The 111,658-nt window shown below is 69.5% G+C and carries 109 protein-coding genes, 3 tRNA genes and 1 other RNA gene (2 of these 113 only partly in view); 64 read left to right on the forward strand and 49 right to left on the reverse strand.

The window, feature by feature from the left end; genetic code table 11:
• Positions 1–961: the 5' portion of an aromatic ring-hydroxylating oxygenase subunit alpha gene (locus ACWEPG_RS19715; RefSeq protein WP_450115771.1), read on the reverse strand. It extends 212 nt beyond the left edge of the window; 961 of the gene's 1,173 nt are visible here — the first part of the coding sequence; its start codon is at positions 959–961; the stop codon falls past the left edge of the window.
• Between the two features lie 171 nt (positions 962–1,132).
• On the opposite strand from ACWEPG_RS19715, the gene ACWEPG_RS19720 reads away from it, so the two are divergent.
• Positions 1,133–1,750 (forward strand): TetR/AcrR family transcriptional regulator, encoded by a 618-nt coding sequence (locus ACWEPG_RS19720; protein ID WP_450115770.1) that lies wholly within the window; start codon positions 1,133–1,135, stop codon positions 1,748–1,750.
• Between the two features lie 14 nt (positions 1,751–1,764).
• Here ACWEPG_RS19720 and ACWEPG_RS19725 read toward each other — a convergent pair whose 3' ends face one another.
• From ACWEPG_RS19725 to ACWEPG_RS19735, 3 genes are all read right to left on the reverse strand, one after another.
• Positions 1,765–3,105 carry an ABC1 kinase family protein gene (locus ACWEPG_RS19725; RefSeq protein ID WP_450115769.1) on the reverse strand — a complete coding sequence of 447 codons (1,341 nt, stop codon included), beginning with the start codon at positions 3,103–3,105 and terminating at the stop codon, positions 1,765–1,767.
• Between the two features lie 22 nt (positions 3,106–3,127).
• Positions 3,128–3,985, reverse strand: coding sequence for a hypothetical protein (locus ACWEPG_RS19730; protein ID WP_450115768.1), 858 nt, complete (start codon positions 3,983–3,985; stop codon positions 3,128–3,130).
• 98 nt (positions 3,986–4,083) lie between these two features.
• A complete protein-coding gene (locus tag ACWEPG_RS19735) occupies positions 4,084–5,496 on the reverse strand; it encodes a zinc-dependent metalloprotease (RefSeq protein WP_452595075.1) in 1,413 nt (470 codons plus the stop codon).
• A 146-nt stretch (positions 5,497–5,642) separates the two neighbouring features.
• Between ACWEPG_RS19735 and ACWEPG_RS19740 the strand changes: the two genes are divergently transcribed.
• Entirely contained in the window at positions 5,643–6,665 is a 1,023-nt protein-coding gene (locus ACWEPG_RS19740; protein ID WP_450134848.1) for a YlbL family protein, read from the forward strand.
• A gap of 139 nt (positions 6,666–6,804) precedes the next feature.
• Here the strand turns inward: ACWEPG_RS19740 and ACWEPG_RS19745 are convergent, their stop codons facing one another.
• Positions 6,805–7,425, reverse strand: a complete 621-nt coding sequence (locus ACWEPG_RS19745) for a PPA1309 family protein (RefSeq protein WP_450115765.1) — start codon at positions 7,423–7,425, stop codon at positions 6,805–6,807.
• A gap of 158 nt (positions 7,426–7,583) precedes the next feature.
• On the opposite strand from ACWEPG_RS19745, the gene ACWEPG_RS19750 reads away from it, so the two are divergent.
• The gene (locus tag ACWEPG_RS19750) at positions 7,584–10,562 is read left to right on the forward strand and encodes a UPF0182 family protein (protein ID WP_452595076.1); all 2,979 of its coding nucleotides are present in this window, start codon (positions 7,584–7,586) and stop codon (positions 10,560–10,562) included.
• Positions 10,563–10,638: 76 nt separating this feature from the next.
• Here ACWEPG_RS19750 and ACWEPG_RS19755 read toward each other — a convergent pair whose 3' ends face one another.
• A complete protein-coding gene (locus ACWEPG_RS19755; protein WP_452595077.1) occupies positions 10,639–11,211 on the reverse strand; it encodes a transglycosylase family protein in 573 nt (190 codons plus the stop codon).
• 502 nt (positions 11,212–11,713) lie between these two features.
• Here ACWEPG_RS19755 and ACWEPG_RS19760 point away from each other — a divergent pair.
• From ACWEPG_RS19760 to ACWEPG_RS19770, 3 genes are all read left to right on the forward strand, one after another.
• A tRNA-Met gene (locus tag ACWEPG_RS19760) sits at positions 11,714–11,790 on the forward strand.
• Positions 11,791–12,078: 288 nt separating this feature from the next.
• Positions 12,079–12,152 (forward strand) — tRNA-Met (locus ACWEPG_RS19765).
• A 201-nt stretch (positions 12,153–12,353) separates the two neighbouring features.
• Positions 12,354–13,310 carry an NAD(P)/FAD-dependent oxidoreductase gene (locus tag ACWEPG_RS19770; protein WP_452595078.1) on the forward strand — a complete coding sequence of 319 codons (957 nt, stop codon included), beginning with the start codon at positions 12,354–12,356 and terminating at the stop codon, positions 13,308–13,310.
• Here the strand turns inward: ACWEPG_RS19770 and ACWEPG_RS19775 are convergent.
• Complete coding sequence (locus ACWEPG_RS19775) at positions 13,296–14,921, reverse strand: acyl-CoA synthetase (protein ID WP_452595079.1); 1,626 nt, start codon at positions 14,919–14,921, stop codon at positions 13,296–13,298. The two genes, ACWEPG_RS19770 and ACWEPG_RS19775, sit on opposite strands and share 15 nt — an antisense overlap.
• A 210-nt stretch (positions 14,922–15,131) precedes the next feature.
• Between ACWEPG_RS19775 and ACWEPG_RS19780 the strand changes: the two genes are divergently transcribed.
• Positions 15,132–15,983: an alpha/beta fold hydrolase gene (locus ACWEPG_RS19780; protein WP_452595080.1), complete on the forward strand. Its 852-nt coding sequence runs from the start codon at positions 15,132–15,134 to the stop codon at positions 15,981–15,983.
• A gap of 116 nt (positions 15,984–16,099) precedes the next feature.
• On the opposite strand, the gene ACWEPG_RS19785 is transcribed toward ACWEPG_RS19780, so the two are convergent.
• Together ACWEPG_RS19785 and ACWEPG_RS19790 are read right to left on the reverse strand one after the other, a co-directional pair.
• On the reverse strand, positions 16,100–17,305 hold the full coding sequence (locus ACWEPG_RS19785; RefSeq protein ID WP_450116703.1) for an acyl-CoA dehydrogenase family protein: 1,206 nt from the start codon (positions 17,303–17,305) through the stop codon (positions 16,100–16,102).
• Positions 17,306–17,326: 21 nt separating this feature from the next.
• On the reverse strand, positions 17,327–18,763 hold the full coding sequence (locus ACWEPG_RS19790) for an acyl-CoA dehydrogenase family protein (protein ID WP_452595081.1): 1,437 nt from the start codon (positions 18,761–18,763) through the stop codon (positions 17,327–17,329).
• A gap of 184 nt (positions 18,764–18,947) precedes the next feature.
• Here ACWEPG_RS19790 and ACWEPG_RS19795 point away from each other — a divergent pair, with 184 nt between their 5' ends.
• The 4 genes from ACWEPG_RS19795 (at position 18,948) to ACWEPG_RS19810 (ending at position 23,107) form a co-directional block, all read left to right on the forward strand.
• The gene (locus tag ACWEPG_RS19795; RefSeq protein WP_450116705.1) at positions 18,948–19,628 is read left to right on the forward strand and encodes a response regulator transcription factor; all 681 of its coding nucleotides are present in this window, start codon (positions 18,948–18,950) and stop codon (positions 19,626–19,628) included.
• Positions 19,625–20,608, forward strand: coding sequence for a HAMP domain-containing sensor histidine kinase (locus ACWEPG_RS19800; RefSeq protein WP_452595082.1), 984 nt, complete (start codon positions 19,625–19,627; stop codon positions 20,606–20,608). The genes ACWEPG_RS19795 and ACWEPG_RS19800 overlap by 4 nt, the downstream gene beginning before the upstream one ends.
• 99 nt (positions 20,609–20,707) lie before the next feature.
• On the forward strand, positions 20,708–22,201 hold the full coding sequence (locus tag ACWEPG_RS19805) for a DUF4153 domain-containing protein (protein ID WP_452595083.1): 1,494 nt from the start codon (positions 20,708–20,710) through the stop codon (positions 22,199–22,201).
• A gap of 69 nt (positions 22,202–22,270) precedes the next feature.
• A complete protein-coding gene (locus tag ACWEPG_RS19810; protein ID WP_452595084.1) occupies positions 22,271–23,107 on the forward strand; it encodes a MerR family transcriptional regulator in 837 nt (278 codons plus the stop codon).
• A 47-nt stretch (positions 23,108–23,154) separates the two neighbouring features.
• Here the strand turns inward: ACWEPG_RS19810 and hisN are convergent, their stop codons facing one another.
• Positions 23,155–23,937 carry a histidinol-phosphatase gene (gene hisN, locus ACWEPG_RS19815; RefSeq protein ID WP_452595085.1) on the reverse strand — a complete coding sequence of 261 codons (783 nt, stop codon included), beginning with the start codon at positions 23,935–23,937 and terminating at the stop codon, positions 23,155–23,157.
• 30 nt (positions 23,938–23,967) lie between these two features.
• Positions 23,968–24,465, reverse strand: a complete 498-nt coding sequence (locus ACWEPG_RS19820; protein ID WP_450134860.1) for a beta-class carbonic anhydrase — start codon at positions 24,463–24,465, stop codon at positions 23,968–23,970.
• A gap of 144 nt (positions 24,466–24,609) precedes the next feature.
• Here ACWEPG_RS19820 and prfB point away from each other — a divergent pair, with 144 nt between their 5' ends.
• From prfB to ACWEPG_RS19855, 7 genes are all read left to right on the forward strand, one after another.
• The gene (prfB, locus tag ACWEPG_RS19825; protein ID WP_450116711.1) at positions 24,610–25,713 is read left to right on the forward strand and encodes a peptide chain release factor 2; all 1,104 of its coding nucleotides are present in this window, start codon (positions 24,610–24,612) and stop codon (positions 25,711–25,713) included.
• Positions 25,714–26,607, forward strand: coding sequence for a mechanosensitive ion channel family protein (locus ACWEPG_RS19830; protein ID WP_450116712.1), 894 nt, complete (start codon positions 25,714–25,716; stop codon positions 26,605–26,607).
• On the forward strand, positions 26,604–27,062 hold the full coding sequence (locus ACWEPG_RS19835; RefSeq protein ID WP_452595086.1) for a hypothetical protein: 459 nt from the start codon (positions 26,604–26,606) through the stop codon (positions 27,060–27,062). Before ACWEPG_RS19830 ends, ACWEPG_RS19835 begins: the two co-directional genes overlap by 4 nt.
• Before the next feature lie 76 nt (positions 27,063–27,138).
• Positions 27,139–27,828: a cell division ATP-binding protein FtsE gene (ftsE, locus tag ACWEPG_RS19840; RefSeq protein WP_450116714.1), complete on the forward strand. Its 690-nt coding sequence runs from the start codon at positions 27,139–27,141 to the stop codon at positions 27,826–27,828.
• A gap of 51 nt (positions 27,829–27,879) precedes the next feature.
• A complete protein-coding gene (ftsX, locus tag ACWEPG_RS19845; RefSeq protein WP_450116715.1) occupies positions 27,880–28,785 on the forward strand; it encodes a permease-like cell division protein FtsX in 906 nt (301 codons plus the stop codon).
• A gap of 90 nt (positions 28,786–28,875) precedes the next feature.
• Entirely contained in the window at positions 28,876–29,352 is a 477-nt protein-coding gene (gene smpB / locus ACWEPG_RS19850) for an SsrA-binding protein SmpB (protein ID WP_450134861.1), read from the forward strand.
• Positions 29,353–29,374: 22 nt separating this feature from the next.
• On the forward strand, positions 29,375–30,235 hold the full coding sequence (locus tag ACWEPG_RS19855; protein WP_452595087.1) for an EamA family transporter: 861 nt from the start codon (positions 29,375–29,377) through the stop codon (positions 30,233–30,235).
• 9 nt (positions 30,236–30,244) lie between these two features.
• On the opposite strand, the gene ACWEPG_RS19860 is transcribed toward ACWEPG_RS19855, so the two are convergent.
• On the reverse strand, positions 30,245–32,299 hold the full coding sequence (locus tag ACWEPG_RS19860; protein ID WP_452595088.1) for an elongation factor G: 2,055 nt from the start codon (positions 32,297–32,299) through the stop codon (positions 30,245–30,247).
• A 91-nt stretch (positions 32,300–32,390) separates the two neighbouring features.
• Positions 32,391–34,490, reverse strand: coding sequence for a membrane dipeptidase (locus ACWEPG_RS19865; RefSeq protein ID WP_452595089.1), 2,100 nt, complete (start codon positions 34,488–34,490; stop codon positions 32,391–32,393).
• A gap of 188 nt (positions 34,491–34,678) precedes the next feature.
• Between ACWEPG_RS19865 and ssrA the strand changes: the two genes are divergently transcribed.
• Positions 34,679–35,049: a transfer-messenger RNA gene (gene ssrA / locus ACWEPG_RS19870) on the forward strand.
• Between the two features lie 102 nt (positions 35,050–35,151).
• Positions 35,152–35,484 (forward strand): hypothetical protein, encoded by a 333-nt coding sequence (locus tag ACWEPG_RS19875; RefSeq protein WP_450116720.1) that lies wholly within the window; start codon positions 35,152–35,154, stop codon positions 35,482–35,484.
• 24 nt (positions 35,485–35,508) lie between these two features.
• On the opposite strand, the gene ACWEPG_RS19880 is transcribed toward ACWEPG_RS19875, so the two are convergent.
• Positions 35,509–36,696 carry a lipase family protein gene (locus ACWEPG_RS19880; protein ID WP_450116721.1) on the reverse strand — a complete coding sequence of 396 codons (1,188 nt, stop codon included), beginning with the start codon at positions 36,694–36,696 and terminating at the stop codon, positions 35,509–35,511.
• A 194-nt stretch (positions 36,697–36,890) separates the two neighbouring features.
• A complete protein-coding gene (locus ACWEPG_RS19885; RefSeq protein ID WP_452595090.1) occupies positions 36,891–40,160 on the reverse strand; it encodes an arabinosyltransferase domain-containing protein in 3,270 nt (1,089 codons plus the stop codon).
• Between the two features lie 72 nt (positions 40,161–40,232).
• Between ACWEPG_RS19885 and ACWEPG_RS19890 the strand changes: the two genes are divergently transcribed.
• The 7 genes from ACWEPG_RS19890 to ACWEPG_RS19920 all read left to right on the forward strand — a co-directional run bounded on the left by ACWEPG_RS19890 (position 40,233) and on the right by ACWEPG_RS19920 (position 45,635).
• The gene (locus ACWEPG_RS19890) at positions 40,233–40,931 is read left to right on the forward strand and encodes an LON peptidase substrate-binding domain-containing protein (protein WP_450116723.1); all 699 of its coding nucleotides are present in this window, start codon (positions 40,233–40,235) and stop codon (positions 40,929–40,931) included.
• Entirely contained in the window at positions 40,931–41,341 is a 411-nt protein-coding gene (crcB, locus tag ACWEPG_RS19895; RefSeq protein ID WP_450116724.1) for a fluoride efflux transporter CrcB, read from the forward strand. Before ACWEPG_RS19890 ends, crcB (ACWEPG_RS19895) begins: the two co-directional genes overlap by 1 nt.
• Position 41,342: 1 nt before the next feature.
• The gene (locus tag ACWEPG_RS19900) at positions 41,343–41,720 is read left to right on the forward strand and encodes a DUF190 domain-containing protein (protein WP_450116725.1); all 378 of its coding nucleotides are present in this window, start codon (positions 41,343–41,345) and stop codon (positions 41,718–41,720) included.
• A complete protein-coding gene (gene crcB / locus ACWEPG_RS19905; protein ID WP_450116726.1) occupies positions 41,717–42,085 on the forward strand; it encodes a fluoride efflux transporter CrcB in 369 nt (122 codons plus the stop codon). The genes ACWEPG_RS19900 and crcB (ACWEPG_RS19905) overlap by 4 nt, the downstream gene beginning before the upstream one ends.
• Before the next feature lie 88 nt (positions 42,086–42,173).
• Complete coding sequence (locus ACWEPG_RS19910) at positions 42,174–42,620, forward strand: hypothetical protein (RefSeq protein ID WP_450116727.1); 447 nt, start codon at positions 42,174–42,176, stop codon at positions 42,618–42,620.
• 52 nt (positions 42,621–42,672) lie between these two features.
• On the forward strand, positions 42,673–44,316 hold the full coding sequence (gene pgm, locus ACWEPG_RS19915; protein ID WP_452595091.1) for a phosphoglucomutase (alpha-D-glucose-1,6-bisphosphate-dependent): 1,644 nt from the start codon (positions 42,673–42,675) through the stop codon (positions 44,314–44,316).
• A gap of 20 nt (positions 44,317–44,336) precedes the next feature.
• Positions 44,337–45,635: an MFS transporter gene (locus tag ACWEPG_RS19920; RefSeq protein WP_452595092.1), complete on the forward strand. Its 1,299-nt coding sequence runs from the start codon at positions 44,337–44,339 to the stop codon at positions 45,633–45,635.
• Here the strand turns inward: ACWEPG_RS19920 and ACWEPG_RS19925 are convergent.
• Positions 45,552–46,307 carry a VIT1/CCC1 transporter family protein gene (locus ACWEPG_RS19925; RefSeq protein WP_450116730.1) on the reverse strand — a complete coding sequence of 252 codons (756 nt, stop codon included), beginning with the start codon at positions 46,305–46,307 and terminating at the stop codon, positions 45,552–45,554. The two genes, ACWEPG_RS19920 and ACWEPG_RS19925, sit on opposite strands and share 84 nt — an antisense overlap.
• An 82-nt stretch (positions 46,308–46,389) precedes the next feature.
• Between ACWEPG_RS19925 and ACWEPG_RS19930 the strand changes: the two genes are divergently transcribed.
• The 3 genes from ACWEPG_RS19930 to ACWEPG_RS19940 all read left to right on the forward strand — a co-directional run bounded on the left by ACWEPG_RS19930 (position 46,390) and on the right by ACWEPG_RS19940 (position 47,951).
• The gene (locus ACWEPG_RS19930) at positions 46,390–46,878 is read left to right on the forward strand and encodes a MauE/DoxX family redox-associated membrane protein (protein ID WP_450116732.1); all 489 of its coding nucleotides are present in this window, start codon (positions 46,390–46,392) and stop codon (positions 46,876–46,878) included.
• Positions 46,879–46,926: 48 nt separating this feature from the next.
• Positions 46,927–47,673 carry a DsbA family protein gene (locus ACWEPG_RS19935; protein ID WP_450116731.1) on the forward strand — a complete coding sequence of 249 codons (747 nt, stop codon included), beginning with the start codon at positions 46,927–46,929 and terminating at the stop codon, positions 47,671–47,673.
• 205 nt (positions 47,674–47,878) lie between these two features.
• Positions 47,879–47,951, forward strand: a tRNA-Ala gene (locus tag ACWEPG_RS19940).
• Between the two features lie 107 nt (positions 47,952–48,058).
• Here the strand turns inward: ACWEPG_RS19940 and ACWEPG_RS19945 are convergent.
• Positions 48,059–48,463, reverse strand: coding sequence for a helix-turn-helix domain-containing protein (locus ACWEPG_RS19945; protein WP_450117220.1), 405 nt, complete (start codon positions 48,461–48,463; stop codon positions 48,059–48,061).
• 91 nt (positions 48,464–48,554) lie between these two features.
• Here ACWEPG_RS19945 and ACWEPG_RS19950 point away from each other — a divergent pair, with 91 nt between their 5' ends.
• Together ACWEPG_RS19950 and ACWEPG_RS19955 are read left to right on the forward strand one after the other, a co-directional pair.
• Positions 48,555–48,977, forward strand: a complete 423-nt coding sequence (locus tag ACWEPG_RS19950; RefSeq protein ID WP_450117221.1) for a MarR family winged helix-turn-helix transcriptional regulator — start codon at positions 48,555–48,557, stop codon at positions 48,975–48,977.
• Between the two features lie 172 nt (positions 48,978–49,149).
• Positions 49,150–50,055: an SDR family NAD(P)-dependent oxidoreductase gene (locus tag ACWEPG_RS19955; RefSeq protein WP_450117222.1), complete on the forward strand. Its 906-nt coding sequence runs from the start codon at positions 49,150–49,152 to the stop codon at positions 50,053–50,055.
• A gap of 152 nt (positions 50,056–50,207) precedes the next feature.
• Here ACWEPG_RS19955 and ACWEPG_RS19960 read toward each other — a convergent pair whose 3' ends face one another.
• The 3 genes from ACWEPG_RS19960 to ACWEPG_RS19970 are packed head-to-tail and all read right to left on the reverse strand — an operon-like array spanning position 50,208 to position 53,702.
• Entirely contained in the window at positions 50,208–51,797 is a 1,590-nt protein-coding gene (locus ACWEPG_RS19960; RefSeq protein ID WP_452595093.1) for a bifunctional 3-(3-hydroxy-phenyl)propionate/3-hydroxycinnamic acid hydroxylase, read from the reverse strand.
• Positions 51,698–52,372 carry a YceI family protein gene (locus ACWEPG_RS19965; protein WP_450117224.1) on the reverse strand — a complete coding sequence of 225 codons (675 nt, stop codon included), beginning with the start codon at positions 52,370–52,372 and terminating at the stop codon, positions 51,698–51,700. Before ACWEPG_RS19965 ends, ACWEPG_RS19960 begins: the two co-directional genes overlap by 100 nt.
• Positions 52,373–52,412: 40 nt before the next feature.
• On the reverse strand, positions 52,413–53,702 hold the full coding sequence (locus tag ACWEPG_RS19970; protein WP_452595094.1) for a glycosyltransferase: 1,290 nt from the start codon (positions 53,700–53,702) through the stop codon (positions 52,413–52,415).
• Positions 53,703–53,884: 182 nt separating this feature from the next.
• On the opposite strand from ACWEPG_RS19970, the gene ACWEPG_RS19975 reads away from it, so the two are divergent.
• Entirely contained in the window at positions 53,885–54,934 is a 1,050-nt protein-coding gene (locus ACWEPG_RS19975; RefSeq protein ID WP_450117226.1) for a type III polyketide synthase, read from the forward strand.
• A 223-nt stretch (positions 54,935–55,157) separates the two neighbouring features.
• Positions 55,158–56,372 (forward strand): N-acetylmuramoyl-L-alanine amidase, encoded by a 1,215-nt coding sequence (locus ACWEPG_RS19980; RefSeq protein WP_452595095.1) that lies wholly within the window; start codon positions 55,158–55,160, stop codon positions 56,370–56,372.
• A 100-nt stretch (positions 56,373–56,472) separates the two neighbouring features.
• Here the strand turns inward: ACWEPG_RS19980 and ACWEPG_RS19985 are convergent, their stop codons facing one another.
• The gene (locus ACWEPG_RS19985; RefSeq protein ID WP_452595096.1) at positions 56,473–57,153 is read right to left on the reverse strand and encodes a hypothetical protein; all 681 of its coding nucleotides are present in this window, start codon (positions 57,151–57,153) and stop codon (positions 56,473–56,475) included.
• Between the two features lie 228 nt (positions 57,154–57,381).
• Here ACWEPG_RS19985 and ACWEPG_RS19990 point away from each other — a divergent pair, with 228 nt between their 5' ends.
• The 3 genes from ACWEPG_RS19990 to ACWEPG_RS20000 all read left to right on the forward strand — a co-directional run bounded on the left by ACWEPG_RS19990 (position 57,382) and on the right by ACWEPG_RS20000 (position 61,500).
• Positions 57,382–58,404: a CobW family GTP-binding protein gene (locus tag ACWEPG_RS19990; RefSeq protein WP_452595185.1), complete on the forward strand. Its 1,023-nt coding sequence runs from the start codon at positions 57,382–57,384 to the stop codon at positions 58,402–58,404.
• 218 nt (positions 58,405–58,622) lie between these two features.
• Positions 58,623–58,832 (forward strand): hypothetical protein, encoded by a 210-nt coding sequence (locus ACWEPG_RS19995; RefSeq protein ID WP_450112656.1) that lies wholly within the window; start codon positions 58,623–58,625, stop codon positions 58,830–58,832.
• 25 nt (positions 58,833–58,857) lie between these two features.
• Positions 58,858–61,500 (forward strand): LuxR C-terminal-related transcriptional regulator, encoded by a 2,643-nt coding sequence (locus ACWEPG_RS20000; protein WP_452595097.1) that lies wholly within the window; start codon positions 58,858–58,860, stop codon positions 61,498–61,500.
• Positions 61,501–61,543: 43 nt separating this feature from the next.
• Here the strand turns inward: ACWEPG_RS20000 and ACWEPG_RS20005 are convergent, their stop codons facing one another.
• From ACWEPG_RS20005 to ACWEPG_RS20020, 4 genes are all read right to left on the reverse strand, one after another.
• The gene (locus ACWEPG_RS20005; protein ID WP_452595098.1) at positions 61,544–63,088 is read right to left on the reverse strand and encodes a DEAD/DEAH box helicase; all 1,545 of its coding nucleotides are present in this window, start codon (positions 63,086–63,088) and stop codon (positions 61,544–61,546) included.
• A 347-nt stretch (positions 63,089–63,435) separates the two neighbouring features.
• Positions 63,436–63,849 carry a molybdenum cofactor biosynthesis protein MoaE gene (locus ACWEPG_RS20010; RefSeq protein WP_450112852.1) on the reverse strand — a complete coding sequence of 138 codons (414 nt, stop codon included), beginning with the start codon at positions 63,847–63,849 and terminating at the stop codon, positions 63,436–63,438.
• Positions 63,842–64,786: a bifunctional molybdenum cofactor biosynthesis protein MoaC/MoaB gene (gene moaCB / locus ACWEPG_RS20015; protein WP_452595186.1), complete on the reverse strand. Its 945-nt coding sequence runs from the start codon at positions 64,784–64,786 to the stop codon at positions 63,842–63,844. Before moaCB ends, ACWEPG_RS20010 begins: the two co-directional genes overlap by 8 nt.
• Before the next feature lie 41 nt (positions 64,787–64,827).
• Positions 64,828–66,012 carry a molybdopterin molybdotransferase MoeA gene (locus tag ACWEPG_RS20020; RefSeq protein WP_452595099.1) on the reverse strand — a complete coding sequence of 395 codons (1,185 nt, stop codon included), beginning with the start codon at positions 66,010–66,012 and terminating at the stop codon, positions 64,828–64,830.
• A gap of 101 nt (positions 66,013–66,113) precedes the next feature.
• Here ACWEPG_RS20020 and moaA point away from each other — a divergent pair, with 101 nt between their 5' ends.
• Positions 66,114–67,181 carry a GTP 3',8-cyclase MoaA gene (gene moaA, locus ACWEPG_RS20025; RefSeq protein WP_452595100.1) on the forward strand — a complete coding sequence of 356 codons (1,068 nt, stop codon included), beginning with the start codon at positions 66,114–66,116 and terminating at the stop codon, positions 67,179–67,181.
• Entirely contained in the window at positions 67,174–67,428 is a 255-nt protein-coding gene (locus tag ACWEPG_RS20030) for a MoaD/ThiS family protein (RefSeq protein WP_452595101.1), read from the forward strand. Before moaA ends, ACWEPG_RS20030 begins: the two co-directional genes overlap by 8 nt.
• A gap of 23 nt (positions 67,429–67,451) precedes the next feature.
• Here the strand turns inward: ACWEPG_RS20030 and ACWEPG_RS20035 are convergent, their stop codons facing one another.
• Together ACWEPG_RS20035 and nadE are read right to left on the reverse strand one after the other, a co-directional pair.
• Complete coding sequence (locus ACWEPG_RS20035) at positions 67,452–68,219, reverse strand: SDR family oxidoreductase (protein WP_452595102.1); 768 nt, start codon at positions 68,217–68,219, stop codon at positions 67,452–67,454.
• A gap of 4 nt (positions 68,220–68,223) precedes the next feature.
• The gene (nadE, locus tag ACWEPG_RS20040) at positions 68,224–69,063 is read right to left on the reverse strand and encodes an ammonia-dependent NAD(+) synthetase (RefSeq protein WP_452595103.1); all 840 of its coding nucleotides are present in this window, start codon (positions 69,061–69,063) and stop codon (positions 68,224–68,226) included.
• Between the two features lie 76 nt (positions 69,064–69,139).
• On the opposite strand from nadE, the gene ACWEPG_RS20045 reads away from it, so the two are divergent.
• A complete protein-coding gene (locus ACWEPG_RS20045; protein WP_450112664.1) occupies positions 69,140–69,694 on the forward strand; it encodes a nucleosidase in 555 nt (184 codons plus the stop codon).
• An 18-nt stretch (positions 69,695–69,712) separates the two neighbouring features.
• Here the strand turns inward: ACWEPG_RS20045 and ACWEPG_RS20050 are convergent, their stop codons facing one another.
• Together ACWEPG_RS20050 and ACWEPG_RS20055 are read right to left on the reverse strand one after the other, a co-directional pair.
• Positions 69,713–70,498, reverse strand: coding sequence for an META domain-containing protein (locus ACWEPG_RS20050; RefSeq protein ID WP_452595104.1), 786 nt, complete (start codon positions 70,496–70,498; stop codon positions 69,713–69,715).
• Between the two features lie 36 nt (positions 70,499–70,534).
• A complete protein-coding gene (locus ACWEPG_RS20055; protein ID WP_452595187.1) occupies positions 70,535–71,113 on the reverse strand; it encodes a TetR/AcrR family transcriptional regulator in 579 nt (192 codons plus the stop codon).
• A 138-nt stretch (positions 71,114–71,251) separates the two neighbouring features.
• Between ACWEPG_RS20055 and ACWEPG_RS20060 the strand changes: the two genes are divergently transcribed.
• Entirely contained in the window at positions 71,252–71,815 is a 564-nt protein-coding gene (locus ACWEPG_RS20060; RefSeq protein ID WP_450112666.1) for an NAD(P)H-dependent oxidoreductase, read from the forward strand.
• Positions 71,816–71,881: 66 nt separating this feature from the next.
• Here the strand turns inward: ACWEPG_RS20060 and ACWEPG_RS20065 are convergent, their stop codons facing one another.
• The gene (locus ACWEPG_RS20065; RefSeq protein ID WP_450112667.1) at positions 71,882–72,370 is read right to left on the reverse strand and encodes an FBP domain-containing protein; all 489 of its coding nucleotides are present in this window, start codon (positions 72,368–72,370) and stop codon (positions 71,882–71,884) included.
• A gap of 435 nt (positions 72,371–72,805) precedes the next feature.
• Here ACWEPG_RS20065 and ACWEPG_RS20070 point away from each other — a divergent pair, with 435 nt between their 5' ends.
• Both ACWEPG_RS20070 and ACWEPG_RS20075 read left to right on the forward strand, forming a co-directional pair.
• Positions 72,806–74,269: an APC family permease gene (locus ACWEPG_RS20070; protein WP_450112668.1), complete on the forward strand. Its 1,464-nt coding sequence runs from the start codon at positions 72,806–72,808 to the stop codon at positions 74,267–74,269.
• Positions 74,266–74,712, forward strand: coding sequence for a hypothetical protein (locus tag ACWEPG_RS20075; RefSeq protein ID WP_450112669.1), 447 nt, complete (start codon positions 74,266–74,268; stop codon positions 74,710–74,712). Before ACWEPG_RS20070 ends, ACWEPG_RS20075 begins: the two co-directional genes overlap by 4 nt.
• A gap of 40 nt (positions 74,713–74,752) precedes the next feature.
• Here the strand turns inward: ACWEPG_RS20075 and ACWEPG_RS20080 are convergent, their stop codons facing one another.
• From ACWEPG_RS20080 to ACWEPG_RS20090, 3 genes are all read right to left on the reverse strand, one after another.
• Positions 74,753–76,099 carry an APC family permease gene (locus ACWEPG_RS20080; RefSeq protein ID WP_452595105.1) on the reverse strand — a complete coding sequence of 449 codons (1,347 nt, stop codon included), beginning with the start codon at positions 76,097–76,099 and terminating at the stop codon, positions 74,753–74,755.
• A gap of 153 nt (positions 76,100–76,252) precedes the next feature.
• Complete coding sequence (locus ACWEPG_RS20085; protein WP_452595106.1) at positions 76,253–76,561, reverse strand: three-helix bundle dimerization domain-containing protein; 309 nt, start codon at positions 76,559–76,561, stop codon at positions 76,253–76,255.
• A gap of 112 nt (positions 76,562–76,673) precedes the next feature.
• A complete protein-coding gene (locus tag ACWEPG_RS20090) occupies positions 76,674–76,961 on the reverse strand; it encodes a hypothetical protein (protein ID WP_452595107.1) in 288 nt (95 codons plus the stop codon).
• Positions 76,962–77,230: 269 nt separating this feature from the next.
• On the opposite strand from ACWEPG_RS20090, the gene ACWEPG_RS20095 reads away from it, so the two are divergent.
• Positions 77,231–78,226: a DUF389 domain-containing protein gene (locus ACWEPG_RS20095; protein WP_452595108.1), complete on the forward strand. Its 996-nt coding sequence runs from the start codon at positions 77,231–77,233 to the stop codon at positions 78,224–78,226.
• Between the two features lie 32 nt (positions 78,227–78,258).
• On the opposite strand, the gene ACWEPG_RS20100 is transcribed toward ACWEPG_RS20095, so the two are convergent.
• The gene (locus tag ACWEPG_RS20100; protein ID WP_452595109.1) at positions 78,259–78,864 is read right to left on the reverse strand and encodes a hypothetical protein; all 606 of its coding nucleotides are present in this window, start codon (positions 78,862–78,864) and stop codon (positions 78,259–78,261) included.
• 834 nt (positions 78,865–79,698) lie between these two features.
• Between ACWEPG_RS20100 and ACWEPG_RS20105 the strand changes: the two genes are divergently transcribed.
• Positions 79,699–80,949: an IS110 family transposase gene (locus tag ACWEPG_RS20105; protein WP_452595188.1), complete on the forward strand. Its 1,251-nt coding sequence runs from the start codon at positions 79,699–79,701 to the stop codon at positions 80,947–80,949.
• A gap of 81 nt (positions 80,950–81,030) precedes the next feature.
• Here the strand turns inward: ACWEPG_RS20105 and ACWEPG_RS20110 are convergent, their stop codons facing one another.
• The 3 genes from ACWEPG_RS20110 to ACWEPG_RS20120 all read right to left on the reverse strand — a co-directional run bounded on the left by ACWEPG_RS20110 (position 81,031) and on the right by ACWEPG_RS20120 (position 82,979).
• Positions 81,031–81,420, reverse strand: coding sequence for a VOC family protein (locus ACWEPG_RS20110; protein WP_452595110.1), 390 nt, complete (start codon positions 81,418–81,420; stop codon positions 81,031–81,033).
• 251 nt (positions 81,421–81,671) lie between these two features.
• The gene (locus ACWEPG_RS20115; RefSeq protein WP_450112676.1) at positions 81,672–82,136 is read right to left on the reverse strand and encodes a GNAT family N-acetyltransferase; all 465 of its coding nucleotides are present in this window, start codon (positions 82,134–82,136) and stop codon (positions 81,672–81,674) included.
• Positions 82,137–82,217: 81 nt separating this feature from the next.
• Positions 82,218–82,979, reverse strand: a complete 762-nt coding sequence (locus tag ACWEPG_RS20120) for a putative protein N(5)-glutamine methyltransferase (protein WP_452595189.1) — start codon at positions 82,977–82,979, stop codon at positions 82,218–82,220.
• Positions 82,980–83,272: 293 nt separating this feature from the next.
• Between ACWEPG_RS20120 and ACWEPG_RS20125 the strand changes: the two genes are divergently transcribed.
• Positions 83,273–83,974, forward strand: coding sequence for a TetR/AcrR family transcriptional regulator (locus tag ACWEPG_RS20125; RefSeq protein WP_452595111.1), 702 nt, complete (start codon positions 83,273–83,275; stop codon positions 83,972–83,974).
• A 124-nt stretch (positions 83,975–84,098) separates the two neighbouring features.
• Here the strand turns inward: ACWEPG_RS20125 and ACWEPG_RS20130 are convergent, their stop codons facing one another.
• Positions 84,099–84,383, reverse strand: a complete 285-nt coding sequence (locus tag ACWEPG_RS20130; protein ID WP_452595112.1) for a hypothetical protein — start codon at positions 84,381–84,383, stop codon at positions 84,099–84,101.
• A 322-nt stretch (positions 84,384–84,705) separates the two neighbouring features.
• Here ACWEPG_RS20130 and ACWEPG_RS20135 point away from each other — a divergent pair, with 322 nt between their 5' ends.
• Entirely contained in the window at positions 84,706–85,386 is a 681-nt protein-coding gene (locus ACWEPG_RS20135; RefSeq protein ID WP_452595113.1) for a TetR/AcrR family transcriptional regulator, read from the forward strand.
• A 33-nt stretch (positions 85,387–85,419) separates the two neighbouring features.
• On the opposite strand, the gene ACWEPG_RS20140 is transcribed toward ACWEPG_RS20135, so the two are convergent.
• On the reverse strand, positions 85,420–85,896 hold the full coding sequence (locus tag ACWEPG_RS20140; RefSeq protein ID WP_452595114.1) for a MaoC family dehydratase: 477 nt from the start codon (positions 85,894–85,896) through the stop codon (positions 85,420–85,422).
• Positions 85,897–86,068: 172 nt separating this feature from the next.
• Between ACWEPG_RS20140 and ACWEPG_RS20145 the strand changes: the two genes are divergently transcribed.
• From ACWEPG_RS20145 to ACWEPG_RS20175, 7 genes are all read left to right on the forward strand, one after another.
• Positions 86,069–86,887 (forward strand): SDR family oxidoreductase, encoded by an 819-nt coding sequence (locus tag ACWEPG_RS20145; RefSeq protein ID WP_452595115.1) that lies wholly within the window; start codon positions 86,069–86,071, stop codon positions 86,885–86,887.
• Between the two features lie 71 nt (positions 86,888–86,958).
• Positions 86,959–88,185: an acyl-CoA dehydrogenase family protein gene (locus ACWEPG_RS20150; protein ID WP_450112682.1), complete on the forward strand. Its 1,227-nt coding sequence runs from the start codon at positions 86,959–86,961 to the stop codon at positions 88,183–88,185.
• 3 nt (positions 88,186–88,188) lie between these two features.
• The gene (locus ACWEPG_RS20155) at positions 88,189–88,971 is read left to right on the forward strand and encodes an SDR family oxidoreductase (protein ID WP_452595116.1); all 783 of its coding nucleotides are present in this window, start codon (positions 88,189–88,191) and stop codon (positions 88,969–88,971) included.
• Positions 88,931–90,040 carry a phosphotransferase family protein gene (locus ACWEPG_RS20160; protein WP_452595190.1) on the forward strand — a complete coding sequence of 370 codons (1,110 nt, stop codon included), beginning with the start codon at positions 88,931–88,933 and terminating at the stop codon, positions 90,038–90,040. The genes ACWEPG_RS20155 and ACWEPG_RS20160 overlap by 41 nt, the downstream gene beginning before the upstream one ends.
• Positions 90,041–90,050: 10 nt before the next feature.
• Positions 90,051–90,806, forward strand: coding sequence for a 3-oxoacyl-ACP reductase FabG (gene fabG, locus ACWEPG_RS20165; protein ID WP_452595117.1), 756 nt, complete (start codon positions 90,051–90,053; stop codon positions 90,804–90,806).
• Positions 90,807–90,880: 74 nt separating this feature from the next.
• A complete protein-coding gene (locus tag ACWEPG_RS20170; RefSeq protein WP_452595118.1) occupies positions 90,881–91,864 on the forward strand; it encodes an NADPH:quinone oxidoreductase family protein in 984 nt (327 codons plus the stop codon).
• A 53-nt stretch (positions 91,865–91,917) separates the two neighbouring features.
• Positions 91,918–92,694 carry an SDR family oxidoreductase gene (locus ACWEPG_RS20175; RefSeq protein WP_450112687.1) on the forward strand — a complete coding sequence of 259 codons (777 nt, stop codon included), beginning with the start codon at positions 91,918–91,920 and terminating at the stop codon, positions 92,692–92,694.
• Positions 92,695–92,748: 54 nt separating this feature from the next.
• On the opposite strand, the gene ACWEPG_RS20180 is transcribed toward ACWEPG_RS20175, so the two are convergent.
• The 6 genes from ACWEPG_RS20180 to ACWEPG_RS20205 form a co-directional block, all read right to left on the reverse strand.
• Positions 92,749–93,384, reverse strand: a complete 636-nt coding sequence (locus tag ACWEPG_RS20180; RefSeq protein ID WP_452595119.1) for a TetR/AcrR family transcriptional regulator — start codon at positions 93,382–93,384, stop codon at positions 92,749–92,751.
• Between the two features lie 33 nt (positions 93,385–93,417).
• Positions 93,418–95,052, reverse strand: coding sequence for an FAD-dependent monooxygenase (locus ACWEPG_RS20185; protein WP_452595120.1), 1,635 nt, complete (start codon positions 95,050–95,052; stop codon positions 93,418–93,420).
• 50 nt (positions 95,053–95,102) lie between these two features.
• Positions 95,103–96,113, reverse strand: coding sequence for a VOC family protein (locus ACWEPG_RS20190; protein WP_452595121.1), 1,011 nt, complete (start codon positions 96,111–96,113; stop codon positions 95,103–95,105).
• Positions 96,110–96,976: an alpha/beta fold hydrolase gene (locus ACWEPG_RS20195; RefSeq protein WP_452595122.1), complete on the reverse strand. Its 867-nt coding sequence runs from the start codon at positions 96,974–96,976 to the stop codon at positions 96,110–96,112. The genes ACWEPG_RS20190 and ACWEPG_RS20195 overlap by 4 nt, the downstream gene beginning before the upstream one ends.
• Entirely contained in the window at positions 96,973–98,556 is a 1,584-nt protein-coding gene (locus tag ACWEPG_RS20200; protein WP_452595123.1) for a bifunctional 3-(3-hydroxy-phenyl)propionate/3-hydroxycinnamic acid hydroxylase, read from the reverse strand. Before ACWEPG_RS20200 ends, ACWEPG_RS20195 begins: the two co-directional genes overlap by 4 nt.
• 164 nt (positions 98,557–98,720) lie before the next feature.
• Positions 98,721–100,202 carry a carboxylesterase/lipase family protein gene (locus ACWEPG_RS20205; RefSeq protein ID WP_452595124.1) on the reverse strand — a complete coding sequence of 494 codons (1,482 nt, stop codon included), beginning with the start codon at positions 100,200–100,202 and terminating at the stop codon, positions 98,721–98,723.
• A gap of 163 nt (positions 100,203–100,365) precedes the next feature.
• Here ACWEPG_RS20205 and ACWEPG_RS20210 point away from each other — a divergent pair, with 163 nt between their 5' ends.
• The 5 genes from ACWEPG_RS20210 (at position 100,366) to ACWEPG_RS20230 (ending at position 104,725) form a co-directional block, all read left to right on the forward strand.
• Positions 100,366–100,800: a MarR family winged helix-turn-helix transcriptional regulator gene (locus tag ACWEPG_RS20210; protein ID WP_452595125.1), complete on the forward strand. Its 435-nt coding sequence runs from the start codon at positions 100,366–100,368 to the stop codon at positions 100,798–100,800.
• Positions 100,801–100,875: 75 nt separating this feature from the next.
• The gene (locus ACWEPG_RS20215; protein WP_452595126.1) at positions 100,876–101,334 is read left to right on the forward strand and encodes a MarR family winged helix-turn-helix transcriptional regulator; all 459 of its coding nucleotides are present in this window, start codon (positions 100,876–100,878) and stop codon (positions 101,332–101,334) included.
• A gap of 154 nt (positions 101,335–101,488) precedes the next feature.
• Positions 101,489–103,132, forward strand: coding sequence for a DHA2 family efflux MFS transporter permease subunit (locus ACWEPG_RS20220; RefSeq protein WP_452595191.1), 1,644 nt, complete (start codon positions 101,489–101,491; stop codon positions 103,130–103,132).
• An 85-nt stretch (positions 103,133–103,217) separates the two neighbouring features.
• Positions 103,218–103,814 carry a CHAP domain-containing protein gene (locus ACWEPG_RS20225; protein WP_452595127.1) on the forward strand — a complete coding sequence of 199 codons (597 nt, stop codon included), beginning with the start codon at positions 103,218–103,220 and terminating at the stop codon, positions 103,812–103,814.
• 98 nt (positions 103,815–103,912) lie between these two features.
• A complete protein-coding gene (locus tag ACWEPG_RS20230; RefSeq protein WP_452595128.1) occupies positions 103,913–104,725 on the forward strand; it encodes a DUF1206 domain-containing protein in 813 nt (270 codons plus the stop codon).
• A gap of 27 nt (positions 104,726–104,752) precedes the next feature.
• Here the strand turns inward: ACWEPG_RS20230 and ACWEPG_RS20235 are convergent, their stop codons facing one another.
• Positions 104,753–105,589: a siderophore-interacting protein gene (locus tag ACWEPG_RS20235; protein ID WP_452595129.1), complete on the reverse strand. Its 837-nt coding sequence runs from the start codon at positions 105,587–105,589 to the stop codon at positions 104,753–104,755.
• Between the two features lie 138 nt (positions 105,590–105,727).
• Entirely contained in the window at positions 105,728–105,928 is a 201-nt protein-coding gene (locus tag ACWEPG_RS20240; RefSeq protein ID WP_450112699.1) for a hypothetical protein, read from the reverse strand.
• A 33-nt stretch (positions 105,929–105,961) separates the two neighbouring features.
• On the opposite strand from ACWEPG_RS20240, the gene ACWEPG_RS20245 reads away from it, so the two are divergent.
• From ACWEPG_RS20245 to ACWEPG_RS20265, 5 genes are all read left to right on the forward strand, one after another.
• Positions 105,962–106,195 (forward strand): redoxin NrdH, encoded by a 234-nt coding sequence (locus ACWEPG_RS20245; RefSeq protein WP_450112700.1) that lies wholly within the window; start codon positions 105,962–105,964, stop codon positions 106,193–106,195.
• Between the two features lie 24 nt (positions 106,196–106,219).
• On the forward strand, positions 106,220–106,678 hold the full coding sequence (nrdI, locus tag ACWEPG_RS20250; protein ID WP_452595130.1) for a class Ib ribonucleoside-diphosphate reductase assembly flavoprotein NrdI: 459 nt from the start codon (positions 106,220–106,222) through the stop codon (positions 106,676–106,678).
• Positions 106,636–108,822 (forward strand): class 1b ribonucleoside-diphosphate reductase subunit alpha, encoded by a 2,187-nt coding sequence (nrdE, locus tag ACWEPG_RS20255; RefSeq protein WP_450134911.1) that lies wholly within the window; start codon positions 106,636–106,638, stop codon positions 108,820–108,822. The genes nrdI and nrdE overlap by 43 nt, the downstream gene beginning before the upstream one ends.
• Positions 108,823–108,871: 49 nt before the next feature.
• On the forward strand, positions 108,872–109,834 hold the full coding sequence (gene nrdF, locus ACWEPG_RS20260; RefSeq protein ID WP_450135199.1) for a class 1b ribonucleoside-diphosphate reductase subunit beta: 963 nt from the start codon (positions 108,872–108,874) through the stop codon (positions 109,832–109,834).
• A 171-nt stretch (positions 109,835–110,005) separates the two neighbouring features.
• Positions 110,006–110,392 carry a VOC family protein gene (locus tag ACWEPG_RS20265; RefSeq protein ID WP_450134912.1) on the forward strand — a complete coding sequence of 129 codons (387 nt, stop codon included), beginning with the start codon at positions 110,006–110,008 and terminating at the stop codon, positions 110,390–110,392.
• Between the two features lie 3 nt (positions 110,393–110,395).
• On the opposite strand, the gene ACWEPG_RS20270 is transcribed toward ACWEPG_RS20265, so the two are convergent.
• Positions 110,396–110,869, reverse strand: coding sequence for an NUDIX hydrolase (locus tag ACWEPG_RS20270; RefSeq protein ID WP_450134913.1), 474 nt, complete (start codon positions 110,867–110,869; stop codon positions 110,396–110,398).
• A 1-nt stretch (position 110,870) separates the two neighbouring features.
• Positions 110,871–111,658, reverse strand: the 3' portion of a protein-coding gene (locus ACWEPG_RS20275) for an HtaA domain-containing protein (protein ID WP_452595131.1). 304 nt of this gene lie beyond the right edge of the window; 788 of the gene's 1,092 nt are visible here — the last part of the coding sequence; the start codon falls outside the window, past its right edge; the stop codon is at positions 110,871–110,873.

Below are 111,658 nucleotides of genomic sequence, written 5' to 3' on the forward strand. Positions count from 1 at the left end.
GGATGCGGGCCATCCAGCTGTGGCGAAGGGTGCACCGCGTCGGGGATCCGGCGGGAAGCATGTCGAGGATCTCGACGCCGACCGGGCTGTTCGCGAGGATGAGATTGGGGTAGATCCAGTAGATCACCCCCATGTTCGCCAACGGGTCCCACGAACCCTCTGGATTGGTGTCCAGGTCGGCAATCCAGTTGAACGGGAAGCCCATTCGGTGGTGTCTGCCGAACGCGTCGTGAATCGAGGTGTTGGCGACGGTGTTCTGGCCGATCACGCTCTCGGAGTGGACGAACGGGAAGTGGTAGCTCTCGGCGAACGCCTCGAGCGCACCCTTCCAGCTGACGTCCGACTCGAACTCGCGCTCGTCGTGGTAACCGTAGGACCGGTAGTCGAACCGGGCCAGTTCCGGCCCGAGGGGGCCGAGATGTGCGTCCACGTCGATGGATTCGTCCGCGTTCAGGACCGCCCAGACGAATCCGTGCCTCTCCTGGCTCGGGAGTTCCACCAGTCCGTAGTCGGCGCGGTCCATGCCGGTGAAGCCCTCCTTGCCCGGTACGCCGATCAGGTTCCCGGTGTTCTTGTAGGTCCAGGCGTGGTACGGGCAGGTGAACCGGGTGGTGTTGCCGGACCCGCAGGCGGGCATCGCGCCGCGGTGCCGGCAGTAGTTGAGGAAGACGTGCGCTGTGCCTGCGCCGTCCCGGGTGACCAGCAGCGAGTCGCCGAGCACGCTGCGCACGACGTAGTCGTTCGGTTGCCCAACCTGCGCGCTGGGCACGATGGCCAGCGGGGTGCGACGCAGGATTTGCGCCTCCTCGACCTCGGTGATCTTCGGGTCCCGGTAGTAGTGCAGCGGCACGCGCAGCGGTGAGTCCGCCATGTCGGTCGTGCCGTCCAGCACATGCCGGAGCGCGCGCCGGGTGAGGTCGTCCACCGTGTCGGAGTGTCGGGTGTCGGGCTGTGTGGTCATCGTCTGTCCTTTCCCGCGCCGGTCGGCCGCAGTGTCGAGACCATACAACAGGGCATGTTTGTATGGCCTGGTTTCGGTGGATCCGCGCCGCCGCCCGAGGTCCACCCGGCGTGATCGCGCACGGGTAGGGTTCGACCGACAACTTCGCTGGACAGGAGGGATGACGGGCCGATGCGCACACACGGCTGGTCGGGCGCCACCCCCGCCGACGACGACGAGGCGATCGCCCGCATCCTCGCCGCGGCCCGCCGCGCCGTGGACCGCTCCGGCGGTGACATCAGCATCACGGAGGTGGCCCGGGACCTCGGTATCACCCGGCAGACCGTCTACCGGTACTTCCCGACCGCGGAGGCACTGCTCGGCGCCACCGCGATCGCCCAGGCCGGCCCGTTCCTCGACATTCTCGCCACGCATCTCGGTGGGATCCGCGACCCCGCGGAGGCCGTCGTGGAGGGCATCGCCTACACCCTCGAACAGATACCCGAGGAGAAGTACCTGAACATGGTGCTCGCGCCCGGACGGGCCAGTGCCTTCTCTGCGGGCGTCACCTCGGACACCGCGCTGGCGTTCGGCCGGTCGATCCTCGAACGGTTCGCCGTCGACTGGGCCGAGGCCGGTCTGGCCGGTGCGAACCTCGACGAACTGGTCGAGCACATGCTCCGCATCGTGCAGTCGTTCGTCATCGATCCCGGTCGTCCACCCCGCAGCGGCGACGAACTGCGGCTCTACCTGAGGAAGTGGGTCGCCCCTGCTGTGGACCGAATCCGGTCACAGGCCGGCGCGCACTGACCGGACCCCAGGTGTTACTCGGCTCGCCGTACGTCCTCGGTGAAGCCGGGCAGCCACCGCGTCAGGATCCCCATGTAAGGGGCCTCGGCGTCGAGCTGGGCGCAGATACCGACCGACCCCAACAGCACCCGGAAGATCATCACGTACTCGGGCGGCATGTTCAGCGCGCGGGCGGTCCGGAAGTGTTCCGACGAGAAGTCGGTCGCGGTGCCTGCCGCGCGCTGCAGCCACGACCGGGTGAAGTGGAACGACTCGGTGTGGATCGGGTCGGTGAAGGGGCGCAGGTAGTTCGCGATCTCGGCCTCGGTGACATTGCGCCCGGGAAGCACGAAACCGTTGCCGCGCAACAACTCCGTCAGCTCGTCGAACCGTTCCTCGAGGGCGAGCCGGACCATCCTGCCGAGGACGGGGGGAAGTCCGCCGGGCATCGGGGCACAGGCACCGAAGTCGAGGACGCCGAGGCGGCCGTCGTCGCACAGCATGAAGTTGCCCGGGTGAGGGTCGCCGTGCAGCAGCTCGACGCGGGCGGGGGAGGCGAAGTGGAACTCGGCCAGCCGCGCACCGGCGATGTTGCGCTGCTCGGCCGTGCCGCTGCTGATGACCGTCGACAGCGGGGTCGCGTCCATCCACTCGGTGATCACCACCTTCGGGGAGCTGGCCACCACCTTCGGGATCGCGAACTGCGGGTCGCCGGCGAACTCGGCGGCGAACGCGCGCTGATTGTTCGCCTCGATCCGGTAGTCCAGTTCGTCCTCGGTGCGAGCGCTGAGTTCGTCGAGCACCGGCTTGATGTCGGCGCCCGGCATCACCGCGGTGAACATGCCCGCCATCCGGGACAGCGTCTTCAGGTCGGCCCGCAGTGCCTCGTCGGCGCCGGGGTACTGGACCTTGACCGCCACGTCACGACCGTCCGACCACACCGCCCGGTGCACCTGCCCGATGCTCGCCGACGCGGTCGGGGCGTCGTCGAAACTGGCGAACCGTTCCCGCCACCGGGTGCCGAGCTGCGCGTCGAGGACGCGGTGCACCTTGCGGGCGGGCAGTGGCGGCGCCTCGGCCTGCAGCTTCGTCAGCGCGTCCCGGTACGGCTCGGCGAACTCCTCCGGGACCGCCGCCTCCATCACGCTCAGCGCCTGGCCGAGCTTCATCGCGCCGCCCTTGAGCTCGCCGAGCACCGTGAACAACTGTTCGGCCGCCTGCTGGGTCAGCTTCGCGTCGATCTCGTCCCGGTCGCCGCCGGCGAGCTTGCGACCGAAGCCGACGGCCGCACGCCCCGCGATCCCCAGCGGGATGCTCGCGAGTTTGGCGGTGCGGGCTGAGCTGCGGCGGGGAATGTCGGGCACGCCCTCAATCATGGCGGACGATCGCCGCCTTCGCCTACACCTCAGGTGAGCAGCCGCAGTCCGGGTGTGTCGGCCACGGTCGACGCACCAGCCGCGGCGACCGAAGGTCGAGTTCCAGGGTCGCGTCGAGGCTGGCGGGAGGGCGACTCGGGTCGCCGTCGATCAGCGCGGTGAGTTCGCTCACGGCCAGCGCGACGGTCGCGAGCACGGCGTCCGGGGTGGCGGTCCCGACCCGGCCGAGCAGCTGCGCCGCCAGGTGCGGCCACTCGGCGTCCAGGCCGGTGCGGATCAGGTCGGCGCAGCGCAGGCAGCTGGTGCGGCCCGGCACCACCAGCGGCCCGACGACCCCGCGTCCGTCCCGCAGCCGAACCGGAAGGTGCGCGGTGCCCGCCGCCATCAGGTCGGCGACGGTCTGCGGATCCGGAACGAGGTCGTCGGTGAGCACCACGCAGTCGATGCCGTCCGTCGGTGGGCCGACCCCGGCACGGTCCGGGACCGACCGTCCGATCCGGACGCGGCCGTCACCGAGCGCGGTCGTGAGACCGTCCGCGAGCGGGCCGCGGCCGTGCAGGTGCACGCTGCGCACCGTCGGCTTCCGGCGGAACGGCAGCAAGGCGCCCACCCGGGCGAGCTCGGACAGGATCTGCCCGATGTCGTCGCTGTCGACGCCCACACGGTTGGCCTGCCAGACGATCTCGGCGCGGCTGTGGTGCCCGTCGAGCAGTCGCAGCAGGTCGGCGAGCGCGGCGGCGGTGACGCCGGCGGGCGGCCGCAGCAGCAGCGCGGTCTCTGGGTTCCAGCCGAGTTGAAGGGTGCCGCTCGGCCGGGTCAGGACCGGGGTGCGGGGGTCCAGGCGCGGGCCGTCGAGCGGGGTGGTGGCGACGCGGGTCATGCGGGCAGCGTGCCAGCACACACCCGCCGCGGAGGTGCCCCGCGGCGGGTTGTCCACAGGGTGGCAACACCGTGGACCTGCGGTTTCGTCCCTATCCGCTAATTGCTCGGGGAGTCGGGTTCGCCGGTCTCGCCGCGCTCCTCGCGTTCGCGGGCCTGCAGCGCCTCGAGCTGGGCGATCGGATCGTCGAACGTGCTCGATCCACCGCCGACCACCCGGTCGACGAATCCGGCCGGGCTGTCCAGGTCGCTCGAGTCCGGAAGCAGGTCCGGGTGCGCCCAGACCCCGTCGCGGCCCTCGGCGCCGGAGGCGTCGGTGAGCTGTCGCCACAACTGCGCCGCCTCGCGGACCTTGCGGGGGCGGAGTTCGAGTCCGACCAGGGTGGCGAACGTCTGTTCCGCCGGGCCGCCCGTCGCGCGACGGCGGCGCAGGGTCTCGCTCAGCGCCGCCACCCCGGGCAGTCGCTCGCCGAGAGCCTGCGCGACCACGACCTCGACCCAGCCCTCGACCAGGGCGAGCAGCGTCTCCAGCCGCTCCAGCGCCTGCTTCTGCTCCGGCGTCGTCTGCGGCTCGAACGTGCCCTGCTGCAGCAACTCCTCGAGCTTCGACGGGTCGCTCAGCGCGCTCGGGTCGAGACCCTGTGCCGCCTCCTCGATCGCCGAGAAGTCCATCTTGATGCCGCGCGCGTACTCCTCGACGGTGGCGAGAAGGCGCTGCCGCAGCCACGGCACGTGCACGTACAGCCGCTGGTGCGCGGCCTCGCGGGCGGCCAGGAACACCAGGACCTCGCGGTCCGGTTGCTCGAGGCCCTCACTGAACTTCTCCACGGCCGCAGGCAGCAGCGCGGCCACCCCGTTCGGACCGAGGGGAAGCCCGATGTCGGTGGAGGTCAGCACCTCGGACGCGAGCTGCCCGAGGGCCTGCCCGAGCTGAGAGCCGAACGCGAGGCCACCCATCTGGCCGATCATGCCCAGCATCGGTCCGGCCATCTGCCGGGCCTCCTCCGGCAGTCCGGACACCCACATACCCGACACCTGCTCGGCGACCGGGTCACACAGCCGCTTCCAGGTGTCGATGGTGTTCTCCAGCCAGTCGACCGGCGTCCACGCGACGGTCCGGGTGGCGCCGGCGGGCAGCTGCGTCGCGCCGTCGAGCCACAGCTCGGCGAGGTGCGCGGCGTCGGCGATCGCGGACGCGGACCCGGACGACACCGGGGTGACGGAACCGATCTGCTGCAGCGCCAGCTTCTTCGCCACGTCGTAGTTCACCGGACCGGACTGGCCGCCGGTGCCCATCGCGCTGCCCATGCCGCTGAGCATCTGCCCGAACTGGGTCAGCATCTGACCGAGCGCGGCGGGGTCGAAGCCCTCGGCGTTGAAGCCGAACGGCATCCCGCCCGGCCCCGTCGGACCGCCGCCGGTGTTGTCCCCACCCGAACTGCCCCCGCCCGTGTTCTTGTCGCGGTCGGGGTCGTCGTCGGAGTTCGAGAAGCCAAACGGCGGATTGCTCATACGTCAACGGTACAAGGCCGTGCGGGCGTCGGTGGCAGCGGAAATCACGCCGAGCGCGAACACGCGGACCGAGAACACGGAGAAACCGGCCCGCGTGCGGCCGGTGCAACGGCGGCCGCCGACCGCCGCCCTCTACGCTGGGCCGAGTGAATCGACGGATGCTCACCCTGGTTGCTGCGCTGGTGCCGGTCGTGGCGTTGCTCGGGCTCGGGACGGTCGTGCAGGTGCCGTTCGTGGCGCTCGGACCCGGTCCGACCTTCAACACGCTCGGGGAGGTCGAGGGCAAGCAGGTCGTCGACATCGAGGGCACCGAACTGGATCCGACGACCGGGAACCTGAACATGACGACGGTGTCCGTGCGCGACGGGCTGACCGTGTTCGATGCTTTCGGGTTCTGGCTCAGCGGCCGCTACGGCCTCGTGCCCCGCGAGGAGGTGTACCCGGCCGACCGCAGCCGTGACCAGGTGCAGGAGGAGAACGCCGCCGACTTCGCCCAGTCCGAGGAATCCGCGGAACTGGCCGCACTGCACTTCCTGAACAAGCCGGTCGCGCTGGAGGTCACCGACGTCTCCGCCGACGGTCCGTCCCACGACCTGCTGCGCACAGGTGACCGCATCGTGAGCATCAACGGGACGCCGGTCCGGACCGTGGGTGAGGTGCAGCGCTCCGTGGCGGACCTCGCGCCGGGAACCGTCGCGACGATCGTCGTCGAACGCGACGGCGGTCAGGTGACGGTGCCGGTCACGCTCGGCGCCCGGCCCGGACACGACGACGTGGGCTATCTGGGGATCACCCCCACCGAGAAGCCCGACGTGCCGTTCACCGTCGACTTCAACCTCGCCGAGATCGGCGGCCCGTCGGCCGGGCTGATGTTCACGCTCGCCGTGATCGACAAGCTGTCGCCGGGCGAACTCAACGGCGGCGGGTTCGTCGCAGGCACCGGCACCATCGACTCGGACGGTGACGTCGGCCCGATCGGCGGCATTCCGTACAAGCTGATCGCGGCCCGGGAAGCCGGCGCGACCACGTTCCTGGTGCCGGCGAAGAACTGCGACGAGGCCAAGCAGCGGGTTCCGGACGGGCTGCGACTGGTGAAGGTCGACAACCTCACCGGCGCGGTCGACGCGCTCGAGTCGCTGAACTCCGGCGGCGACGCCCCGTCCTGCTGACCGGCCGCTCCCGCTGACCGACCGCTCCCGCTGACCGACCCGCTCCCGCTGACCGACCGAATGTGGGATTCGGTCAGTCAGACCGACCGAATCCCACATTCGGTCGGAAGGGTGGGGGTCGGGTGGCGGGGGACAGGGGTCACCAGTCGTCGTCGGTGGCCTCGAAGGTCGCGTGCAGTGCGTGGACCAGTCCGGGGGCCAGGTTGTCCCCGGTGCGCAGTTCCGGCTCGGCGAACGGGTCGTCGTCCTCGTCGGGCGCCAGCGCGATCGCGCACTCGGACCGGCCGTCCCGCAGGACCGCGGCGAACAGCCTCGCCGCACGGCGGTCGGGATGCGAGCCCGCTGCCGCGCGGATGACGTCGTCGGCGGCGTTGTCGCCGGACAGGGCGACCGAGACGGCGGAGTCCAGCTCCACCTCGGCGGTCGGGGGCAGCACCAGGATCTCCTGGACGAGCAGGCATCCGGCCACCCCGTGCGACCAGCTGGTGGTGCCGAGGTACTCCTCGAGCGCGGCGGCTCCGCCGTGCAGGTCGTCGGGAAGTGGATGCTGTTCGATGGGCGTCAGCTCGGACCCGGCTTCGAGCTGGTCGATCAGATGCGGTTCGGCCACGGCGATCGCCGCCGTCGGGACGAGTGCGAACATCCGCGGTGGCTGCCCCCAGCCGTCGGGCTCGACGTGGCCTGCGACCTCCTGAACGCACCGCGGCAGGGCGTCGTCGGAGATCGGGTCCGGGTGGGATGTGCCGTCGAAGTCGCTCACCTATTCATCCTCGCACCCGGACGACGCAGCCGGACAACCCGGACGACGCACCCGGACAACCCGGACGACGCCGGTGGTCACATCGGTAACCCACGTAGAGTGGGACAAAACACCCTGCGGCCCGCTCGTCGTGCCGCCCGACCACGGGAGCGTGACACGTGGGCATGCGGCCCCCCACCGGATTACCTTCGTTGTCCAGACGGAGCCGAGTGTTGTTGGTACTGGCGCTTGTTGTGGCCGTACTGCTGCTGATCGGGCCGAGGCTGATCGACACGTACGCGAGCTGGCTGTGGTTCGGCGAGGTCGGGTTCCGAGGCGTCTTCACGAAGGTCCTTGTCACCCGGATCCTGCTGTTCCTCGCCGTCGCCCTCCTCGTCGGCGGTGCCGTGTTCGGCGCGTTGCTGCTCGCGTACCGGTCCCGTCCGGTGTTCGTACCGGCCGCGGGGCCCAACGACCCGATCGCCCGGTACCGGACGACCGTGATGAGCAGGCTCAAGCTGTTCGGCGTGGTCGTGCCGGTCGTGATCGGCGTGCTGGCCGGGCTGGTCGCGCAGTCCAGTTGGGTTGCGGTGCAGATGTTCATGCACGGCGGCGACTTCGGGCAGCATGACCCGCAGTTCAACCTCGACGTCGGGTTCTACGCGTTCGATCTGCCGTTCTACAGGTTGGTCCTGAACTGGCTGTTCGTCGCGGTGCTGATCGCGTTCTTCGCGAACCTGGTGACGCACTACATCTTCGGTGGTCTGCGGCTGACCGGGCACGAGGGAGCCCTGACCAAGGCGGCGCGCATCCAGTTGGCGGTCCTTGCGGGCACCTTCGTCCTGCTCAAGGCCGTCGCGTACTGGCTCGACCGCTACTCGCTGCTGTCGAGCAGTCGGAAGGAACCGACGTTCACCGGCGCCGGTTACACCGACATCAACGCGGTGCTGCTCGCGAAGCTCATCCTGATGGCCATCGCCATCATCTGCGCTGTCACGTTCTTCGCGGCGATCTTCCTGCGGGACATGCGGATTCCGGCGCTCGCCACCGCGCTGCTCGTGCTCTCGTCGATCCTGGTCGGCGCGGTCTATCCGCTGCTGGTCGAGCAGTTCTCGGTCAAGCCGAACGCCGCGGTCAAGGAGCGCGAGTACATCGAGCGCAACATCGCGGCGACCCGGCAGGCGTACGGGATCTCCGACGACAAGGTGACGTATCAGCCGTACTCCGGTGACGGCACGAAGGCTCCGCAGGACGTGCCGGCCGACGTCACCACGATCGCGAACGCCCGACTGCTCGATCCCAACGTCCTCTCGCCGACGTTCACCCAGCAGCAGCAGCGGCAGAACTTCTACGGGTTCCCGCCCACTCTCGACATCGACCGCTACGACCTGGGCGGCGAGAAGCGGGACTACGTGGTCGCGGCGCGCGAGCTGTCGCCGAACAACCTGCAGGGCAACCAGACCGACTGGATCAACAAGCACACCGTGTACACCCACGGTGACGGTCTGGTCGCGGCGCCCGCCAACCGGGTCACCGCCCCGGTGCTCGACCCGACGCAGGACACGTCCAACAACGCGGGCTACCCGATCTACACCGTGAGCGACATCGCGTCCCAGCAGCAGGGGACGCAGGTCATCAAGGTCGATCAGCCGCGCGTCTACTTCGGTGAGGTGATCGCCCAGGGTGACGCCGACTACGCGATCGTCGGCAGCGGCGACGGCTCGGCTGCCCGTGAGTACGACACCGACACCTCGAAGTACACCTACACCGGGCAGGGCGGCGTCCCGATCGGGAACTGGTTCAACCGGTTGACGTTCGCGGCGAAGTACGCCGAGCGCAACATCCTGTTCTCCAGCGTGATCGGCTCCGACTCGAAGATCATCTACAACCGGGACCCGAAGACGCGCGTGGAGAACGTCGCGCCGTGGCTGACGACCGACGGTGATCCGTACCCGGCGGCGGTCGGCGGCCGGATCGTCTGGATCGTCGACGGGTACACCACCCTCGACAACTACCCGTACGCGCAGCGCAGCTCGCTGGAGGGGATGGTCGAGGACAGCATCGACCAGACGACCGGTCGGCCGTTGCCGCGCAAGGAGGTCTCCTACATTCGCAACTCGGTGAAGGCGACCGTCGACGCGTACGACGGCACGGTGACGCTGTACCAGGTCGACGACCAGGATCCGGTGCTCAAGGCGTGGATGGGTGTGTTCCCGGACACGGTCCAGCCGAAGAGTGCGATCAACGACGACCTGCGTTCGCACTTCCGCTACCCGGAGGACCTGTTCAAGGTGCAGCGGGAGATGCTCGCGAAGTACCACGTCGACGATCCGGGCGAGTTCTTCACCAACAACGCCTTCTGGTCGGTGCCGAACGAGCCGACGGTCGAGGGGTCGAAGCTCAACGAGCCCCCGTACTACGTGCTCGTCGGTCAGGAGGGAACCGGCAAGCCGGTGTTCCGGTTGACCAGCCCGATGGTCGGTTTCCGCCGCGACTTCCTGTCCGCGTACATCGCGGCGGACTCGGACCCGGAGAACTACGGCAAGATCACCGTGCTGCAGTTGCCGCGGGACAAGCAGACACAGGGTCCGGCGCAGGCGCAGAACTCGATGATCTCCGACGCCCGAGTCGGCTCGGAGAAGGCACTCCTCGAGCGCACCAACAAGATCCAGTTCGGCAACCAGCTGACGTTGCCGATCGCGGACGGCGGGATCCTGTACGTGGAGCCGATGTTCACCGAGCGCAGCGGCGCGAACAACGCGACGTTCCCGCAGCTGACCAGGGTTCTGGTCAGCTACCAGGAGCCCGGGCCGACGGGTCGAGTGCGGGTGGGGTACTCGGCCACGCTGGCCGATGCCCTGAACCAGGTGTTCGAGATCGGAACGGGCAGCGCCGCAACGGCTCCCGGCGGAACGGTCACCGAGCAGCAGTCGACCGGTAACACGCCCGCACCGGTGGTCCCGGCGCCGGAGCAGACGACCCAGCCGCCGGCGCCGCAGCCGGGTGGAACCATCAATCGGGATGCCGCGGTTGCCGAGCTCGACGCCGCGCTCGCCGCAGTGCGGTCGAGCCAGCAGAGTGGCGACTTCGGCGCCTACGGTGCGGCGCTCGACCGGCTGCAGAAGGCGGTGACCGACTACCAGAGCCTGCCGAAGTAGTCGGGCCGGAACCGGCGAAAAGGGCGCCCCGCCGATCGAATTCGATCGGCGGGGCGCCCTTTTTCGTGTGCTCGGCTCAGCGGGCGATGCCGGCCAGGTAGATGCTGTTGGCGGCGATCAGCTCACGCAGCTGGTCGCCGTATCCGTACTGGTCGGCGGTGGCGACAGCGGCGTCGGTGGCCTGCTGCACCTGGTCGGCGCTGGGGGCCGGGAAGTTCTCGGGCAGGGCCGGCACGGTCGCGACCGGCGGAACCGCGGCGGGCAGGTCGACGGCAGGCGCGGGGGCGGGCTCGGGAGCCGGCTCGGGCTCGGCGACCGTCAGGTACTGACCGCAGTGCGGCCACGCGCCGGCGCCCTGGGTCGCGAGGACGTTCTCCGCGACGCGGATCTGCTCGGCCTTGGAGGCGGTGTGCGGGGAGCCGCTGCCGCCGTTCGCGGCCCAGGTGCTCTGCGAGAACTGCAGGCCGCCGTAGTAGCCGTTGCCGGTGTTGATCGCCCAGTTGCCGCCGCTCTCGCACTGCGCCACGCCGTCCCAGTTGTAGGCGGCGGCGGAGGCGGTGGCGGTGCTCAGGGCCATCGGGACCGCGGCGAGGGCGGCGGTCGCGGCGACGGCGCCGATCGTGCGCGTGGTTGTCTTACGGATGGTCATGCGGGGTGAATCCTCTCCGCGCTTGCCGACGGGGCCGCGTGGTGCGATCGGTGCCGGTGTGGCCGTGGCGGACAGACTGCTGTTCGTCGCCCGGCGTCGTCACTGGCACGCCCGTCCCTGCCCCTCGAAGGTTTGGGGGTTCCGATCCCGCGGGGCAGGTCGAGCAGCGGCGGGTCGGCTGGGCCCGGTGGTTTCGGGCCGGGATCGACGCTAGCCAACAAATTGCTGTGGGTCATCTCCGTCGAACTTCGGCCTGCCGCAACGCAAGTCGCCGAGGTAACGCGGCTTTCGCCAGGTCATCCCGGCGCGTTGCGTCTCGCGGGCAGCTCCGTTATCCCGTCGTAATGTGGTGGGGATCACCGAATTTCGGTGAAGTGCGCCACAGGTTTCCGTGGCGCCGGGCGCGCGTCGGTGGCGCGGAGGCGCGATCGGCGGCCGGTTTCCCCGGTTGTGCAGGCGATTTGTGTTCGGTTCTTCCGTTCGTGTAACTTCGTTCATGCAGCGCGGGGTGGAGCAGCTCGGTAGCTCGCTGGGCTCATAACCCAGAGGTCGCAGGTTCAAATCCTGTCCCCGCTACCAAGAACGAAGGACCCGGTACCCAGGTACCGGGTCCTTCGTCGTTTCCGGCCACCGTCGTTTCCGGCCACCGTCGTTTCCGGCCACCGCCGTTTCCGGGCATTGTCGGCTTCGAGCGTTGGTCCGCTCCGGGGTCTGGCCCGCCCGCCGCGGGGCCCGCCGGCGGCGCACTCCTTCGCGACATCTCCGATGCCGCGTCGGGCTGTTTCGGGTGGCTCGATGTGACATCGGCAACCCTAGGGGAGGGGTGGTCAGAAGTGCTCCGGAAGTCGTGTACAGTGGTCAGTGCAGCGCGGGGTGGAGCAGCTCGGTAGCTCGCTGGGCTCATAACCCAGAGGTCGCAGGTTCAAATCCTGTCCCCGCTACGAAGACGAAGGCCCCGGTACTCAGGTACCGGGGCCTTCGTCGTATTCGCGTTTCCCTGGATCCTCGACGTCGGCGCGGCCGCATCGAGGATCCGGCGGTGCTCCAATGATCTTGCAGTTTCAGCAAATCTTCTTGTCGAAATCGCCCGATCTGGCGGACAGTGGATTCCGGACCGGAGCGATACAGGGAACGGAGACGCGATGAACGACAGATATGACGTGGTGATCGTCGGTGGCGGTGCAGCGGGACTCGGAGGGGCGCTCTCGCTGTCGCGGGCTCGCCGGTCGGTCCTGGTGGTCGACGCGGGCCGGCCGCGAAACGCGCCCGCCGAGCACATGCACAACTACCTCGGCCGTGAGGGCGCGAACCCGAGGGACCTGCTGCGGATCGGACGCGACGAAGTGGCCGGGTACGGAGCCGAGTTCGTCGACGGGGAAGTTGTCGATGCCGCGGCGACGGACGCCGGCTTCCGGATCCGGCTCGGTGACGGTCGGGAGGCCACGGCGAGGCAACTGCTGGTCACCACCGGACTCGTCGACGAACTCCCCGATGTGGCGGGATTGCGCGAACGCTGGGGGCGTGACGTGCTGCACTGCCCGTACTGCCACGGGTGGGAGGTCCGGGACGGCGCGATCGGCATTCTCGCGACGAGTTCGCTTGCGGCGCACCAGGCGTTGATGTGGCGACAGTGGAGCTCCGACGTGGTGGTGTTCGCCCACACCGCCCCGCCGTTCGGCGCCGCGGACCTCGAGAAGTTCGCCGCCCGCGGCATCGAGGTCGTCGAGGGCGCCGTCACCGGGCTCGAGGTCGACGGGGATCGGCTGACCGGGGTGCGGGTCGCCGGCCGCGGGGTGATCGCGCGCCAGGCGCTGGTGGCGCCGCCGCGGTTCGAGGTGCACACCGAGTTCCTGCGCGGTCTCGGGCTCGAACCCGTCGCACAGGAGATGGGTGGCGAGGTCATCGGCACCCACCTGCCTGCGGACCCGACAGGGGCGACGACCGTGCCCGGGGTGTGGGTCGCGGGGAACGTGACCGATCCACGCGCACAGGTTATTTCGGCTGCCGCCGGGGGAGTGCAGGCCGGCGCGATGATCAACGCCGCGCTGATCGAGCTGGACGTCGAGGCCGCGCTCACCGAGCGCTCACGCGTCGGGTAGGTCGATCTCGTGCAGCCCCTGCCGCAGCAGCTTGCCGGTCGCATTGCGGGGCAGCTCGTCCAGGAAGACCACCTCGCGCGGAACCTTGTACCGCGCGAGTTGTTCCTTGACGAACGACTTCAGCGCCTGGGCGTCGACCTCGGGAGATCCCGGCGCGGGCACCACGAACGCCCGCAGGCGGTGGCCGAATTCGAGGTCCTCGACACCGATCACCGCGGCCTCCGCGACATCCGGGTGGTCGGCGAGCAGGTTCTCCACCTCGAGCGGGTAGACGTTCTCGCCGCCGGAGACGATCATGTCGTCGTCCCGGCCGTCGACGAACAGCAGTCCGCGGTGGTCGAAGTGGCCGACGTCTCCGGTGGACAGCAGACCGTCGATCCGCTCCTTGTCACGGCCGTCCGTGTAGCCGTTGAAGCTCAGTCCGCTCGAGACGAAGATCCGGCCCACCACACCCGGTTCGTCGATCCGGCTGCCGGCGTCGTCGTACAGCCCGACGTGGCAGGTGACGGGTGGGCGTCCCGCGGTCCCTGGAACCAGGGCCAGGTCGGCGGGCGTGGCGACCGTCGCGACCGCGACCTCGGTGGAGCCGTACAGGTTGTGCAGCACCGGCCCGAACGCGTCGGTGGTGCGGCGGCACAGGTCGGGGGAGATGGACGAGCCGGCGGCGAAGACGATCGACAGGTTCGTGGTGTCGAACCGGGCGAGGACGTCCGGGCCGAGGTCGACGATCCGCTGCAGCATCGTCGGGACGACCACGAGGACGTCGGCGCGGTGGTCGGCGGTCAGCTGGACGGTCTGCAACGGGTCGAACCGACGTTGCAGCACCACCGTCTGGCCGAGGGTGAGCGCGAGCCCGAGTTGCGAGATCCCGGTGCCGTGGAACGCGGGCGCGGCCATCACCATCGTCTGGCCCCGGCGCAGCGGTACCCGGTCGAGGAACTGTGCCGACGCCAGCGGCGAGGTCCGCTCCCGCGGCGCCCCCTTCGGCGTGCCGGTGGTGCCACTGGTCAGCAGCACGAAGCTGCCGGGGACCGGCGGCGCGGCCATGGGAGCGCTGCTGTGTCCGGTGAGCTGGTCGTCGAGCCGGGTGGTGCCGTCGGCGGACTGCCCCCACGCCACGTACCGCCGCACGTCCGGCGGTAGGCCGGCTGCAACCGCCACGAACTCCTCGTCGTGGACGAACGCCCGAACCTGTTCGCGGGCAGCGATGTCCACCAACTGCGGGGTGGCGAACCCGGTGTTCATCAGGACCAGCTTGGTGCCCAGCTTCGCGGCGGCGAGCATCGTGAGCACGAGTCCGCGGTGATTGCGGCACATGACGCCGACCACGGACCCGGGGGTGACGCCGTCAGCGGCCCAGGCGCGCGCCAGCGCGTTCGACATGCCCTCGAGTTCTGCGTACGTGAGCTGGCCGCGTTCGTCGACGATCGCGACGACATCGAGACCGGCGGTGGCGTGGGCGTGCACCACTCCCGCGAACGGGCCGTAGCGCTCGGCCGCACGGATCGAGGCGAGCCCGCGATCGAGGCGGGGGAACGGCACCAGGCCCGATCGCACCATCACCCGGATCGCGCCCAGAGTGTCGGTGACCTTCGTCAGAGCGCCTGGCATCGCTTCCCCCTGCGGAGTGCTCCGGTGTGTGTTGGGTCACAGGGTAGACCGTGAGCCGGTCGCGGGCACGGGTAACGATCGGGTGCGTCGGCCTGCTGGTCTGCAGTCTCTTCGTACGGTCCTCGGCCGCCCCCGTTGCCTTGGTCATCGCGGTGGCCGGGGCGATGCCGATCCCACCTCCAGAATTGGAACGTGTTCTAGCCTTGCGGCATGGACGTGACCTACGAGGGGACCAAGAGGGAAGTCGCCACCGACAAAGGTGTGCTGCGCTATCACGAGGCGGGCGAGGGGCCCCCGCTTCTGCTGTTGCACGGCTCCGGGATCGGGGTCAGCGGGTGGCGCAACTACCGAGGCAACCTGGGTGTGTTCGCCGAGCACTTCCACTGCTACATCCTCGAGTTCCCCGGATTCGGCGTGAGCGACCCCGTCGGCGGGCACCCCGTGCTGACTGCGGGGTCGTCGGTGCTGCGCTTCATGGATGCGCTGGGCATCGAATCGGCCGCGATGATCGGCAATTCCATGGGCGGGGTCGTCGGCGTCAATGTGGCCGTGAAGCGTCCCGAGCGGGTGAACAAGCTCGTCACCATCGGTGGGGTGGGGCCGAACATCTTCAGTCAGAATCCGAGTGAGGGCACGCGCCTGCTGCAGGATTTCGCCGACGGTCCCAGTCGCGAGAAGCTGGTTCGGTGGCTCGAGTGCATGGTCTACGACCGTGCCGTGATCACCGAGGAGCGAATCGAGGAACGTTGGGAAACGTCCAACGATCCGGAATCACACAGGACGCTGGCCGCGATGTACGGCTCCGAGGCGTTCGAGGCGCAGCAGCAAGCGATGGCCAACTCGGACGCACCGCCGTACTGGTCGATGATGGGCAAGGTGCGGTGTCCGACCTTGCTGACCTGGGGTCGTGACGACCGACAGTGTCCGCCGGACATGCCGATGATCCCGATGCGACTCATTCCCGATGCGGAGTTGCACATCTTCCCGAAATGCGGGCACTGGGTGATGGTCGAAGCCAAGGAGGCATTCGAACGGATCACCCTCGAGTTCCTGCTCAGGTGACCTGGGTATCCGCTCGCGGACCCGGTGCGGGACCACGGTCGGTGTAGACGCATCCGTCCCCGTCGCGGTGATTGCGACGGGGACGGACGTCGTGATGGAACCGGTTGTCGTGCAGACTACTTGAGCTCGGACGACGACTTGCCGAGCAGGCGGCGGGCGATGATCAGCTGCTGGATCTGCTGCGTGCCCTCGAAGATGTCGAGGATCTTGCTGTCGCGGGCCCACTTCTCGAGCAGTGGCCGCTGCGAGTATCCCTGGGTGCCTGCCAGCTCGACGGCCTTGAGCGAGGCCGCCGTTCCGGTGCGGCCCGCCTTCGCCTTCGACATCGACGCCTCGAGCGAGTTGGGCTTCTTGTTGTCCGCCATCCAGGTGGCGCGCAGCGCCAGCAGGTATGCCGCCTCCCAGTCCGCCTCCAGGGCCAGGAACTCGGCGGCGGCGGCGTGCTGGTTGTTCGCCGGGGTGTCGTACGAGACCTCGACGCCGGCCTCGGCGAGAATCTCACGCAGCTCCTCGAGCACCGCGCGGCCGAGGCCGATGGCCATGCCGGCGACGATCGGTCGGGTGTTGTCGAAGGTCTGCATGACCCCGGCAAAGCCCTTCTCCACGTTGACCTCCGGGTCGCCGAGGATGTTGTCCTTCGGGATCCGGCAGTCCTGCAGCAGCAGCACCGCGGTGTCGGACGCCTTGATCCCGAGCTTGTGCTCGAGCCGCGCGACGGACAGGCCCGGGGCGTCCCGCGGCACGACGAACGACTTGATTGCGGCGCGGCCCTTGGTCTTGTCCACCGTCGCCCACACGACGATGTGGGTCGACCGCTCGCCGGCGGTGACGAAGATCTTCTCGCCGTTGAGCACCCACTCGTCGCCGTCGAGGACTGCGGTGGTGGTGACTGCGGCCGAGTCGGAACCGAAGCTCGGCTCGGTGATGGCCATCGAGGCCCACACCTTGCCGAACCGCTCGAGCTGCTCGTCGGTCGCGACGGCCGCGATGGCGGAGTTGCCGAGGCCCTGGTACGGGATGGACAGCGTCAGACCGACATCGCCCCAGCAGGTTTCGATGACGTTCATCAGCGACGCCATGTTGCCGCCGTTGGCGTTGCCGATCACGGACGGGGCGTCACCGCGGCCGAGCGCCGCACCCGAGGCTCCGGTGCCGGAGTCGTTGAGGCCCTCGACCATCGCGGCCATCGTGTCGAGCTCGACGGGGTACTCGTGCTCGGCGAGGTCGTACTTGCGTGAGACGGGGCGCAGGATCTGCGCCGCGACCTGGTGCGCCTGGTTGGCGGACGCCCTGAGCTTGCGGGGAAGTTCGAGATTGATCATTGTCTGTGGTCTCCTGTGGCGTCAGATGAGGACGATGCCCTCGGCAACGCCGATGGCGCGAAGGTCTCGGTACCAGCGCTCGACCGGGTGCTCCTTGGTGAAGCCGTGCCCGCCGAGCAGTTGTACGCCGTCGAGGCCGATCTGCATTCCCTTGTCGGTGGCCAGCTTCCGGGCGAGTGCGGCCTCGCGGGCGAAGGACCGCCCCTGTTCCGCGCGGGAGGCGCCGCGCAGCGTCACCAGCCGCAGGCCGTCGAGTTCGATCGCGATGTTCGCGACCATGAACGCCACCGCCTGGCGGTGGCTGATCGGTTCGCCGAATGCCTCCCGCTCGTTGACGTACGGGATCACGTAGTCGAGGACGGCCTGCCCGGTGCCGACCGCGAGTGACGCCCAGCCGAGCCGGGCCAGCCGGATCGCGTCGGCGTAGTCGGCCGCGCGCTGGTCGGCGTCGCCCTCGCCGAGGATGGCGGACTCGGGGACCGCGACATCGGTGAGGTTCAGCCGGCCCAGGCCCGCGGCACGCAGACCCATACTCGGGTCGGCCTCCACGACAAGGCCCTTCGCGTCGGACTCGACGATGAACAGGGCGGGACGGCCGTCCAGTTCGGCGGCGACGACGAACAGCTCCGCGTCCGCGGCGGCGGGCACCATCGACTTGACGCCGTTGAGCTTGTAGCCGCTGGGGGAGCGGACCGCCTTCGTCTGCAGCGCGAAGGGGTCGAACAGGGCACGCGGCTCGGTCACGACCAGCGCCGCGGCCGGCACGTTCTCGCCGGTGAACGACGGCAGGTATGTCTTCTGCTGCCCCTCGGAACCGAACTGGGTGAGCGCGACCGCGACGCCGCTCGGGGCGAGGATCGGCAGCGCCAGACCCATGTCGCCGTGCGCGAGCGCCTCGGCGACCAGCGAGTTGGTCACCGCTCCGCGCTCGGTGGCGACGCCCTCGAACTCCTCGGGAACGTTGATCAGGGTGATGCCGAGCTCGGCGGCGCGCTTGCCCAGATCGGCGGGCGAAGCGGCGGCCTCGTCGGCGTCGTGGGCGGCGGGGCGCAGGATCTCGGCCGCGAAGTCGCGGACGGTCGAGGTGATCATCTGCTGCTCGTCGGTGGGGGTCAGATCGAAGAAGTCGGCGTTCTTCGCCTCGCCCGCGGGCAGACGGGTCGGCTTGCTGCCTCCTGCCACCTTCGCGAACGTGCGGGTCGCGGCGCCGAGCGTCTTGAAGCCGGTCTTGGTGCCCTCGTATGTGACCCGGTTGATCGGCTCGCGGAGGTTGTATTTCTCGGCCAGGTCGGACCCGGTGATCTTGGTCAGCACGCGCATGGCGGCGCCCATCGCGTCCCGCTTGATCGGGTTGAGGCCGACCGCGGAGGTGTCGCGGGGGCGGCGAGCCGACGAATCGTCTGTGCGGCGAGCGGCACCGTTCGTTGTCACAACGCTGTCTTGCTTGCTCATGATCACCATTTCTCGGTGTTCGGTCTCGGACGGAAGTATCTTACTGCGGAGTAAGAAGTGAAGTCGAGAGTACACCGGAATTGCCGCTCGACAAGGTGTCCGTGGACCACTTCGGCCGCTCCGCCGATCCTCCACGGAACCTTCACAGGTCCCTCCCGGAATTCCCACATCCGGGCCATACAGTCGAGGCATGACCCAGCGCACCGTACTCGTGGTGGAGGACGACCGGACCATCGCCGACGCCATCGCCGCCCGGCTGCGGGCCGAGGGGTACGCGGTGCGGACCGCCTCCGACGGTCCCGCGGGCGTCCGCGAATGCGCCTCCTGCCTTCCCGATCTCGTCGTGCTGGACGTGATGCTCCCCGGATTCGACGGCCTCGAGGTGTGCCGCCGGATCCAGGCCGAGACCCCCGTTCCGGTCCTGATGCTCACCGCCAGGGCCGACGAGACCGACATGGTGATCGGGCTGGGTGTTGGCGCCGACGACTACCTGAGCAAGCCGTTCAGCATGCGGGTGCTGGTGGCCCGGGTGGCGGCTCTGTTGCGGCGGGTCGAGCGTGCGGGCGCAGGCCCGGACACCGAGGTGCTGACCCTCGGCGCCCTGGCGATCGACCTGACCGCCCGGCGGGTCCGGCGGGACGGCGCCGAGGTGCACCTCACCCGCACCGAGTTCGACCTGCTCGCCCACCTGGCGACGAGGCCCGGCGCCGCGATGGCGCGTGACGCCCTGCTCGAACACGTGTGGGGGTGGGGCGGCGGTGCGACCAGCCGGACCGTCGACAGTCACGTGAAGGCGCTGCGGCGCAAACTCGGCGGCGACCTGATCCGCACCGTGCACGGCGTCGGCTACGCGGTCGAGGTGCCGCGATGAGATGGCCCCGGCCCCTCGACCCGTTCCGCTCGTTCAAGGTCAAGACCGGCCTGCTGGTGGTGGTATCGGTGTTCGCGGCGTCGGTGACGTTCTGGTTCGCCTCGAACTGGCAGTTCCGCTTCGCGCTCGGCGTCGCGCTGCTGGTTTCGCTCGCGGTCACGCAGGTTCTCGCCCACGGGATGACGTCACCGCTGCGGGAGATGACGGCGGCCACGCGGGCGATGGCCACCGGCGACCTGTCCCGGCGAGTCCGTGCCACCTCGCGCGACGAGATCGGTGAACTGGCACGGGCATTCAACCAGATGGCCGAGGACCTAGAGGCCGACGACCGGTACCGGCGGGAGCTGATCGCGAACGTCTCGCACGAGTTGCGGACCCCGATCGCGGGCTTGCAGGGAGTGCTCGAGAACGTCGTCGACGGTGTCGTGGAACCGGACGCCGCGACGCTGCGTACCGCGCTCGACCAGACCGAACGGCTCGCGGACCTGGTGCGTGACCTGCTCGACCTGTCCCGGCTCGAGGCCGGGGTGGTTCCGGTGCGCCGGACGGAGTTCGAGGTCGTACCGTTCCTGCGGAAGGTGATCGACGAGCGTGCCGACCAGGCCGCCGCGGTCGACATCCGGCTCGACGTGCGCCCCGCGACGTTGCGCGCGAATGCCGACACCGCCCGGCTGCACCAGGTCGTCGCCAACCTGGTGGACAACGCTCTGCTGCACGGGGCGTCGACGCACGTGCTCTTGCGGGCCTCGTCGGACGCGGCCGGCGCGCTCGTGCTCGACGTGCACGACGACGGGCCGGGGATCGCCCCGCCGGATCGTGCCGGTGTGTTCGAACGGTTCACCCGGGGCGGCACCAGCGGCGGTGGCACCGGCCTCGGTCTCGCCATCGCACGGTGGGCGGTCGACCTGCACGGCGGCCGGATCGGGGTGCTCGACACCGAGTCGGGATGCTGCATCCGGGTGGAGCTTCCGCCCGCCTGAAACCACGAAAGCACTTCGGGACGTGGACCGTTCGGGTCCACGCGTCCCGCGATGGCGCCTGCCCGCATCGGTCCGGGCGGCGCACGGAAGGAGAAGCCCATGACCACCTCGACCGTAGGACCACCCGCGGTGACACCGGTCGCAGGCCCGGCCCGGGCGAGTGCATGGCGTCCCGACCGGACGTCGGTGGCGCCGCCCGCGGCGATGTCGGCGGCGCTGGGCGCGGGCGTGCTCGCCGCGGCGCTGCTGGGGGCCCCGAGCATCGCCTACCCACTCGTCGGCGCGGCTGTCGTTGCCGCTGCACTGACCAGCGTGCGCCCCCGGCCGACCCGCGGCCTGCTGCTCGGCTGCGCCGCCGCGGTGCTGCTGCTCGCGGTGGCGGCGGTGCGAGACGAGCCGGTGCTGGTGGCGCTGTCCGTCGCGGCAAGTTGGCTCGTCGCGTCGGTGGCGCTGCTCGGGGTCCGCACCTGGACGGGATTGCTGCTCGCCCCCGCGGCGCCCTTGTGCACACCGGTGCGGGTGACCGGTTGGGTGCACCGAGGGTGGGCGCGGGGCCGGGCCGGGGCCGGTGTTCGCGTGGGTCGCGTCCTTGTCGTTTCCGCGGTGAGCGTCGGCCTGGTCGCCGTGTTCGGATCGCTGTTCGCCGCAGCCGATCCGGAATTCGAGAGGCTCGTCGGCGGAGTGGTTCCGCGTGTGCACGTGGACGATCCGGTCGGGCGGATCCTGCTCGGGGCGTTCGTCGTCGCCGCCACGTTGTCCCTGACCTACCTGCGGCGGCAACAGCCCCGGATCGACACCCTCGCGCCGTCGCCGGGGCGGTCGATCGTCCGCTGGGAGTGGGCTGTTCCGCTGGCCGCCCTGGATCTGCTGTTCGCCGTGTTCGTCACCGTCCAGGCGAGAACGCTGTTCGGCGGTGACGGCCACGTCCTCGGCACCCGCGACCTCACCTATGCGGGATATGCGCGCCAAGGCTTCTGGCAACTGTGCGCGGTGACCGCGCTGACACTGGTCGTGATCGCCGTCGCGGTCCGCAAGGCCGACCTGACGGCGCCCCGCGGCCGGACGCTCGCGCGCATCCTGCTCGGTGCCCTGTGTCTGCTCTCGCTGGTCGTGGTGGCCTCCGCGCTGCATCGAATGTCGCTGTACCAGAGCGCCTTCGGGTACACCCGGCTGCGCCTGTGGGTGTCGGCGGCCGAGTTCTGGTTCGGTTCCGTGTTCGCGCTGCTACTGGTCGCCGGAATCCGCATGCGCGGACGTCTCCTGCCCCGGGCCGTGCTCGCGTCGGCCGTCGCCGCGCTGCTGGCCTTCGCGGCGCTCGGCCCCGACGGCCACGTCGCCGACCGCAACGTCGAACGTTACGAACGAACCGGCGACATCGACGTCGACTACCTGCGCACCCTGTCGGTCGACGCGGTGCCTGCGTTGGACCGACTTCCCGAACCGTTGCGATCGTGCGCGCTCGCCGGGACGGGCACGCCCACCGCCGCACCGTGGTACGAGTTCAACGCCGCACGCGCCCGTGCCCGCGACATCCTGCGCGAGCGACCCGTCGAGCCGGACGCGGTCTGCGGCGGCCCTGTCGTGGTCGGCTGAACCCGACGCCCGCGGGTCCGGGAACGGCCGCCTTGACCCTGACATCGTGTGAGGCCGCAGACTCGGGACATGACCGACACCACCGAGTTGATGTCCATCGGGGAGTTCTCGTCACTGACCCGGATCAGCGTGCGGATGCTGCGGCACTACGACGCTCACGGCGTGCTGATCCCGGCGGTGGTCGACGACGCCAGCGGCTACCGCAGGTATCACCCGGAGCAGACCGCCGATGCCGCGCGCATCCGGCGGCTGCGGGACGTCGGGTTCGGCGTGTCCGCCATCGGGGCGCTGCTCACGACGGCCGGGACTCCCGCCTACGTGCGTGCGCTGCGGATGCACCGCCGCACCCTGGCCGAGGAGGCCGAACTGGCCCGGACCCGACTGATCGCCCTGGACCGCATGCTCGACGAGACCATCGAGGAGAAGACCATGACCGGAGTCGAACTGACCGAGATGCCCGCCCACACCCTGGTGTGCCTGCGCGGCACCGTCGCGAACTACGCCGCCGAAGGTGAACTGTGGCAGCGTTTCCTACCCGACCTGCAACGCCAGGGCATCGCACCGACCGGCCCCGGCGGATGCATCGAACACGACGGCGAGTTCCGTGAGACGGACGTCGACGAATCGGTGTTCCTGCCGGTCGCGCCAGGGACGGTCGCCCGGGAACCGCTGACGACCGTCCCCGTCCCGGTCCGGCGCGTGGTGGTGGCCACCGTGACCGGGCCGTACGACCAGGCGATCCCGCGCGCCCACGAGGCGATCGCCGCGTACCTGGCCGAGCACGGACTGTCCGCGTCGCGGACCCCGGACGACGTGACCACGCACCACTTCAACGTCTACCGCAACGACCCGAGCAGCACGCCCGAGGCGGAACTGCAGACGGCGGTGTATCTGCCGGTCAAGTGACCACACCGGCGCCGCGCCCGGAACCCGGGCGCGGCGGCGGTCACCGGTCAGCGCAGTCGCCGCAGAACCTCTTCGTGCAGCGGACCGTTGGTGGCGACGGCGCTGCCGCCGTGCGGGCCGGGTGTGCCGTCGAGTGCGGTGAAGCGCCCGCCCGCCTCACGGACCAGCAGATCCAGCGGTGCCAGGTCCCACAGCGACACCTCGGGTTCGGCGGCGATCTCGAGGGTCCCCTCGGCGAGCAGGCAGTAGGACAGGAAGTCGCCGTAGCCGCGCACCCGCCACACCGCGTCGGTCAGGTCCAGGAACCGGTCGCGGATGCCGAGGTCGCGCCAGCCCGACAGGCTCGAGAAGCTCAGGCTCGCCGACTCGAGGCGGTCGACGGCGGACACCGTGATCCGCCGCGGCTCCGTGGCCTCGAAGGTCGTGAACGCGCCTGCGCCGGCGGACGCCCACCACCGCCGCGAGAGGGCGGGGGCGCTGACCACGCCGACCACCGGGACTCCGTCCTGCAGCAGGGCGATCAGCGTCGACCACACCGGCACGCCGCGGACGAAGTTCTTGGTGCCGTCGATCGGGTCGACCACCCACTGCCGGCCCGTGAAGTGGGCCTCGCCGCCGAACTCCTCACCGAGGACCGCGTCCTCCGGACGTTCCTTCGCGAGGATCGCCCGGACCTCCCGCTCCACCGCGAGATCCGCGTCGGACACCGGCGTCAGGTCCGGCTTGTCGTCCACCCGCAGGTCCAGGGCGCCGAATCGGTCCCGGGTGATGGCATCGGCGGCGTCGGCGATGCGGAGGGCGAGGTGCAGGTCGGCGGAGAGATCGGTCACGGATGCACAGGTTACCGCCGCCGCCTGTGGTCACGCCGCGGCGGCGACCTCACGCAGCAGTCCGGTCGTGACGTCGAAGACGAATCCGCGCAGCGACGTCGTCGCCGTCACGAACGGACTGGTCTCGATGCGCAGCAGCGACTGGCGCACATCCTCGTCGAGGTCGCCGAACGCCTCCGCCGACCACGCCGGCTCGATGCCGGTCTCGTCCTGGATGCTGCGCTTGAAGGCGTCATCGGTGAATGTCAGCATCCCGCAGTCGGTGTGGTGGATCAGGATTATCTCGGTGGTGCCGAGCAGGCGCTGGCTGATCGCGAGGGACCGGATCTCGTCGTCGGTGACGACGCCGCCCGCGTTACGGATCACGTGTGCCTCGCCGTCCTCCAGGCCGAGGATCCGGTACACGTCGAGCCGGGCGTCCATGCAGGCGAGCACTGCGACGTGCCTGCTGGGTGGGAGCGGCAACGGGCCGCTGAACGTGCGGGCGTAGTCGGCGTTGTTGCGCAGGTATTCGTCGGTCACGCTCATCGTTGCTCCGTTCGTCGGGCAGGGGAATGGTCCGTGCATCGAACGCCGCACTTCCCGATCGCACAAGGGTTCTGCGCACCTCGGCCGCGGGCGAGCGGCGGCGGACGGCATTGCAGTCCGCCGCACCCGGTAGCCTTGACTCTTGTGCATCCCGACGTTTCCTCAGACCTCGCCGAACTCGACACCACCCTGACCACCGTCGAGACGGTGCTCGACGTCGAGGAGTTGCGCCGGCGCATCGACGAACTCGAACACCAGGCCGCCGACCCCGACCTGTGGAACAACCAGGAACACGCGCAGCAGGTCACCAGCCAGCTCTCGCACGCCCAGGCCGAGCTGCGTCGCGTCGTCGACCTGCGGTCGCGGCTCGACGACATGTCGGTGCTCTACGAACTCGCCGAAGAAGAGGGCGCCGACGCGGTGGCCGACGCCGACGCGGAGCGGACGAGCCTGCGCGCCGACATCGAGGCTATGGAAGTCAAGACCATGCTGTCGGGGGAGTACGACCCCCGTGACGCGCTGGTCAACATCCGCTCGGGCGCCGGCGGCGTCGACGCTGCGGACTGGGCCGAGATGCTCATGCGCATGTACATCCGCTGGGCCGAGAAGCACGGCTACGGCGTCGAGGTCTACGACACCTCCTACGCCGAAGAGGCGGGCATCAAGTCCGCGACCTTCGCGGTGAAGGCGCCGTACGCGTACGGCACCCTGTCCATCGAGATGGGCACCCACCGGCTCGTCCGGATCAGCCCGTTCGACAACCAGGGCCGCAGGCAGACCTCCTTCGCCGAGGTCGAGGTGCTGCCCGTCGTCGAGACCACCGACCACATCGACATCGACGAGAACGACGTGCGCGTCGACGTCTACCGCTCGTCCGGCCCGGGTGGACAGTCCGTCAACACCACCGACTCCGCCGTGCGCCTGACGCACATCCCGACCGGCATCGTCGTCACCTGTCAGAACGAGAAGTCGCAGCTGCAGAACAAGGTGTCCGCGATGCGGGTCCTGCAGGCCAAACTCCTCGAGCGCAAGCGCCAGGAGGAGCGCGCCGAGATGGACGCGCTCAAGGGCGACGGCGGCAGCTCGTGGGGCAACCAGATGCGCTCCTACGTCCTGCACCCGTACCAGATGGTCAAGGACCTGCGCACCGAGTACGAGGTCAACAACCCGTCCGCGGTGCTGGACGGCGACATCGACGGGTTCATCGAATCCGGCATCCGCTGGCGGATGCGCGGAGAGCAGGACTAGTTGACCACCCTCGCGGTCGGCTGGGGCCCGGAGACGACCAACTTCGAGACCTGGCTGAAATCGAGCGGCCTCGAGATCGTCCTCTACGTTCTCGGGGGACTGCTCGTGGGCCGGTTCCTGTCCTGGGCGGGCAATCGCGTCACCGATCGCATCGACCTGAACTACAACCAGGGCGACGCCCTGGTGCGGTCCGAGGCGACCAAGCACCGGCACGCGCTCGCGCAGGTGATCACGTGGGTGGCCGTCACGATCGTGTACGCCCTCGTCGCGATCGAGGTACTGCAGCGGCTCGGTTTCTCCGTCAGCAGTCTCGTCGCACCGGCCACCGTGCTCGGTGCGGCCCTCGGTTTCGGCGCGCAGCGAGTGGTGCAGGACATCCTGGCCGGCTTCTTCATCATCGCCGAGAAGCAGTACGGCTTCGGTGACGTCGTGCGGATCGCGATCACCGGCTCCGGCGACGACGCCTACGGCACCGTCGAGGACGTGACGCTGCGAGTCACCCGCCTGCGGTCCTCCGACGGTGAGGTGATCACCGTCCCGAACGGGCAGATCGTCAAGGCGGTCAACCTGTCGAAGGACTGGGCCCGCGCCGTCGTCGACGTGCCGATCCCGGCGACCGCGGACCTCAACCACGTCAACGACGTGCTGCGCACGGTCTGCCGGGAGGCGTTCGCCGACCTCGACCTCGAACCGCTGCTGCTCGACGCCCCGACCGTGATGGGCATCGAGTCCATCGAACTCGAGACGGTCAACATCCGGGTCGTGGCCCGCACCCTGCCCGGCAAGCAGTTCGAGGTCGGGCGCGCGCTGCGGATTCGGGTCGCGGCCGCGTTGCGCCGCGAGGGCATCTTCCTCGGCCCCGACCTGACCACCGACCACGGAGACGCGACGTGACCCGACGCGACGGCACCGAGAGCGGCCTGATCTCGGACGAACCGATCAAGCCGGCGCGGAAATGGACGTGGCCGAAGCACCTCGGGCGGATGCGCACCTCGACGGTGCTGCTGATCGTCGGCTTCCTGGCCGCCGCCCTGCTCCGGGGCTACTTCATCCAGGGCGAGCCGCAGCCGAACCAGGAAACCGGGGTTCAAGCACCGGCCGCGGAGACCACCCCGCAGCCGGTGCCGCAGCGGAGCACGACGACCGTGCACGCGACGACACCCACGACCGTGACCACGACACCGTCGCCCAGCGCGTCGTCGCCGAGTCCGGCGGAGGCCGGGACGAGCGCGACCCCGACCACGTCGCCGCTGATCGTGCTGCCGCCCGGGCTGGTTCCGTCCGGTGTGGAGCTGCCTCCCGGAGTGGTGGTCGAGACCACCACCGAGCCTGCGCCGACGACACCCTGACCGCCGCCGCACCCACGACCTGCGCGCCCGTCGTCCGCCGGTGCGGCGCCGCCGGGCATGTCTAGACTGGCTCCTCGTGATCAGCGTGGAGAGTGTGTCCAAGTCCTACAAGGCGTCCTCGCGTCCCGCGCTGGACAAGGTGACCGTCTCGATCGACAAGGGCGAGTTCGTCTTCCTGATCGGCGCGTCAGGCTCCGGGAAGTCGACGTTCATGCGCCTGCTCCTCAAGGAGGAGACCCCGACGTCCGGGGACATCCACGTCGCCGACTTCCACGTCAACAAGCTCACGGCCCGGCGGGTGCCGAAGCTGCGGCAGTCGATGGGCTGTGTGTTCCAGGACTTCCGGCTGCTGCCGCGCAAGACGGTCTCGGAGAACGTGGCGTTCGCGCTCGAGGTCATCGGCAAGCCGCGGAACATGATCGAGCGGACCGTGCCCGAGGTGCTCGACCTGGTCGGCCTGTCCGGAAAGGCGGACCGCCTGCCGCACGAGCTGTCCGGCGGCGAGCAGCAGCGGGTCGCGATCGCGCGCGCGTTCGTGAACCGGCCACTGGTGCTCCTGGCCGACGAGCCGACCGGCAACCTCGACCCGGACACCAGCGGCGACATCATGCTGCTGCTCGAGCGGATCAACCGGACCGGCACCACAGTCCTGATGGCCACCCACGACAACCACATCGTCGACTCCATGCGCCGCCGAGTGGTCGAACTCGACCTCGGCCGCGTGGTGCGCGACGAGGCCCGGGGCGTGTACGGCGTGGGGCGTTAGCCCCGCACGCGTCCAAGATCCAGCCCCGACACACGAAGGACACCACTCCCGATGCGCGCCAGCTTCATCCTCGGCGAGGTCTTCACCGGACTGCGCCGCAACATCACAATGACGATCGCGATGATCCTCACCACCGCGATCTCCCTCGCCCTGTTCGGCGGCGGCCTGCTCGTCGTGCAGATGGCAGGCAAGACGCAGCAGATCTTCCTGGACCGCGTCGAGGTGCAGATCTTCCTCACCGACGACGTGTCCACCTCGGATCCGGGGTGCACCCAGGACATCTGCAAGGGGCTTCGCGAGGACCTGGAGAACACCGACTCGGTGGTGTCGGTGCAGTACCTCAACCGCGACGACGCGGTCGCCGACGCGAAGGAGCGGGTGTTCAAGGACCAGCCGGAACTGGCGTCGATGGTCAGCCCGGAAGCACTGCCCGCGTCGTTCAAGGTGCGGCTGTCGGACCCGGACAAGTTCGGCGTGGTCGAGGACGCGTTCATGCTCCGGCCCGGCGTCGACAGCGTTCTCAACCAGCGTGACCTCGTCGAGCGGCTGTTCAGCGTGCTCGGCGGCATCCGCAACGCCGCGTTCGCGATCGCGATCGTGCAGGCGATCGCATCGATCCTGCTGATCGCCAACATGGTGCAGATCGCGGCGTACACCCGCCGTACCGAGGTCGGGATCATGCGACTGGTCGGCGCCACCCGCTGGTACACGCAGTTGCCGTTCCTGCTGGAGGCGATCGTCGCCGCGCTGGTCGGCGCGGTGCTCGCGATCGCGGCGCTGTTCACGGCCAAGAGCCTGTTCATCGACGACGTGCTCACCGACGTGTACGACGCCAACATCGTGGCCCGGATCTCCAACAGCGACGTGCTGCTCGTCTCGCCGATCCTCGCCCTCGTCGGCGTCGGCATGGCCGCCGTCACCGCGTACGTGACGTTGCGCCTGTACGTGCGTGAATAACCGGTTGCCCGATCGAACTATCCTGGTCTGTGGTGAAACCGATTCACCGCTGATCGCTTGCTCACCGCAGTGGACCGAAGGGGCCCGAACGTGAAGGAAAAGGGCCGCAAGGTCATCGCCACCAACCGCAAGGCGCGGCACAACTACACCATCCTCGACACCTTCGAGGCCGGGATCGCGCTCGTCGGCACCGAGGTCAAGAGCCTGCGTGAGGGCAAGGCGTCGCTGGTGGACGCCTTCGCGACCGTCGACGACGGCGAGGTGTGGCTGCGCGGACTGCACATCCCCGAATACGGGCACGGCAGCTGGACCAACCACTCGCCGCGACGCACCCGGAAGCTGCTGCTGCACCGCCGTGAGATCGACAACCTGGTCGGCAAGTCCCGCGAGGGCAACCAGACGCTGGTGCCGCTGTCGATGTACTTCAGCGACGGCAAGGTGAAGGTCGAACTCGCCCTCGCCAAGGGCAAGCAGGACTACGACAAGCGGCAGGACATCGCCCGCCGCACCGCCGAACGTGAAGTCACCCGCGAGCTCGGACGTCGGGTGAAGGGCATGAGCCGCTGACTTCGCCGCGGCGGCGCGAGCCGTGACGGCTGTCCTGCTCGCCCTGCTCGCCGCCGTCGGATACGGGGTGAGCGACTTCGTCGGCGGGCTCGCCTCGCGGCGCGTCGCGGCGTTGCGGGTGGTCATCGTCTCGTACCCGGTCTCGCTGCTGATGGCCCTGGCCGTCGCCCCGCTCGCCGGTGGTTCGCTGACGTGGTCGACCGCGCTGTGGGGCGCCGCGTCCGGTGTCGCCTCCGGGATCGCGGTGTGGTGGTTCTACCTCGCGCTGGCGGACGGGCCGATGTCGGTGGTCTCCCCGCTCACGGCGATCCTCGTCGCCGGGATCCCCGTGCTCGTCGGGTTCGCGACCGGGGAGCGTCCGGGTGCCCTCGCCCTCACCGGTGTCGTCCTGGCGCTGGTCGCGGTGGTGCTCGTCAGCCGCGAGACCCCCGAAGCGGCGGGGGAGGCCGTCGACGGGCATCGGGCCCGGTTCACCCCGGCCGTCGCCTGGCTGACGGTCGGGTCCGGCGTGGCGTTCGCACTTTCGTTCGTGAGCCTGCACCGGATCGGGGACGGTGCCGGGCTGTGGCCGCTGGCGGTGTCGCGGGCCGCGGCGACCGCCGTCGTGTGGGTGGTCGCGCTCGGGGCGCGGCAGTTCGCAATGCCCCCGCGGCAGGTCGCGCGGCTCGCCGTCGGGATCGCGCTGCTCGACGTGGTCGCGAACGGTGCCATGCTCTACGCGTTCTCGGGCGGAATGCTCTCGCTCGTCGCGGTGATCGGATCCCTGTACCCGGCCGCGACCGTGCTGCTGGCGATGACGATGCTCGGCGAACGAGTCGGCCGGCGTCAGCAGGTGGGGATGGGCCTCGCGGTCGCCGCGGTCGCGCTGATCGCCCTCGCGTGAGCGAGTCCGTCAGCGCGCGGCCGCGCCGTTGCCGGTGTACTTCGCGGCGACCGAGGTCGGCATCACCTCGTAGCGCAGGTGCGCGCGGGCGAACTCGGCGGTGCCGTGGGTGAGTGAGCGCAGATCCACCGGGTACCGGGCCAGCTCGATCTCCGGGACCTCCGCTCGCAGCAGCGCGGTACCGGGTTCGGTGGTCTCGGTGCCGAGCACGTGCCCGCGCCGGGCCGACAGGTCGCCGAGCACCGCGCCCAGGTAGTCGTCGGGCAGGATCACCCGCACCGCGGCGACCGGTTCGAGCAGTCGGATCTCGGTCCGGCTCGCGGCGTCCTTGAGTGCCAGCGCTGCGGCCGTCTGGAACGCGGCATCCGACGAGTCCACCGAGTGCGCCTTCCCGTCGACGAGGGTGACCCGCACGTCGACGAGCGGATGCCCGGTCGCGACCCCGGACCGGAGCTGGGTCCGGACCCCCTTCTCCACCGACGGGATGAAGTTCTTCGGGACCGCGCCGCCGACCACCCGCACCGCGAACTCGAAGCCCTCCCCGGCGGGCAACGGTTCGACCTCGAGGTCGCAGATCGCGTACTGGCCGTGACCTCCGGACTGCTTGACCAGCCGACCGTGCCCGGCCGAGCTGGCGCCGAACGTCTCCCGCAACGCCACCTGGTACGGCACGGTGTCGACATTCACCCCGTGCCGGGTGCGCAGCCGGTCCAGGGTGACCTCGGCGTGCGCCTCGCCGGTGCACCACAGCACCAGCTGATGGGTCTGCGGATTCTGCTCGAGCCGCAGCGCGGGATCCTCGACGGTCAGCCGGGCCAGCGCCTGCGACAGCTTGTCCTCGTCGGCCTTGCTGTGCGCCTCCACCCCGATCGGCAGCAGCGCCGCCGGCAGCGGCCAGAGCGGCATCGGTGCGGTCGCGGGATCGTCGGCGAGGGTGTCACCGATGTGCGTGGACGCCACCTTCGGCACGCACACGATGTCGCCGGCGATCGCCTCGGGGACCGGATGGGTCGACTTCCCGAACGGTCCCGCAAGCGTCGTCACCCGGTCCTCCACGGCGCCCTCGGGTCCGAGCACCTGCACCCGCGTGTCGGGGCGCAGCGTGCCGCTGTACACGCGCACCAGATTGATGCGGCCCACGTAGGCGTCGCCGGTGATCCGCACGACCTGCGCGGTCAGCGGTGCGTCGGGGTCCGCGGCCGGGCCGGGGCCCGCCCGGTGCGTCGGATCCGGGAACGCCCCGGCGATCAGGTCGAGCAGTTCCGCCGCGCCGAAACCGGTTTCGGTGACCGCCAGCGCGGGATGGAGTGTGCAGTCGACGATCTCGTGCCGCAGCCCGGCGAACAGCGAGTCGGTGTCGAGTTCCTCGCCGGCCAGGTACCGCTCCATCAACGTGTCGTCGAGGCCGGAGATCGCCTCGACGAGACTTTCCCGGGCGGCGGCGGTGTCGGGTGCGGCGCCGACCTCCCCGTAGCCGCGGCCGGTCAGCAGGTCGACGGAGCCGCTCGGGGTGCCTCCGTCCAGCACCGGCACGAACACGGGTCGCAGGGTGTCCGGCCCGAGACCGAACGCGTCGTGGCAGGCGGTGAGGATGTCGTCGAAGCTCTCCCTGGCGAGGTCGAGTTTCGACACCGCGATCGCCCGCGGCACCCCGAACTCCGTCGCCTCCCGCCACAGTGCCCGGGTCGGTGCCGTGACCGGGTCGGTGGCCGAGACGACGAACACCGCGGCGTCCGCGGCCCGCAACCCGGCGCGCAGTTCCGCGTCGAAGTCGGGATGTCCGGGTGGGTCGAGCAGATTGATCCGCACACCGTTCCAGTCCAGCGGCAGCACCGTGAGTTGCACCGACCGCTGCTGCTGGTGCTCGATGTCCTCGTAGTCGGACACGGTCGTGCCGTCCACCACCCGACCGGCCTTGCCGATCGCGCCGGTGGTGAGGGCGAGCGATTCGGCGAGGGTGGTCTTGCCGACCCCGCTGCACCCGACGAGCACCACGTTGCGGATCTGTTCGGGACCGGTGACGGGCGCGGCCTGGCTTGCGCGGGACGAAGTTCGGTCGGCCACGTCGGCCTCCTCGCGGTAGCGGTGTCGGCTCGCAGTCGAGTCTAGGCCCGCAGCCCCACCGCAACCGGACGATTCGGCACCGCCGCCCCGACTACTCGGCGAGGCGCTCCCACATCTGGAGGTACGCCTCCGCGCCGCGGCTCATGTCCTCGATGATCCGATCGCCGTCGTCGCCGGCCACGTTCCGCATGTCCTCGATCCAGTCGGGTATCAGCCCGTACTGGGCGACGCCGTCGACGTTCAGGTCGAAGACGCGTTCGCCGGTCCGCTGCCGGTCCATCACCGTGCCGCCGTCGAAGGTCGTGTACGGGTAGTGCAACGGATCCGCCGCGGCGTTCGCACGCGGACGGGCCTGCGGACCGAACCCGTTGGTGTCCGCGCCGTATCCGAAGCCGAAGTAGTGGTCGTCGCTGCGCATCTCGCGGGCCTCACGCCACGCGGAGACGAAGTCCTCCTTCTTCGGATCGTCCTGCAGGCTCGACGCATACGCTGCGACGAACCCGCCGAGCGCGTAGATCCGCCGATAGTTGAGCGGATCGGTCCAGCTGTGACTCGACACCACACCCGAGTACTTCGCCTCCTCGAGGATGCGCAGGGTGTCCTCGGCGGTCTTCACGCTCATGTGGTCGACGTCGACGATCATGCCCCGGTCCATCATGCCGCGAACCATGTGCTCTCCGAGGTCGGTCAGACCGCGGGTGTTGCACAGCGGACCCGACGGGTACACCGGGGTGGTCACTCCCGGCGGCAGCGCGGCGAGCGCCTCGGCGGGACCGTCTCCCACGGACAGCAACTCGTTGTCGTGTTCGGGCGTCGTGCAGGGCTCCGCCTCCCAGAACCGGCCGGTCCCGAGGAGGTTGCCGACGTTCACGGCGACGCCCTGGATGCCGGGATCGAAGCGGACACCGCCGAACGCGTTGTCGAACTTGTGGGTGACGATCATCTGCCGGACGCCCATCGCGTACACCTCGTCGAGGCCGCGGTCGATGTCCGCCTCGGTGCACTGCGGTACGCCCTCGCGGATGCCACAGCCGAACGGCTCCGACGTCTCGATGCCGAGGGTCACGGCCAGCTTCCCCTCGCTCGCGACCTTGCGGACCTCGGCAGGGGAGCTGACGATCCGGAACCAGCCACGGCCCGGTCCGCCGTACTGGGCGTCGATGTAGTCCTGCATCTCGTGCACCTGCTTCGCCTGCGCACGGATGGTGTCCATGTCGTTGCACGAGCGGTTCTTCAGCGGGTACACGTCGCACAGCACCCGGTTGTTCACCAGCAGGTTGGTGAAGATCCGCAGGCCGCCGCGCCAGGCGCGTTCGACCCACCGGTAGTAGGTCTGCTCGTGGGTCAGCGAGTCGGCATTCGGCCAGTCCTCGAAGGTGGGCCACCCGACGGTGTCGTGCTCGGCGACCGGGGTGCCGTGCGAGAGGATGTTCTCCAGCAGGGCCGGGAATCCGTCGGTGCCGTGGTCGGCGCAGTCGCGCAGGGCGACGGTGATGCCCTGCGGGTCGAACGGGGTGCCGCAGTGCACCTGACCGCCGATGAACAGGTTGGCGTCGAGGTGCACGTGGGCGTCGATGAAGCCCCGCACCTCGCCGTTCGGTCCGGTCCCCGAAAGGGGGGTTCCGGTCGCGTTCACCTCGGAGTCGGGGAAGTCCGCGCAGCCCGATGTCGGGACGAGGGTGAACCGGCCGCCGTCGGGGTCGACACCCGGATCGGTGGAGAACAGTCGTCCCTGGTGGGCGGTGAGCTGGTCGCCGGTGTCGGTGGAGACGACGCTGTACACGCCGTCCGTGTGGGTGAGGGTCCAGTCCGTCGCGGGGGTCGCGTCACGGGTCGGCACGATGGCCGAGTCCGCGGCGGGATCGGGCAGGAGTCCGCCAGCGCTGCCGTGGGAGAGCATGTCGCCACCGCGCCCGTAGAACATGAACCGGCCGAGCTGGGCGGCGTGCAACCGGAAGGGCTCGCCGTCGCCGGCGGTCGCGGCGTCGACGCGGTAACCCTCCGGGGTGAGCCGGGTGAAGGCGCCCGAGCCCTCGGACCGCAGTGCATAGCAGCCGTTCGCGAGCCCGAACACGGGGTCGTCGCCTGGGCCTGTGCTGGGCGGCTCGGGTGCGGCCGCGGCGGTCGCGGCGCCGACAACGAGTGACAAGGCGACGGCGAACGCGGTCACGATGTGGGCTGCGGATTTCATCTGTGTCGGAAGTCTCCCCGTGGGACGGCTGTGGCGTGAATCATCCACCGAACTGGGTCCGCAGCGTAGGGGGATGCTGGACGAATGTCCAGGTTTGCGCTCGCCGACACGCCGGACTGGAAATCAGGATGATTTCTCGGCGCCGGGGCGTTACAGTGTGTGGTCCCAGCAAGTCGCTGGGTACGTACGGGGCTGAACGGTTTCGACTGCGTACGTTTAGTTTGGGGAAGCGTGTCGGTGCAGGCAAGAGACCACCGTAAGCGTCGATGCAACCAATTAAGCGCCGATTCCAATCAGCGCGACTACGCTCTCGCTGCCTAAGTAGCGAAGCGTGTCTGTCAGTCCGATCTCGCCCTCGGGTCGGGTACTGGCATCAGCTAGAGGGCTTCACCTACCGGCTCGGTCACGGAGTCGGATGGGACATCAAACAGTGACTGGGATCGTCATCACGGCTTGTTCGCGAGACCGGGAGATCCAAGTAGAGGCATAGCGAACTGCACACGGAGAAGCCCAGGCAAATTTGCGTAGGACCCGGGTTCAATTCCCGGCAGCTCCACAAGAAAGGCCCCCCACTCGTACAGATGCGAGTGGGGGGCTTTCCTGCTTGGTCGGGATGAGCGCGACGGACGGGCGCTGTCTCGTTCCGGCTAGTGTTGGCGCCGTGGACACCAGCGATGTCGACTTCGCGCACACCGATCAGGCGGACCGCAAGCGGCGGGAGAAGGCGCTCGGTCTGGCCCGATTCGTGTGGGACCGCGGCATCAGTGGCGCGGAGCTGCTCGCGATGCCCGACGACCGACTCCGCAAGCTGGCCCGCGCCGCCGGCGCCAACCCGCCGAGCACGAGGGAGACGTGGAGCGTCGTCGCCGAACTGCTCGACGAGAAGACCCGCTGGGCGGGTACGCATCCGGACGACCCGCGGGCGGTGCCCGCACACGCCGACGAGAAGATCACCTGGGTCAAACCGCCGCTACCGCCGTGGCCGACGCACTGACCCCTCCGCCGACCGGAGCACCGGTCAGCAGTTGCTCGGCGCAGGCACCCCGGCGAAGCGGTCGCCGAGATATCCGAACGCGCCGGGGATGCCCTCGATGGCAGCGGGACCGTGATCGCCGGGCAGCACGTTGAACAGCACCCGCGTGCCGGACGCGCACCAGCGGCTCATGGTCGCGGATGTCGAGTCGAGTGGGGCCAACTGGTCCCCGGTTCCGTGCCAGGCGAACACCGGCGCCGCGGGGGATCGGGGATACGTCAGGAGGCTGTTCTCGTCGAAGACGGTGCGCATCGGGGGTGCCAGCACCCGGCCCGGGTCCTGCGTCACCTCGACGGTGCTGTGACCGGCGCCGCCGTCGATGATCTGCTGCGAGCAGGCGTTGACCATCTGGTCGCGCAACGCCACCCCGGCGGGAGTGAGGAAGGGCGAGACCATGATCTGCGACGGATACTCCCGTTCGAGTCCGAGGGTTGCGGCAAAGGCCAACCCGAACAGCGGATGCGGTGCCGGGCCGAGGCCGGCGGCCATCTCGCTCAGGTTGGTGGGCACGCCGCCCTGCGCGACCCCGACGATCGGCAGGTCGGGGGCGTAGGTCGGGGCCAGGGTCGCGGCCCAGCCCGTGGCCATGCCGCCACCGGAGTAGCCGACGAGGCCGACCGGGCTGCGCACGAGGCGCATCTCGGGCACCTGCTTGGCGGCGCGGATCCCGTCGAGCACGATCTGCCCGCCCAGCCGGGCGGCGCCGTACGCACTGGTCGGGCCGAGGTGGTCGGGAAGTGCCACGGCCCAGCCGCGCAGCAGAAGGGGGCCGAGGGCGGGGGCCTCGGTGAACTGGCCGTTGAACAGGGTGTGCGAGGGCCCGCACTGGGTGCCGAGCGAATTGATGATCGCCTGATACGACACCAGAGGGCGGTCCACGCCGCCGCGCGGCACCATCACCGTGGTCGCCGCCGCGATCGGGGCACCGGACGAGTTCGTGGAGCGGAACAGAATCTGCCAGCCGTCGGCGTTGCCGTACCGGGAAACATCGACGGGTCGGGTGCGGAGCACGTCGCCGTTGGCGCGGGCCGCGAGGTCGGGCGGCGCCCAGTAGAACGGATCCGGATCGGCGACCGGTGTCGTCGGTTGGGCCTGGACTGTGGGGGTGGCGAAGAGGAGGCAGGCGAGCAATGCGAATGCGGCCGCTGCGGACCGCCCGAGCAAGGTGCGCATGGAAGTCCCTTTCCGCCCTACAGCGTAAACGGTTCGCGGCCCGTGCGTGACGTTCACCACTGTCTGGGTGAAGATCGCGCACGGGCGCGCAGCGCAGCGGAGCCGCTTTGCTGCACGGGCGCGCAGCGCAGCGGAGCCGCTTTGCTGCACGGGCGCGCAGCGCAGCGGAGTCGCCGCACTGCACGCCCGCACCGTCAGTAGGCGGTGTTGATCGGCCCCGTGGTCCATGTCCCGGATCGGGTCACCGTGCCGGTGTCGACGCGGGCCGGTCCGGCGGTCCTGTCGATCGGGTCGAACTGCTCGATCGAGCCCCAGTCCCGGTCCCAGTCGTGGGCGAGGTACGACGGGATGGTGCGGGCGCCGAGGAGCATGCCGGTCCAGCCGAGCGGTCCGCCGCCGGCGTGGTCCTGCCAGCGTCCGGTGGTGATGGCGCCGTTCCGGTCGGGCAGGATCCGGAAGCCGGGCACCTCCGCGACACCGTTGCTGTGCTGCATCTGGGCCTGGCAGGGGAAGTTCAGTCCGACCATCCAGTCCAGCAGAACCGGCGTCTGCGTGCCGACGACCTCCTGCAGCGTCTGCGTCCGCGGTACCCGCGGCGGGGTGAACGCGAGCCACTGGTCGCCGGCGATGTCGTTGTCGGCCGCGACGATCCGCACGACGTTCGCTTCGGCGGGGAGGCGGTCGAGCGGCACCCGCAGGTTCCGCCACGACGGGACGGGGCCGATGTCGATCGGGCCGGTCGCGCCGAGCGCGCGCACACCGCCGGCTTCGGTGACGCCGTACTCGACGTCGAGTCGCTGTCCGTAGGTGACGACGCCGTCCGCGTCGACGGAGTACACGCGCCCGGCGACGGCGATGGAGATCAGGTCGCCGCGCGAGCCGGACGCGTCCTGGTCCGGGAGCCGGTACCAGTCGGTCGTCACGGTCGCGGCGCCCGAGGCGCCGTAGCTGCCGAGGACCGGGGTGGTGTCCGGGTCCAGCCCAAACGGCAACGCCACGGTGGACCCGTTGACGCCTTCGCCGCCGAACCCGCCCGCGGTGCCCGCGCCGGCGGTGGATTCGGTGTCGTCGGTGCGGTCGATGGTGTTCGCGGTGCCCGCCGCCAGATCCTCCTCGTCGGGGGCGAGGTCGGCGGCGACGCCGTTCGGGGTGAACCCGTCCGCGCCGCCCGCGGCCAGTGCCCCCGCGATGTCGCCGGACAGCGGTCGGAGGGTCGAGACGTTCGGGTCGGTCTCCAGCAGAACGTCGTTCGCCAGACCGCAGCTGTTCCCGGTGAGGGCGTCGATGTTGGACCGCGCGATCGAGTACGCCGGGTACTGGGAGATCGCGCCCTTCGCAAGCGAGAGCACCTCGAACAGCACCATTGCGGCCGCGGCGACGGCCAGCGGCGAGATCGCCCACAGCCGACCGGGTTCGCGACGCCGGTCCGCGGTCGGGTGTACGTGGTACCAGGCCGCGACCGCGAGCAGGAGCATCGTGACACCGAGGAGCAGGGTCGCGAACCCGATGCCTGCGACGGACGGCGGCTTGTCCCACCACGGCACGCCGTAGCTCGACACGTACCACCAGCCGTTGATGCTGACGAACGACATGGTGACGGCGAACGCGACCGCCGCCGCGAACAGGGCGCGGTTGCGCCGCGACCGCAGCACGGCCGGTGTGACCGCGACCGCGGCGACCACCGCGACCGACGCGGCGAGGCCCGCGTAGATGCCGAAGTGGTGGGTCCACTTGGTCGGCGCGAACATCATCAGCACCATCGCGCCGAGGGTGATGCCGACGATGCGTCGGGTCGGCCCCTGGGCGGTGCCGGGGATCTGCCCGCCGCGGCGCAGCATCGCGATGATCACGGTGACCAGGGACAGGATCATCGCGAACACGGCGAACTTGCGCGACAGCGAACCGTCGACGCTGATCTGCAGCAGCCACTGGTAACGCAGGTACTCCATGAACCAGGGGTCGTCGGGGCCGATGGCGTGCACCTTCTGCATCTCGAGCACGGCAGCGAGGGTCTGGTCCGCGAAGATCAGGGCCAGCACCGACACCCCGGCCGCGATCAGCGGCAACAGCACGGCTGCGTAACCGGCCGCGACGCGGAGCGGAGCGGAGCCGGCGCCCGAGACACTGCGCGCGCGGTCGGCGATGATCCGGGCGATCGGTTTCGCCCCGGCGATCAGCGCGGCGAAACAGATGAGGCCGGACGGGCCCGCGGTGACGGAGATCGCGCCGATCAGGATGGCCGCGGCGGCCGGCAGCAGGCGGCGCGTCGCGACGGCTCGCTCGACGGAGCACCAGGTCGCGAGCACCCCGACCGCGACGATCGGCTCGGGCCGTAGGCCGTTGTTGAACGGCAGCCAGAACGCCAGGAACACCAGCGCTCCGGTCCACAGCGGGCCTCGGGACGCGCGGGCGGCGGCACCGAGGCGCGGCGCGACCTCCCGGCTGATCAGCCACCAGCCGACCAGGCCGGCGGCGAGCGCGGGCAGTCGCATCCAGATGCTCGCCGTGGAGACCTGCGTCATCCAGGCCAGGACGTCGTAGAACGGGGTACCGAACGGAGCCTCGGGCACGCCGAACCAGCGGAAGTAGTTCGCCATGTATCCGGCCTCGCCCGCGGCGCGGGCCATGCCGAGCTGGTAACCGTCGTCCGAGGTGTTCGCGCCGATCACGTGCCAGACGGCGAGGGTGCCGACGACCAGCGCGTCGATGCGGGTGAACGACCACCACCGGGCGGGCAGGATCCGTCGGGAGCGGCGGCCGTCGGCGGTGTCGATGCGGTGCAGCGCGACCAGCGACACCGCCGTCGCCAGCGCAGTCAGCACCATCGCGGCGAACTTGAGCGGCGTCGGGGAGGTGGTGAAGCGGGTGTCGAGCTGCGCGGTCACCGCCAACCCGTCCGGCGCGGGGCCGGCCAGTTGCGAGAAGACCCCGACCATCTGCGGCCGCAGGTCCTCGTCGAGGACGGTGGTGACGGAGTTCTGGCGGACCGTGGTGGTGGTGGCGTCGGCGTGCACGGCGATCGTGCAGTCGGGGCCGAGGGCGGCCACCGGCTTCGACAGCAGCACCCGATTGCGGACGATCACGTCCAGACGGTGTGGGTCGGAATCGGTGACGACCTTCGCGACCAGGCCGTACCGCTCGGCATCCGGGGCGCCGACCGGGGACGTCGACACCACGACACCGCCGGCGTCGGCGAGTTGCGACACGGCGGAGCAGGGGATCGTGACGTCCAGGTCGGTCGGCGCGTAGGACACCAGCGGCGCGGTGACACCGGTGGTCGCGCCGTCCTGCGGCCAGCTCACCGAGGCGACGGTCTGGCGGACGGGTAGGAACGGAATCGAGACGGCCAGCAGGATGCCGAGCAGTGCGCTGACCGCTGCGACCAGCCGCGGTCCGCGCAGTCCGGCGGGCGGTGCCGGAATTCTCGGTGGCGCGGGTTCGGCAGTCGTCTTCGTGTCCGTCACGTCTCGAAATGCTAACGACTCGTCCCGGCTTGCCTGCAGACCCGCAGGTCCCGGCCTTGTTAGCCTGACCGGATGTGGTGGGACGAAGGTGGGTACGGCAGCGCCGGCGCCTCGGGGGAGTTGCCGATGTTTCCGCTGGGCACGGTGCTGCTCCCGGGCGAGACGCTGCCGCTGCAGGTGTTCGAACCGCGGTACCTGTCGATGGTCGACCACTGCACCGCCTCGCCGGACCGGCTGCGGTTCGGGGTGGTGCTCATCGCCCGCGGCCACGAGGTCGGCGGCGGGGACGAACGTACCGGGGTGGGCACCGTCGCCCGGATCGTGCAGTGCAGGCCCGTGCCCGGCGCGCGACTGCTGCTCGGCTGCGTCGGGGAGCAGCGGATCCGAGTGGACGAGTGGCTGCCGGACGACCCGTACCCGCGGGCGCTCGTGCGGGTGTGGCCGGACGAGCCCTCGGTCCCGTCCGAGGCGCACGTCACGATCCTGACCGCTCGGATCGACGAGTTGACCGACGTGACCGCGGCCCTCGCCCGCGAACAGGGCGGGCAGGCTCCGCGTTACCCGGACTGGGACGGATTGCCCGCCGATCCGGGCGCCCGCGCTTTCGCGCTCGCGCGGACCCTGCCGCTGGGTCCGATCGATAAACTGCGAGTGCTGTCCGCGCCGGGGCCCGCCGAGCGGGTGATCGTGCTGGCGGATGCGCTCGCCGATGTCGTCGCCGCGCTGCGGTTCCGGCTCACTGGGCAGGGTGGTGCAGATCGGGAGGCGTGATGCGCGGTGACACGGCGGTGGTCGCGGCGGTCGCGGCCGGGGGCGCGGTCGGTGCCCTCGCGCGATACGGACTGACGCTGGCCATGCCGGTGCAGGGCGGGCAGCTGCCATGGGCGACGGCCACCGCGAACGTGACCGGGTGCTTCCTGATCGGGATCCTGATGGTGCTCGTCACCGAGGTGTGGAGCGCGCACCGGCTGCTGCGGCCGTTTCTCGGTGTGGGGGTGCTCGGCGGCTTCACCACCTTCTCCACCTACGCGGTCGAGGTCCGCGGCCTGTTCGCGGACGGGCACGTTCCGCTGGCGTTCTTCTACCTGGTGGGCTCGGTGGTCGCGGCACTGGCCGCGGTCCTGGCCGGACTGTGGATCACCCGGGTCGTCGCCGGCGACCGGGTCGGGAAAGGAACCTGACATGCGTGCCGACGAGCCCACTCCCACAGCGTCGCCCACCTACACGATCGAATCCCGGCCGGAATTGCGGTTGTCGATCATCCTCGGCCTCGACGACCTGTGGCATCACAAGCCCAAGTACCAGGAGATCGTGCGCAGGGCCCGGGATGCCGGCCTCGCCGGTGCCAGTGTCTGGCGGGGCATCGAGGGCTACGGCGCGTCCTCGCACATTCACACCACCCGACTGCTCGACCTCGCGGACGGGCTTCCGGTGCTGGTGGTGATCGTCGACGAGGAGTCGCGGATACGCGGGTTCCTGGAGGGCGTCGCCGAACTGCTGACCTCGGCGACCGTCACACTCGACCGGGTCGAGCGAGTACATGTGAGCGATCGGGCGTGACGGTTCTGCTGGTCCTGCTCGGCGGGGCGGTCGGGGCCCCCGCACGTTTTCTCCTCGACCGCGCGGTCCAGTCCCGTCACGACAGCGCGTTCCCGTGGGGGACGCTCAGTGTCAACGTGATCGGATCGCTGATCCTCGGCGGGCTCGCCGGCGCCGCGACCGCCCACGACAGCGCGCTGTGGACCCTGGTCGGCACCGGTTTCTGCGGCGCGCTGACCACGTTCAGCACCTTCGGCTACGAGACGGTGCGGCTGTTCGAGGATCGGGCACGGCTCTACGCCGTCGCGAATGTCGTGCTGAACGTGGTGGCCGGGATGGGCGCGGCCGTCCTCGGGTTCGCCGCGGCCGGCGCGATGGTCGGATGACCGGCACGCGCGACCCGGATGTGATGGAATCGCCCCCGGCGTCGCAGGGCGCGAATGGACCACGCCGCCAAGGCCGACCGGGAGTGAGATGACATCGACGAAGGTCCGTGCCGTTGGCGTGGGGGTGTCGGCGGCGGTGGTGGCGGGGCTTCTCGTCGGGGTCGTCTCGCGGGTGCTGATGCGGGTGACCACTCTCCTCGCCGGGGGTTCGCCGCACCTGTCATGGCGTGGGTCGGCCGCGATCGTGATGATCTACGCGGTCGTGATGCTCCCGGGTGCGATCGTGGCCGCGCTGACGACGCGGCGCGGATCCACCCTGCCGCTGGTTGCGGGTGCGGTCCTGCTCTTCGTCCCCGCGATCGGGGTCGCGACCGAGGAGATCGGACATCCGGCCGATGTCGGCGCGGTGCGACTGGCCGGTGCCGCGCTGTGCGCGGCGGCGGTGTTCGCCATGCTGGCGCTGTTGCCGGTGGTGACCCTGCGTCTGGTCCGGCGCTGGGTTAGGGTGCCCCGGGCGTCCTGGGCGGCCGTGTGATGCGCGGCCCGTCCGCACCGACGACAACCGAGCACCGTCCCCGAGGAGGACCATGGCGCACGAACGAGCCGGACAACCCGCGCAGCCCCGGGACCTCGAGGATCTTCCTGCGCTGGTGACGGCCTATTTCAGCCGCACCCCGGATCCCGAGAACCCCGACCAGCGGGTGGCGTTCGGCACGTCCGGGCACCGGGGATCGAGCCTCGACGGCGCGTTCAACGAGGCGCACATCCTGGCCACCACGCAGGCGATCGTCGAGTACCGGGCGAGTCAGGGCTATACCGGGCCGCTGTACCTGGGCCGCGACACCCACGCCCTGTCGGAGCCTGCGTGGACCAGCGCACTGGAGGTGCTCGGCGGCAACGGCGTCGACGTCCTGATCGACGCGGCCGGTCGCTACACCCCGACTCCCGCCGTGAGCCACGCGATCCTCCGGCACAACGCCCACCTGTCGTCCGCGCTCGCCGACGGCATCGTCGTCACCCCGTCGCACAATCCGCCGCGCGACGGCGGTTTCAAGTACAACCCGCCACACGGCGGCCCGGCCGGATCCGATGCGACGTCGGTGATCCAGGACCGGGCCAACGAGCTGCTGGCCGCCGGCCTCGCCGGGGTGCGGCGGGTGCCCCTCGCGACCGCGCTGGCGACGGTGGCGCGACCGTTCGACTATCTGGGCAGCTACGTCGACGACCTGCCGCACCTGGTCGACCTGGACGCGATCCGGGCGGCCGGGATCCGGATCGGTGCGGATCCGATGGGCGGCGCCGCGGTCGACTACTGGGGTGCGATCGCCGAGCGGCACCGCCTTGACCTGACCGTCGTCAATCCGCTGGTTGATGCGACGTGGCGGTTCATGACCCTCGACAGCGACGGCAAGATCCGGATGGACTGCTCGTCCCCGCACGCGATGGCGTCGCTGATCGGTGCCCGCGACCGGTACGACATCGCCACCGGCAACGACGCGGACTCGGACCGGCACGGCATCGTCACCCCCGACGCGGGTCTGATGAATCCGAACCACTACCTCGCGGTCGCGATCGAGTACCTGTACTCGCACCGTCCCGAGTGGGACGCGGGCGCGAAGGTCGGCAAGACCCTGGTCAGCTCCTCGATGATCGATCGGGTCGTCGCGGGCCTGGGACGTGAGCTGGTGGAGGTGCCGGTCGGGTTCAAGTGGTTCGTGCCCGGCCTGCTGTCGGGGGAGCTGGGCTTCGGCGGCGAGGAGAGCGCGGGGGCATCGTTCCTGCGCCGGGACGGCCGGGTGTGGACCACCGACAAGGACGGCATCGCGCTGGCCCTGCTCGCGTCCGAGGTGCTCGCCGTCACCGGTGCGTCCCCGTCGCAGCGCTACCGCGACCTCACCGACCGGTACGGCGATCCGGTGTACGCGCGGGTCGACGCCCCGGCCGACCGCGTGCAGAAGGCGGCGCTGGCCGCGCTGACACCCGACGCGGTCACCGCGACCGCCCTCGCAGGCGAGCCGATCATCGCGACCTTCACCGCCGCGCCCGGCAACGGCGCTCCGCTCGGCGGGTTGAAGGTGTGTACCGAGAACGCCTGGTTCGCGGCCCGGCCGTCGGGCACCGAGGACAAGTACAAGATCTACGCCGAATCGTTCCGCGGTGCGGACCATCTCGCGCAGGTGCAGGACGCGGCGCGGGAGCTGGTGTCCCGGGCGCTGGGGGTCACCGGCTGACGGACTAGCGTGGATCGGTCATGACTGCAGCCGAACCCGAACAGCAATCCCGGTCCACCCGGCTCCCGAGCGAGATCTGGGTGCTGGTCAGCGCCAGCTTCGTCATCGCCCTCGGTTTCGGCATCGTCGCGCCTGCGCTGCCGCAGTTCGCGGTCAGCTTCGGGGTCGGGGCGTTCGCCGCCACCGTGGTGATCTCGTCGTTCGCCTTCATGCGGCTGGTGTTCGCTCCGGTCAGCGGATCACTGGTGCAGCGGATGGGGGAGCGGCCCACCTACCTGACCGGTTTGCTGATCGTCGCCGCCTCGACCGCTGCGGTGGCCTTCGCGTCGAACTACTGGCAGCTGTTGGTCTTCCGTGGACTCGGCGGCATCGGCTCGACCATGTTCACCGTCTCCGCCTTCGGCCTGCTGATCCGGATCGCCCCGCCGCACATTCGCGGCCGCGTCTCCGGCCTGTACGCCACGTCGTTCCTGTTCGGCAGCATCGGCGGACCGCTCGTCGGCGCCGCCCTCGTCGGGTTCGGCCTGCGCGTGCCGTTCCTCATCTACGCGCTCGCCCTGCTGATCGCTGCGGCGGTCGTGTACTTCCGGCTCAAGGGTTCGGCGCTGGCAGCCCCCGAGAAGGCAACGGACGCGGTCACCATGTCCTTCCGGGAGGCCGTGCGCCAGCCGGTGTACCGGGCGGCGCTGCTGTCGAACTTCGCCAACGGCTGGGCCGTGTTCGGGGTGCGGGTCGCGCTGGTGCCGCTGTTCGTGGTGCAGGCACTGCACGCGAGCGACGGGTACGCCGGCATCGCGCTGACGGTGTTCGCGGTCGGCAACGCACTCGTCCAGATCCAGGCCGGCCGGCTCTCCGACCTCCACGGCAGGCGCCCGTTCGTGCTCGCCGGACTGGTCGTCAGCGGGCTGTGCACCGCCGGACTCGGATTCAGCCCGAACCTGTGGGTGCTGTTCGCGCTGTCCGCCATAGCCGGTGTCGGGTCGGGGCTGATGAATCCCGCGCAGCAGGCCGCGGTCGCCGACGTGGTCGGGTCCAAGGCCCGCGGCGGGCCCGTGCTCGCCGCCTTCCAGATGGCGTCCGACGTCGGGTCGGTCGTCGGGCCCCTCGTCGCCGGTGTCCTCGCGGAGCAGCTGTCCTACGGGACGGCGTTCGCGGTCACCGGGGCACTCACGCTGCCCGCGATCGCGGCGTGGCTGCTGGCGGCGCCGCGTTCAGCGGCGGCAGTACGGGCCGGGTCAGGCCGGAACGCCGACACCGACGAGCAGACCGACCAGGTACGTGGCACCGACCGCGATGAGACCGAACAGCAGTTGCCGTAGCGCGCCGCGCACCCTCGGCTGCGACGTCAGGTGCGACGTGGTCGCGCCGACCAGCAGCAGGCCCGCACAGCCGACCGTCAGGCCCGCCACCAGCGACTCGAACCCGAGCAGGTAGGGGATCAGCGGAATGATCGCGCCGATCGCGAACATCAGGAACGACGACGCCCCCGCGACCAGCGGGGACGGCTTCTCGGTCGGGTCGACGCCCAGTTCGTGGGTCAGGTGGATCGTCACCGCCTGCTCGGCGTCGCGGTGCACTTCCGCGGCCGCGACCCGCGCCGTCTCCTCGCTCATGCCCATGTCGACGAAGGTGCCCACCAGTTCGGTCTGCTCGGAGACCGGGTGCTTGCGCTGCGCCCGCGTCTCCACCTTCACCTCGGCGTCGATCTGCTGGTTCGCGGTGGACACGGACGCGTACTCACCGAGCGCCATCGAGAACGCGCCCGCGGCCAGTCCGGCGATGCCGCTCAGCACGATCTCGTGGGCACCGAGCCCGGCGCCGCCGACACCGGCGAGCAGTGAGGTGTTCGTCACCAGGCCGTCCATCGCGCCGAACGCCGCCGCGCGGAGCCAGCCGCCCGCGACGTTGGCGTGCTTGTGGTCGAATTCGTGCGGGAGCGCGCCGTGCGGAAGCCCCGGCTTCGCCGGACGCGGGACGGGCGCATCATCCATGGCCCGAATCTACGCGCGCAGCGAGCGCGGGTGAGAGACGCGCGCCGTCGGTACCGTGAGAGACGTGTGGAATCGCGCAGAGGTGTGGAGGCCCGTCGTCAGTCTGCTGGCCCGGCTGGGTCTGGCGGCGGTGTGGCTGATCTCCGGAGGCATCAAGCTCGCGGACCCGACCCAGACGGTCGTTGCGGTGCGCGCCTACCAGTTGCTGCCCGAGGATCTGGTCCGGCCCGTCGCGGCCGTGATGCCGATGTTCGAGATCGCGTTGGGCCTGCTGCTGCTGATCGGACTGGCCGTGCGGGGGACGGCGATCGCGTCCGCCGCGATGCTGGTGGTGCTGATCTCGGTGATCATCTCGGTGTGGGCGCGCGGACTGTCCATCGACTGCGGTTGCTTCGGTGGCGGCGGTGTGGCCGACGTCGACGGCTGGGACTATGCCCGGGAGATCGCCCGGGATGTCGGGTTCCTGGCGTTGTCGGTGTGGTTGATCGCGTTCCCACGAAGCCCGGTCGCGCTCGGGCCGGGGTCGAGTGCACGCCTCTCAGTGCGCGCTCAGACGGAGATGGCAGGGTAAGTTCCGAAAAATCTGAACTCGGACTATCCGGACCGGAGGACCGCACCTGTGAGCACGAAGAAGATCAAGCCCGTCAAGGCTGCCCCGCAGCCGACCTCGAGCCGATCGACGTACATCCTCGGGGGACTGGCGGTGCTGGTGATCGCCGTGGTCGTCATCGCCGGTGTGCTGTGGAGCGCCAACCGCAGCAAGCCCCGCAACGAAGGCTACGGCGGGGTGTCGAACTCGGCGGTGCAGGTGACCACCGACGCGGAGGGCGTGGTCCGGCTGGGCCTGCCCGACGCCCGGACGACGATCGACCTGTTCGAGGACCCGATGTGCCCGTACTGCGCGCAACTCGAGCACACCAACGGCCAGGAGATCGCGCAGAAGATCGACGAGGGTCAGCTGGCGGTGCGGTACCACACGCTGGACTTCCTGAACCGGCTCTCGGCGAGCGGTGACTACTCCTCCCGCGCGGCCGGCGCGTTGATGTGCGTCGCCGACAGCGGCAACGCGATCGCGTTCTCCGCGTTCCACGGCGCACTGTTCTCGCCGGACAACCAGCCCGCCGAGAACGGCAAGACCGACCACAGCAACGCCGATCTCGCGCAGATCGCGAAGGATTCGGGTGCGGACGACCAGTCGGTGACGTGCATCTCCGACGGCGCGAAGGTCGAGCAGGCGACCGCGGCCGCCCAGACCGGTCGGCAGGCCCTCGCCGCCACCGGTGCGGCGGGCACCCCGGCGGTCATCGTGGACGGCACCGCGATCGACGCGCTCGGCGACCCGAACTGGGTGGCGAAGCTGAACTGATCCGACGGGTCACGGACGCCGGGATCGCCTCACCCCTCGGGTGGCGGTCCCGGCGTCAGGCTTTTCGGCGGGAAACCGCGATTTACCAGCCGATTTGTTGCGCTGACCGATGGTGGTGTAACTTTTTCCAGGCGAGAGCGGAACGGCCCGAAACGGCCGAGACACTCCCGCCGAGGCCCGGGAGACCGGGTGAACAACAGAACACGGGGCTATGGCGCAGCTGGTAGCGCACCACACTGGCAGTGTGGGGGTCAGGGGTTCGAGTCCCCTTAGCTCCACAGAAAACGACGAGGGTCGACTTCCGAACGGAAGTCGACCCTCGTCGTTTCGTTTCCGCACCCGCGGTTGTCGTCCCGCTCGGATCTGTCGAGTGATGTCGGTCCGCTCAGGCCGTCGCCTTCGACAGCAGGGCGCGGGACCGGTGCAGGACCTCGTTGAGCACGCGCTCGGCGGCCGCGGTGTCGGCGGCGTCGAGCCCGGTCCAGATCGGCCGAGTGAGTTCGGTTGTTCGGGTGCCGATGTGGGTGACCAGTGTCCGCCCGTCGTCGGTGAGCCGGTCGTCGGCGATCAGCCCACGTTGGGTGAGTCCGGACAGCACCGCCTCGATGTGGGGCAGTGGCGCCGCGGCGCGGACGAACCCCACCAGATCGCCGTCGCCGTCGAACTGGGTCGTCAGTCGTAGCGCCACCCATTCGGGTTCGGACAGCTGGTGCTCCACGAGGATGCCGCGCAGCAGGGCGTTGAGGGTCTTCTCGGTCTGGCCGATCAACTGGGGGCCGAACGGAGTCATGGACTTCTCCCATCCTCGATGCAGATCATTTGTTGGTGTGGCCAACGATATAGATTGTTGGTCGGACCAACAAGTTGGCTAGGGTGTGGTCATGGTGCAACCTCTGGACAGGCGAGCGACGTGGCTGGTCGGCAGGGTCCAGCAGCGGGCCCACGGGCTCGTGCAGGAGGCTCTCGGCGCGGCCGGGTCGCGGCCGTACCACTACCGGATCCTCGCCGCCCTCGATGAGCTCGGCCCCGCCAGTCAGGCCGACGTCGGCCGGCTGACGGGGATCGACCGCAGCGACGTCACGGCGGGCCTGGACGTCCTCTGCACTGCCGGGTGTGCCACCCGCACGCCCGATCCTGCGGACGGGCGTCGCAAGATCGTCTCACTCACCGAGCGGGGCCGTGCGCAGCTGGAGAGACTGGACGTCGTGCTCGACGGCGTCCAGTCCGAGTTCCTGGCGCCGCTTGCACCCACGGAGCAGCGGGTCTTTCTGGAGCTGCTGGGGCGGATGGTGCCCGACCGGTGAAATGCCACCCCGAGGCATGTCCTTCGGGGTCTGTCACAGAACGTCGACGGTTCGGTGCACACCGTGCGCGAACTCTCCCGTTGGGCTGTGCCGGGATGTTTCACTTTCGGGACTTCTTCGGTACTGGTGAGTCCCGCGCGATCTGAGGGGTGCTGTGGCCTACACCGTCGTCATGACAGGAGCGACCCGAGGCATCGGCCGGGTCGCGGTGGAGCGGATCCTCGCCGGCGCGCCCGAGGCGGTTCTGGTGCTGCCGGCACGCGATCCCGGCGGAATCGAGGTCGCCACCCGGCTGAGCCGTGGCGGCAGGACGGTGGTGTCGATCCCGACGGATCTGACCTCGCTGCGTGGCGTCCGGATCGCGGCGGACGAGATCACGCGCAGGGTGGACGCCGGGGTGTTGCCGCCGCTGCGTCTCCTGGTCGCCAACGCCGGTCTGCAGCACACCGACGACACCACGGAGACCGCCGAGGGATTCGAGGCGACGTTCGCGGTCAACGTCCTCGCCAACCACGTCCTCGTCCGCCGTCTCCAGGACCGTCTCGCGGCGCCGTCACGGATCGTGGTCACCGTCAGTGACACGCACTTCGGCGACTTCCGGCACAACATGGGCATGGTTCCGGCCCCGATGTGGCGGGCGCCGGAGGAGTTGGCGCGGGTGCGGGCGTTCCCCGCCCCGGACTCGACGGCCGCGGGCCGGACCGCCTATTCGACCAGCAAGCTCGCGGCGATTCACCTCGTGCACGAGTACGCCCGACGGCTCCCGCGGGGCGTGGACGTCGTCGGCTTCAACCCCGGTTTCGTTCCCGGAACCGACCTCGCCCGCGACGCCGGACCCCTCGCCCGGTTCGCGGTGCGCCGCGTGATGCCGCTGCTGGCCTTCACCCCGATGGCCACCGGCCTCGAGGCTGCGGGCCGTCACCTCGCTGACGCCGCCCTCGGGAACACGCCCGCAACCACCGGCGGCTACGTCGACCGTGCAGCCGCGGCCAGGTCCTCCGACGAGTCCTACGACCCGGAGCGGGAACGGCAGCTGTGGGAGGCCGTCGAGCGCCTCACCGCCGACCACGTCCGCTGAGGCGGAGAACTCGGCCGGCTCTGCGATGGCGGGCAAGCGTCATCGACGGCGTCGAGGACCGCGACGACATCGAGATGATGGTCGCGTCCGGCGGCGTGACGCGCACGTGTTCGACTGCCGGCTTCGACGGAGCCGGGGGCAGGACCGCGCCGTCACAGTGGTCGGGTCCGTAGCGTGCGCGGGCCCCGGAACCGGCCGCGACGGTCCTCGGTGGCGAGGACGACCCGGTCCGGCCGGATCAGGGCGGCGCGCAGTCGATGCCGGCCCAGCCACGTCGCCGCGTCCGGGGCCGCGGCGACCGGCACCCGCCGTGCGTCGACCTCACGGGTGAGGGCCTCGAGCGGGCCGGCTTCGGCGGTCCCGACGAGCGCGAACCCGGGGCCCAGCAGTTCGTCCGAGCGGCGGCCGTCGGCAAGCACCCACTGTGGAACCGGCATGCCGATCGGGGAGCGCACGATCGTGCGGGCCCGCGGGGTCAACGCGCTGCCGCGGAGCCGCGGGGAGAGGAACCGCCGGGCGAGAGGATCCGGGTCCGGCAGCCGGGCGGCGCCGCGGAGCGAGGCGTGGCCGGCTCGCAGCGGCGGAGCCGACATCACCCGGCCGACGAGGACCGCGCCGCGGATCGCCCGTGTGACGTGTGCCCGGCGCTCCGGCTGGTAGGTGTCGAGCAGGCACTCGTCGGCGTCACCCGCGTGCACCAGGGCGATCTTCCACGCCAGATTCATCGCGTCGCGCTGCCCGGCGCCGAGTCCCTGCCCGATGAACGGGGGCGTCTGGTGCGCGGCATCGCCGAGCAGGAACACCGGCCCGCGGCGCCAGGTGTCGGCGACCGCGGCGCGGTGCGAGTACACGGTGCTGCGCAGCACCGTGTACTCGCCCGTCGGGAACCACGGGTCCAGACGACCGCGCACGGCGTCCTCGTCGACGGCTTCGGCGGTGGGCAGCCGGAACTCCCAGCGGTACCGGTCCTCGCCGATCTGCATGTACGTTCCGGACCGTTCGCCGCCGCAGATCTGGTGCACGCCCGGCCACAGCTCCACCGCGCGGTCGGCCCGGACGTCCACCACCAGCCAGTGCTGGTCGAATCCGAGATCGCGCATGCGCGAGCCGATCTGCCTGCGCAGTGGGCTGTTCGCGCCATCGCAGGCGAGGACGTGGCGTGCGCCGACGGTGCGGCTCCGACCGTCACCGAGGTCGCGGACGGTCACCTCGGCGCCGCCTGCCGGTCGAGCCAGCACCGACACGACCTCGTGGCCGGTGAGCAGCGTGGCCTGCGGGTGCCGGGTGAGGTGCGTCCGGAGGACCCGTTCGAGGTCGGGCTGGTCGAACATGTTGGTTTCCGGCCAGCCGTGCATGCCGACGTCCCGGTCACGCCGGATCTCGACGAGGGTGCGCAGGGCCGGATCGACCAGTCGCATGCCGAACGCGGGCCGGCACACGGCCGCGACGTCCTCGGCGGACCCGGCGGCCTGCGCGATCCGCAGCACCTCGTCGTCCAGGTGCACGGCCCTCGGCAGCGGATACGGCTCGCGATGCCGCTCGACGACGACACAGTCGACGCCGCGCCGGGCCAGCAGTGTCGCGGCGGTCAGCCCGGTGGGGCCGGCTCCGACGACGAGGACGCCGGTGGCGGACGCGGGAATCAGGACCGGCTCAGCACGATCGAGAACTGCACCTGGCCGGCGTCCTCGACCACGATGTTCGGGAAGGTTGTCGGCTTCTGAACCTGGTAGTCGGACCACGCGACGTCGAGGGCGCCCGCGGTCTCGAGCGTCTCGCCCGACCGCCGGATGTCGAAATCGGTTGTCACCTCTCGGCTCTGACCGCGCAGGGTCAGCTTCCCCGTCACCGGAACCGACACCGCCCGACCGTCCTCCGGCACGGCCGCGAGGTCCACCGGCTCGGTCACCTCGAAGGTGGCCTTCGGGAAGCTGCCGGTGTTCATGACGAACATGTCGAAGTACGAGTCGCGGCGGCCGTTGTCGGTGGCGATGCTGGCGACGTCGACCTCGACGGTTCCGGTGGTCAGCTTCGAATCCTGCACGGTCGCCGTGCCGTTCACGGTCGACGTCTGGCCGCGCACGAAGACCCGCTGTCCGTTGAGCGTCTCCCAGACCTCGTATCCGGCCGCCGAGGTCGGTTGCACGGTCCACTCGCCGTCGAGTGACCCGGACCCGCCCTCCGACGTGCCCGACAGTCCCAGTGCATCGGGCTGGTCGCCGTGCAGGAACTTCGCGTAGGCCCACGGCCCGACGCCGATGGCGAGCGCCGCCACCACGACCACCGAACCGAGGATCCACCACAGACGTTTGCGCATGAGCGAGAAACCTAGCGCATGGCGGGTGCCTCGTGGGGCGCTATGTTTCGTACCGAGCGGTCCGGCGGACCCGACGTGAGATCAGTTCGGCGGCATCGAGATTCGCCAATTCGTCGGCGAGTGTGCAAGCCCGGTTACGGTAACCGGGAGTACGCAGGACGGTGTCGACCGCACGCCGGATCGCGGCAGGCGAGGGGGAACCGGCGCGAATCCGGATACCGGCCCCGGATCGGGCGACGCGCGCCCCGATCTCGGCCTTGTCCTCGGTGCTGCCCGCGACGACGAGCGGGGTGCCGTGGGAGAGCGCGAAATGCACACCGCCCCAACCGCCGTTGGTCACCATCACGTCGACGTGGGGAAGCAGCAGGTCGAACGGCACGAACTCGGTGACGATCAGATTCGGGGACGTCCGGCGGACGGTCTCGACCGGGCGGCCGCCGGTGGTGACCACGAGCAGGGCATCGGTGCCGGCGAGTGCGTCGACGGCGGGGTCGATCAGTGTGCTCAGGTCGTGGTTGTCCAGGGTGCCCTGGGTGATCAACACGACCGGTCGGTCCGTGTCGAGCCGAGACCACCAGGGCGGTGTCGGACTGTCCTCGGGCGCGGCGGGAAGGATCGGTCCGACGAAGCTGAGCCGGCCGCCGATATCGGTTCGCGGATACTCGAATCCCGGTGTGGTCAGCACGAACACGTCGTCGGCGAGGAGAGGCCAGTCGAGCAGGAAGCACGCCGGATCCGCGCCGGTCGCCCGGCGGGTCTGTGCGGCCGCGATCCCCTGGGCGCGCCGCATCACGACACCGCGGGCGCCGGCGTTGAGTGCGCGATTGCGGAGCCGACCGAGCCGGCCGGTCGAGGGCGGCAGTCCCGGGCCGAACGGTGCGGTGTCGATGCTCGTGGCCATCAGGGGAGATGTGCAGACCGCGAACACATTTGGGCGACCGTCCGGTTTCGTTCCGACGAGGGGGAGGGCGCCCATGAAGAGATTCTCGGCGATCACGGTGTCGGCGCCCTCGCGTTCGACCGCGTCGACGACCGCGCGGTACTGGTCGGCGGCCAGCGCCGCGAACATTCGCTCGGCGTCGAAGAGGGAACGCAGGAACGCCGGCCGGCGCCGACGGCCGGGAAACCGCTCGTCGAGGGCGGATTCGTCGTAGTCGCAGGTCGGGGGCAGTGGAACGAACCGGATCCCGGCGCGTTCCGCCCGGTCCTCGAACCTGCGTCCGGTGAGGATCGCGACGTCGCAGCCGTCCCGCACGAGCCGCCTGCCGATCGCGAGCATCGGCTGGACGTGGCCGGTCAGGGGTGCGCTGCAGAGCAGAATCGAAGCCACACAGGTCCTTTCGGGGGCGGGTCACCAGGGGTGTCGAGAATGGTGTGGGGGACCGGCCGCCAAACGTACCCCTTGCGCCGGCGTTGAGGGTGGGCTAACTTTCGATCGTCAAGGGTTCAACGACCGCACCCTGGGCCTTCTCTCGATTCCTCCCACTCTCATCCCTCCCGGAGTGCCCCCTCATGACCACTGCGTTCATCAACCGGATCAGCACCGTCGTGCCCGAACACGATGTGCACCAGGCATTCGTCGACTTTGCCGACGGCACTTTCACGGAGCGGCGCAAGCAACTGCTGTTCCGGAGAATGGCGGAACGGTCCCAGATCTCGCACCGGTGGGCGGGCATCGGCTCGCCCGAGACCTTCTACGGGGACGACCCGAACTCGGTGGACACCGAGACCCGGATGATCGAATTCGAGAGGAGCGCACCGGGTCTGGCGGTCCGTGCGGTCGAGGGGCTGGAACTCGGTGATCGCGCGGCGGAGATCACGCACCTGATCGTGATCACCTGCACCGGCTTCTACTCGCCCGGAATCGACTTCGAGCTCATCAAGAGTTGTGGCATCAGCCCGTCGGTGGAGCGGACCCAGATCGGGTTCATGGGCTGCTTCGCGGGGATCAACGGCCTCAAGCTCGCCCACCACATCGTCCGGTCCGAGCCGAGCGCTCGCGTGCTGGTGGTCAGCCTGGAACTGTGTTCGCTGCACCTGCAGCGGTCGGAGTCGCTCGAGACCATGCTCTCGTTCCTCGTCTTCGGCGACGGCTGTGCCGCCGTGCTGGTCAGCGCGGACGAGGAGGGCATCGCAATGGATTCCTTCAAGGCCGTCATGGTGCCGGGCTCGCCCGAGCTGATCACCTGGCGGATCGGCGACATCGGGTTCGACATGGTGCTCTCCGGGAAGGTGCCCGGCACCCTTGCGCGCGCACTCGACGAACCCACCCTGAAGGAGATTCTGGCGGGGGCGGACCGAGAGTCGATCGACCTGTGGGCCGTGCATCCAGGTGGCCGATCGATCCTCGACGCGGTGGAGGACGCGATCGGGCTGGCGCCGGACGCGCTGTCCGCCTCCCGTCACGTGCTCGACAACTACGGCAACATGTCGTCGGCGACCGTACTGTTCGTGCTCGCCGAGATCATGAAGCGGGCCCGTGACGGCGGCCCGACCGGCACCGGCTGCGCGATGGCCTTCGGGCCGGGGCTGACGGCGGAGACGATGCTGTTCCACATCTGACGCCGCCACGCGGGCGGGGCCGGCTCGGCGCGTCAACGGGAGGTCACAGAACGTCAACGGTTCGCGCTGCGCGGGTGCCGAACCCTCCCGTCGGGGCGTGTCGGATGTTTCACTTGGTCCGCTTGTGACAAGAGGGACTGATGTGACAGTTCCGCCTGCCCCGCTGGAAGGAGAGCGGCGCCCCGGGATCCGCCCGGCCGTGCGTCCGTCGAAGCCTATGAAGATGACCACCTGGAAGTCCGGCGCCGCGATCTCCGCCGTTGCCCTGACCACCCTTCTGCTCCCGGTCACGGCACTCGCCGACCCGAGCGGGGACGCCGCGGCGGCGGAGGCGGTCGCGGAGACCGGTGCGTCACCGACCCCGCTCGTCGGCAAGAAGGTCTTCCTCGACCCGGGCCACCAGGGCACGAACCACAGCGAGAACCTCGCCCGGCAGGTAGACGACGGCCGCGGCGGCACCAAGGACTGCCAGACCACCGGCATGACGAGTCTCGGCGGAACCCCCGAGCACACCATCACCTGGGACGTCTCCCAACTCGTCAAGGCGGGACTCGAGAAGCTCGGCGCCACGGTCGAACTCAGCCGCCAGGACGACTCCGGCTGGGGAGGCTGCGTCGACGAGCGGGCCCGCGCCGCCAGTGCGTCCGGCGCCGATCTCGCGGTGAGCCTTCACGCCGACTCGACGGCCGCGGGGGAGGACGACACGAAGCACGGTTTCCATCTGATCGTGCCGACGCTGCCGATCCCCGACGAGAAGGTCGACGAGGTCCAGTCCGGCCCGGGCCTGGCGGCCTCGCACGCGATCCGGGACGCCTACGTCAAGGGCGGGTTCGCGCCGGCGAACTACGCCGGTGTCGTCGACGGGATCCAGAGCCGCAGCGACATCGCCGGACCCGCGCTGACCACCGTGCCGCTCGCGTTCGTGGAGATGGGCAACGGATCCAACCCGGACGACGCCGCGGTCCTGGACAGTCAGGACGGCCGGCTCAAGCACGCCGTCGCGATCATCGTCGGAGCGGTCGACTATCTGATGGGCGTGAGCGGGACCGCGACCCCGGCGGCGCAGGCAACCGTCACGACGCCGACGAGCGCGGCTCCCACGACAACCGCGGCACCCGCGGCAGCGGCAACCGCCGCGCCTGCGGCAGCGACGACCAGCGTTCCGGCGACGTCGACGCCGGCAACGTCGAGTCCGACCACCACCACCGCGACGCCGGCGACCACCACCGCGACGCCGGCGACCACCACCGCGACGTCGTCGACCACCAAGGCGCCGTCGGGCGAGTCGTCGCCGGCGACTGTCGTCACCCAGGGGCTGGCGGCGTTGCAGACGCTGCTGTCCACCTTCGGTCTCGACGGCCTGCAGAACCTCGCCGACACCGCGAACCTCGGGGTGTTCGCGGACCTGCTTGGAGTGTTGCTCAAGGTGCTCGGCTGAGCCGAGGTCGTCGCGAGCTCCGACGTCCACCCGTAACCACGACGAGGGCCGGACACCATTGCGGTGTCCGGCCCTCGTCGGTTACGGCGCGGCGCGTGGTTCAGGCTCCGGCGGCTCCGGCGAGGAGCGCGTCCGAGACCGGAGCGCTGGCCTCGAGTGAGCCCGAGTCGAGCAGTCCCGAAGCGGAGCCCGAGTCCGCGGACGCGGTGTCGGACGAGGCGGAGTCCGCCGACGCGGTGTCGGAGGAGCCGGCACCGAGCAGTTCGTCGAACCAGCCTTCGAGTCCGAGATCGGCGGAACCCGAATCGCTGGACGCGGCGGCGAGGGAGCCCGTGCCGAGGAGGCCGCCCAGTGCCAGTGACGCGACCGAACCGCCCATCTTGGCGGAGCCGGAGTTGACGTCGAAGGCGAGCAGCGAGCGCTCGACGCAGCCACCCGCGACGACGGAGATGACGGCGGCCGGGCCGTTGGTGATCGCGAGGATGCGCTTGCTCACGGCACTGACGAAGACGCCGACGTTCTTCACCGTCGCCTCGTCGGTGGCGGTGCCGATCAGCGCACCGAGCCCGCACTCGCGCAGGGCCTTGACCGTGATCTCGCCGGCGGCGGTCTGGATGGCGCCCGCGGCGTCCTCCGCGGTCGCGGCCCGCTCGATGGTGTCGATCACGGTGGACCCGGTGGAGACCTCGGCCGGTTCCGTGACCGGTTCCGCGCTGGCGAATCCGGCGCCGAGGCCGAGCGTCAGTCCGAGAGCACCGATCACGGTCGCAGTACGCTTCATTGTCATCTTTCCCGCCCTGTGAGCCCCGCTGTCGCGAGGGAGGTGAACTGCCGAGAGGCGCCGTTATTACATCGTGACCCGAGGGTGTCCGCAACGCTCAGACCTGCGGATGTGACCGGAACCACCGACCGGACGGTCTGCGAAACTCGATGTTTACGCGGCCTTAACGAGATTCACTAGCATGGCGCAGGAGTCGACGGCGGTGAACGCGAAGGGTGTGGGGTGACGGTGGTGCGGCGGCTGGTTCCGGTGGTGCTCGTCGCCGGGTTCCTCGGCTCCGGGAAGACGAGCCTGCTCAACAATCTGCTCCGGGGTGACCACGGGGTGCGGATCGGGGTGATCGTCAACGACTTCGGCTCCGTCAACATCGACGCGATGATGGTCGCCGGGCAGGTGGACTCGACGGTGTCCCTGAGCAACGGCTGCCTGTGCTGTGCGGTCGACGTCGGGGAGATGGACGCGATGCTCGATCGGCTCACCCGGGCGGACATCGACGTCATCGTCGTCGAGGCGAGTGGCCTCGCCGAGCCCCGCAACATGGTGCGGATGATCCTCGGCAGCGAGAACCCGCGCATCGGCTACGGGGGACTGGTCGTCGTGGTCGATGCCGCCGAGTTCGACGACACCCGGCGCCGGCACCCCGAACTGGACCTGCACGTGCGGATGGCGGATCTGCTGGTGGTGAACAAGACCGACCTGATCGACGACGTCGCGGCGGATGCCCTGCGAGGCGGAGTCGGCGCACTGAACGACCGCTCGCCGGTGCTGGAGACGACTCACGGCCGGGTGGACCCCCGGTTGCTGTTCGACGAGGTCGTGCGAGTCGACGAGGGACCGCGGCAGATGAGCCTCGACGAACTGCTGGTCGAGGACCAGTGCGGCGACGGGGACCACGAGCATCTGCACGACCAGTACCGCAGTGTCACCTTCACCAGCGCCGCGCCGATCGAGCCGCGGGCGCTGGTGCGGTTCCTCGAGGATCCGCCCGCCGGGCTGTACCGGGTGAAAGGCTTTGTCTACTTCGGGATTCCGGGACACACCCAGCGATACCTGCTGCAGACGGTGGGGCGCCACATCCGGTTCGACCGCGCGCCGTGGCGACGGGGACACGAACGCGGAACCGAGCTGGTGCTGATCGGGTCCGGAATCGACGAAGAGGCCGTGCAGCGCGGTCTCGCGGCCTGCGTGGCGTCGACGCCCGGCGCCGCCGACGCGATGACCGCGGTGCACCGGTACGTGATCGGCGGCTGATCCGGGCATCGGTCCGGTAACTCCGGTCGGGGCAGCGAGTGTGGCGAGGGCCGGGATGGGGTAGTCAACCACTCGCACTCGACGGCCGTCGCGGCCGGACGATGGCAACCGGAGTGGTCGCCGGCATGGGTGACCGCCGTGACGAAGGGGGAGAACGATGCGCACCCGCCTCCGGGCTCGTCCCGACCGCACGCTCGGCTGATCGGACGGCAGTTCCGATGGCCGTCGACCGCGCGCGGGCACTGGCGATGCTGCCGGAACCGTACGCGCTCGCGTTGCGGTTGTCGGACGCCGGTGTCGACGCCCCGGCGATCGCCCGTCGGGTGGGGGTCGACGCGTGGGCCTTCCCGACCTTCATGCGGCTCGCCAGAGCCAAGCTCGCCGCGCTGCTGACCAGTGAGAACGGCGAAGGATCGTGGAGTCGGTGACAGACTGGGCGGTATGATACCGGGCATGTTCAGCGCCTGGCCGCTGACCGGACGCACCGAGGAACTCGGGCTGATCAGCGACACGTTCCACGCTCCAGGTACCCGTGGTGTCGCGATCGCAGGCGCGGCGGGTGTCGGGAAGACCCGCCTGGCGACGGACGCGGCGGCAACGGTGCCCCGGGGGACCCGGGTTCGGTGGCTGCGGGCCACGGCGTCCGCGCGGACCTTGCCGCTCGGAGTGTTCACCGACATCGACATCGTGGGGGACACCCCGCAGGGGCGGATCCGTTCGGTCATCGACGCGATCGCCGGCGGGACCGACCGCTCGCCCCCGACGCTGCTGGTCGTCGACGACGCGCATCTGCTGGACGAGCTGTCGGCGCATGTCGTGCACCAGGTCGCGGTGCGGGGCCTGGCGACTGTGGTGCTCACGTTCCGCACCGGTGAGCGCTGTCCCGACGCGATCAGCGCACTGTGGCGGGGACCCCAGCTCGATCGCCTCGAACTGCAGCCACTGTCCGCGATCGAGACGAGGTCGCTGCTCGAGACGGTGCTCGGTGGTCACCTCGACGCCAGCAGCGGACAGGTGATGTGGGAGCTGACCAGAGGCAATCCGCTGTACCTGCGCCAACTCGTCGCCGACGAGTTGAGGACCGGCCGCCTGGCCGAGGTCGAAGGTGTGTGGATCTGGTCCGGTACCCCCGTGGCCACTGCGGGTCTGATCGATCTCATCGATGCTCGAATGGGTCAGCTCGCGCCGCCGGTGGGCACGGTGCTGGACTGCCTGGCCGTCGCCGAACCGCTCGGTGTCGCCGTCCTCAACCGGGTGTGCGGCGCCGAGGCGGTCTGTCGGGCGCAGACCTGCGAGCTGATCACCGTCACCGCCGACCGGAAGACCGCGCGCCTCGCCCATCCGCTGTTCGGTGACGTGCGCCGGGCGCGCGCCGGATCGCTGGCACTGGCGCGGCTGCGTGGACGGATCGCCGTCGTACTCGCGGACGAACCGGGCGGGCCTCGAAACCTGGTACGGCGGGCGACACTGCTCGTCGAGTCGGATCTCGAGCCCGACCGGGTCCTTCTCGAACAGGCCGCGGAGGCGGCGTTCGCGCTGACGGATCCGTTCCTGGCCGAGCGGCTCGTGCGCGCCGCGCTCGGCGGCGGGGCGGGCCGCAGCGCACGGCTCCTGCACTGTCTGGCGCTGGGGACCCTGGAGTACGGTCCTGCCGCGGAAACCGTTGCGGCGCTGCTCTTTCGTTCGGCAGCCGGTCCGGCGGAACGCTGGCAGATCACCGCGCTGAGGGTGGCCAACATGCTGTGGGTGCTCGGCCGCCCTGAGGAAGCCGCTCGTCTGCTGTCGGAGGCGGAATCCGATCTGCCCGACGACGACGCCCGCGTCGGTCACCTGGCGCTGATCGCATCGACGGCCGCGGGTCTCGGTCGCCCGCAGCTGGCGGAGCAGATCGCCCGCGGTGTGCTGAGCAGCCCGCCGCGGTCGGGGCTGTTGACGATGATGGCGGTGTGGGCGCGTGTCATCGCACTCACGGACCTGGGTCGGATCGCGGAGCTGGCGAACGTTGCTCGTGAGGGATACCTTCTCGCCGACCGGGCGTTCGATGCGTCGAACCTGCGGTTCGGACTCGGACTTCTCGAGTCGTTCGGGTTGTCGCTGTCCGGCAGGCACGCCGAGGCGTTCCGGGTCGCCGACGGGTTGCTCGACCACCTGCTCGACCATCCCGGGCACGCCACCGCGATCGTGTCCAGCGCACTCGGCATGGTCAGGCTTCACGCAGGCCGACTGAACGAGGCTGCCGGGCACTTCCGTGAGGCGGTGGCGCGCGCCGAATCGCAAACGGCACCGACCAGGATCGATGGTGCGCGGACCACCAGCGTCCAGGTGCACGGCTTCCTCGGTCTCGCGATGGTCGAGGGGATGCGCGGGCACGCCGCCGCCGCCGGCGACGCGTATCGAACGGTTCCCGGTTTCTGGGGAACCGATTTCGCCACCTGGCGGCCGATGATGGCGCTCGCGCGGGCATGGGTGGCGGCCGCGGGCGGTGAGGTCGGTGCGGCACGAACCATCGTTCGTGACGCCGCCGACGACGCGCGCCGGGCCGGCAGGGTGGCTCAGGAAGTGCTGCTGCTGCAGACCGCGACCCAGTTCGGGGACCCCGGTGGTGACTCGCGGCTGGCGGAACTCGAACGGATCGTGGAGGGGCCACGGGTGGCTCTCGCGGCCGGCTGGGCCGCCGCGTTCGCGCGGCACGATCCGGATGCGCTGACGGACGTGTCCGCGCGCTACGAGTCGGCCGGCGACCTGCTGGCCGCCGCCGACTCGTCCGCACAGGCAGCGGCGCTGTATGCCCGGCGGGGACGACGTGGCTCGGCCCTGACGGCGCTGGCCACCGCCCGCCGTCTCGCCGATGCCTGCGGACGGGCCGACACCCCGGCTCTGCGTGCCGCGGCGCAGCCGGTCCCGCTGACTTCGCGGCAGCGCGAGATCGTCACCCTGGTGGCGCGCGGCATGACGAATCGGGAGATCGCCGAGAAACTCACCCTGTCGGTCCGGACGATCGAGGGCCACCTGTACCGCGCGGCGCAGAAGGCCGGTGTCGCCACCCGCGGCGAGCTGGCGTCCGTCCTGCAGGGCACCGAGTCCTCGGCCGGGTGATCGGTCCGCCCCGACAGGGACGGACCGATCACCGGTCATCGTGTCAGGGCCGGGTGGCGCGCCGGCGACGCTGGTTGCTGCCGCCGCCCTGATCGGCGCCGCCGGAACGCGGCGTCTCGCTGCTGTAGACGGTGGTCGACCGCTGTCCGGCCGCCCCCTGGCCGCGGCCACCGCCGCCGCCGCGACGGCCGCGCGTGCCGGAAGTGTCCGAGCCGCCGCGGTTTCCGGCCGCTGCGCCCTGGCCGCCGCGTCCCCGGCCCTGCGCGCCTCCGCGGCCCTCACCCTGACCGCGACCGGAACCCCGGGTGCCGGCCTCGGTGGTGCCGCGCCGCTGTCCGCCGCCGCGCTGGCCTCCGCTGCGGCGACCGCCGCCCTGACCGGAAGGCTGCGTCGTCGGCTTCGGGGCCGGCACGACGTGCGGCGCGATCTCGCCGACGAGTTCGGTGACGGCGGGGGAGTTGGCGGTCACCTGCTGCGGCGTGACGGTGATCTTGGCCTTGCGCATCAACTGCACGAGATCCTTGCGCTGCTCGGGCAGTACGACGGTGACCACGTCGCCGGCGCTGCCGGCGCGGGCGGTGCGACCCGAACGGTGGAGGTACGCCTTGTGCTCGGCGGGCGGGTCGACGTGCACGACCAGCTCGACGTCATCGACGTGCACACCGCGCGCGGCGACGTCGGTGGCCACGAGCACCCGGGCCTCACCGGACGAGAATGCAGCCAGGTTCCGGTCGCGGGCGTTCTGGGACAGGTTGCCGTGCAGATCCACCGACGGGATACCGGCCTCGGTGAGCTGCTTGGCGAGCTTGCGGGCCTGATGCTTGGTGCGCATGAACAGGATTCGGCGACCGGTACCGGACGCGAGCTTGTGCACGAGATCCTTCTTGTCTGCGGCACCGGAGACGTCGAAGACGTGATGGGTCATCGCGGCGACGGGGGAGTTGGCCTCGTCGACGGAGTGCAGCACCTGGTTGTGCAGGAACTTCTTGACCAGGATGTCGACGCCGTTGTCGAGGGTGGCCGAGAACAGCAGGCGCTGACCGGAATCCGGCGTGGACTTGAGGATCCGGGTCACGCCCGGCAGGAAGCCGAGATCTGCCATGTGGTCGGCCTCGTCGAGCACGGTGATCGAGACGGTGTCGAGGAACACCAGTCGCTGCTTCATCAGGTCCTCGAGGCGTCCCGGGCAGGCGACGACGATGTCGACGCCGGACTCGAGCGCCTTGACCTGACGGTGCTGGGAGACGCCACCGAAGATCGTGGTGACCTTCAGGCCGGCGGCGTCGACGAGTGGCTGCAGGGTGGCGGTGATCTGCGTGGCCAGTTCGCGGGTCGGCGCGAGGATCAGCCCGCGCGGCTGGTTCGGGCGACGCCTGCCGGCGAGATCGCCGGACAGTCGCGCGACCATCGGGATCGAGAACGCGAGGGTCTTGCCGCTGCCGGTCTTGCCGCGGCCGAGCACGTCGCGGCCGGTGAGGGTGTCGGGGAGGGTGTCGACCTGGATGGGGAAGGGGGCGGTGATCCCGTTGGCGGCGAGCGCCGTCACGAGGGGAGCGGGCACGCCGAGTTCGGCGAAGGACGCGGTCATGGGTTGTCGAGTGCCTTTCGGGCATCGGGTTGCACCGCGCAGCACGAAAGAACCCGAAGATCCACGCGCAAGAGCAGCACAAGTGTGGCGAGATTGCCGGTGGGCAAAATCGATCGCCGTAAGAAGAGTTCGTGCTGGGCACGTGAAAACCGTTCCACGACGGCTGGCGCCGTGAAGCTCGCGCCGAGTGGGACCAGCATAGCCGACCGCCCAGGTACGCCGCCGTTGCCCGGGTCACACCGGGTGGGAGGCCGGCGCCCACCCCGGTGCCCGACGGTCACCGGGGTGGGCGCGACTGGTGCAGCCCGGCTTGCAGGCGTGGTCGGTGACGGTCGCCGACGAGCCGGTTACAGCCCCACCCACTCGGTGACGCCATCGGCGAAGTGCTGCCGCTTCCAGATCGGCACCTCGGACTTGATCCGCTCGACGAGCAGGGCGCAGGCGGCGAAGGCCTCGGCGCGGTGCGGGGCCGCCACGGCGGCGACCAGCGCGAGGTCCCCGACTGTCAGTGGTCCGACGCGGTGGACGGCGGCGACCGGAAGGCCGGACTCCGCGGACACCTGCTCGCAGCAGCGGCGCAGGAACTTCTCGGCGTCGGGGTGCGCCGAGTACTCGAGCGCGGAAACCGACTGCCCGCCATCGTGGTTGCGCACGACACCGGTGAACAGGACCACCGCGCCGTGTTCGGGCCCGGCGACCGCGGCGTCCACCGCGGCGGGGTCGATCGGTTCGGCCGAGACGGCCGCCAGCAGGTCACGCATCATGCATCCCTCCACCGGACACCTGCGCCAGCAGGTGATCGAGAATCGGCTCCAGCACGGCGATTCCGTCCCGCACCCCGCCCGGCGAACCGGGGAGGTTCACCACCACGGTCCGGCCGGACAGCCCGACCAGGCCACGGCTCAGCGAGGCGTGCACGGTCTTCTCGGTTCCCTTGCGGCGCATGGCCTCCGCAACCCCGGGCAGTTCGCGGTCGAGGACGGCAGCGGTCGCCTCCGGGGTGCGGTCGGTGGGGGAGGCACCGGTGCCGCCGGTGCTCACAACCAGGGCCGGGCCGCCGGTGAGGGCCTCGGCGAATCCCGCGGCGATGTCGGCGTCCGCGTACACCAGCGGTCCGCGAACCGAGAAGCCCAGACTGTCCAGCCAGGACACCAGCACCGGTCCGGTGGTGTCCTCCCGGGTGCCGGCGGCGCCGCCGGTGGACGCGACCAGGACAACCGCGGACCGCGCTCCGGGGGAGGCGGCCTCCGGTTCCGAGACCTCGGCAACCCGGTCGCGCACCCAGTTGCCGCGCTTGCCGCCGGACTTGGTCAGCAGCCGCACCCCGTTCAGCACCGCCGCGGGGTCGACGGCCTTGACCATGTCGTGCAGCGTCAACCCGGCCACCGCGACCGCGGTCAGCGCCTCCATCTCGACCCCGGTCTGCCCGGTGGTCTTGGCCCGCGCCTCGATGGTGATGGTGGTGTCGGTGAATCCGAACTCGACCTTCACCGACGACAGCGAGATCTGGTGGCAGAGGGGGATCAGTTCGGAGGTCCGCTTCGCCCCGGCGATCCCGGCGATGCGGGCAGTGGCCAGCACGTCGGCCTTGGGCATGTCGTCGGCCCGCACCAGCGCGATCACCTGGGCGGTGGTCTGCAATTCGCCCGCGGCGACCGCGATCCGGGTGGTCACCGCCTTTCCGCCGACGTCGACCATCCGGGCCCGGCCCTCACCGTCGAGGTGAGTGAGGTCTCCGCTCACAGCTCCCACACCCGCACGTCGTCTCCCGCCTGCATCGTCGTCACGTCCTCCGGAATGTCGAGAAGTACATCGGCCCTGGCCAGAGCCGCGACCAGGTGTGAGCCCGGCCCCGACTCCAGTGTCACGCCGTCGGGAACCCGGCGGCCGCGCAGGAACTGCCGTTTGCCCGGAGGCGATTTCACCGGGCCGGTGAGCTTGGCGTGGTCCGCGGGCAGAGGTGCGAGCCCGGCCGCACGGCGCAGTTCCGCCCGGGCGAACACCTCGAACGAGACCAGGGTGCTGACCGGGTTGCCGGGGAAGCTCAGCACCGGGACGCCGTCCACCTCGGTCAGCCCCTGCGGGCCGCCCGGCTGCATCGCCACGTGCCCGAACCAGCCGCCGAGCGGGGTGAGCACCTCGCGCACCACCTCGAAGTCGCCCATCGACACACCGCCCGACGTCAGCACGACGTCCGCGAGTTCGACTGCCCGGCCGAGGATCTCCCGGAACTGGTCCGGACTGTCGGTGCTGCGGTCCACGTACGTCGCGTCGCCGCCGTTCGCGACCACGCTCGCGGCCAGGGCGATCGAGTTCGAGTCGTGGATCTGACCCGCTCCCAGCGGGGTTCCCGCGGGCACAAGCTCGGCACCCGTCGCGATCACCGCGAACCGCGGACGCCTGCGCACCGGTACCTCCGCCAGGCCGACGGCGGCGAGCATGGCCAGGTGCCGGGCGGTCAGTTCCACACCGGCGGAGAGCAACAGGTCGCCGGTGCGGACGTCGCTGCCGCGGTCGCGGACGAACTCACCGGCACGCCGGGGCACCAGGATGCAGACCCGGTCGCCGTCGGCGTCGGTGTCCTCGACCGGGACCACGCAGTCGGCGCCGTCGGGGAGCGGGGCTCCGGTCATGATCTTCACCGCGGAACCGGGCGTGAGCCGGTCCACCCCCGGATCGCCGGCCGCGACCGTCGCCGCGATCGGCAGCGTGACGGGGGTCTCCCGGACCGACTGCGCGGCGACCGCGAAGCCGTCCATCTGCGAGTTCCGGAACAGTGGCAGGTCGATCGGCGCGTGGAGATCGGCGCCGAGCACCCGCCCGAGCGCGTCGCGCACCGGAACGTGTTCGGTGGCGGATGTCAGGGCGCGGTCGAGCAGCAGTCGCACCCGGTGTGCGTGCTCGTCCACGGATCTGCTGGTCATGGCCCTCCCTGCGGCTCGGCGACCAATCCTAAGCATGCCCGCACCGGGTGCATTGTGGCGACCAGTGGTCATACTGGTGACGTGACAGAGGTGACGACCCGATGACTGCGACCGCCAGGCCGGTTGAGATCGGGTTGCCGCGCGTGCGAACCGGGTCGGACAGCACGGACCGACCGGACATTCCGGAACTGGTGGACCGGTTCGGCCGCGTCGCCCGCGACCTGCGCGTGTCCATCACCGAGAAGTGCTCGTTGCGCTGCACGTACTGCATGCCTGCGGAGGGGCTGCCGGTGATCCCGCAGAGCCGGTTGCTCTCGGCCGACCAGATCGTGCGTCTCGTCCGGATCGCGGTCCGCGATCTGGGGGTGCGGGAGGTGCGGTTCACCGGCGGCGAGCCGCTGATGCGCCGCGACCTCGAGGACATCATCGGCGGCTGCGCCCGCGCCGTGCCGGGCACGCCGCTGTCGATGACCACCAACGGTGTCGGCCTGGAGCATCGGGCGGCGGCGCTCGCCGACGCCGGGCTGACCCGGGTCAACATCTCCCTCGACACCGTCGACCGTGCCCACTTCGCGGAACTGACCCGGCGTGACCGGTTGCCCTCGGTGCTGGCGGGGATCCGCGCCGCGGGCCGCGCCGGGCTGGCGCCGCTGAAGATCAACGCGGTGCTGATGCCCGAAACGCTCGGCGGTGCAGCAGATCTGCTGCAGTGGTGTCTGGACGAGGGTGCGCATCTGCGGTTCATCGAGGAGATGCCGCTCGATGCCGACCACGCGTGGGCGCGGTCGGCGATGGTGGATGCGCGGCACCTGCTGGACGTGCTCGGCGAGCGGTTCGACCTCACCGAGGCCGGGCGCGAGGACCCGTCCGCGCCGGCGGAGGAATGGCTCGTCGACGGCGGGCCCGCGACGGTCGGGATCATCGCCTCGGTCACCCGCAACTTCTGCGCCGACTGTGACCGCACCCGGCTCACCGCCGAGGGCACCGTGCGGTCGTGTCTGTTCAGCGACACCGAGATCGACCTGCGGGACGCCATGCGGTCCGGGGCGACCGACGAAGAGCTCGCCGGGTTGTGGCGCGGCGCGATGTGGAACAAATGGGCCGGGCACGGCATCAACGCGGCGGGCTTCGAGCCGCCGCAGCGGAGCATGGGGGCGATCGGTGGCTGAGATGACGGTGACGGTGCGGTACTTCGCGGCGGCAGCGGACGCCGCGGGATGTGCGCAGGAGGAGCTTCCGCTCGCCGCCGGCGCGACCCTCGGCCACCTGCGGGCCGCGCTCGTCGACCGGCACGGTGCGGCGATGGAGCGGGTGCTGGGTGTGGCGGCGTTCCTTCAGGGCGACGAGCTGACCCGCGACCTCGGCGCCGCGGCGGGCACCCAGGTGGACGTGCTGCCGCCGTTCGCGGGCGGATAGGGTGCGTCTCCCGCGGACCCGCCCTAATTCTCGGCCAGCCAGCGCTCGAAAGTGATCGTGCCGTAGCGGTTTTCCGGTGTCAGGTTGCGGCCCTCCCGGAGGAAGCGGCCGGGCGCGCCCGGGATCGGCAGCTGCAGTACCACCGCGCGTGAGCCGGTGACCCGCTTCCAGGTCCGCGCGAGCTCCCGCATCGACGCCACCTCGGGTCCGCCGGCCTCGACCCGGTCGGCGGGCGTCTCGGCGAGCGCGGCGTCGGCGAGCGCCCGCCCCACCTCGGCGGGTGCGATCGGCTGGAATCGTGCCCCACGCACCGCGGGCAGCACCCCGAACCGCGCGGTGGTCGCGAACACCGCGCGCAGCAGGGTGTGGAACTGGGTGCACCGCACGATCGTGGTGTCCAGCCCGGACGCCGCGTGGATTCGTTCCTGCTCCGCCAGCGCCTCGTAGTAGGAGAACGACAACCGGTCGACGCCGACGATGGACAGCAGCACCACCCGCCGCACCCCGGCGTCCCGGGCCGCGGCGATCAGCGTGCGGGCGCCGTCGGTGAACACCGGCCGGGTGGCCTTGGTGCGTCCGTCGACGGCGCTGACGAGCACGTCGACCCCGGTCAGCGCCTCGGCCAGGCCCGCACCGGTCATCAGGTCGCCGGGTGTGTGCCGCGCGCCGGCGGGCAGATCGGCAGGCGCGTGGCGGCTGAGCACCCGCACGGCGTGGCCACGGGCGGCGAGCTCCGCGACCGCCGCCGAACCCGCGGTCCCGGTGCCGCCCGCGACCAGCACGGTGCTCATTTCGTCACTTCCACCAGTCGTCGAGCGGGGAGACCGGCACGTTCCGCTTGTGCCGCGTGTTGAGGTACATCGTCTCGAGCTTCTCGGCCACCCGCGGGGTGACGGTGCGGCCCTCGAGGTAGTCGTCGATCTCGCTGTACCGCAGGCCCAGCGCCTCCTCGTCCGGCAGCGCAGGCCGGTCGTCCTCGAGATCGGCCGTGGGCACCTTCCGCCAACTGGTCTCCGGCGCGCCGAGGTGCTGCAGCAGCGCCGCACCCTGACGCTTCGACAGGCCGGTGAGCGGGGTGACGTCGACGCCGCCGTCGCCGTACTTGGTGAAGAAGCCGGTGATCGCCTCGGCGGCGTGGTCGGTGCCGACCACCAGGTGTCCGAGCTCGCCGGCGATCGCGTACTGGACGACCATCCGTTCGCGGGCCTTGACGTTGCCGCGCACGTAGTCCCGCAGTTCGCCGATGTGCCCGAGGACCTCGGCGAGGCCTGCGGCGCTCTCGGTGGCCGCTGCGTCGGCACCCGGCTTGATGTTCACGGTGATCGACCGGTCCGGCTGGATGAACTTCAGCGCGATCTGTGCGTCGTGCTCGTCGGCCTGTACCCCGTACGGCAGTCGGACGGCGACGAATTCGGCGTCGTGGCCTTCGGCGCGCAACTCCTCGGCGGCGAGCTGGCACAGCCGGCCGGCCAGGGTGCTGTCCTGGCCGCCGCTGATGCCGAGCACGAAGCCCTTCGCGGGCGTCGATCGCAGGTACGCCTTGAGGAAATCGAGCCGCTCCCGCACCTCGGCGGCGGGGTCGATCGTCGGCTTCGCGCCGAGCTCCTCCAGGATTCGAGCACGCAGTGTGGCCATGCGGTGACTCTAGTAAAGGGGCCGCCGCTGTGCGCAAGTAAGGGCCCGCCCTTGTGCGAAGGCTACTGTTCCCCGGGTGATCGATCTCCCAGTCCTCGTCGTCTCCGCCACCCTCGCCGAGGCCGCCCACGTCCCGTCCCGGTTCGAGGTGCTCGTCACCGGCATCGGGAAGGTGGACGCGGCGATCGCGGTCACCGAGGCGCTCGCTCTGCACTCGGCCGGCGCCCGGCCGACGGTCGTCAACATCGGCACCGCGGGCGCGCTGCACGGACACCACGCCGGACTCTACGTGCCATCCGAGGTCCTCAACCACGACCTCAGCGCCGAGGTGCTGCGGTCGCTGGGCTATCCGGCGCAGGAACGGATTTCGTTGGAGAACGGGGACGGGTCGGTGCTCGCAACCGGGGACGTGTTCGTGTCCGACCCGGTGCTGCGCGACGAGTTGTCGCAGCGCGCCGACCTGGTCGACATGGAGGGCTTCGCGGTCGCGGCCGCCTGCACCCGGATGGGCGCGCCGTGCCGGCTCGTCAAGCACGTCAGCGACCAGGCCGACGAGTCGGCGATGGACTGGCCGGCTCGGGTGGACGCCAGCGCCCGGATCCTCGGCGCCTGGCTCGCCGACCACTACTGAGTCGGCGAGCCGGCGCGGCTACCGGGCGTGCAGGCCGAGTCCGTGGCCGTTGGTGTTCATCAGACGCATCCGGTCCGAGTCGATCGTCACGGTGGTGGTGCCGTCGAGCGCGGTGAGGACGGCCTGCTCGACCTCCATGACCTCCGGGGGACACATCATGCGGGTGGTGCCCAGCGGACCGAACGTCACGGTGTCACCGGCGACCTGCGCGCTGCCCGTCATCGCGTTGCATCCGGTCGACCCGGTGACGGTGCCGTCCTCCGCGATCTGCAGTATCGGCGACGACTCCTCGATCGCCCGCGAGGACGTGATCGCCGTCGGGCTGATCGTCGAGTCGACGACCCACGTGGTGCCGGTCAGCGGCCGGTCCGGCTGCGCGACCTTCTTGTCGAGCAGGGTGACGGCCGACGCGTCGGTACGCAGGTGCAGGGTGTCGCCGTCGACGTCCCACTCCGGGCTCGCGGCGAAGAAGTCCGCCAGCCACGCGTCGGAGGCGCCGCGCTCGCCGACGCAGGCCATCATCGTGGTGGCCAGCGGGCCGGTGGTGATCCGGCCGCCCGAGAAGTCGGCGGTCCCGGTGGCGCGGTTGCAGCCTGCGGTCCCGGCCAGCCGGTCCGGTGCCGCGAACGACACGGTCAGTGGTCCGCCCCCGGGAATCTGGGTGCCCACGACCGTGGTCGAGACGAACGTGCGGCCGAGCAGGTCGGCCTGCGGCGACGCCGGGGACGCGGAACTGGAGTTCGAGCAGGCGGAGAGGGCGGCGGCGGCCAGCGCCACGAGGCCCACGATTCGAAGGGTGCGCATGGCCTGCAGGGTAGTGTCCGAATCCGCCGATTCGGCTCAGGTCGACGTAACCCGGCGCGCCAGGTCCTCCCAGGCGTCGGCGATGCGGTCGATCGACATGCCCAGGTCGCGGATCAGGTGCAGGACCAGCGAGGCTTCGAGCGGCGCGAGCAGGCTGTGCGCCAGCAGCGGCACGTCGCCTGTGGTTCCCGCCTGGCGGAGCAGGGTGGCCACATGCGTCAGGCTCACGTGCCGGGCCGGTCCCCCGAAGCGCAGTTCGGGGGAGGTCTCGACGGCGCGCAACACGTCGCCCTGGACCTCGACCATGGACAGACGGGCCCGGCCGAAGGCGATGAGCCGGTCGAGGGGTTCCGCGCCGGGGCCGAGCGGCGGGGGACCGAACATGAACGCCTGCTGGAGTTCGGTCTCGGTGTGGTCGAGCAGGGCGTGCATCAGCCCGGACCGGCTGCCGAACCGGCGGAACACTGTGCCCTTCCCCACACCGGCCCGGGCGGCGACGGCGTCCATGGTGACGGCGTCGGCACCGCGTTCGGCGACGAGCAATGCGGCCGCGTCCAGCAACAACACCCGGTTGCGGGCGGCGTCGCAGCGCTCGGCCTCGTGCGGCTGCGCCATCGGGACGGGAGTGGATTGCACGTCGCGATGCTACCCCGCCGGGAATACAACCGGACCGTGGTCCGGTTAAGGTTGGCGTACTGGATCGAACCAGCCCACGAACCCAGCCCGACGTATCCCTGTGAAGGATTTGCCCCCATGTCTCAGACCCGTGTTCTCGCCCTCGTCGGCAGCCTCCGCGCCGCGTCCGTCAACCGCCAGCTCGCCGAGACCGCCGTCAAGGGTGCCCCCGAGGGTGCCGAGGTGACGATCTACGAGGGCCTGGGCGACGTGCCGTTCTACAACGAGGACCTCGACGCCGCCGGCGCCCCCGCCGCCGTCGAGGCGCTGCGTGCTGCTGCCGGTGAGGCCGACGCCCTGCTGCTCGTCACCCCGGAGTACAACGGCACAATCCCGGCCGTGCTGAAGAACGCCATCGACTGGATCTCCCGCCCCTACGGCGCCGGTGCCGTCAAGGACAAGCCGGTCGCCGTCATCAGCGCCTCGCCGTCCGGCAACGCCGCGCAGTGGGCCCACGAGGACACCCGCAAGGCCGTCAAGATCGCCGGCGGCTCCGTCCTGGAGGACGCCTCCATCTCCATCGGCGGCACCATCGACAAGTTCGGTGACAAGCACCCCAGCGAGAACGCCGAGGTCGCCGGACAGGTCGCCGCCGTCGTCTCCGGCCTCGTCGCGGCCGCGGGCGAACTCGTCAACGCCTGACACCCGTCGGTCACCCGGGCCCGGGCGGTGCAACACGCACCGCCCGGGCCCGGGTGCATCCGGGGGTCAGTTCTGCAGGCCCGCGACGAACGAGGTGATGTTGTCGCGGACGCGCTGCACCTTCTCGTCGAGCGTCAGGGTCTCGCGGTACCGGTTGCCGGCCGATGGCCGCCGCTTGTTCCGCGCGTACAGCGAGCACGCGAGGTCGGTGCACATGTAGATGCCGATGGTGTTGCCCCGCCGGCCGGACTCGCCTGCCTTCTGCGCGGTCATCAGCGAGACGCCGCCACCGGTGTGCGTGGTCTTGCAGATCGCGCACATCTGGGCCTTGCCGGTTCCGCCGGTTTCGTAGCGGAACGCGACCCCGTCCAGCTCGTCGTCCCGGGGGACCACGATGTAACAGCGCCCCCGCAGGGTCGGGTCGCTCCAGCCGAGAAAATCCAGGTCCTCCCAGGGACGTCCGGCGAGATCCTTCGGAACGGACAGGCGCTTGGCGTCGCCCTTCGAGCAGTTGACGAACGACGCCCGGATGTCGGCCTCGGTGACGGGCAGCATGACGGAAAACGGTTCCTTCGATCGAACGGGTGCAGTCCCCACCGACGCTACGACTGCGGGCGGGGACGGGCAACGGGTTTTCGCGTCCGCGGCCGAGGGCGGACCGAGCGACCGGTGTCAGCGGCGCGTGCCAGTGGCCCACAGCTAGGACCGTCTCCTGATCGAAACCTGGTCGCGATTGGAAACACGCCGAGTTGGCAGATCTCGGGTGGGAAAATGGGAAGGCTGAACTGGGGTGTTTCGCCGCTCCGCGGGGTGGCGCAGCCCGTTTGACGTATGTCGCTGTTGTCGTCAGTGGAGAGGTCAAGACAGTGACCGGCACCGATTTCGACAATTCCCGCCCCAGCCGCCACCCGGAGTTTTCGGCAGGGATCGCTCGGCTCCCGTACTCCTGCCCCGAGGTCGGGAGCACGATCGTGAACCGGGGCGGTCGCGATGAGTGACACACGGGTTCCTTCGGACGTTCCTCCGGAGTCGGCCACCACCGGTGGCAGGCCGCCCGCCGCGGCGTGGATTTCCTGGATCGCCCTGGCCCTGATGACCACCAGCTCGGTTGCCAGCCTGCGGCCGTCGCCGACCATGGCGGTGTACGGGCTCGCCTGCGTGTTCCTGTACGTGATTCCCGCGATCGTCTTCCTGCTGCCGACGTCGCTGGTCTCGGCCGAACTGGCGTCGGGTTGGAGCGGCGGCGTCTACAACTGGGTCGCCCTCGGAATTTCCAAGCCCATGGGCTTTCTGGCGGTGTGGTGCCAGTTCGCGATGACCATCTTCTACTACCCGAGCCTGCTCGGATACGTCGCGAGCACCCTCGCCTATGTCATCAACCCGAGTCTGGCGAGCAACGGCGTGTGGACCGCGTTGGTCATCATGGTTGCCTACTGGGCGGGTGTGTTCATCTCTTCCCGCGGTACCCAGGGCGTCGCCGGGCTGGCCAGCGGTGGGCTGATCATCGGAACCCTCGTCCCCGGGGCCCTTCTGGTCGTCCTCGGCATCGTCTTCCTCGGACAGGGCAACCCGTCGGCGGCCCCGATGACCGCCGACAACCTCCTGCCCGCCTGGGCGGGAATCGCCAGCCTGGTCCTGATCGTGAACAATTTCCTGTCGTACTCCGGGATGGAGATGAACGCGGTGCACGTCTCGTCGCTGCGAAACCCGGCCAAACAGTTTCCCCGGGCGATGTTCTTCGCGATGGCGCTGGTGCTGCTGATATTCATCCTGCCCGCACTCGCCATCAGCTGGGTGGTCCCGGCCGAGCAGCTGTCCCTGACCGCCGGCGTGATGCAGGCGTTCGACGCGGTGTTCGCCCAATTCGGTTGGCAGTGGCTCACTCCGGTGATCGGGGTCATGCTGGTGACGGCCTCCCTCGGAGGCATGCTCACCTGGCTGGCCGGCCCGTCGAAGGGTCTGCTGCTCATCTCCAGGCAGGAGGGCTACCTTCCGCCGTTCCTCCAGCGAGTCAACAAGCGGGGGGTGCAACAGAACATCCTCGTCACGCAGGGACTTGTCACCACGGTGATCGCGCTGCTGTACGCGTTCATCCCCGACGTGTCGAGCGCGTACTGGATCTTCTCGGTGATCACCACCCAGGTGTACCTGATCATGTACCTGCTGATGTTCGTCGCCGCCGTCCGTCTGCGCCGCAAGTTCCCCGACCACCCGCGCGGGTACCGGGCGCCGATGCTCGTCGGGCTCTGCGGCGTCGGGTTCGCGGCATCGCTGGCCGCCCTGCTCATCGGATTCGTCCCACCCTCGCAGTTCGGTGGCGGCAACGCGGGGGTGTACTTCCTGATTGTCGCCGCAGGCGCCCTGGGTCTAGGCCTGCTGGTGCCGTTCCTGTTCTACCGCCTGCGCAAACCCTCCTGGAGGCAAGCCGAGTCGCCGGAAGGGAGCCCGTCATGACCACCGGCACCAACTCCTCGCCACCCCGAGAGCGAGTCGCGCTCTACATTTCGGTCGGCCTCATCTTCCTCGTGGGGCTCGTGGTCGCCCTGCTGGCGTACGGCGCCTCCGAGTCGTCACCGCAGGCGGAGGAGAAGGCCGACCAGCTCACCGCCGAACTGCAGGCGGCGGGCCTGACGGCACCTTCACACGAGCAGATTGTGCGGGTTCTCGGAGACGACGGTGGTGCGGTGTGTGACCACCCGAACGAATCGCTTTCTCGTGCCAACCTGGCGGCACAGCTCGCCAACGGTTCGGGCGGGCCGGGAACCCGGCCGATCATTGCCGACAGTCGGCTGCTGCAGGGGCAACTCCTGGTGATCAAAACCTATTGTCCGGACGAGCTCGCGGACTTCCAGCACTACGTCGACGATCTGAAGACCGCACGCGTGGCGGCGAAGTAGGACCCGCGTCGCGACGCCCGAGTCGACCCGTGTGGTGCGGTCATGCGCGGCGGGCGCGTACTCGGCTCCAGCTCAACTCGAGGACGACGGCCAATGCCAGGATGGCCAGCATCCCGGCGAACGTCCCCGGAGCGGTCCGCAGGGTTTGCACCGCGAACACGGCGAGCACGATGGCGGTCAACACGATGCCGGCGACGAGGACCGAGGTGCGGGCCCGGATCTCCTTCCTCAGCCGAAACGCGCCGATCGAGGTCACCAGGAAAATCGCCAAGGCGACAACGCTGCCGAGCGAGGCGATCGCGGTGAGGTCGACGAACAGGGCGAGGAGCAGGATCAGTGTGGCCGAGATGGTCAGCCCACCGGTGCCACCGATTCTGGCGCGCCTGCCGAACACCGGTGGGAACGAGCCGGATTCCGCCAGCTTCGCGGTCGAACCGACAGCCGCGTAGAGGTTCGCGTTCGCGGACGACGAGGTGGCCAGCAACGCCGCGAACGCCATGATCGCGAAGCCGGCGTCCCCGAGTGTCGGCTTGGCGGCAACGGCAAGGGCGGTGTCGCCGTTGGCGATCACCTCGTCCACCGTCAGCGTGCCGAAGACCCCGACCGAGATCAGGATGTAGAGGGCAATGGTGATGCCCAGCGCCAGGTACATCGCGCGCGGAAGGTTGCGGCTCGGATCCGGGAGGTCCCCGCCGGTGAAGCTGACCACGGTGAAGCCGAGATAGGCGAAGAACGTCAGCGCCACGCTCGAGATGATGTCGACCACCGGGGGATAGGTCGAGCGCGCGAGCAGATCGGGCTCGATCTGCGCCAGGGTGACGACGACGAAGACCGCGAACGCGGTCAGGAGTACCACCACGATCGCGGTCTGGACCCGATCGATCAGCGTCGTGCCGACGATGTTGACCGCCGCCACGGCCACAACCACGGCGCCGGTGAGAATCCTGCTCCACACCGGCGAGTCGTCGAAGAACAGCGCGGCACCGTAACTGCCGAACGACACGGCGACCATGGCGGTGACGATGACGGCCGCGAAGTAGAGCAACCACGACGCGATGGCGGTGGTGTGCCCGCGGCCGTATGCCTGGAGCAGGAACGTCACGATGCCACCGCGGGACGGATACCGCGAACCGAGCTTCGCCACCGCATAGCCCTGCAGTGTGGCCACGATCCCCGCGACGAGGAACGAGACCCACACCGCCGAACCGGCCACGGCGCCGGCCTCGCCGAGGAGCGCGAAGATGCCGGCCCCGACCATCGAACCGACGCCGAGGAACGCGGCGCCTCGCACCGTCATCGCCTTCGTCGATTCACCGCTCCCGTGGTCGGCGGCGCGATGGGCCCCGCCGTCACTTCCGCCGGGCGCGCCGGGGACCGTGCTGTCCATGTCTTTCATGGTCCTCGTTCTCGATCGTCGCGGGGCGGTTTCGGTGTCGAGATTCAGCGGTGTCGAGATTCAGCGGTGTCGAGATTCAGCAAGGACGAGCCGTATTCGGCGACGGAAGGATTGGTACCGAGGGTCCGCGGCAGGCCGGCGGGCTCAGACGGCCTGCGCCGTCGGTGGGAGTGACACCGTGCCGGTGACGGGCACGGCAGTCATCGGTCTGGGCGGCGGATCCGACGTCGGCGCCACCACAATCGATGCCATCACCACGGGCGGCCCGGTCTCGAACTCGCGGCGGGCCGCCTTCTCGACGAGGAGCGGAATGAAGTCACGAATCCTGCTGTCGGTGAATCGTGCGTGAATGCGGCGCACGACGGCCTCGACGTCCGCAGGACTGAAGGACGGGTGCCGGGTGATCAGGCGCTCGATGACGTGGTCGATCTGCTTTGCCTCGTCATCACCCATTGTCTGATGGTCGGCGCGTGGAGTGACCGGGTCAAGGCACGAGATGGCAACAGAGAAGTCACATCTGAGCGTTTCTCCAGGGCAGGTGTAGAAGCGGGGTCCGTGGCCGGCGTCAGGTGAGCGTGACCCGCATTATCTCTGTCCGCGCCACGACCCGGTCTCGTTCGCCGGCGAGCGCGAGCCTGCGTTCGTCGTTCATGTATCCGTTCAGCGCCGCCTGGGATGCAAACGTGAACAGCTGGATCTCGAGCGGTTGGTCGTCGGTGCCGTCGGTCCGGGCGCGCTGCAGCACCCGGCCGCCGTGCTCGGCGACGAGTTCGAGCACCCGATCCTCGTAGGCGACGAGCCCCTCCTCCTCGCCGGGACGGGCCCACAGCAGCACGCACAGTGAAATGGTCACCGCCGCAGCGTAACCCCCGCCGCGGTACGCGCGGCACACGCGCAGCAGCGCGAAGAGGGTTCCTGTGTCTGCTGCCAACCCAAAGAGCGTTCGAACACCGGCAGCGTGATCTCGGTGCGGGTCGACGAGGGAAGCGTCGACCCGCACCGGTTGTCCCTTCCCATGTGGCGCAGGTCGTGAAGTCGAGGTCGCCAGGTGGCCCCGCTACGATTGCTGGCGAGAACTGGCCGTCGCTCGGTCACACACCGTCGGCCAGGAAGGGCAATGCTGTGCTGCATCTGCGCGTCATTTCGCCGAGCGGCCGCTCGGCAGAAGTCCTGCGCACGCTGGCCGCCGAACCCGGCGTCACACATGTGACGCTCGCGCTCAGTGCCGCTATCGACCCGCCCGGCGATGTGATCGAGGCGGATGTGGCGCGTGCCTGCGCGAATGATGTAATTGCGGCGTTGGCCGCTGTGGATCTGGTACGGACGGGCGGTATCTCGTTGGAGCCGGCGGGGACCATGCTTTCCCGCGCCGGGGAGCGGGCGGAAGCTTCGGCTCCTATACGCCGCGACGAAGCCGTGGTGTGGGCCCAGTTGCTCGGTCAGGTGCGCGAGGGGGCCCGACTGACGCCCACATTCCTGGTCTTTCTATCGATCGCATTCCTGTTGTCGGCGGTAGGTGTGGCGACGGCCTCTCCGCTTACGCTGGTTGGCGCGATGGTGGTTGGGCCCGAGTTTCGACCGCTGGCGGCGCTTTCGGTTGGTCTGGTTCGCAGAGACATCGGGCTCATACGGAGTTCGGCACGCACCCTGGCCATTTCGTTTCCGGTCGCGATGGTGGTCACGGCGCTGGCCACACTGCTGTGGATTCGTCTCGGCTGGATCGGGACCGGTGATGTCGAGAACGCCCGCGTCTTCGACTTCATCTACGAGGTGGGGCCATTCTCACTAGTGGTGGCGCTGCTGGCGGGGGCGGCAGGCATGCTCGCATTGGTCACCTACGCCTCCAATGTTCTGGTGGGCGTGTTCATCTCGGTAACGACAGTGCCAGCTGCGGGATTGGCCGTCGTCGCGGTGTTCGCGGGGAAATGGAATGTCGTGCTGAGCTCGCTCGGGCAACTTGGTGTCAATCTGATCGGCATCGTGCTCGCTGGGGTGGCTGTGCTGCTGGTGTTGCAACGTGCCGGTCGCACAGGCGTGTCGGTCATATTCCGGAAGCGCCGTCCGCCCCATCCCCGGCGTGGACGAGCACAAGAGCCAGAACTAGGCGGATTGGGATAAGACTGTGGCTGGTCTGTCGCTCTGGTCGTCCCTCATGGTGCGCCATGTCGTTTGAGACATCGCATCGCCTCACGGGAGGTCTTGCCTTCGGCCATCTTCCGTTGGTGGTGGGCATATCCGTCGCTGCTCGGTGTCCTGGCCTGGGTGACGGCGACGATGTGAATCGCCGAGTTCAGTGTGCGGTCCCCGGACCTGGACAGTCGGTGGCGCTGCTTGTCGGTGAGCTTGGTGCCGCACGCGGCGAGTTCGGTCTTCATCCGGGCGGTGATGTCGTCGATCTGGAACCGGGCCCGGCGCAGGTCCCCGACGATGTCGAGGGCGACATTCTTGCGCATCGCATCCGCCGTGGTCTCGGGCAGGAACGCCCTGAGCCGAGCGGCGGCGTCCTCCGTGTCGAAGGCGCGGTCCATCCCGCCCGGGAACAGCTCACGCAGCAGGGCATGGAGCTGGTTGACGAGCCGGCCGTTCTGTCTGACCAGGTCGACCCGGCGTTCGTCGAGAATCCGCAGAACATCGGTGTGGCACTCCGGGGCGACCGGCCGGAAATCACCCTGACTGAACGCGACACACGCCGCCGCGGCGGCTGGGGGTACCTCCCACGAAGTGGGGGACGATGCGATCGTTCTTGCGCCGGCCACCACGCGAAAGCTCCCGGACCCGGGCGGTCGCGGTCGACGGGATGTCGACCACGGCCTCACCGCGGCTGATCAGCCACCGGGTGAGGTGACCGAGTCCGGATGCATACTCCACGGCCCAGATCCGGTCCGGCCAGGCCTTGGACCAGGTGATGATCTGGGCGTAGTCGTCGAAAGACGATCGAATCCGCACCGATCCGAACTCCTGGTTGGTGGCCGGGTCGACTGCTGTGGCGGTGTGGGTGGACTTTGTGCGGGTCGATACCGATCACGATCACCGTGGAGGGCGCCTTCCGTGCAGGTGGACGGGGTTATCGGTGTTCCGACTTCCGGCCGCCCGGGAAGGGTGGCGTTCCTGTGTTGAGCCAGGCAGCGAACGGAGACCGAGGGGAGGACGGAACCGTCTTGGAGCCAACCCTCCGGCCGGACGAGTGGCAGGAATCCACCGAGCCATCCCCACGGTCACCCATGGCACGCTACGACCCGTCGGTTCGGACACGACGCCGCTCCGACATACAAGCTGGCCAGGCGCTTCGCACCTCCGGGGGAACAGGGAAAATGCCCGCGGCGTCCGGTTCCGCGGTGCTCACCGCTTGGGCTGGAACCAGGATGCGAGGACACTCCGGTGGTGTGTGTTTCGTCTTGACCCCGACCGACTTTGGTGCCCGTGAGCCTGCATATAAGCATGGCGGCGGAGGGCCTGTTCCATCCCCACGGGAACCGTGGACTGTTGCCATCGAGCACGAGTGTCAGATTTCTGTATTCATCCCGCCCTCCGGCGGAACACACCCCAGTGTCAGGTCGATGCGGCAGGCCAATCCACGAGAGGCGAAGGCCATGGATGTGGTGTATCCGCGGTGCGCGGGAATCGACATCTCCAAACGGGACGCCAAGGTGTGCGTGCGACTCCACGTCGACGGGCGCAGACGGGCGACGTCGACGGTGACGACATGGGGCGCCACCACCGGCCAGGTCCTGGCCCTACGCGAGCACCTCGCAGACCAGCACGTCACCACCGTGGTGATGGAGGCGACCGGCGACTACTGGCGCCCGTTCTACTACCTGCTCGACGAATCCCTGGAGGTGCTGCTGGTCAATGCGCGGACCGTCAAGACGGTTCCCGGCCGCAAGACCGACGTCTGTGATGCCGCGTGGCTGGCCGATCTCGGCGCACACGGTCTGGTGCGCGGATCGTTCGTGCCGCCGCGACCGGTCCGCGCGTTGCGGGTGCTGACCCGCACCAGGACGATGGTCACCCGGGAGCGCAGCCGCGAGATCCTGCGCCTGGAGAAACTCCTCGAAGACGCCGGCATCAAGCTGTCGTCCGTCGCGACCAGTATCACCGGCGTATCGGGACGACTGATCCTCGAAGCACTGACGACCGGCGAAACCGATCCCGCCGTGCTGGCGGATCTGTCGAAAGCGCAGCTGCGCAAGAAGATACCGGCGTTGACCGAGGCCCTCACCGGGGAGTTCACCGATCATCACAAGTTCATGACCAGGCTGCTGCTCGACCGGATCGATGCCATCACCGGCGACATCGAACGCCTCGATGCACGGATCCGTCAGGCAATGGCACCCTTCCGAGGGATCCAGGAACTGCTGGTCAGCATTCCCGGTGTCAGCACCACGGTGGCCGAAGTGTTTGTCGCCGAGACCGGCGGCGACATGACGGTGTTCCCCTCCGCCGCGCACCTCGCATCGTGGGCCGGTGTCAGTCCGGGGATGCACGAATCCGCAGGGCGAGTCCGGTCGACGAAGACGAGGCCGGGCAACGCCTACCTCAAGGGCGCCCTGGGGATCGCGGCGATGTCCGCGACCCGATCGAAGGGCACCTACTTCTCCGCCAAGTACCGCCGCATCGCGGCTCGCCGGGGTCGATCCCGAGCCCTCGTCGCGATCGAGCACGCGATGCTGATCGCCGCCTGGAACATGCTCACCAACGGTGATCTCTACCGTGATCCCGGCGCGGACTACTTCACCGGACTGACTCCGGCCAGAACCAAGGCCCATGCCCTGCGCCAACTCGAGGCCCTCGGCTACGCCGTGACGTTGAAAGACGCGGAGCAGGTCAGTGACGCGCCGTGAGAGCGCCGGGTGAGAATAGCGCCTGCCCTGATCTCTGTCGGAAGCGTCGACCCCACCGTTCCTTCTGTGCTTCCGACGTGCCTATCTCGGATTGTCTGCTGCGAGCGGACCCCTTGGCAGGCAGACGCAGAAGGGGTGCCCTGCTGGGTCGACGAGCACGCGGCATCGTTCAGGTGCTGGCTGCAGAGCCGAGACCTTTGCTCCGAGGCTCACTGACTGGGCTTCCGCGATGTCCAAGTCGTTCACGACGAGGTCGAGGTGGATCTGTTTGGGTACAGCGTTGTCTGGCCAGGTTGGAGGTCGGTGGTCCGGCACGTGGATTGCAGTCAGCACTCCGCGCGGCGACTTCACGGTGACGAACTTCTGGCTGGAGACGGTGATGGTTCCGCCGAGCATGGCACTCCAGAACTCAGCGAGTTCCGACGGATCATCACAGTCCAGGGTTATCGATCCCAACTGGGCAACGGCCATTCCTGCACGCTACCCAGCAGGTTCGCGCGGTATCGCGCTTTTGAGCTCGGTTCCCCGGCCTCGGCCAGGGTTAGACGCTTGTCAACGCCGGGTGAGGATAGCGCCAGCCCTGATCTATAGCGCACGCTTGCAGGGTGTCACCAGCCGTGGTCACCTCATTTTCGTGTCAGTCGGAGGCCCTCCGTCCGGCATGGGCGTGGGGCGCCCGATCGGACCGGACCCGCGGACGGTCGCGTCCCGGTCTCGACGATTCATCGCAGGGGCAGGGTCATGAAGGTGCTGTTCGGGTCATCGGAATAGTCGCCGAACGGCGGGCACTCGACGAATCCGGCGGCGGCGTAGAGGCGGCGGGCGGGCTCGAAGAAGTCCATCGTTCCGGTCTCGAGCGAGATCCTGGCGACGCCTCGCTCCCTGGCGTCCGTGATCAGGTGTCCGAGGAGCAGGCGCGCGATTCCCCGGCCACGCAGTTCGGGTGCGGTCCGCATGCTCTTGAGCTCCTCGTGGCCCGCGCCGAGCCGGGCGAGAGCGCCGGTGGCGGCGACCCTGCCGCGGTGTCGGACGACCCAGAGCCGGATGGACGGATGCCTGAGTTCGGTCGGATCCAGTGCGTGTTGGCTCGACGCCGGTGCGGTGGGAGCGATGTCGTCCAGGTGAGCTTGCAGAAAGACCGCGAGGCTCTCGTCGTCGAAGTCTGCCCGTTCGATCAGGGGTTCCACCCGTGAATCATCTCGCGGCGCGCATCGCCGGTTCGACGCGGTGCCTGCGGCGGACGATCGGAACCCGGCGCGGCATCCGGGCTACGCGCGTTGTCGGGAGTTCTCGGCGGGCGCCTGCGCGATGACAACGGTTGCGCCCGAGTCGGCGCAGTGCGTCACCCGTGGGGCGAGACCGGCCTGTGCGCAGGCGGCGGCGGTCAGGTCGGCCTGATGCTCACTGGTCTCGATCAGGAGGTGCCCGCCCGGTGCCAGCCATTCCGGTGCGCCCGCGGCCACCCGTCGGTGGATCTCGACGCCGTCGACGCCGCCGTCGAGGGCGGTGTGCGGTTCGTGTAGCCGCGCCTCCGGGGGCATCGTCGCGATGGCGTCGGACGGCACATAGGGTGCGTTCACGGCCAGCAGGTCGACGCGCCCGCGCAGGCTCGTCGGCAGCGCCTCGTACAGGTCCCCGTGGTGCACCGCGGCGGGTGCGATGTTGCGCTGCGTGCACCGCACCGCGGCGGGATCGATGTCGCTGGCGTGCAGGATGATCGGCCTGGAGGTCGATGCGAGCGCCGCGGCCACCGCCCCCGACCCGCAGCACAGGTCCACCACCACTGAACCGTTGGGAGCCAGCAGGGGGGCGGCCTCGCGCACCAGGAACTCGGTGCGACGACGAGGTACGAAGACGCCCGGTTCGAGCACGATCCGCAGGCCGTAGAACTCGGCCCAGCCGAGGATCTGCTCGAGCGGCCGCCCCGACACACGGTCGTCGACCATCGCCGTCAGGTGCTCGCTGTCGCGCGCGGCGTCGAACAGCAGGCGTGCCTCGTCCTCGGCGAACACGCACCCCGCGGCGCGCAGGGTCGCGACGACATCGGCCGGGGTGGGGGACTGGGGTGTCGTGGGCGGGCCTCACTGTCACTCGACTGGGGACTCTCTTGCGGGCGCCCATCATCGTGGACCACGCGCGGGCGGTTCGCATCCGGATTTCCCTGTCGGTCGCCGGCGCCGGATCCATCGGTGACCTGAGCCTCCCCGGGGCGCGGACGCCGACGGTGATCGCCATGGCGCACGCTCGGGTGCCGGTCGGGCGGGTGGGCGCATCGACGGGTGGATGAAATGCCGCTGGTCGCGGCGTTGCTATAAAGGTGTCCATGTCACGACCCGCAGCAAAGGAAGCACACGAGGACGCGCCGCCGTCGATGGCGAACTCCGCGCTGCTCCGTGAACTCCCCGCCACCGAACGTGGTCTGCGCACCCGGTCGGCCCTGATCGCCGCCGCGCGCACCGTGTTCGAGCGGGCGGGCTACCTCGACACCCGGCTGATCGACATCACCAAGGAAGCGAAGTGCTCGGCCGGCTCCTTCTACACCTACTTCTCCAGCAAGGAGGAGATCTTCGCGGCGGTTCTGGAGCTGGCGCAAGAGGACATGATGCACCCCGGCATGCCGCACGTCGCTGCCGACGACGACCCGGCCGCGATCATCGAGGCGAGCAACCGCGCGTACTTCGAGGCGTACAAGCGCAACGCCAAGCTGATGGCCCTGCTCGAGCAGGTCGCCAGCATCGACCCGGAGTTCCGGAAGCTGCGGCAACGGCGAGCGGATGCCTTCGTGTTCCGCAACGCCCGCAGCATCGGGGCACTGCAGAAGCGAGGGATGGCGGACACGGAACTGGATCCGTTGCTCGCCTCGCGTGCGCTGTCCGGGATGATCAGCCGCCTCGCGTTCGGGTACTTCGTGACCGGCGATTCGATGAGCGAGGGCCGGAAGGTCGACCTCGGCGAGCTCACCGCCACCGCGACCCGGCTGTGGGTCAACGCCCTGCGCATCCCCACCGAGGACCGGGCCACGTAGCGAGAAAGCGGGTCGCGCAAGCGCTCTCGCCCGAGGATCTCACTCGGACACCGCCTCGAGTCCGCCGCGTGGGTTCCGGTCAATACGGCGACGGTCCTCGCCCACGCGGGCTCCGGGCCCCGGTCTACGAACTCGCTGCGTTGTGGAAGACCGCGGCGAGAAGGTCGATGTCGACGACGATGGTGCAGGCGCCGTTCGGTGGGTGAGTGACGGCGAACGTCGCGATTGTGTTCGCATCGAGTTCGAACGCGTCCAGGGCGCCATGGGTGCCGACAGCGACGACCAGCATCGTGTCCCACGCGGGGGACTCGGCCCATTCGGCGACCGTCAGGTACAGGGAGGTCGCGTCGGGTGCGATGCGCAGTGCCTCCGTTACGAGCGCGACCGTGGCGGCGTCGACCGTTGTCATCGTCAAGTCCGTTCGGGCGCAGGGACAATGGTGAGATCGATCAGTGCTGGGAACTTCGTGTCGCGACTGTCCGGAGAGCAAGGCTGGATCGTCTCTCGATCTTTGAGGGGAAGGCTACCCAGGGTCGGGCAGCTCAGCCGGTGAAACCAGAAAACAACCGGGCGCCCGGTATGGAAAAGAATTGGGCGGGCGGACATCCGGAACGGCTGAGGCCATCGGGGGTCTCGCGAGTGTCGTCCGGCCACACGTCCCTGCCGGTGGCAATGCAGGGTAGGCCGGGAACTCTGCCGAACTTGACGTCGGTTTCATGTATAACCAGGGGGTGGAGACGACTGCACCCGAAGGGGATCGCGGCGACCGTCCGGGGTCGGCGCCGCAGCTGCGGGAACCGCCGGCCACCCGGCGCGGTGCCCGGACGCGGGCCGCGCTCGTCGCCGCCGCACGAGTCGTGTTCGAGCGGGACGGCTACCTGGACGCCCGGTTGGCGGACATCACGAAGGAGGCGGGCTGCGCGACCGGCACCTTCTACACCTACTTCTCCGGCAAGGAGGAGATCTTCGCCGCAGTGCTCGACGAGGCGCGGCAGGACATGATGCACCCGGGTATGGGGCGGGTTCGTGACACCGACGATCCCTACGCGGTGCTCGAGGCGAGCAACCGGGCGTACCTCGCGGCATACCGGCGCAACGCCAGGCTGATGGGTCTGATGGAGCAGGTCGCACACATTGATCCCGGGTTCCGGCGATTCCGGACCGAGCGCGCCGAGGCGTTCATCGCCCGCAACGCGCGCGGCATCGCGGATCTGCAGCAGTGCTCGATCGCCGATCCCGGGATCGACCCGATGACGGCCTCCCGAGCGCTGTCAGGGATGGTGAGCCGGCTGGCGTACGAGGTGTTCGTGTCGGGGGAGGCCGCGGACGGTGGGGCGTACGACCTCGAGGCGTTGGTGTTCACCGTCACGAGACTGTGGGCGAACGCCCTGCGGTTCCCCGGGCGCGACTGAGCTCGAGGCGCGGCCGGGGAGGCCGTGTGTAGGTCAGGACGCGGCAGCAACGCGGGCGATGGACTCGGCGACCATCACCGGCTTGTCGGAGCCCTCGCGCTCGACCACCTGACTGGTGGTGACCTGGATTCCGCCGGGAACCTCGTCGGCGGACACGACGGTGACGCGCATGCGAATCCGTGAGCCGACCGGTACCGGGGCGGGGAAGCGAACCTTGTTGTAGCCGTAGTTCAGTCCGTGGGTGAATCCGTCGAACGCGAGCAACCGGCTCGACAGGTACGGGCCGAGGGAGAGGCTGAACAGGCCGTGCGCGATGGTGCCGCCGAGCGGGCTCGCCGCGGCCTTCTGCGGGTCGACGTGGATCCACTGATGGTCGCCGGTCGCGTCCGCGAACGCGTTGACGCGCTCCTGGGTGACCTCGTACCACTCGGTCGGGCCGAGTTCCTTGCCGACGAGTGCGGCCAGATCGGCGGGCGTGCTCGGGCGGACGGGAACGGTGGTGGTGTCCATGTTTCTCCCTGGAAGTCGCTTGTCTGCATTCGGGACGTCGTGTGTCCGCCGGGCTCGGGCCCCGGCTTGGGCTTGAACCTGACGCCGGATTCAATTATACAGAGAGGGAGACCTGGATCACGTCCATCGGTCGGTCGCGTCCTCATCAGCGAAACGAAAGCGGGGCACGTCAGTGAAGGTTGCAGGCAGGGTTGCCGTCGTCACCGGTGGCGGCGGCGGGATCGGCGGCGCGATCGCGCAGGCGCTCGCCGCATCGGGTGCGCGCGTCGTGGTTGCGGACCTCGACGGTGCCGCCGCGGATCGGGTCGCGGACGGGATCAACGCCCACCATCCGGGTGCCGCCGTCGCGGCGGGAGCCGATGTCACCGACGCCGAGGCGATCCGCGGACTGATCGCGTTGGCGGAGAAGGAGTTCGGTCCGGTCGACCTGTACTTCGCGAACGCGGGTATCACCGGCGCGCCCGGGCTCGACGCCGACGAGGCCGCCTGGGACCTGGCGCTCGACATCAACCTGCGTGCCCACATCCGTGCCGCCCAGCAGCTGGTGCCGGGCTGGGTCGAGCGCGGCGAGGGCTACTTCGTCAGTACCGCCTCCGCGGCGGGACTGCTGACCCAGATCGGTGCGGCCGCCTATGCCGTCACCAAGCATGCCGCCATCGGCTTCGCCGAATGGCTCAGCGTCACCTACGGAGACCAGGGTGTGAAGGTCAGCTGCCTGTGCCCGCAGGGCGTCAACACCAAGCTCCTGTTCCCCGACGAGGACGCCGCCGACGGCCTCGCCGCGACCGCCGCGAAGGCCGTCACCTCCGCGGGCGAGGTGCTCGAGCCCGCCCAGGTGGCCGCCGACACCCTCGCCGCCATCGACGAGGAGCGCTTCCTGATCCTGCCGCACCCGCAGGTGCTCGACATGTACCGGCACAAGGGCGCCGACTACGACCGCTGGCTGCGCGGCATGCGCCGCTACCAGGCCTCCCTCCAGAACCAGGGATGACCACATCGGGGTTCACGGAGGCCGCGAGCCCCGAACCCCGAATCCTCCCGCCTCACCCCTCAGGAGTTCTCATGTCCATGTTCGACATCTCGGAACGCGCCCAGCAGCTGCAGAAGGACCTGCTGGAATTCATGGAGACGCACGTCTACCCGGCCGAAGCCGTGTACGAGGAGCAGATGCGTGCCTCCGGCAACCCGCACTTCCAGCCGCCGATCCTGGAGGAACTCAAAGCAGAGGCGAAGCAGCGGGGACTGTGGAACCTCTTCCACCCGCACCCCGGCACCGGCGCCGGACTGACCAACCTCGAGTACGCGCCGCTTGCCGAGATCATGGGCCGCAGCCACCTCGCGTCCGAGGCCTGCAACTGCAACGCCCCCGACACCGGCAACATGGAGGTGCTCGAACTCTTCGGCACCGAGGAGCACAGGGAGAAGTACCTGAAGCCGCTCCTGGACGGCACCATGGCGTCCGCGTTCGCGATGACCGAGCCGGCCGTCGCCAGCTCCGACGCGACCAACGTCGAGCTGTCGATGGTCAAGGACGGCGAGGAGTACGTCCTCAACGGCCGGAAGTGGTTCGCGTCCAACGCCCTGCACCAGAACTGCAAGGTCATGATCGTGATGGGCAAGACCGATCCCGCCGCGGCGCCGCACCGGCAGCAGTCGATGATGGTCGTGCCGATCGACGCCCCCGGCGTCACCGTGATGCGTGGTCTGCCCGTCTTCGGCTACCAGGACCGCGAGGGCCACGCCGAGATCGACTTCACCGACGTCCGGGTACCGGCCAAGGACGTGCTCAAGGGCGAGGGTGAGGGCTTCGCGATCAGCCAGGCCCGCCTCGGCCCGGGCCGCATCCACCACTGCATGCGCGCCATCGGCATGGCCGAACGTGCGCTGGAACTGATGTGCAAGCGCGCGCAGTCCCGGGTCACCTTCGGGAAGCCGGTCGCCGACAACGCCAACATCCAGGACTGGATCGCCGAGGCGCGCATCGACATCGAGATGATCCGGCTGCTCACCCTCAAGGCCGCCCACCTGATGGACACCGTCGGCAACAAGGAGGCACAGACCGAGATCGCCGCGATCAAGGTGGCCGCCCCGAACATCGCGCTGAAGATCGTCGACCGCGCCATCCAGGTGCACGGCGGCGGCGGCGTCACCGACGACTTCCCGCTCGCCATGGCGTACGCGCACCTGCGCACCCTGCGCCTGGCGGACGGGCCGGACGAGGTGCACAAGCGCGCCATCGCCCGCCGCGAACTGCGTCGGTACCGCGACCTGCGCCCGGAAGGCTTCTGATCCATGACGAACCAGGACCTGAGCGGCAAGACGGCGATCGTCACCGGCGCCTCCCGCGGCATCGGCCTGGCGGCCGCGCAGGCCCTCGCCTCGGCCGGTGCCAACGTCGTACTGACCTCACGGAAGCAGGAGGCGGCCGACGAGGCCGCGGCCTCGATCGTCGGCAATGCGATCGGTGTCGGCGCGCACGCGGTGGAGGAGGACCAGGCGCGGCGCTGCATCGAGGTGACCCTCGAAAGATTCGGCAGCGTCGACATTCTCGTCAACAACGCGGGCACCAATCCGGCGTTCGGCCCGATGATCGCGCAGGACCACGGCCGGTTCGCGAAGACCATGGACGTGAACCTCTGGGCGCCGTTGCTGTGGACGGGGCTCGCCGTCGAGGCGTGGATGGGCGAGCACGGGGGATCGGTGATCAACACGGCATCGATAGGCGGGCTCGGACACGAGGCCGACATCGGCCTGTACAACGTGTCGAAGGCCGCGCTGATCTACCTGACCAAGCAGCTGGCGCTGGAGCTGTCCCCGAGGATTCGGGTCAACGCGGTCGCACCCGGGGTGGTGCGCACGAAGCTGGCCGAGGCGTTGTGGAATGAACACGAGGAGCTGGTCGCGGCGTCGACCGCGCTCGCCCGCATCGGTGAGCCGGACGACATCGCCTCGGCGATCGCGTTTCTCGCCTCCGACGCGGCGTCGTGGATCACGGGGGAGACCATGGTGATCGATGGCGGCCAGCGCCTCGGGAATGCCGCGATGTACCGGAGCGGAGCGTCGCACGGTGTCTGACCCTGTGCGGGACGTCGCCGGGGTCGACCCGGCGGCTGTGACCCGCTGGTTCGGTGACCTCGGGATCGATGCCACCGGCCGGCTCACCTTCGACCGGATCGGCCTGGGCCAGTCCAACCTCACCTACCTGGTGCGCGACGAGAACGGGCGGCGCTGGGTCCTGCGCCGACCACCGCTGGGTCACCTGCTGGCCTCCGCACACGACGTGGCCAGGGAAGCCCGGATCATGTCCGCGCTCGCCGACACCGACGTGCCCGCACCGCGGATCCACGGTGTCGCACAGGATCCGGCGATCTCCGACGTGCCGCTGGTGCTGATGGAGTTCATCGACGGGCAGGTCGTCGACACCATGGAGATCGCCGAGTCGCTGACGCCGCAGCGGCGGCGCGAGATCGCGGTGTCGCTGCCACGGACCCTCGCGAAAATCCACGCCGTGGACCTGGAGGAGGTGGGCCTGTCGGATCTGGCCGGCCACAAGCCGTATGCGGCGCGCCAGCTCAAACGGTGGGCCGGTCAGTGGGAGCAGTCGAAGACGCGGGAGCTGCCCGAGCTCGACGACCTGACCCGCCGCCTGGTGGCGTCGGTGCCGGAGCAGACGGAGCTCTCGCTGGTGCACGGCGACTTCCACCTGCGGAACGTGATCGTCTCCCGCGACAACGGCGAGGTCCTCGGTGCACTGGACTGGGAGCTTTCCACCCTCGGAGATCCGTTGGCGGACATGGGTTCCATGCTCGCCTACTGGCCCGAACCGGGCGAGGACACCGGGGGCGATTTCCCGGCGTCGACACTCGCGGGTTTCCCGGACCGGGCCGAGATCGCCCGGATCTACCTCGACGAGACCGGTCGGGATCCGCAGGCGCTCGGGTTCTGGCACACCCTCGGTCTGTGGAAGGTGGCGATCATCGCCGAAGGCGTCATGCGCCGGGCGATGGACACCCCCGCGAACAAGGCGGCCGCCGGCACACCGACGGCGGCGCGGATCGACGCGCTCGTGCACAAGGCCCGCGAGATCGCTGACGCGGCAGGTATCCAGAGCAGTTCGAGATCCACCCACGCAATCTTCACGTAGGAGACACGACATGACTGAACGTAGGACCGCGATCGTCACCGGCGGCGCGCGGGGCATCGGCGCCGCCGTCGCGAAGAAGCTGGCCGCGGACGGCTGTGCCGTCGCGGTGGTCGACCTCGACGAGTCGGCGTGCGTCGGCACCGTCGACGCCATCGAGGCGGCGGGCGGTGCGGCACTGGCCGTCGGCGCGAACGTGGCCGACGAGGCGTCGGTCGAGGCCGCCGTCGAGCGGGTCGCCTCCGAGCTCGGGGCGCCGACCGTGCTGGTCAACAACGCCGGCATCACGCGGGACAACATGCTGTTCAAGATGACGGTCGAGGACTGGGACTCGGTGATGAACGTGCACCTGCGCGGCGCGTTCCTGATGACCCGTGCCACCCAGAAGTACATGGTGGAGGCCAAGTTCGGCCGCATCGTCAACCTGTCCAGCGTCTCGGCGCTCGGCAACCGCGGCCAGGTCAACTACTCGGCCGCCAAGGCCGGTGTGCAGGGCTTCACCAAGACCCTCGCGATCGAGCTGGGCCGCTACGGCGTCACCGCCAACGCGATCGCTCCCGGTTTCATCGAGACCGAGATGACCGCCGCCACCGCCGCGCGGGTGGGAGTCGACTTCGAGGACATGAAGAGGGCCGCCGCCGCGGAGATCCCGGTCGGCCGCGTCGGCCAGCCGGAGGACATCGCCAACACCGCCGCCTTCCTCGCCGGCGATGGCGCCGGTTTCGTGTCGGGTCAGGTCATCTACGTCGCCGGCGGACCGAGGGACTGACCCGGACCGCGCCGATCCGGCCTTCCGCCGAGTAGGTTCGATCCACCCCACCCACACCCGTCAGGAGAAACATCATGAAGGCATGGCGCGTCAACGAACTCGGCGAGCCACGCGACGTCCTGAAGCTCGAGGACGTCGCCGAACCGACCGCCGGCGACGGCCAGGTACTGGTGAGGGTGCTCGCCGCTCCGGCGAACTTCCCGGACGTGCTGCTGTGTCGCGGCGAGTACCAGGTCAAGCCGCCGCTGCCGTTCACACCGGGTGTCGAGTTGTGCGGCGAGGTCGTGGCCGTCGGCGCCGGCGTCACCCGTGCCGCGGTCGGTGACCGCGTGGTCGGTACGGCGACGTTGCCGGGCGGCGCGTTCGCCGAGTACGCGGTGATGGACCAGGCCTGCGTGTTCCCGGCGCCGCAGGCCCTCGACGATGCCGAGGCCGCGGCCCTGACCATCGGCTACCAGACGGCGTGGTTCGCGCTGCACCGCCGCACCCGGATCGTGGAGGGTGACCACCTGCTCGTGCACGCCGCCGCCGGTGGCGTGGGCAGCGCCGCCGTGCAGCTCGGCAAGGCCGCTGGTGCAAAGGTCATCGGCGTGGTCGGTGGGCCCGAGAAGGCCCGGTATGCCAAGGAACTCGGCGCGGACCTGGTTGTCGACCGGCGCTCCGAGGACTTCGTGGGGGCGGTCAAGAAGTTCACCGGCGGCCACGGCGCCGACATCGTCTTCGACCCGGTCGGCGGCGACGCCTACGCCGGTTCGACCAAGTGCATCGCATTCGAGGGCCGGATCGTGGTCATCGGGTTCGCCGGCGGCACCATCCCGCAACCGGCCCTGAACCACGCGCTGATCAAGAACTACTCGATCGTCGGCCTGCACTGGGGCCTGTACCAGGCGAAGAACCCGGCGATCATCGACGACTGCCACACCGAGCTGACCCGGCTCGCCGACGAGGGCCTGCTCAAGCCGCTGATCGGCGAGCGTCTGGCCCTCACCGACGTCGCCGACGGCGTCGCGCGGCTCGGCGACGGAAGCACCGTCGGTCGCCTGGTCTTCCAGCCCTGATCACGTCACCACACCACACGAAACGGAGTCCTCATGCCCGAAGCGGTCGCATCATGACCGGTCTGTTCGATGTCGTCGGCAAGACCGTCGTCGTCACCGGTGGCACCCGCGGCATCGGCCTGATGATCGCGAAGGGCTTCGCCGAAGCCGGTGCACGGGTGATCATCTCGTCCCGGAAGGCGGACGCGTGCGAGTCGGCGGCCGGCGAGCTGTCCGCGGCCGGCGACGTGGTCGCCCATCCCGCGGACCTGAGTACCGCGGAGGGCGTGGCGGACCTCGCCGCGTTCGTGGCGCGGACCTTCGACCGGGTGGACGTGCTGGTCAACAACGCGGGCGCCACCTGGGGAGCGCCGGTCGACGAATTCCCCGCCTCCGGGTTCGACAAGATCCTCGGACTCAACGTCACGTCGGTGTTCGCGTTGACGCAGGCGTTGCTGCCCCAGTTGCGGGTCGCGGCGAGCGCGGACGACCCGGCACGGGTGATCAACGTCGGGTCGATCGACGGGCTGGTGGTCTCGGGCACGGAGAACTTCTCGTACGGGGCGTCCAAGGCCGCGGTGCACATGCTCACCCGCAAGCTCGCGCAGACGCTGGCCGCCGAGCACATCACCGTCAACGCCGTTGCGCCGGGACCGTTCCCGTCGAAGATGACTGCCTTCCTCCTCGACGATCCCGAGTTGAAGTCGGCAGTGGAGGGCAGCGTCCCGCTGGGGCGTATCGGCACCCCGGAGGACATCGCGGGCACCGCGATCTTCCTGTCGTCGCGGGCCGGTGCCTACCTCACCGGGACGGTGATCCCGGTGGACGGAGGGCTCAGCGGTACCCGCTGACCACTACGGATCGGACCGCGTCGCCGCCCGGGCGGTTCCGGTGGTTCGTCCCCGTCAGGCGGTGAGCGTCGCGTGCAGGGCGACGATCGCGGTCGGGAGGTGCGCCAGGATCTCCTCGGCCGCGATGCCCTCCGCCCGCTGGGCGAGGATGGTGCCGTCGATCGTGCTCAGCGCGAAGCGCGAGAGTGTCAGTGCTACGGGATCGTCGGCGTCGAGCCCGAACGCCACGGAGCCGACACGGCACAGCAGTTCGATCGCGGTCGCCCGCACCCGGCGCACCACCTCGAGCGCCCGCTCGGCCTCGCCGGTCGGCGGCTGCATCGTCATCACCGTCACCAGGCGCAGGAAGTCGGGCTGGCGATCGAGTTCCGTGGTCAGCGCGCCGAGCATGACCCGAAGTCTTGCCTCGGGATCCTCGGGTAGTCCCGGATCTGCGTGCATGGCGGCAAGATCGGGCATGGCGGCGAAGAACCGTCGCGCGCCGCGTTCCATCACCCCGAGCAGCACCCCGTCCTTCGACCCGAAGTAGTGGTAGATCGAACTGAGGGGGATCGAGGCCTCGCTGACGAGCTGCGAGACCGACACGGCCTCGTAGCCGTGCTCGGCCATCAGCCGCTCGGCGGTGTCGAGCACGAGTTCCCGCGAGCGTGCCCCGCGCTTGTTCGGCTTGACGGATCGCTGCTCGCTCATGGGACAAGAGTATCGGGGCTGGTCGTGGGCTGATTATGGGTGTGTGACCACCTTTCCCCGTAGGCGGTTCACCAGCGGATCGAGGTCCTGGGGAAGCGAATCCGCACGCCATGCGACGTGGCTGTCGGCGCGGACGATCAGCAGCTTGTGCCGGAAGGCCGGATGCGGAAGAGGCTCGGTATCGACGACCTTCACGGGCAGCCTGCCGTCCTCGATCGCGGAGACATCGACGGTGCGATCGAAGCGGATGAGTGTGTAGTCCGGTCCGAGGAGATCGAGGATGCTCTCGGTACCGATGCGGAAATGTGGCAGTCGGCATCCCGGAACGGTAGAGGGGACGTGCTTGCCCATGTCGTACACCGGTGCGGGCTCGCCGTCGCCGACGATGATGGGTGAACTGTCGTAGTAGTAGCCGAAGTTGAGGCCCTCGGGCGACATCTGCGCGAGGTTGATTGCGAACAGCTTCCGGCCGAGGCGCCTGCGCAGCAGGCGCCCGACGAAATTCGGTGCGCTCAGGATCTTCGGTGCCGACCGCTCCGACATCGCGGCGGCGTTCTCCTCGAGCTTGGACATGGCGAAACGCGAGACCTGGTCGGTGATCGGAAGGCGCTCGGCCTCGTAGGCATCGATGATGGCCGGGTCGGCCCAGCCCTTGACAACTGCGCACAGCAGCCAGGAGAGGTTCATCGCGTCGGCAATACCCGCATTCATGCCGTAGCCCGCGAAGGGCACCCAGAGGTGTGCGGCATCACCGGCGATGAAGACACGACGGTCGCGGAATCGTTCGGCAACGAGCCGACGGCCAACCCAATCCTCGTGACGGACGACCTCGAAGGGGAAATCGGGTCCGACGCCCAGCACGTCGCGGATCGACCGGTCGGAGTCGAGCGCGCCGAAATCCTTCTCGCCGGCGGGCAGTGCGCGATGGACCAGCCACAGTTCCTCGCCGTCGATCGCGACGACATTTCCGCGGACCCTGTCGTTGACCACCCAGCTCATCCACGGGGCGCGGCGGTCGCCGAGCAGTCCCTTGATCTCCTTCGAACGCACCAGACTCGTGCGTGTGCGAGCGATTTCGGCGTCGCCGGCGAGTTTCACCCCCATCTCCTTACGGACCCGGCTCGACCCGCCGTCACAACCGGCGAGATAGGCAGCCCGAAGGTCGAAGGTGCGGTCCTCCTCGAGGGCACGGCACTCGACCGTCACTCCGTCGTCGTCCTGGTGGTAGCCGACGAGTTCGGTGCGCGGCAGGAAGCGCACATTGGGGAGCGAGGTCAACTTGCCGCGCAGGATCGGCTCGAGCCAGAGCTGACTCTCGCGCACCATGGACTCCGGTGTCGGCCAGTCGCTGTCGTGGAATCCGGGGAGGGCGCGCTCGGCGCGGGACGGCATGACGATCCGAGTCAGTTCGGGGCCGGCAAAGCTGGTGGTGTAGACGGTGTCGGTCGGATAGTCGTCGGGCAGGCCGGCCGCCCGCACCTGATCCGCGATCCCGAAACGTCGGAACGTCTCCATGGTGCGCGCGGCGACGGTGTTGCATTTCGCGTCCGGCGGAGCGTCCGCCCCGCGGGATTCGAGAACGACGACATCGACGCCGCGCATCGCGGCGTCGATGGCGAGACAGGTGCCGACGGGGCCGGCGCCTACGACGATGATGGACTTCTCCATGGTCAAACCCCTGTTGTCCGTTCTGGTTCTCGGTATGTTCGGGTTCTCGGTCAGCCCTGCGGCCCGTAATCCGCAATTCCGTTGCCGGACACGGCGGGCACCCATTCCTCGCGCTCGGTCAGCGATGCCAGCCCCCGGCGGAACTGTGCGAGCTTGTACGCGATGGTCTCGCCCTCACGCTTGTGGCCCCAGATGCTGAACCCCTGATGAGTTGTCGGTTCCCACGTGGACTCGTCGACGACGATCGGGTTCCAGCCCACTTCCCACTCGAACCCCGACGGCGTACCCGCGTAGAACGACAACTCCCGGTCGTTTGTGTGCTGGCCGATTTCCCACATCATCGGGAAGCCCAGCTCCGTCACCCGCTGGTACGTGGCGACCATCTCGTCGAGGGTTGTGACCTGCACGTTGACGTGCTGGATGCTGGTCCGGAGCGGGTCCATCGGCACGCCGCGCACCGACGCGATCGCGACCGAGTGGTGGCGTTCGTTGACCCGCAGGAACCTGGCCTTCAGCCGCACACCGCTCATCCGCTCGTCGATGTAGTCCGACAACCGGGCGTCGAAGACCGTGGTGAAGTAGGCGCGCATCTGCGTCGGCCTCGTCGACGTGATCGCGACATGACCCAGGCCCGCCTCGCCGGTGACGAAGCTCGACGTGGCGCGCAGCGGGGCAGCGCTCAGCCGGGCGGTGGTGAAGATCTCCTGCGCAATGCCTTTCGGCCCCGGGAACCGGAGCAGACGCTCGACACCGCGCAGCGCGCAGCCCTCCGCGTTGCCCTCGCGGATCGGCACGCCGGCCGCTGCCACCCGGGCCACGATGCGGTCGAAGGACTCGTGGTCGTCGACCTGCCAGCCGAACGCGGTCACGTCCTCCCCGGGGCCGCGACGCAGCAGGAACCGGCACTCGTGGTCGTCCATGCGAAAACGCATCGTGCGCGCGTCGAGGCCGTCGACGTGCATCCCGATCGCGTCCGCGCCGAACCGCCGCCAGTCCGAGAACTTCTCGGTCTCGATCACGACGTAACCGAGGTGGACGTTGCCGAAGACGGAGGCGGTCACGGACGCTCCTCGGTGAGGAAGGCGCGGGTGACGGCGTTGAACAGGTCGGAGCGTTCCCACTGCACCCAGTGCCCGGTGTTCGCCACCGAGAGCAGATCGCAGTTCGGCATGGTCTTCGCGAGGGTCGGGCCGCCGCTCGGCTTGTTCACCTTGTCCTCCGCACCCCAGACGACGAGCGTCGGCGTCGCCAGCGAGCGCAGTCGCTTGTCGCGCGTGAAATCCATGCGCACCATGGTCCGCAGAGCGGTCGGACCGGACGGCCGGCGCAGCGGCGGGTTGGCGACGACCTCGGGATCGATGCTCGCGGCGTAGCGCTCGTCGATCACCTCGTCGGGAAGAAGATGATCGTCGTACACGAGGTAGTCGCGAATGAACCGCTCGAGCTTCTCCCGCGACGGGCCGTCACCGCCGTAGTACCCGAGCAGGCACTGCAGCCCCGCCGTCGGAACCCCACGCGTGGTACCGATACCGCCGGGCCCCATCAGCACCATTCGGCGCACCCGCTCCGGGGTGTCCAGCGCGAGGCGCAGCGCGCAGGCGCCGCCGTAGGAGTTACCGACTAGATCGGCCTGCTCGAGGACGAGGACGTCCATGAGCCCGCGGATGCCGTCCGCCAGCGCCCGGAACGGATCGCCCTGGTCGATGCCCTTGTACGAGCGGCCGTAGCCGGGCAGGTCCGGCACGATCACCCGGAAGTCGGCCGCGAGAGCGGCGATGTTCCGCGAGTAGTTGGACACCCCGGACGCTCCCGGTCCGCCGCCGTGCAGCAGCAGCACGGTCGGCCCCGCGCCGGTCTCGGCGTAGAAGATCTCCTTACCGTCGGCCGTGGTGACGGTCCGCTCGGTCAGCTTCGCAGCGGTCATGCGTCTTCTCCGATCATGTGGTTCGTGGTGTGCGGGTGGACGCGCAAGCCCGGAGGGGGTGCGGGCAGATGCCCGGAAGAGCCTGCGGCATAGACGAATCCGTCGGGCCGAACCGCGAGGACGTCGGCGTCGTGATCGTGCATCCAGGTGGTGAGGGTGCCCGCCGCGTCGACCAGTCCGCCGCCCGAGACCGAGCCCGGTGGACGGATCTCGAGGGAGCGGACACCGACCGCGTCCCAGGACGGTTGCGGTCGCCGCGGACCCAGATGCAGGATCGTCCACTGCTGCCCGAGGATGTCGTCGAGGCGTTGCGGCCGGTCCTGCCCCGCCGCCGTGACCCACGGCTGGGGAATCTGCCGCCCGAGCGCGGCGCCCTTGCCGCCGGATCGGAATCCCTTCGGGTAGTGCGCCTCCGGGATCCACAGGTGCTCGATCGCGAAGTCGGTGAACCCGGGGATCTTCGACAGTGCACGCATCGTGTGGTTTCTCATCGTGGCCACCCACGGGCGGCGCTCGACGATCAGCCGGCCGGTGTTCACGGCCCGGCGGGTGACCTCCCGGACGTGCGGCATCCGCTCGGTCTGGTAGGTGTCGAGCACGGACTCGGGGAGCGAGCCGCGCAGCACTGCCTCGAGCTTCCAGCACAGGTTCGCCGCGTCGCGGACACCCGCGGACATGCCCTGGCCGATCCACGGCGGCATGGCGTGTGCGGCGTCGCCGGCGAGGAAGATCCGGCCGACGCGCCACCGGTCGGCGAAACGTACGTGGTGGCTGTAGACGACCGCGCGCAGGATCTTCACGTTCCGCTCGGTGATGCCCTGGCCGCGCAGGATCCGCCAGATCGCCGTGTCCGTGGACAGTTCCTTCTCGTCCTCGCCGTCGCGGACCGGGAACTCCCAGCGGTGATGGCCGAGCGGGGTGGGGCAGTCGACGGTGGGGCGGGCCGGGTTGCAGTGGAACCGGAGTCGGTCGTGTCCCGGCCACTCTTGGAGGACCTCCGTGTCGATCACCACCCAGCGTTCGCCGAATGTCCTGCCCTCGTAGCCGATGCCGAGCTGGCCACGGGTGGGGCTCGACCCGCCGTCCGCGGCGATCACGTAGCGGGCACGTTCACGCACGAAGGAATCGGTCTCGAGGTCCGCCAGCATCAGGGTCACGTCATCCGGGTTCTGGATCAGGCGCAGACACTCGTGGCCCAATCTGATCTCGACGTTGGGGAATCGGTCCACGCCGTCCCGGAGAATCTGCTCCATCGCGGGCTGGTAGATGAACTGCTGCGGGGCATGGCCGCAGCCATGGGAAACGGCCTGGACCTCGGAGAACGGCCGCCCAGCGGCGTCGACGAACGCCACCGTGCCGCCTTCGAGCATGTCCGCGTCGAGGCGGTCGGCGAGCCCGACCTGCTGCCAGATGCGCAGCACCTCCTCGTCGGTGGAGATCGCGCGTGCTCTCGCGTAGATGTCCGGATCTCGTTCGACGACAAGCACGTTCAGTCCTGCTTGTCCGAGGAGGTTGGCTGCGGTGACACCGGTGGGGCCGTATCCCACGATGGCGACGTCGTAGACGGGGTGCTCGCTCACGTCGAGGCTCTCATTTCGTAGTCCACACATTTGGAGTGATCGCTACAATAAGTTGTGGCCTGGGTAACGTCAAGGAGTCCGCCGACCCCGGTCGGGTGGGTGGGCACGACCGCCGGACCGCGCCGCCGAGTGCGGTGCGGGTCCGTGCCGGTGGTCGTGGAGGCTCAGCGAATCCCGTGCCAGAGTGCGCGCAGCTCGGGGCGGGGATCCTTCACGTGCTCGGCATCGCCGCCGAAGACGCGCACGGTGCGATCGGCGCCGTACGCGGGCCATCCCGGGTCGCCGGTGCGCACGAAGTCCACCCAGGCGCGGTGCATCTCGTCGGCGAGATCCTGCGGCGGGTGCGGCCCGGTCAGCGGCTCGAGGTCCGGTCCGTGCAGGGTGTCGAACACGAAACCGATCTCGAGCCCGTGGGTGGAGCCCAGTCGGCCGTCCAGCTGTGGAGTCCGCCAAGCGAATTCGTAGACGAAGGTGTCCGTGGCATGGGCGGAACGCGCCTCGGCCACCCGAATCGCGGGGATCCAGAACGTGCGGTCGCGCAGCACCGCGGCCAGCACCTCGCCCGGGGTCGCCCCGTGGCGGTCCTGCCGGTAGAGCGCCACCGCGGCATCCGGATCGAGGCCCAGTCCGGTCGCGGCGAGGGCGAGCACGTCCTCGTGCAGGAAGTCGGCGACGCCACTGGGCATCAGGAAGAGCGTGTGCTCGTCGGCGTTGCTGCCGACAAGCACGTCCACATCGGTTCCGGCGCCCGCGGCGAGGGCGTCGATCGGCCGGGTGGTGAGCACCTCGCCGTCCAGGCACGGCTCGAACGCCATCGAGTCGGTGGCGATCTCGTCCCACACCGCGGGGTTGGGTTCGCGGGCGATCCGCGCCGACACTGTCGCCTGCGCGTCGACCAGGTCCGCCGGAGCCACCGTCGAGAGGCCCACCAGGGTGGGTGGCACCGCGAGCAGGTCCGCGACCGCCGCCGTCACCTTCTTCGCGGTCTCGGCGGCCATCACGTGGTGGCCTGCGCCGCTCTGGGCAATCGCCCGGGTGAACAACCCGGCCGCGGCCGGTGCCGACAGCAGCGTGACCACGCTCATCCCGCCCGCGGACTCACCGGCGATCGTCACCCGGTCCGGGTCGCCTCCGAAACAACCGATGTTGTCCCGGACCCATCGCAGCGCCGCGATCTGGTCGAGCAGTCCGCGGTTCGCCGGGGCCCCGTCGATCAGCAGAAACCCCTCGGCTCCGAGTCGGTAATTAATTGTGACGCAGACAATTCCGTCGCGGGCGAACGCGCTGCCGTCGTAGGCGGGGACGGAGCCGGAGCCGTTGACGAAGGCGCCGCCGTGGATCCAGACGAGGACCGGGGCCCGGCCCTCGAGGCTCGGGGTCCACACATTCAGGTTCAGGAAGTCGTCGCCGGGGTGGTCCGGCTCGGGGAGCAGTCGATCGAGCGGGCTGGGGTAGGGGGGTTTGGGTGCGGTCGGCCCGAACTCGGTCGCCCGGCGAACCCCGTCCCAGTGGGGTGGGGGAGAGGGTGCGGCGAACCGGTGCTCGCCGACCGGCGGGGCGGCGTACGGCATGCCCTTGAACGAAACGACGCCGCCCTGTGAGGTGCCCAGCACGGTGCCCTGGGCGATCGCGACCAGTGGATCCACGGCTGCCTCCCGGTGTTCCGCAAAACATGGGGTTGTGGACCATCTTCCATCGGTGGAGGTCGCAGGTGAAGGGTTCGGCGCGCCCCGGTCGCGCCTGGTTGGATGGTCGCGGGTGCGGCGTCGGGCTCGTCGGGCGTCGGGTGAGTGAAGGAGTGCTGGCAACGTGGGACCGGATCCGATCGCGGAGCTCGAGGTCGAGCTGGTGGACATGTGGCGCCGTGGCAGCGTCAGCTCCAGGGAGCGGGCGCACGAGATCGACCCGAAGCTCGATCCGGCCTGCTACCCCCTGCTGATGCTGCTGACCCGGAACGACGACGCGGTACCGATGGCGACGTTGATCGCCACGCTCGGCCTGGAGAAGTCCACGCTCAGCCGGCAGATCGACGCGCTGACCCGGTTGAGCCTGGTGCGCCGGATCCCGGACCCGTCCGACGCGCGCGCGAAGCTGGTCGAGTTGACCGCCGACGGCCGGGCGCGGCTCGTTGCTCAGCGGGACGAGCGGGTGGCGCAGTGGCGGCGGACGCTGGGCCGGTGGGACCCTGCCGACCTGCGGATGCTGTCGGCCCTGCTGCGCAGGCTCGGCAACGAGGTGGGGTGAGGGTCACACCCCAGATAGTTGCTGGATGCAATCAACTGGGTTTATGGTTGCAACCATCAACTAATGGAGGGTGAGATGGTCAGTCCGGAGTCCGCGTCGAATCTGATCGAGTCGATGCGTGGTCTGGTCCGGCAAGCCCGCACCGTCGCGGCCCGGGGTTCGCATCGTGGAATGCTGCCGCCGCCACTGGGGGCTCTGCTGGCGCACATCGCCTGCGCGGAGGGCAACCGTCCGAGCATGCTGGCGGAGGATCTGCGGGTCACGCAGTCCGCGCTCAGCAGGCAGATCGCGCACGCCGAGTCGCTGGGATACGTGGTGCGCACCCCCGATCCGCTCGACGGCAGGGCCTCCCTGCTGACGCTGTCGGAGGAGGGAGCCAACGCCCTGCAGGTGCACCGAGAGGTCATGCTCGAGTGGGCCCGGTCGGCGATGGCCGACTGGACCGACGAGGAGGTCGACGACCTCACCGCTCGCCTGGAGCGCCTTCGCGGCGCGGTCGGCTCCGTTCCGAGCCCGGTGACCGGCGCGCACTGATCCGCGCGCATCGTCTTCCGCGGCCGGCGCCCGACGTCGGCCGCACTTGTTTTCCGCGCGTACCGCGTGGATCTATTTCTCAAAAGGAGTGAACATGAGTTCGTCGACGTCTCCGGACAGTCCACCAGCTCTCGACAACGAGTCGGTGGGCGGGATGACGCACAAGCAGAAGATGGAGGCCCTCATCGGCCTTCTGCTCGGCATGTTCGTCGCCTTCCTGTCGTCGACGATCGTCTCGAACGCGCTGCCCACGATCATCACCGAGTTGCACGGTACCCAGGACCAGTACACCTGGGTCGTCACCGCGACGCTGCTGGCCTCGACCGCGACCACTCCGATCTGGGGCAAGTTCGCCGACCTCGTCAGCAAGAAGCTGCTGATCCAGCTGTCGCTGCTGCTGTTCACCCTCGGCTCGGTCCTCGCCGGCCTCTCGTCGAGCGTGCCGATGCTGATCGGCTTCCGTGTCATCCAGGGCCTGGGCCTCGGTGGCCTGCAGGCGCTCGGCATGATCATCATCGCCGCGATGTTCAGCCCGCGTGAGCGCGGCCGCTACCAGGGACCGATGGCCGCGGTGATGGCCGTCGCGACCGTCGCCGGACCGCTGATCGGCGGCGTGATCGTCGACACCAGCTGGCTCGGCTGGCGCTGGTGCTTCTTCGTCGGTGCACCCCTCGCCGTGATCGCGCTCGTCGTCATCGGCCGCACGCTGAACCTGCCCGTCGTCAAGCGGGAGGTGAAGATCGACTACGTCGGTGCCACCCTGATCGCCGCGGGCGTGAGCGTGCTGCTCATCTGGGTCACCCTGGCCGGCAAGAACTTCGCCTGGGCCTCGGCCACCTCCTACGAGCTCGTCGCCGCCGGCGTCGTGCTGCTCGGCCTGGCGATCTTCGCCGAGACCAAGGCCAAGGATCCGGTCGTCCCGCTGCGCCTGTTCCGGGACCGCACCATGACGCTGGCCACCCTCGCCAGCATCGCCGTCGGTGTCGCGATGTTCGGTGGCGCCGTGTTCCTCGGCCAGTACTTCCAGATCGCGCGTGGTTACTCGCCGACCGCGGCCGGTCTGCTGACCCTGCCGATGGTGATCGGGTCGATGCTCTCGGCGACGATCTCCGGCTCGCTGATCACCAAGTTCGGCAAGTGGAAGCGCTTCCTGATCGTCGGTGCGATCGGCATGGCCGCCGGCTTCCTGCTGCTGTCGACCACCGACCACGAGACCAACATGGTGCTGATCGGGGTTTACCTGTTCATTCTCGGCGCCGGCATGGGCATGACCATGCAGAACCTGGTTCTGCCGGTGCAGAACAACGTCGCGCCGACGGACCTCGGTTCGGCCACCGCCACCGTGGCGTTCTTCCGTTCGCTCGGCGGTGCGGCCGGCGTCTCGGTGCTCGGCGCGGTCCTGTCCACGCACGTGTCGGACCTGATCGCCAAGGGTCTCGTCGCGGCCGGTGTCGACATGAGCCAGGCCGGCGGCTCCGGGGCCGGGCTGTCCAACCTCAAGGAGCTGCCCGCACCGATCTCCGCGATCGTGCGTGGCGCCTACGGTGACGCGACCGCCCGGGTGTTCCTGATCTCCGGCATCCTCGCTCTGCTCAGCCTCGTCGCGATCGCGTTCCTCAAGGAGGTCGCGCTCAAGACCCACAGCGGCATCGAGCAGCTCGAGGCCGAGCGGGCCGCGCAGGGTGCGGCCGACGTCCTGTCCGTCGGCGGTGCCGACGCCGAGCTGATCTCCGAGATCGACGAGCTCGAGGACCGGGCCGACTACGAGAGCCGAGCCGGACGGCACGCCAAGAGCTGACCGACTTCTCACGTGACGAAGTGTGGGACCCCTCCCGGATGTCGAGAGGGGTCCCACACTCGTCTGTCTGGCTATGTTGGGTGCCATGACGACGCCCACCCCGACCCGCACCCGCCGACGCGCGCTCGTGTGGACCGCCGCCGCCGTCTCACTCCTCGCAGTGCTCGTCGTGGGCGTGCTGTGGGCGGTGCCCAGCCGCTACCTGCCGTGGGACACCAGCGGCTTCCCCGACGTGGACCGCGGCGCGCTGTCCGCGCAGCAGGTCGCGGTCGTGGACCTGCTCGAGGCCGAACACGACGCCCAGCGGCCGGGGACGTTCTACTCCGAGGGTGTGAAGGAGCCGTGGTGCGCGGACTTCGTCAGCTGGATCATGCGGGAGGCGGGGCAGCCGCTGTCGAACCCGAACTCCGGGCACTGGCGCATCCCCGGCGTGTACACGCTGCAGGAGTACTACCAGTCCGAGGACCGGTTCGAGCCGGTCGGGGGCGGCTACCGTCCCGTCGTCGGTGACGTCGTGCTCTACGACAACTCCAGTTGGGTGGGCCAGCACACCAATGTCGTCGTCGCCGTCGACGGGGACACCGCGACCACCGTCGGCGGAAACGAGTTCGGCAAGATCCGCGTCCACACGGTCGACTGGGCGGAGGACTCCGCGGTGGTGGGATTCGGGCGCCTGGCGTGAGCCCGGGCCAGGCATGATCGGTCCGCGCCGGGGGTAATCACGTCAGTGTTCGCGCTGCCGGACGGCGGCGTCGGATCCCGACAACCCAGGGGCGGATCATGACCGAGAATGCCGTCAATCGTGCGGTCGACAGGGCCACCGACAGCACCGCCTTCGAACGGGCGGCGCGTGGCGGGCACGTGATGAGCGGGTTCGTGCACCTACTGATCGGGTACGTCGTCGTCCGGCTGGCGTTCGGTGGCGGCGGCACCGCCGACCAGTCGGGGGCACTGGGCACGCTGGCCTCGACCGCGGGCGGCGCGATCGTGCTCTGGATCGGTGTTGTCGTCTTCGTCGCGATGGGACTGTGGCGTCTCGCGGAAACCGTGATCGGGCCGCACGCGACCGAGACCACGCCGCGGGAGGGTGCCTCGTTCTTCGACCGGGCCAAGGCATTCGGACTGGCAGTCGTCTACTTCGCGTTCGCGTACTCCGCATTCCGGTTCGCGCTGGGAAGCGGCAAATCCAGCGGGGAACAGAACGCGGGCCTGAGTGCCCGCCTCATGGAGTCGGATGGCGGAAAGGCGGTGCTGGTCGTGGTGGGGCTGATCGCGATCGCGATCGGGGGCTATCACGTGTACAAGGGAGCGTCGAAGAACTTCCTCGACGACCTGAGGACGCCGGGTGGGGCGGCCGTCGAACTGCTCGGGGTCGTCGGCTACGTCGCCAAGGGGCTCGTCATCGTCGGCGCCGGGATCCTGGTGATCGTCGCGACGCTGCGGTCGGACCCGTCCAGGGCCACCGGCATCGACGGCGCGGTGAAGACCTTGGGTGAGGCTCCGTTCGGTCAGTTCCTGCTGGTGGCGGCGGGGGTCGGGATCGCGTCGTACGGGCTGTACAGCTTCGTCATGGCCCGCTACGCCCGGATGTGACGCGGTGGTGTCGCGCCGACGGTCCCCCTACAGGTCCGCTTCCGCCAGCGCGTCGTCGATCGCGTCGCGGACCTCGTCGGTGGTCTTCCCGGACGCGAGTTCGCGGGCGGTGAGCTCCTCGATCCGAGGCTGCACGCGGGCGTACCGGGCGAGCCATCGCTCTTTGTCCGCCTGCCAGTAGCCCATCACGTGGTAGCGGTCCGGCGCCCATCCGAGCGTGCGGCGCAGGTGGGCGCGGATCCGTCGGGACGTGGTCGTTTCGCCGCACGACCACAGGTACGCCACCGAGTCGAGCCCGTCGAGACCGATGAGCGCGTCGAGGAGGACGTCGGGGGAGCGGCCGTCGTCGGTGCTCGTCAGCCAGGTCACCGTGACGTCGGCCTCCGTGTGCCATTCCTGCCGGTCCCCGTCGTCGGGGATCTCGGCGACGACACGGGCAGTGACGCCGGCAGGGAGCGATTCGACGATTCGGCCCGCGGCGGGCAGTGCGGTCAGGTCGGCGAGCAGGAGCAGGTGCCGGGCGCCGGGCGGTGGACGCCACCACCCCTTCGCTGACGACAGGTGCACCGCGTCGCCGGGCGCGGCGGACCGGGCCCATTCGGCGGCGGCGCCTCCCGCGTGGACCGCGAAATCGACGTCGAGGAGGTGCCGGACCGGATCCCACCCGCGCACGGAGTAACTCCGGCGGTGGTCGTGGCCCGCGGCTCCGGCTCCGAAGGCGATCAGGACCCGCTCGTCGGGCTCCCCGCCGGTGGTGAATCCGGTCGCTGCGGCGACGGTGAACCGGATCCGCCGCAGGTTGGGTGAGAGGGGCGTCACGTCGGCGACGGTGGCCGGGTGCCGGGGGTCGTCGCGGGTCGTCACGGGCTCACCCTAGGACGACCAGGCACATCGCAGCGAACACCGTGGTGGAATCCGAATCGAGTGACGTGGAACACGCCGCGGGCGACGCGCCGGTGACCTGCGCAAAGGCTTACGACCTGGGAATTTCACGATTGTCGTTCACAACATCTCGCGTGTTGCGGGAATGTCGGCCACAAGGTGTAGTGTCTTATCCACCGAGAGGGCAGTGCCGGAACGGTCGAGAATTGCGGGCCGCGGGGCTGCTTCAGTAGGGGAGATCGGCGTCACCGACGTCGACACGATCCGGCTGTTGACGGTCGTGCCGACCGCGTTCAGAAGTGCCGAGTAAACACCGTTCACTGATCGATTCGTAAGCCAAGGGGAAGAGGACTTATGAGCATCACCGTCTACACCAAGCCGGCATGCGTTCAGTGCAATGCGACCTACCGGGCGCTCGACAAGGCCGGTATCGAGTACTCGATCATCGACATCACCGAGAACGCCGAGGCGCGTGACTACGTGATGGCGCTGGGCTACCTGCAGGCGCCCGTCGTGGTTGCCGGCGACGACCACTGGTCCGGCTTCCGGCCCGACCGGATCAAGACCCTGGCGACGAGTGCCGCCTGAACAGATCGACGGAGATGATCGGCCGTGACCTCGCTGGTCTACTTCTCCAGTGCGTCGGAGAACACCCACCGCTTCGTGTTGAAGCTGGGGATCCCGGCCACCAGAATTCCGCTCCACGACCGCGACGGCGCATTCGAGGTCGATGAACCGTACGTCCTGATCCTCCCCACCTACGGGGGAGGCACGACGGTGACCGGCCGGGACACGAGCTACGTGCCCAAGCAGGTCATTCGGTTCCTCAACAACGAACACAACCGCTCGCTGATCCGCGGCGTCATCGCTGCGGGCAATACGAACTTCGGCGAGTCGTATTGCTATGCCGGGAACGTGATTTCGCAGAAGTGTCGGGTTCCGTACCTGTACCGATTCGAACTCATGGGCAGCGCCGAAGACGTATTGGCCGTCCGGGACGGCCTCGGACAATTCATGGAGAGTGAACAGTGGCACCGACAATCACCGACGCAGCCCCGGCTGGGAGTGTAGAACGCGCTACGGCACGACCCGATGCGTCCGCGGGGGAGCTCGACTACCACGCGCTGAACGCGATGCTCAACCTGTACGGCCCGAACGGCGAGATCCAGTTCGACAAGGACCGTGAGGCGGCGAACCAGTACTTCCTCCAGCACGTCAATCAGAACACGGTCTTCTTCCACAATCAGGACGAGAAGCTGGACTACCTGATCAAGGAGAACTACTACGAGCGTGAGGTTCTCGACCAGTACACCCGCAACTTCGTCAAGGAACTGATCGACCACGCCTACGCGCAGAAGTTCCGGTTCCCGACGTTCCTCGGCGCGTTCAAGTACTACACCTCGTACACGCTCAAGACGTTCGACGGCAAGCGTTACCTGGAGCGGTTCGAGGACCGGGTCTGCATGGTCGCGCTCACCCTCGCCGCCGGTGACGAGAAGCTCGCGACGCAGCTGGTCGACGAGATCATCTCCGGCCGCTTCCAGCCGGCCACCCCGACCTTCCTCAACTCCGGCAAGAAGCAGCGCGGCGAGCCCGTCTCCTGCTTCCTGCTGCGCATCGAGGACAACATGGAGTCCATCGGCCGCTCCATCAACTCGGCGCTGCAGCTGTCCAAGCGCGGCGGCGGAGTTGCGTTGCTGCTCAGCAACGTTCGCGAGCACGGTGCCCCGATCAAGAAGATCGAGAACCAGTCCTCCGGTGTCATCCCGATCATGAAGCTGCTCGAGGACTCGTTCTCGTACGCCAACCAGCTCGGTGCCCGGCAGGGTGCCGGTGCGGTGTACCTGCACGCGCACCACCCGGACATCTACCGCTTCCTCGACACCAAGCGGGAGAACGCGGACGAGAAGATCCGCATCAAGACGCTGTCCCTCGGCGTGGTCATCCCGGACATCACGTTCGAGCTGGCGAAGAAGAACGAGGACATGTACCTCTTCTCGCCGTACGACGTCGAGCGCATCTACGGGGTGCCGTTCGCGGACATCAACGTCACCGAGAAGTACTACGAGATGGTCGACGACAAGCGGATCCGCAAGTCGAAGATCAAGGCGCGCGAGTTCTTCCAGACCGTCGCCGAGCTGCAGTTCGAGTCCGGTTACCCGTACATCATGTACGAGGACACCGTGAACCGGGCCAACCCCATCAAGGGCAAGATCACCCACTCGAACCTGTGCTCGGAGATCCTGCAGGTCTCGACGCCGTCGGAGTTCAACGACGACCTGTCCTACAGCAACATCGGCAAGGACATCTCCTGCAACCTCGGGTCGCTGAACATCGCGAAGGCGATGGACTCGCCGGACTTCGCGAAGACCATCGAGGTCTCCATCCGGGCGCTGACCGCGGTCGCCGATCAGACCTCCATCGACTCGGTGCCGTCGATCAAGAAGGCCAACGACGAGGGCCACGCGATCGGTCTCGGGCAGATGAACCTGCACGGCTACCTCGCCCGCGAGCGGATCCACTACGGATCCGAGGAGGGCATCGACTTCACGAACATCTACTTCTACACCGTGGTGTACCACGCGATCCGCGCCTCGAACGAGATCGCGAAGGAGCGCGGCACGTACTTCGCGGGCTTCCCGGACTCGAAGTACGCATCGGGCGAGTACTTCGACAAGTACACCGATCAGGTGTGGGAGCCGGCCACCGATCGGGTGCGTGCACTGTTCGCCGATGCGGGCGTGCACATCCCGACCCAGGACGACTGGCGTGAGCTCAAGGCGTCGGTGCAGAAGCACGGCATCTACAACCAGAACCTGCAGGCCGTCCCGCCGACCGGGTCGATCTCGTACATCAACCACTCCACCAGCTCCATCCACCCGGTGGCGTCGAAGATCGAGATCCGCAAGGAAGGCAAGATCGGCCGCGTCTACTACCCGGCGCCCTACCTGACCAACGACAACCTGGAGTACTACCAGGACGCGTACGAGATCGGGTACGAGAAGATCATCGACACCTACGCCGCGGCCACCCAGCACGTGGACCAGGGCCTGTCGCTGACGCTGTTCTTCAAGGACACGGTCACCACCCGCGACGTCAACCGGGCGCAGATCTACGCGTGGCGCAAGGGAATCAAGACGCTGTACTACATCCGCCTGCGGCAGATGGCACTGGAGGGCACCGAGGTGGAAGGTTGCGTCTCGTGCATGTTGTGAGGCCTGCGAACGATCTTTCGAACGGAGTGAGGACATCGTGAGCCAGAAGATCAAGCTGATCGACCGGGTGTCGGCGATCAACTGGAACCGCGTACCCGACGAGAAGGACTCGGAGGTGTGGGACCGTCTCACCGGCAACTTCTGGCTGCCGGAGAAGGTGCCGGTCTCCAACGACATCCCGTCGTGGAACACGTTGACCGCGGGCGAGAAGCAGCTCACGATGCGGGTCTTCACCGGCCTGACGCTGCTCGACACCATCCAGGGCACCGTCGGCGCCGTCAGCCTCATCCCGGACGCGCTGACCCCGCACGAGGAGGCGGTGTACACCAACATCGCGTTCATGGAGTCGGTGCACGCGAAGTCGTACTCGAGCATCTTCTCGACGCTCTGCTCGACCCGTGAGATCGACGACGCGTTCCGCTGGTCGGAGGAGAACCCGAACCTGCAGCGCAAGGCCGAGATCGTTCTCGAGTACTACAACGGGGACAGCCCGCTCAAGCGGAAGGTCGCCTCGACGCTGCTCGAGTCGTTCCTGTTCTACTCGGGCTTCTACCTGCCGATGTACTGGTCCTCGCGGGCCAAGCTCACCAACACCGCGGACCTGATCCGGCTGATCATCCGCGACGAGGCGGTGCACGGCTACTACATCGGCTACAAGTACCAGCGCGGGCTCGAGCAGCTCACGCAGGAGGAGCGCGACGACCTCAAGAACTACACGTTCGAGCTGCTGTTCGAGCTGTACGACAACGAGGTCGAGTACACGCAGGACCTCTACGACGAGGTCGGTCTCACCGAGGACGTCAAGAAGTTCTTGCGCTACAACGCCAACAAGGCGCTGATGAACCTCGGCTACGAGGGGCTGTTCCCCAAGGACGAGACCGACGTCAACCCGGCGATCCTGTCGGCACTCTCCCCGAACGCGGACGAGAACCACGACTTCTTCTCCGGCTCCGGCTCCAGCTACGTCATCGGCAAGGCCGTCAACACCGAGGACGAAGACTGGGACTTCTAGGTTCCGGGCCTCGCGCCGCTCTCTCCATCCCGACCGACCGAATGTGGGATTCGTTCAGTTCAACTGACCGAATTCCACATTCGGTCGTTGGCAGTCGGTGCACTTCAAACGCGACCAGAACCGGTCTAGCGTCGAACCTGGCGAATTCTCACCTATCGCTAGGAGGCGGCGATGAGCGGTCGAGTGGTGCACTTCGAGGTCCCGTTCAGTGACGGGAACCGGGCACGGGCGTTCTATCGGGAAGTGTTCGGCTGGACGCTCACCGAGATGCCGGAGCTCAACTACACCGGCGTCGCGACGGGGCCGGTCGCGGAGACCGGCATGCCTGCCGAGCCGGGCTACATCGGCGGCGGCATGTTCGAGCGGGAGCCGTCGTTTCCGCAGGGTCCGGTGATCACCATCCACGTGGAGAGCATCGACGACGCGCTCGCGAAGATCACCACACTCGGCGGGGAGCCGGTGGGGGAGAAGACGGTGGTCGGGGAGATGGGCTTCGCTGCCTACTTCAAGGACCCCGAGGGCAACGTGATGGGGCTGTGGGAGACGAAGTCCCCGTGACCGTCAGCGGCTGAACCAGGTCTCCCGATCCCCGCGCAGGGCCTTCTCGATCCGGCCCATCGAACTGTCGTTCAACGGCGAGGGCAGCGCATCGGGGGAGAACCAGCCGACCTCGAGGTTCTCCTCGTCGGCGGGATGCGGCCTGCCGCCGGTGTACCGGGCCACGAAGCACAGGTCCAGGTACTGGGCCCGGTCGCCGTTGGCGTGCGTCAACGGCGGCGTGACGTCCACGCTGGACAGCCGGACCAGTTCGACCTCGACGCCGGTCTCCTCGCGAATCTCCCGGACGATCGCCGCGGCCGGTTGCTCACCCGGTTCGAGGATCCCGGACACGATCGCCCAGCGGCCGTTGTCGGACCTGCGGGCCAACAGGATTCGCCCGCCCTCGTCGAGAACCACCGCGCTCACGCCGGACAGCCACAGCGGGGCGTGTCCGACGTGAGCGCGCAGTTCGGTGATGAACTCGGGGACGGGCATGTCAGTACCGGAATGTGACGGGTGCGGACTGCTGACCGGAGTAGGGCAGCAGGATGGACGGCGCCAGCGGCACCGCGAATCGGGCCGGCACGTCGGTGATCCCGGTGGCACCCGGACGGGCCGGAAAATCCAACTGGGCGAACCGGATTCGGGTCATCGCGTCGGTGCCGACCATGTTGCCGTCGGAGGTCTCGGCGGACAGGAAGGTGCCGCGGTCGGTGAACTCGATCCACGGGTCCGCCAGCGCGATCTCCGCCAGGTGGAACCGGGTGAACGAGACCACGGTGCCGCGGTACCGGACGGTGCCGAGACCGGTCGCCGGATCGACGTCGGCACCCTCGAGTTCGAACCCGAACCGGCCGTCGCCTCGGACCGAGGCGCCGTCGCTGCCGACGACCGAGCCCTGGGTGGTGGTCTTGACCAGGTCCGTGTATCCGGGCGCGATTCCCCACAGCAGGTCCTGGGCGGGTGCCACCGGGGCGTTCGCTCCGGGCGACGGATCGAAGGTGACCGGGACGGACAGTTCCTCGGCGGCGTTGACGGCGTCGGCCGCGGCATACGTGTACACCCCGTACACCGCGTCGGGCGTGGTGGTCGCGGGCTTCTTCACGGTGAGCGTGGCGGTGAACGAGCCGTCGTCGGCGAGCGGCACCCACTGCTGGCGGATGGTGCGCCGGAAGTCGAACGGGGCGTCGGGGACCCGGTTCAGGGCGTCCTCGGACATCACCCACGCGGTGGCCGAGCGCTGCTGCCCGAGCCGGGACTCGGCGGGTGCGCCCTCCGACGGTC

The organism is Rhodococcus sp. NPDC004095 (genome assembly GCF_053604015.1).

Excerpts from the sequence above, each read along its gene's own strand:
- ACWEPG_RS19720 (WP_450115770.1), top strand. The coding sequence starts at position 1,133 with ATGCGCACACACGGCTGGTCGGGCGCCACCCCCGCCGACGACGACGAG.
- ACWEPG_RS19725 (WP_450115769.1), bottom strand. The coding sequence starts at position 3,105 with ATGATTGAGGGCGTGCCCGACATTCCCCGCCGCAGCTCAGCCCGCACC.
- ACWEPG_RS19730 (WP_450115768.1), bottom strand. The coding sequence starts at position 3,985 with ATGACCCGCGTCGCCACCACCCCGCTCGACGGCCCGCGCCTGGACCCC.
- ACWEPG_RS19735 (WP_452595075.1), bottom strand. The coding sequence starts at position 5,496 with ATGAGCAATCCGCCGTTTGGCTTCTCGAACTCCGACGACGACCCCGAC.
- ACWEPG_RS19755 (WP_452595077.1), bottom strand. The coding sequence starts at position 11,211 with ATGACCATCCGTAAGACAACCACGCGCACGATCGGCGCCGTCGCCGCG.
- ACWEPG_RS19770 (WP_452595078.1), top strand. The coding sequence starts at position 12,354 with ATGAACGACAGATATGACGTGGTGATCGTCGGTGGCGGTGCAGCGGGA.
- ACWEPG_RS19775 (WP_452595079.1), bottom strand. The coding sequence starts at position 14,921 with ATGCCAGGCGCTCTGACGAAGGTCACCGACACTCTGGGCGCGATCCGG.
- ACWEPG_RS19780 (WP_452595080.1), top strand. The coding sequence starts at position 15,132 with ATGGACGTGACCTACGAGGGGACCAAGAGGGAAGTCGCCACCGACAAA.
- ACWEPG_RS19785 (WP_450116703.1), bottom strand. The coding sequence starts at position 17,305 with ATGATCAATCTCGAACTTCCCCGCAAGCTCAGGGCGTCCGCCAACCAG.
- ACWEPG_RS19795 (WP_450116705.1), top strand. The coding sequence starts at position 18,948 with ATGACCCAGCGCACCGTACTCGTGGTGGAGGACGACCGGACCATCGCC.
- ACWEPG_RS19800 (WP_452595082.1), top strand. The coding sequence starts at position 19,625 with ATGAGATGGCCCCGGCCCCTCGACCCGTTCCGCTCGTTCAAGGTCAAG.
- ACWEPG_RS19805 (WP_452595083.1), top strand. The coding sequence starts at position 20,708 with ATGACCACCTCGACCGTAGGACCACCCGCGGTGACACCGGTCGCAGGC.
- ACWEPG_RS19810 (WP_452595084.1), top strand. The coding sequence starts at position 22,271 with ATGACCGACACCACCGAGTTGATGTCCATCGGGGAGTTCTCGTCACTG.
- ACWEPG_RS19820 (WP_450134860.1), bottom strand. The coding sequence starts at position 24,465 with ATGAGCGTGACCGACGAATACCTGCGCAACAACGCCGACTACGCCCGC.
- ftsX (WP_450116715.1), top strand. The coding sequence starts at position 27,880 with ATGCGCGCCAGCTTCATCCTCGGCGAGGTCTTCACCGGACTGCGCCGC.
- ACWEPG_RS19865 (WP_452595089.1), bottom strand. The coding sequence starts at position 34,490 with ATGAAATCCGCAGCCCACATCGTGACCGCGTTCGCCGTCGCCTTGTCA.
- ACWEPG_RS19880 (WP_450116721.1), bottom strand. The coding sequence starts at position 36,696 with ATGCGCACCTTGCTCGGGCGGTCCGCAGCGGCCGCATTCGCATTGCTC.
- ACWEPG_RS19890 (WP_450116723.1), top strand. The coding sequence starts at position 40,233 with ATGTGGTGGGACGAAGGTGGGTACGGCAGCGCCGGCGCCTCGGGGGAG.
- crcB (WP_450116724.1), top strand. The coding sequence starts at position 40,931 with ATGCGCGGTGACACGGCGGTGGTCGCGGCGGTCGCGGCCGGGGGCGCG.
- ACWEPG_RS19900 (WP_450116725.1), top strand. The coding sequence starts at position 41,343 with ATGCGTGCCGACGAGCCCACTCCCACAGCGTCGCCCACCTACACGATC.
- ACWEPG_RS19910 (WP_450116727.1), top strand. The coding sequence starts at position 42,174 with ATGACATCGACGAAGGTCCGTGCCGTTGGCGTGGGGGTGTCGGCGGCG.
- pgm (WP_452595091.1), top strand. The coding sequence starts at position 42,673 with ATGGCGCACGAACGAGCCGGACAACCCGCGCAGCCCCGGGACCTCGAG.
- ACWEPG_RS19920 (WP_452595092.1), top strand. The coding sequence starts at position 44,337 with ATGACTGCAGCCGAACCCGAACAGCAATCCCGGTCCACCCGGCTCCCG.
- ACWEPG_RS19925 (WP_450116730.1), bottom strand. The coding sequence starts at position 46,307 with ATGGATGATGCGCCCGTCCCGCGTCCGGCGAAGCCGGGGCTTCCGCAC.
- ACWEPG_RS19945 (WP_450117220.1), bottom strand. The coding sequence starts at position 48,463 with ATGACTCCGTTCGGCCCCCAGTTGATCGGCCAGACCGAGAAGACCCTC.
- ACWEPG_RS19950 (WP_450117221.1), top strand. The coding sequence starts at position 48,555 with ATGGTGCAACCTCTGGACAGGCGAGCGACGTGGCTGGTCGGCAGGGTC.
- ACWEPG_RS19955 (WP_450117222.1), top strand. The coding sequence starts at position 49,150 with ATGACAGGAGCGACCCGAGGCATCGGCCGGGTCGCGGTGGAGCGGATC.
- ACWEPG_RS19965 (WP_450117224.1), bottom strand. The coding sequence starts at position 52,372 with ATGCGCAAACGTCTGTGGTGGATCCTCGGTTCGGTGGTCGTGGTGGCG.
- ACWEPG_RS19975 (WP_450117226.1), top strand. The coding sequence starts at position 53,885 with ATGACCACTGCGTTCATCAACCGGATCAGCACCGTCGTGCCCGAACAC.
- ACWEPG_RS19980 (WP_452595095.1), top strand. The coding sequence starts at position 55,158 with ATGACCACCTGGAAGTCCGGCGCCGCGATCTCCGCCGTTGCCCTGACC.
- ACWEPG_RS19985 (WP_452595096.1), bottom strand. The coding sequence starts at position 57,153 with ATGAAGCGTACTGCGACCGTGATCGGTGCTCTCGGACTGACGCTCGGC.
- ACWEPG_RS19995 (WP_450112656.1), top strand. The coding sequence starts at position 58,623 with ATGGCCGTCGACCGCGCGCGGGCACTGGCGATGCTGCCGGAACCGTAC.
- ACWEPG_RS20000 (WP_452595097.1), top strand. The coding sequence starts at position 58,858 with ATGTTCAGCGCCTGGCCGCTGACCGGACGCACCGAGGAACTCGGGCTG.
- ACWEPG_RS20005 (WP_452595098.1), bottom strand. The coding sequence starts at position 63,088 with ATGACCGCGTCCTTCGCCGAACTCGGCGTGCCCGCTCCCCTCGTGACG.
- ACWEPG_RS20010 (WP_450112852.1), bottom strand. The coding sequence starts at position 63,849 with ATGCGTGACCTGCTGGCGGCCGTCTCGGCCGAACCGATCGACCCCGCC.
- moaCB (WP_452595186.1), bottom strand. The coding sequence starts at position 64,786 with ATGGTCGACGTCGGCGGAAAGGCGGTGACCACCCGGATCGCGGTCGCC.
- ACWEPG_RS20020 (WP_452595099.1), bottom strand. The coding sequence starts at position 66,012 with ATGACCAGCAGATCCGTGGACGAGCACGCACACCGGGTGCGACTGCTG.
- moaA (WP_452595100.1), top strand. The coding sequence starts at position 66,114 with ATGACTGCGACCGCCAGGCCGGTTGAGATCGGGTTGCCGCGCGTGCGA.
- ACWEPG_RS20035 (WP_452595102.1), bottom strand. The coding sequence starts at position 68,219 with ATGAGCACCGTGCTGGTCGCGGGCGGCACCGGGACCGCGGGTTCGGCG.
- nadE (WP_452595103.1), bottom strand. The coding sequence starts at position 69,063 with ATGGCCACACTGCGTGCTCGAATCCTGGAGGAGCTCGGCGCGAAGCCG.
- ACWEPG_RS20050 (WP_452595104.1), bottom strand. The coding sequence starts at position 70,498 with ATGCGCACCCTTCGAATCGTGGGCCTCGTGGCGCTGGCCGCCGCCGCC.
- ACWEPG_RS20055 (WP_452595187.1), bottom strand. The coding sequence starts at position 71,113 with ATGGCGCAGCCGCACGAGGCCGAGCGCTGCGACGCCGCCCGCAACCGG.
- ACWEPG_RS20060 (WP_450112666.1), top strand. The coding sequence starts at position 71,252 with ATGTCTCAGACCCGTGTTCTCGCCCTCGTCGGCAGCCTCCGCGCCGCG.
- ACWEPG_RS20065 (WP_450112667.1), bottom strand. The coding sequence starts at position 72,370 with ATGCTGCCCGTCACCGAGGCCGACATCCGGGCGTCGTTCGTCAACTGC.
- ACWEPG_RS20070 (WP_450112668.1), top strand. The coding sequence starts at position 72,806 with ATGAGTGACACACGGGTTCCTTCGGACGTTCCTCCGGAGTCGGCCACC.
- ACWEPG_RS20075 (WP_450112669.1), top strand. The coding sequence starts at position 74,266 with ATGACCACCGGCACCAACTCCTCGCCACCCCGAGAGCGAGTCGCGCTC.
- ACWEPG_RS20080 (WP_452595105.1), bottom strand. The coding sequence starts at position 76,099 with ATGGACAGCACGGTCCCCGGCGCGCCCGGCGGAAGTGACGGCGGGGCC.
- ACWEPG_RS20085 (WP_452595106.1), bottom strand. The coding sequence starts at position 76,561 with ATGGGTGATGACGAGGCAAAGCAGATCGACCACGTCATCGAGCGCCTG.
- ACWEPG_RS20105 (WP_452595188.1), top strand. The coding sequence starts at position 79,699 with ATGGATGTGGTGTATCCGCGGTGCGCGGGAATCGACATCTCCAAACGG.
- ACWEPG_RS20110 (WP_452595110.1), bottom strand. The coding sequence starts at position 81,420 with ATGGCCGTTGCCCAGTTGGGATCGATAACCCTGGACTGTGATGATCCG.
- ACWEPG_RS20125 (WP_452595111.1), top strand. The coding sequence starts at position 83,273 with ATGTCACGACCCGCAGCAAAGGAAGCACACGAGGACGCGCCGCCGTCG.
- ACWEPG_RS20130 (WP_452595112.1), bottom strand. The coding sequence starts at position 84,383 with ATGACAACGGTCGACGCCGCCACGGTCGCGCTCGTAACGGAGGCACTG.
- ACWEPG_RS20140 (WP_452595114.1), bottom strand. The coding sequence starts at position 85,896 with ATGGACACCACCACCGTTCCCGTCCGCCCGAGCACGCCCGCCGATCTG.
- ACWEPG_RS20150 (WP_450112682.1), top strand. The coding sequence starts at position 86,959 with ATGTCCATGTTCGACATCTCGGAACGCGCCCAGCAGCTGCAGAAGGAC.
- ACWEPG_RS20155 (WP_452595116.1), top strand. The coding sequence starts at position 88,189 with ATGACGAACCAGGACCTGAGCGGCAAGACGGCGATCGTCACCGGCGCC.
- ACWEPG_RS20160 (WP_452595190.1), top strand. The coding sequence starts at position 88,931 with ATGCCGCGATGTACCGGAGCGGAGCGTCGCACGGTGTCTGACCCTGTG.
- fabG (WP_452595117.1), top strand. The coding sequence starts at position 90,051 with ATGACTGAACGTAGGACCGCGATCGTCACCGGCGGCGCGCGGGGCATC.
- ACWEPG_RS20170 (WP_452595118.1), top strand. The coding sequence starts at position 90,881 with ATGAAGGCATGGCGCGTCAACGAACTCGGCGAGCCACGCGACGTCCTG.
- ACWEPG_RS20175 (WP_450112687.1), top strand. The coding sequence starts at position 91,918 with ATGACCGGTCTGTTCGATGTCGTCGGCAAGACCGTCGTCGTCACCGGT.
- ACWEPG_RS20180 (WP_452595119.1), bottom strand. The coding sequence starts at position 93,384 with ATGAGCGAGCAGCGATCCGTCAAGCCGAACAAGCGCGGGGCACGCTCG.
- ACWEPG_RS20185 (WP_452595120.1), bottom strand. The coding sequence starts at position 95,052 with ATGGAGAAGTCCATCATCGTCGTAGGCGCCGGCCCCGTCGGCACCTGT.
- ACWEPG_RS20195 (WP_452595122.1), bottom strand. The coding sequence starts at position 96,976 with ATGACCGCTGCGAAGCTGACCGAGCGGACCGTCACCACGGCCGACGGT.
- ACWEPG_RS20215 (WP_452595126.1), top strand. The coding sequence starts at position 100,876 with ATGGTCAGTCCGGAGTCCGCGTCGAATCTGATCGAGTCGATGCGTGGT.
- ACWEPG_RS20220 (WP_452595191.1), top strand. The coding sequence starts at position 101,489 with ATGACGCACAAGCAGAAGATGGAGGCCCTCATCGGCCTTCTGCTCGGC.
- ACWEPG_RS20225 (WP_452595127.1), top strand. The coding sequence starts at position 103,218 with ATGACGACGCCCACCCCGACCCGCACCCGCCGACGCGCGCTCGTGTGG.
- ACWEPG_RS20230 (WP_452595128.1), top strand. The coding sequence starts at position 103,913 with ATGACCGAGAATGCCGTCAATCGTGCGGTCGACAGGGCCACCGACAGC.
- ACWEPG_RS20245 (WP_450112700.1), top strand. The coding sequence starts at position 105,962 with ATGAGCATCACCGTCTACACCAAGCCGGCATGCGTTCAGTGCAATGCG.
- ACWEPG_RS20265 (WP_450134912.1), top strand. The coding sequence starts at position 110,006 with ATGAGCGGTCGAGTGGTGCACTTCGAGGTCCCGTTCAGTGACGGGAAC.
- ACWEPG_RS20270 (WP_450134913.1), bottom strand. The coding sequence starts at position 110,869 with ATGCCCGTCCCCGAGTTCATCACCGAACTGCGCGCTCACGTCGGACAC.